At 61.5% G+C, this 113,140-nt stretch carries 108 protein-coding genes, 1 tRNA gene and 1 pseudogene; 48 read left to right on the plus strand and 62 right to left on the minus strand.

What is annotated here, in order from left to right; translation table 11 throughout:
• Positions 1–36: 36 nt before the first annotated feature.
• From AB5Y95_RS10720 to AB5Y95_RS10730, 3 genes are all read left to right on the plus strand, one after another.
• Positions 37–1,797, plus strand: coding sequence for a DEAD/DEAH box helicase (locus AB5Y95_RS10720; RefSeq protein ID WP_368160967.1), 1,761 nt, complete (start codon positions 37–39; stop codon positions 1,795–1,797).
• A gap of 124 nt (positions 1,798–1,921) precedes the next feature.
• Positions 1,922–3,358: a D-alanyl-D-alanine carboxypeptidase/D-alanyl-D-alanine-endopeptidase gene (gene dacB / locus AB5Y95_RS10725; RefSeq protein WP_368160969.1), complete on the plus strand. Its 1,437-nt coding sequence runs from the start codon at positions 1,922–1,924 to the stop codon at positions 3,356–3,358.
• Positions 3,359–3,500: 142 nt separating this feature from the next.
• Positions 3,501–3,764, plus strand: a complete 264-nt coding sequence (locus AB5Y95_RS10730) for a GrxA family glutaredoxin (RefSeq protein WP_010633640.1) — start codon at positions 3,501–3,503, stop codon at positions 3,762–3,764.
• Positions 3,765–3,821: 57 nt separating this feature from the next.
• On the opposite strand, the gene AB5Y95_RS10735 is transcribed toward AB5Y95_RS10730, so the two are convergent.
• Complete coding sequence (locus AB5Y95_RS10735; RefSeq protein ID WP_010633639.1) at positions 3,822–4,034, minus strand: DUF1653 domain-containing protein; 213 nt, start codon at positions 4,032–4,034, stop codon at positions 3,822–3,824.
• Between the two features lie 380 nt (positions 4,035–4,414).
• Between AB5Y95_RS10735 and AB5Y95_RS10740 the strand changes: the two genes are divergently transcribed.
• Entirely contained in the window at positions 4,415–5,629 is a 1,215-nt protein-coding gene (locus tag AB5Y95_RS10740; protein ID WP_005302243.1) for a pyridoxal phosphate-dependent aminotransferase, read from the plus strand.
• A gap of 130 nt (positions 5,630–5,759) precedes the next feature.
• On the opposite strand, the gene AB5Y95_RS10745 is transcribed toward AB5Y95_RS10740, so the two are convergent.
• From AB5Y95_RS10745 to fabV, 3 genes are all read right to left on the minus strand, one after another.
• On the minus strand, positions 5,760–7,391 hold the full coding sequence (locus AB5Y95_RS10745; RefSeq protein ID WP_017764214.1) for a mechanosensitive ion channel family protein: 1,632 nt from the start codon (positions 7,389–7,391) through the stop codon (positions 5,760–5,762).
• A 432-nt stretch (positions 7,392–7,823) separates the two neighbouring features.
• The gene (locus AB5Y95_RS10750) at positions 7,824–9,299 is read right to left on the minus strand and encodes a YfcC family protein (RefSeq protein ID WP_368160971.1); all 1,476 of its coding nucleotides are present in this window, start codon (positions 9,297–9,299) and stop codon (positions 7,824–7,826) included.
• Positions 9,300–9,462: 163 nt separating this feature from the next.
• Entirely contained in the window at positions 9,463–10,656 is a 1,194-nt protein-coding gene (gene fabV / locus AB5Y95_RS10755; protein ID WP_017764212.1) for an enoyl-ACP reductase FabV, read from the minus strand.
• A gap of 326 nt (positions 10,657–10,982) precedes the next feature.
• Here fabV and AB5Y95_RS10760 point away from each other — a divergent pair, with 326 nt between their 5' ends.
• Entirely contained in the window at positions 10,983–12,281 is a 1,299-nt protein-coding gene (locus AB5Y95_RS10760) for a PAS domain-containing methyl-accepting chemotaxis protein (RefSeq protein ID WP_019840423.1), read from the plus strand.
• Between the two features lie 95 nt (positions 12,282–12,376).
• Here the strand turns inward: AB5Y95_RS10760 and AB5Y95_RS10765 are convergent, their stop codons facing one another.
• Positions 12,377–13,273 (minus strand): DMT family transporter, encoded by an 897-nt coding sequence (locus AB5Y95_RS10765; RefSeq protein ID WP_368160974.1) that lies wholly within the window; start codon positions 13,271–13,273, stop codon positions 12,377–12,379.
• 112 nt (positions 13,274–13,385) lie between these two features.
• Between AB5Y95_RS10765 and rsxA the strand changes: the two genes are divergently transcribed.
• The 8 genes from rsxA (at position 13,386) to gloA (ending at position 21,126) form a co-directional block, all read left to right on the plus strand.
• The gene (gene rsxA, locus AB5Y95_RS10770) at positions 13,386–13,967 is read left to right on the plus strand and encodes an electron transport complex subunit RsxA (protein WP_005302262.1); all 582 of its coding nucleotides are present in this window, start codon (positions 13,386–13,388) and stop codon (positions 13,965–13,967) included.
• Positions 13,968–13,971: 4 nt separating this feature from the next.
• Entirely contained in the window at positions 13,972–14,535 is a 564-nt protein-coding gene (rsxB, locus tag AB5Y95_RS10775; protein ID WP_005302265.1) for an electron transport complex subunit RsxB, read from the plus strand.
• 2 nt (positions 14,536–14,537) lie between these two features.
• Positions 14,538–17,384 carry an electron transport complex subunit RsxC gene (rsxC, locus tag AB5Y95_RS10780; RefSeq protein ID WP_368160975.1) on the plus strand — a complete coding sequence of 949 codons (2,847 nt, stop codon included), beginning with the start codon at positions 14,538–14,540 and terminating at the stop codon, positions 17,382–17,384.
• 3 nt (positions 17,385–17,387) lie between these two features.
• Positions 17,388–18,440: an electron transport complex subunit RsxD gene (gene rsxD / locus AB5Y95_RS10785; RefSeq protein ID WP_005302270.1), complete on the plus strand. Its 1,053-nt coding sequence runs from the start codon at positions 17,388–17,390 to the stop codon at positions 18,438–18,440.
• Between the two features lie 112 nt (positions 18,441–18,552).
• On the plus strand, positions 18,553–19,185 hold the full coding sequence (rsxG, locus tag AB5Y95_RS10790) for an electron transport complex subunit RsxG (protein WP_024941107.1): 633 nt from the start codon (positions 18,553–18,555) through the stop codon (positions 19,183–19,185).
• A gap of 16 nt (positions 19,186–19,201) precedes the next feature.
• The gene (locus tag AB5Y95_RS10795; RefSeq protein WP_017764207.1) at positions 19,202–19,960 is read left to right on the plus strand and encodes an electron transport complex subunit E; all 759 of its coding nucleotides are present in this window, start codon (positions 19,202–19,204) and stop codon (positions 19,958–19,960) included.
• Positions 19,961–19,974: 14 nt separating this feature from the next.
• Complete coding sequence (nth, locus tag AB5Y95_RS10800; protein ID WP_368160977.1) at positions 19,975–20,616, plus strand: endonuclease III; 642 nt, start codon at positions 19,975–19,977, stop codon at positions 20,614–20,616.
• A gap of 96 nt (positions 20,617–20,712) precedes the next feature.
• Positions 20,713–21,126 carry a lactoylglutathione lyase gene (gloA, locus tag AB5Y95_RS10805; RefSeq protein WP_005302282.1) on the plus strand — a complete coding sequence of 138 codons (414 nt, stop codon included), beginning with the start codon at positions 20,713–20,715 and terminating at the stop codon, positions 21,124–21,126.
• Between the two features lie 66 nt (positions 21,127–21,192).
• On the opposite strand, the gene AB5Y95_RS10810 is transcribed toward gloA, so the two are convergent.
• Positions 21,193–22,068 (minus strand): OmpA family protein, encoded by an 876-nt coding sequence (locus tag AB5Y95_RS10810; protein WP_005302285.1) that lies wholly within the window; start codon positions 22,066–22,068, stop codon positions 21,193–21,195.
• Between the two features lie 68 nt (positions 22,069–22,136).
• Positions 22,137–24,110 (minus strand): methyl-accepting chemotaxis protein, encoded by a 1,974-nt coding sequence (locus tag AB5Y95_RS10815; RefSeq protein WP_017778815.1) that lies wholly within the window; start codon positions 24,108–24,110, stop codon positions 22,137–22,139.
• A gap of 148 nt (positions 24,111–24,258) precedes the next feature.
• On the opposite strand from AB5Y95_RS10815, the gene rnt reads away from it, so the two are divergent.
• On the plus strand, positions 24,259–24,918 hold the full coding sequence (gene rnt, locus AB5Y95_RS10820; RefSeq protein ID WP_010633628.1) for a ribonuclease T: 660 nt from the start codon (positions 24,259–24,261) through the stop codon (positions 24,916–24,918).
• 270 nt (positions 24,919–25,188) lie between these two features.
• Positions 25,189–26,511: a Na+/H+ antiporter family protein gene (locus AB5Y95_RS10825; RefSeq protein WP_017784871.1), complete on the plus strand. Its 1,323-nt coding sequence runs from the start codon at positions 25,189–25,191 to the stop codon at positions 26,509–26,511.
• A gap of 375 nt (positions 26,512–26,886) precedes the next feature.
• On the opposite strand, the gene AB5Y95_RS10830 is transcribed toward AB5Y95_RS10825, so the two are convergent.
• From AB5Y95_RS10830 to AB5Y95_RS10845, 4 genes are all read right to left on the minus strand, one after another.
• Positions 26,887–28,782: a DEAD/DEAH box helicase gene (locus tag AB5Y95_RS10830; RefSeq protein WP_005302298.1), complete on the minus strand. Its 1,896-nt coding sequence runs from the start codon at positions 28,780–28,782 to the stop codon at positions 26,887–26,889.
• Between the two features lie 180 nt (positions 28,783–28,962).
• Positions 28,963–29,424 (minus strand): hotdog fold thioesterase, encoded by a 462-nt coding sequence (locus AB5Y95_RS10835; RefSeq protein WP_054544666.1) that lies wholly within the window; start codon positions 29,422–29,424, stop codon positions 28,963–28,965.
• Positions 29,425–29,563: 139 nt separating this feature from the next.
• Positions 29,564–30,052: a hypothetical protein gene (locus AB5Y95_RS10840; protein WP_368160980.1), complete on the minus strand. Its 489-nt coding sequence runs from the start codon at positions 30,050–30,052 to the stop codon at positions 29,564–29,566.
• Positions 30,052–33,108: an FAD-binding and (Fe-S)-binding domain-containing protein gene (locus AB5Y95_RS10845; protein WP_274437077.1), complete on the minus strand. Its 3,057-nt coding sequence runs from the start codon at positions 33,106–33,108 to the stop codon at positions 30,052–30,054. Before AB5Y95_RS10845 ends, AB5Y95_RS10840 begins: the two co-directional genes overlap by 1 nt.
• 169 nt (positions 33,109–33,277) lie before the next feature.
• Between AB5Y95_RS10845 and AB5Y95_RS10850 the strand changes: the two genes are divergently transcribed.
• The 3 genes from AB5Y95_RS10850 (at position 33,278) to AB5Y95_RS10860 (ending at position 37,344) form a co-directional block, all read left to right on the plus strand.
• Entirely contained in the window at positions 33,278–34,204 is a 927-nt protein-coding gene (locus AB5Y95_RS10850) for a cation diffusion facilitator family transporter (RefSeq protein WP_010633622.1), read from the plus strand.
• 297 nt (positions 34,205–34,501) lie between these two features.
• Positions 34,502–36,037 carry a TerC family protein gene (locus tag AB5Y95_RS10855; RefSeq protein ID WP_368160983.1) on the plus strand — a complete coding sequence of 512 codons (1,536 nt, stop codon included), beginning with the start codon at positions 34,502–34,504 and terminating at the stop codon, positions 36,035–36,037.
• 185 nt (positions 36,038–36,222) lie between these two features.
• Positions 36,223–37,344, plus strand: a complete 1,122-nt coding sequence (locus AB5Y95_RS10860; RefSeq protein ID WP_279484176.1) for an alkene reductase — start codon at positions 36,223–36,225, stop codon at positions 37,342–37,344.
• A gap of 80 nt (positions 37,345–37,424) precedes the next feature.
• On the opposite strand, the gene AB5Y95_RS10865 is transcribed toward AB5Y95_RS10860, so the two are convergent.
• The gene (locus AB5Y95_RS10865; protein WP_337077012.1) at positions 37,425–38,444 is read right to left on the minus strand and encodes an adenosine deaminase; all 1,020 of its coding nucleotides are present in this window, start codon (positions 38,442–38,444) and stop codon (positions 37,425–37,427) included.
• A gap of 212 nt (positions 38,445–38,656) precedes the next feature.
• Between AB5Y95_RS10865 and AB5Y95_RS10870 the strand changes: the two genes are divergently transcribed.
• The 5 genes from AB5Y95_RS10870 (at position 38,657) to AB5Y95_RS10890 (ending at position 44,080) form a co-directional block, all read left to right on the plus strand.
• A complete protein-coding gene (locus AB5Y95_RS10870; RefSeq protein WP_005302324.1) occupies positions 38,657–39,406 on the plus strand; it encodes an HAD-IIA family hydrolase in 750 nt (249 codons plus the stop codon).
• Between the two features lie 56 nt (positions 39,407–39,462).
• Complete coding sequence (locus AB5Y95_RS10875; RefSeq protein ID WP_005302326.1) at positions 39,463–41,037, plus strand: cation:proton antiporter family protein; 1,575 nt, start codon at positions 39,463–39,465, stop codon at positions 41,035–41,037.
• 125 nt (positions 41,038–41,162) lie between these two features.
• Entirely contained in the window at positions 41,163–41,528 is a 366-nt protein-coding gene (locus AB5Y95_RS10880; protein ID WP_215269248.1) for a cupin domain-containing protein, read from the plus strand.
• Between the two features lie 206 nt (positions 41,529–41,734).
• On the plus strand, positions 41,735–43,399 hold the full coding sequence (gene asnB / locus AB5Y95_RS10885; RefSeq protein WP_215269249.1) for an asparagine synthase B: 1,665 nt from the start codon (positions 41,735–41,737) through the stop codon (positions 43,397–43,399).
• Positions 43,400–43,579: 180 nt separating this feature from the next.
• On the plus strand, positions 43,580–44,080 hold the full coding sequence (locus AB5Y95_RS10890) for a thioredoxin family protein (RefSeq protein ID WP_211029979.1): 501 nt from the start codon (positions 43,580–43,582) through the stop codon (positions 44,078–44,080).
• Positions 44,081–44,161: 81 nt separating this feature from the next.
• Here AB5Y95_RS10890 and AB5Y95_RS10895 read toward each other — a convergent pair.
• From AB5Y95_RS10895 to AB5Y95_RS10930, 8 genes and pseudogenes are all read right to left on the minus strand, one after another.
• A pseudogene (locus AB5Y95_RS10895) lies at positions 44,162–44,275 on the minus strand (maleylacetoacetate isomerase); the annotation flags it as partial.
• 43 nt (positions 44,276–44,318) lie between these two features.
• Positions 44,319–44,447 (minus strand): hypothetical protein, encoded by a 129-nt coding sequence (locus tag AB5Y95_RS10900; protein WP_256124795.1) that lies wholly within the window; start codon positions 44,445–44,447, stop codon positions 44,319–44,321.
• Between the two features lie 41 nt (positions 44,448–44,488).
• A complete protein-coding gene (maiA, locus tag AB5Y95_RS10905; RefSeq protein WP_215269250.1) occupies positions 44,489–45,127 on the minus strand; it encodes a maleylacetoacetate isomerase in 639 nt (212 codons plus the stop codon).
• A gap of 73 nt (positions 45,128–45,200) precedes the next feature.
• Complete coding sequence (locus tag AB5Y95_RS10910; protein ID WP_215269251.1) at positions 45,201–46,199, minus strand: fumarylacetoacetate hydrolase family protein; 999 nt, start codon at positions 46,197–46,199, stop codon at positions 45,201–45,203.
• Positions 46,200–46,210: 11 nt separating this feature from the next.
• On the minus strand, positions 46,211–47,371 hold the full coding sequence (locus AB5Y95_RS10915; RefSeq protein ID WP_215269252.1) for a homogentisate 1,2-dioxygenase: 1,161 nt from the start codon (positions 47,369–47,371) through the stop codon (positions 46,211–46,213).
• Between the two features lie 47 nt (positions 47,372–47,418).
• A complete protein-coding gene (hppD, locus tag AB5Y95_RS10920; protein WP_368160987.1) occupies positions 47,419–48,516 on the minus strand; it encodes a 4-hydroxyphenylpyruvate dioxygenase in 1,098 nt (365 codons plus the stop codon).
• Between the two features lie 238 nt (positions 48,517–48,754).
• A complete protein-coding gene (locus tag AB5Y95_RS10925) occupies positions 48,755–49,414 on the minus strand; it encodes an HAD family hydrolase (protein WP_215269254.1) in 660 nt (219 codons plus the stop codon).
• Positions 49,411–50,070 carry a TIGR01621 family pseudouridine synthase gene (locus AB5Y95_RS10930; RefSeq protein WP_215269255.1) on the minus strand — a complete coding sequence of 220 codons (660 nt, stop codon included), beginning with the start codon at positions 50,068–50,070 and terminating at the stop codon, positions 49,411–49,413. Before AB5Y95_RS10930 ends, AB5Y95_RS10925 begins: the two co-directional genes overlap by 4 nt.
• A gap of 86 nt (positions 50,071–50,156) precedes the next feature.
• On the opposite strand from AB5Y95_RS10930, the gene AB5Y95_RS10935 reads away from it, so the two are divergent.
• Entirely contained in the window at positions 50,157–51,740 is a 1,584-nt protein-coding gene (locus AB5Y95_RS10935; protein ID WP_368160989.1) for an ABC transporter substrate-binding protein, read from the plus strand.
• A gap of 66 nt (positions 51,741–51,806) precedes the next feature.
• Here the strand turns inward: AB5Y95_RS10935 and AB5Y95_RS10940 are convergent, their stop codons facing one another.
• From AB5Y95_RS10940 to AB5Y95_RS10955, 4 genes are all read right to left on the minus strand, one after another.
• Entirely contained in the window at positions 51,807–53,360 is a 1,554-nt protein-coding gene (locus AB5Y95_RS10940) for a PAS domain-containing methyl-accepting chemotaxis protein (RefSeq protein WP_368160991.1), read from the minus strand.
• Positions 53,361–53,515: 155 nt separating this feature from the next.
• Positions 53,516–54,202: an AcvB/VirJ family lysyl-phosphatidylglycerol hydrolase gene (locus tag AB5Y95_RS10945; protein ID WP_368160993.1), complete on the minus strand. Its 687-nt coding sequence runs from the start codon at positions 54,200–54,202 to the stop codon at positions 53,516–53,518.
• A gap of 9 nt (positions 54,203–54,211) precedes the next feature.
• A complete protein-coding gene (gene mprF / locus AB5Y95_RS10950) occupies positions 54,212–56,761 on the minus strand; it encodes a bifunctional lysylphosphatidylglycerol flippase/synthetase MprF (RefSeq protein WP_043169856.1) in 2,550 nt (849 codons plus the stop codon).
• A 453-nt stretch (positions 56,762–57,214) separates the two neighbouring features.
• Positions 57,215–58,840, minus strand: a complete 1,626-nt coding sequence (locus tag AB5Y95_RS10955; protein WP_368160995.1) for an MCR-3-related phosphoethanolamine--lipid A transferase — start codon at positions 58,838–58,840, stop codon at positions 57,215–57,217.
• A gap of 388 nt (positions 58,841–59,228) precedes the next feature.
• On the opposite strand from AB5Y95_RS10955, the gene AB5Y95_RS10960 reads away from it, so the two are divergent.
• Positions 59,229–60,008: a membrane protein gene (locus AB5Y95_RS10960; protein ID WP_043169861.1), complete on the plus strand. Its 780-nt coding sequence runs from the start codon at positions 59,229–59,231 to the stop codon at positions 60,006–60,008.
• Between the two features lie 121 nt (positions 60,009–60,129).
• Positions 60,130–61,344 (plus strand): MFS transporter, encoded by a 1,215-nt coding sequence (locus tag AB5Y95_RS10965; protein WP_368160997.1) that lies wholly within the window; start codon positions 60,130–60,132, stop codon positions 61,342–61,344.
• Positions 61,345–61,471: 127 nt separating this feature from the next.
• Here the strand turns inward: AB5Y95_RS10965 and AB5Y95_RS10970 are convergent, their stop codons facing one another.
• The 28 genes from AB5Y95_RS10970 to sctW all read right to left on the minus strand — a co-directional run bounded on the left by AB5Y95_RS10970 (position 61,472) and on the right by sctW (position 80,793).
• Positions 61,472–62,104 (minus strand): HrpE/YscL family type III secretion apparatus protein, encoded by a 633-nt coding sequence (locus tag AB5Y95_RS10970; RefSeq protein WP_042049505.1) that lies wholly within the window; start codon positions 62,102–62,104, stop codon positions 61,472–61,474.
• Positions 62,083–62,709: a Yop proteins translocation protein K gene (locus AB5Y95_RS10975; protein WP_368161000.1), complete on the minus strand. Its 627-nt coding sequence runs from the start codon at positions 62,707–62,709 to the stop codon at positions 62,083–62,085. The genes AB5Y95_RS10970 and AB5Y95_RS10975 overlap by 22 nt, the downstream gene beginning before the upstream one ends.
• Positions 62,709–63,446: a type III secretion system inner membrane ring lipoprotein SctJ gene (sctJ, locus tag AB5Y95_RS10980; RefSeq protein ID WP_269320737.1), complete on the minus strand. Its 738-nt coding sequence runs from the start codon at positions 63,444–63,446 to the stop codon at positions 62,709–62,711. The genes AB5Y95_RS10975 and sctJ overlap by 1 nt, the downstream gene beginning before the upstream one ends.
• A gap of 6 nt (positions 63,447–63,452) precedes the next feature.
• On the minus strand, positions 63,453–63,791 hold the full coding sequence (gene sctI, locus AB5Y95_RS10985; protein WP_005347994.1) for a type III secretion system inner rod subunit SctI: 339 nt from the start codon (positions 63,789–63,791) through the stop codon (positions 63,453–63,455).
• Positions 63,791–64,345, minus strand: coding sequence for a YopR family T3SS polymerization control protein (locus AB5Y95_RS10990; RefSeq protein WP_368161002.1), 555 nt, complete (start codon positions 64,343–64,345; stop codon positions 63,791–63,793). The genes sctI and AB5Y95_RS10990 overlap by 1 nt, the downstream gene beginning before the upstream one ends.
• Positions 64,342–64,695 carry a YscG family type III secretion system chaperone gene (locus AB5Y95_RS10995; RefSeq protein WP_017786731.1) on the minus strand — a complete coding sequence of 118 codons (354 nt, stop codon included), beginning with the start codon at positions 64,693–64,695 and terminating at the stop codon, positions 64,342–64,344. Before AB5Y95_RS10995 ends, AB5Y95_RS10990 begins: the two co-directional genes overlap by 4 nt.
• Positions 64,695–64,952 (minus strand): type III secretion system needle filament protein AscF, encoded by a 258-nt coding sequence (gene ascF, locus AB5Y95_RS11000; RefSeq protein WP_005302405.1) that lies wholly within the window; start codon positions 64,950–64,952, stop codon positions 64,695–64,697. The genes AB5Y95_RS10995 and ascF overlap by 1 nt, the downstream gene beginning before the upstream one ends.
• Positions 64,945–65,157: an EscE/YscE/SsaE family type III secretion system needle protein co-chaperone gene (locus AB5Y95_RS11005; protein ID WP_017786730.1), complete on the minus strand. Its 213-nt coding sequence runs from the start codon at positions 65,155–65,157 to the stop codon at positions 64,945–64,947. The genes ascF and AB5Y95_RS11005 overlap by 8 nt, the downstream gene beginning before the upstream one ends.
• Positions 65,120–66,421, minus strand: a complete 1,302-nt coding sequence (gene sctD, locus AB5Y95_RS11010; RefSeq protein ID WP_139430485.1) for a type III secretion system inner membrane ring subunit SctD — start codon at positions 66,419–66,421, stop codon at positions 65,120–65,122. The genes AB5Y95_RS11005 and sctD overlap by 38 nt, the downstream gene beginning before the upstream one ends.
• Positions 66,418–68,262, minus strand: a complete 1,845-nt coding sequence (gene sctC / locus AB5Y95_RS11015; RefSeq protein WP_201989415.1) for a type III secretion system outer membrane ring subunit SctC — start codon at positions 68,260–68,262, stop codon at positions 66,418–66,420. The genes sctD and sctC overlap by 4 nt, the downstream gene beginning before the upstream one ends.
• Positions 68,235–68,660, minus strand: coding sequence for a YscB family type III secretion system chaperone (locus AB5Y95_RS11020; RefSeq protein ID WP_336289690.1), 426 nt, complete (start codon positions 68,658–68,660; stop codon positions 68,235–68,237). Before AB5Y95_RS11020 ends, sctC begins: the two co-directional genes overlap by 28 nt.
• Positions 68,661–68,675: 15 nt before the next feature.
• The gene (locus AB5Y95_RS11025; protein ID WP_201989418.1) at positions 68,676–69,494 is read right to left on the minus strand and encodes a T3SS regulon anti-activator ExsD domain-containing protein; all 819 of its coding nucleotides are present in this window, start codon (positions 69,492–69,494) and stop codon (positions 68,676–68,678) included.
• A 119-nt stretch (positions 69,495–69,613) separates the two neighbouring features.
• On the minus strand, positions 69,614–70,429 hold the full coding sequence (locus AB5Y95_RS11030) for an AraC family transcriptional regulator (RefSeq protein WP_201989420.1): 816 nt from the start codon (positions 70,427–70,429) through the stop codon (positions 69,614–69,616).
• Between the two features lie 348 nt (positions 70,430–70,777).
• Positions 70,778–71,185: a YscW family type III secretion system pilotin gene (locus tag AB5Y95_RS11035; RefSeq protein WP_139430480.1), complete on the minus strand. Its 408-nt coding sequence runs from the start codon at positions 71,183–71,185 to the stop codon at positions 70,778–70,780.
• Entirely contained in the window at positions 71,182–71,415 is a 234-nt protein-coding gene (locus AB5Y95_RS11040; RefSeq protein WP_017786723.1) for a T3SS regulon translocated regulator ExsE family protein, read from the minus strand. The genes AB5Y95_RS11035 and AB5Y95_RS11040 overlap by 4 nt, the downstream gene beginning before the upstream one ends.
• Positions 71,416–71,417: 2 nt before the next feature.
• Positions 71,418–71,861: a type III secretion system chaperone gene (locus AB5Y95_RS11045; RefSeq protein WP_005302426.1), complete on the minus strand. Its 444-nt coding sequence runs from the start codon at positions 71,859–71,861 to the stop codon at positions 71,418–71,420.
• A gap of 134 nt (positions 71,862–71,995) precedes the next feature.
• Complete coding sequence (aopD, locus tag AB5Y95_RS11050) at positions 71,996–72,886, minus strand: type III secretion system translocon subunit AopD (protein ID WP_368161006.1); 891 nt, start codon at positions 72,884–72,886, stop codon at positions 71,996–71,998.
• Between the two features lie 12 nt (positions 72,887–72,898).
• Positions 72,899–74,086, minus strand: a complete 1,188-nt coding sequence (gene aopB / locus AB5Y95_RS11055; RefSeq protein ID WP_026141086.1) for a type III secretion system translocon subunit AopB — start codon at positions 74,084–74,086, stop codon at positions 72,899–72,901.
• A complete protein-coding gene (locus AB5Y95_RS11060; RefSeq protein ID WP_017783020.1) occupies positions 74,067–74,570 on the minus strand; it encodes a SycD/LcrH family type III secretion system chaperone in 504 nt (167 codons plus the stop codon). The genes aopB and AB5Y95_RS11060 overlap by 20 nt, the downstream gene beginning before the upstream one ends.
• Positions 74,571–74,579: 9 nt before the next feature.
• Entirely contained in the window at positions 74,580–75,692 is a 1,113-nt protein-coding gene (locus AB5Y95_RS11065) for a virulence-associated V antigen (protein ID WP_368161009.1), read from the minus strand.
• 9 nt (positions 75,693–75,701) lie between these two features.
• Positions 75,702–75,986 carry a hypothetical protein gene (locus AB5Y95_RS11070; protein WP_005302440.1) on the minus strand — a complete coding sequence of 95 codons (285 nt, stop codon included), beginning with the start codon at positions 75,984–75,986 and terminating at the stop codon, positions 75,702–75,704.
• Between the two features lie 39 nt (positions 75,987–76,025).
• A complete protein-coding gene (locus tag AB5Y95_RS11075) occupies positions 76,026–76,481 on the minus strand; it encodes an LcrR family type III secretion system chaperone (RefSeq protein WP_368161011.1) in 456 nt (151 codons plus the stop codon).
• Entirely contained in the window at positions 76,478–78,643 is a 2,166-nt protein-coding gene (gene ascV, locus AB5Y95_RS11080) for a SctV family type III secretion system export apparatus subunit AscV (protein WP_368161013.1), read from the minus strand. The genes AB5Y95_RS11075 and ascV overlap by 4 nt, the downstream gene beginning before the upstream one ends.
• Positions 78,576–78,920: a type III secretion system chaperone AscY gene (gene ascY, locus AB5Y95_RS11085; RefSeq protein WP_005302450.1), complete on the minus strand. Its 345-nt coding sequence runs from the start codon at positions 78,918–78,920 to the stop codon at positions 78,576–78,578. Before ascY ends, ascV begins: the two co-directional genes overlap by 68 nt.
• A gap of 2 nt (positions 78,921–78,922) precedes the next feature.
• Positions 78,923–79,288: a type III secretion system protein AscX gene (gene ascX, locus AB5Y95_RS11090; protein ID WP_017783025.1), complete on the minus strand. Its 366-nt coding sequence runs from the start codon at positions 79,286–79,288 to the stop codon at positions 78,923–78,925.
• Positions 79,285–79,656: a SycN family type III secretion system chaperone Acr2 gene (gene acr2 / locus AB5Y95_RS11095; protein ID WP_005302455.1), complete on the minus strand. Its 372-nt coding sequence runs from the start codon at positions 79,654–79,656 to the stop codon at positions 79,285–79,287. Before acr2 ends, ascX begins: the two co-directional genes overlap by 4 nt.
• The gene (locus tag AB5Y95_RS11100; protein ID WP_017786716.1) at positions 79,653–79,934 is read right to left on the minus strand and encodes a TyeA family type III secretion system gatekeeper subunit; all 282 of its coding nucleotides are present in this window, start codon (positions 79,932–79,934) and stop codon (positions 79,653–79,655) included. The genes acr2 and AB5Y95_RS11100 overlap by 4 nt, the downstream gene beginning before the upstream one ends.
• Complete coding sequence (sctW, locus tag AB5Y95_RS11105; protein ID WP_368161016.1) at positions 79,915–80,793, minus strand: type III secretion system gatekeeper subunit SctW; 879 nt, start codon at positions 80,791–80,793, stop codon at positions 79,915–79,917. The genes AB5Y95_RS11100 and sctW overlap by 20 nt, the downstream gene beginning before the upstream one ends.
• Before the next feature lie 187 nt (positions 80,794–80,980).
• Here sctW and ascN point away from each other — a divergent pair, with 187 nt between their 5' ends.
• From ascN to AB5Y95_RS11155, 10 genes are all read left to right on the plus strand, one after another.
• Positions 80,981–82,303 (plus strand): SctN family type III secretion system ATPase AscN, encoded by a 1,323-nt coding sequence (gene ascN, locus AB5Y95_RS11110; RefSeq protein WP_368161018.1) that lies wholly within the window; start codon positions 80,981–80,983, stop codon positions 82,301–82,303.
• Positions 82,300–82,761 carry a YscO family type III secretion system apparatus protein gene (locus AB5Y95_RS11115; protein WP_368161019.1) on the plus strand — a complete coding sequence of 154 codons (462 nt, stop codon included), beginning with the start codon at positions 82,300–82,302 and terminating at the stop codon, positions 82,759–82,761. The genes ascN and AB5Y95_RS11115 overlap by 4 nt, the downstream gene beginning before the upstream one ends.
• Before the next feature lie 6 nt (positions 82,762–82,767).
• Positions 82,768–83,847, plus strand: a complete 1,080-nt coding sequence (locus AB5Y95_RS11120; RefSeq protein ID WP_368161021.1) for a type III secretion system needle length determinant — start codon at positions 82,768–82,770, stop codon at positions 83,845–83,847.
• Positions 83,844–84,770, plus strand: coding sequence for a type III secretion system cytoplasmic ring protein SctQ (sctQ, locus tag AB5Y95_RS11125; RefSeq protein ID WP_368161022.1), 927 nt, complete (start codon positions 83,844–83,846; stop codon positions 84,768–84,770). The genes AB5Y95_RS11120 and sctQ overlap by 4 nt, the downstream gene beginning before the upstream one ends.
• Positions 84,767–85,420 carry a SctR family type III secretion system export apparatus subunit AscR gene (gene ascR, locus AB5Y95_RS11130; RefSeq protein ID WP_005302476.1) on the plus strand — a complete coding sequence of 218 codons (654 nt, stop codon included), beginning with the start codon at positions 84,767–84,769 and terminating at the stop codon, positions 85,418–85,420. The genes sctQ and ascR overlap by 4 nt, the downstream gene beginning before the upstream one ends.
• 2 nt (positions 85,421–85,422) lie before the next feature.
• Positions 85,423–85,689 (plus strand): SctS family type III secretion system export apparatus subunit AscS, encoded by a 267-nt coding sequence (ascS, locus tag AB5Y95_RS11135; protein ID WP_005302482.1) that lies wholly within the window; start codon positions 85,423–85,425, stop codon positions 85,687–85,689.
• Positions 85,686–86,474: a type III secretion system export apparatus subunit SctT gene (sctT, locus tag AB5Y95_RS11140; protein ID WP_368161024.1), complete on the plus strand. Its 789-nt coding sequence runs from the start codon at positions 85,686–85,688 to the stop codon at positions 86,472–86,474. Before ascS ends, sctT begins: the two co-directional genes overlap by 4 nt.
• Positions 86,471–87,529, plus strand: a complete 1,059-nt coding sequence (gene sctU, locus AB5Y95_RS11145; protein WP_368161026.1) for a type III secretion system export apparatus subunit SctU — start codon at positions 86,471–86,473, stop codon at positions 87,527–87,529. The genes sctT and sctU overlap by 4 nt, the downstream gene beginning before the upstream one ends.
• A 111-nt stretch (positions 87,530–87,640) precedes the next feature.
• Entirely contained in the window at positions 87,641–88,588 is a 948-nt protein-coding gene (locus tag AB5Y95_RS11150; RefSeq protein ID WP_368161027.1) for a hypothetical protein, read from the plus strand.
• Positions 88,585–88,971 (plus strand): hypothetical protein, encoded by a 387-nt coding sequence (locus AB5Y95_RS11155; protein ID WP_368161029.1) that lies wholly within the window; start codon positions 88,585–88,587, stop codon positions 88,969–88,971. Before AB5Y95_RS11150 ends, AB5Y95_RS11155 begins: the two co-directional genes overlap by 4 nt.
• Positions 88,972–89,064: 93 nt before the next feature.
• Here AB5Y95_RS11155 and AB5Y95_RS11160 read toward each other — a convergent pair.
• A tRNA-Ser gene (locus AB5Y95_RS11160) sits at positions 89,065–89,152 on the minus strand.
• A 184-nt stretch (positions 89,153–89,336) separates the two neighbouring features.
• Between AB5Y95_RS11160 and AB5Y95_RS11165 the strand changes: the two genes are divergently transcribed.
• From AB5Y95_RS11165 to AB5Y95_RS11175, 3 genes are all read left to right on the plus strand, one after another.
• Positions 89,337–89,993 carry a Bax inhibitor-1/YccA family protein gene (locus AB5Y95_RS11165; protein ID WP_010633601.1) on the plus strand — a complete coding sequence of 219 codons (657 nt, stop codon included), beginning with the start codon at positions 89,337–89,339 and terminating at the stop codon, positions 89,991–89,993.
• Between the two features lie 163 nt (positions 89,994–90,156).
• Positions 90,157–92,310: a YccS family putative transporter gene (yccS, locus tag AB5Y95_RS11170; protein ID WP_368161031.1), complete on the plus strand. Its 2,154-nt coding sequence runs from the start codon at positions 90,157–90,159 to the stop codon at positions 92,308–92,310.
• 20 nt (positions 92,311–92,330) lie between these two features.
• The gene (locus AB5Y95_RS11175; protein WP_011706490.1) at positions 92,331–92,675 is read left to right on the plus strand and encodes a TusE/DsrC/DsvC family sulfur relay protein; all 345 of its coding nucleotides are present in this window, start codon (positions 92,331–92,333) and stop codon (positions 92,673–92,675) included.
• A 57-nt stretch (positions 92,676–92,732) separates the two neighbouring features.
• Here the strand turns inward: AB5Y95_RS11175 and dedD are convergent, their stop codons facing one another.
• The 7 genes from dedD to AB5Y95_RS11210 all read right to left on the minus strand — a co-directional run bounded on the left by dedD (position 92,733) and on the right by AB5Y95_RS11210 (position 101,557).
• Positions 92,733–93,527 (minus strand): cell division protein DedD, encoded by a 795-nt coding sequence (gene dedD / locus AB5Y95_RS11180; protein ID WP_017783038.1) that lies wholly within the window; start codon positions 93,525–93,527, stop codon positions 92,733–92,735.
• A 74-nt stretch (positions 93,528–93,601) separates the two neighbouring features.
• Positions 93,602–94,861 carry a bifunctional tetrahydrofolate synthase/dihydrofolate synthase gene (gene folC, locus AB5Y95_RS11185; RefSeq protein ID WP_368161032.1) on the minus strand — a complete coding sequence of 420 codons (1,260 nt, stop codon included), beginning with the start codon at positions 94,859–94,861 and terminating at the stop codon, positions 93,602–93,604.
• 2 nt (positions 94,862–94,863) lie between these two features.
• The gene (gene accD, locus AB5Y95_RS11190) at positions 94,864–95,727 is read right to left on the minus strand and encodes an acetyl-CoA carboxylase, carboxyltransferase subunit beta (RefSeq protein ID WP_005302503.1); all 864 of its coding nucleotides are present in this window, start codon (positions 95,725–95,727) and stop codon (positions 94,864–94,866) included.
• A 119-nt stretch (positions 95,728–95,846) separates the two neighbouring features.
• On the minus strand, positions 95,847–96,656 hold the full coding sequence (truA, locus tag AB5Y95_RS11195) for a tRNA pseudouridine(38-40) synthase TruA (RefSeq protein WP_029305766.1): 810 nt from the start codon (positions 96,654–96,656) through the stop codon (positions 95,847–95,849).
• A 164-nt stretch (positions 96,657–96,820) separates the two neighbouring features.
• Positions 96,821–98,995, minus strand: a complete 2,175-nt coding sequence (locus tag AB5Y95_RS11200) for a FimV/HubP family polar landmark protein (RefSeq protein ID WP_368161034.1) — start codon at positions 98,993–98,995, stop codon at positions 96,821–96,823.
• A 273-nt stretch (positions 98,996–99,268) separates the two neighbouring features.
• On the minus strand, positions 99,269–100,285 hold the full coding sequence (locus AB5Y95_RS11205) for an aspartate-semialdehyde dehydrogenase (RefSeq protein ID WP_017764176.1): 1,017 nt from the start codon (positions 100,283–100,285) through the stop codon (positions 99,269–99,271).
• Positions 100,286–100,426: 141 nt separating this feature from the next.
• Positions 100,427–101,557, minus strand: a complete 1,131-nt coding sequence (locus tag AB5Y95_RS11210) for a 4-phosphoerythronate dehydrogenase (RefSeq protein WP_368161036.1) — start codon at positions 101,555–101,557, stop codon at positions 100,427–100,429.
• 315 nt (positions 101,558–101,872) lie between these two features.
• Here AB5Y95_RS11210 and AB5Y95_RS11215 point away from each other — a divergent pair, with 315 nt between their 5' ends.
• Positions 101,873–102,619: a phosphatase PAP2 family protein gene (locus AB5Y95_RS11215; RefSeq protein WP_017783042.1), complete on the plus strand. Its 747-nt coding sequence runs from the start codon at positions 101,873–101,875 to the stop codon at positions 102,617–102,619.
• A 91-nt stretch (positions 102,620–102,710) separates the two neighbouring features.
• Here the strand turns inward: AB5Y95_RS11215 and AB5Y95_RS11220 are convergent, their stop codons facing one another.
• Positions 102,711–103,541 (minus strand): MetQ/NlpA family ABC transporter substrate-binding protein, encoded by an 831-nt coding sequence (locus tag AB5Y95_RS11220; RefSeq protein WP_017786700.1) that lies wholly within the window; start codon positions 103,539–103,541, stop codon positions 102,711–102,713.
• Positions 103,542–103,983: 442 nt separating this feature from the next.
• Here AB5Y95_RS11220 and AB5Y95_RS11225 point away from each other — a divergent pair, with 442 nt between their 5' ends.
• The 8 genes from AB5Y95_RS11225 (at position 103,984) to AB5Y95_RS11260 (ending at position 112,026) form a co-directional block, all read left to right on the plus strand.
• Positions 103,984–104,346, plus strand: coding sequence for a VOC family protein (locus AB5Y95_RS11225; RefSeq protein ID WP_019840460.1), 363 nt, complete (start codon positions 103,984–103,986; stop codon positions 104,344–104,346).
• Between the two features lie 75 nt (positions 104,347–104,421).
• Positions 104,422–105,015, plus strand: a complete 594-nt coding sequence (locus tag AB5Y95_RS11230) for a HEPN domain-containing protein (RefSeq protein WP_019840461.1) — start codon at positions 104,422–104,424, stop codon at positions 105,013–105,015.
• Between the two features lie 11 nt (positions 105,016–105,026).
• On the plus strand, positions 105,027–105,233 hold the full coding sequence (locus AB5Y95_RS11235; RefSeq protein ID WP_081013134.1) for a hypothetical protein: 207 nt from the start codon (positions 105,027–105,029) through the stop codon (positions 105,231–105,233).
• Between the two features lie 248 nt (positions 105,234–105,481).
• A complete protein-coding gene (locus AB5Y95_RS11240; protein ID WP_054544569.1) occupies positions 105,482–105,856 on the plus strand; it encodes a hypothetical protein in 375 nt (124 codons plus the stop codon).
• Positions 105,857–105,871: 15 nt separating this feature from the next.
• Positions 105,872–106,411: an isochorismatase family protein gene (locus tag AB5Y95_RS11245; RefSeq protein ID WP_368161039.1), complete on the plus strand. Its 540-nt coding sequence runs from the start codon at positions 105,872–105,874 to the stop codon at positions 106,409–106,411.
• Between the two features lie 469 nt (positions 106,412–106,880).
• Entirely contained in the window at positions 106,881–108,755 is a 1,875-nt protein-coding gene (locus tag AB5Y95_RS11250; RefSeq protein WP_368161041.1) for a S8 family serine peptidase, read from the plus strand.
• Positions 108,756–108,772: 17 nt separating this feature from the next.
• Positions 108,773–109,231 carry a hypothetical protein gene (locus tag AB5Y95_RS11255; protein ID WP_017764168.1) on the plus strand — a complete coding sequence of 153 codons (459 nt, stop codon included), beginning with the start codon at positions 108,773–108,775 and terminating at the stop codon, positions 109,229–109,231.
• Between the two features lie 413 nt (positions 109,232–109,644).
• Positions 109,645–112,026, plus strand: a complete 2,382-nt coding sequence (locus tag AB5Y95_RS11260) for a beta-glucosidase (protein WP_368161043.1) — start codon at positions 109,645–109,647, stop codon at positions 112,024–112,026.
• A gap of 95 nt (positions 112,027–112,121) precedes the next feature.
• On the opposite strand, the gene AB5Y95_RS11265 is transcribed toward AB5Y95_RS11260, so the two are convergent.
• On the minus strand, positions 112,122–113,099 hold the full coding sequence (locus AB5Y95_RS11265) for an AraC family transcriptional regulator (RefSeq protein WP_211051876.1): 978 nt from the start codon (positions 113,097–113,099) through the stop codon (positions 112,122–112,124).
• Positions 113,100–113,140 lie beyond the last annotated feature (41 nt).

Genomic DNA, 113,140 nt, shown 5'->3' on the forward strand with positions numbered 1-113,140 from the left:
ACCCTGCTCCGCCCCTCGTCGATGTACCCAGCCTGCATGTTCGTTCTCAGACCCTACCAGACCGACGCCGTCAACGCCGTCATCAACCACTTTCGCAAGCACCTGGATCCCGCCGTGGTGGTGCTGCCCACCGGGGCCGGCAAGAGTCTGGTGATCGCCGAGCTGGCCCGCAAGGCGCGCGGCCGGGTACTGGTGCTGGCTCACGTCAAGGAGCTGGTGGAGCAGAACCACGCCAAGTACGAAGCCTGGGGCCTCCAGGCCGACATCTTCGCCGCCGGGCTCAATCGCAAGGAGGCCAGCGCCCAGGTGGTGTTTGGCTCGGTGCAGTCGGTAGCGCGCAATCTGGCGGCCTTCGACGGGGCGTTTTCGCTGCTCATCATCGACGAGTGCCACCGGGTCTCGCTGGATGACGACAGCCAGTACCATCAGGTGTTAGGCCACCTCAAGGCCGCCAATCCGGCCCTCAAGATCCTCGGTCTCACCGCAACCCCCTATCGGCTCGGGCTGGGCTGGATCTACCGGCGCCACTACCACGGCATGGTCAAGAGCCACGGTGAGCGGCTGTTCGGCGACTGCGTGTTCGAGCTGCCGCTGCGTTTTATGGTCAAAAACGGCTACCTGACGCCGCCGCGCATGGTGGATGCCCCCATCGTTCACTACGACTTCAGCAAGCTGGTGCCGCGGGAGAATGGCCTCTTCAGCGAGGCGGAGCTCAACGGCGAGCTCAAGCGGCAGGAGCGAGTTACACCCCATATCCTGAGTCAGGTGCTGGAGTATGCCGCCAACCGGCAGGGGGTGATGATCTTCGCCGCCACCGTCGAGCATGCCCGTGAAATTCACGGCCTGCTTGGCGCCAGAGGCCAGCAGGCAGCCCTTATCACCGGCGAAACGCCGGGGCCGGAGCGCGATGCTCTCATCAACGCCTTCAAAGCGCGCGAGCTCAAGTTTCTGGTCAACGTGGCGGTGCTCACCACCGGCTTCGATGCTCCCCATGTCGATCTTATCGTGATGCTCAGGCCCACCGAGTCGGTCTCGCTCTATCAGCAGATCGTCGGGCGGGGCCTGCGCCTCTCGCCGGGCAAGGAGGATTGTCTGGTGCTCGACTACGCCGGCAACAACTTCAACCTGTTTGCTCCCGAAGTGGGGGAGCCTCGCCCCCACGCAGGTACCGAGCCGGTGCAGGTGCCCTGCCCTGCCTGCGGCTTTGCCAACACCTTCTGGGGCAAGACCGACGAGGATGGCAAGGTGATCGAGCACTACGGCCGCCGCTGTCAGGGACTGTTTGAAGATGACGAGGGCAATCGCGAGGAGTGCGACTACCGCTTTCGCGCCAAGATCTGCCCCGCTTGCGGCGCCGAAAACGACATCGCAGCCCGCCGCTGCCAGAGCTGCGATCAGCTGCTGGTGGACCCTGACGACAAGCTTAAAGAGGCGCTCAATCTCAAGGATTGCATGGTGATCCGCTGCGCCGGTCTCACCTTCACCGCAGGGCGCGGCAAACAGGGGGAGCGGCTGGAGGTGACCTATCACGACGAGGATGGTCTCACCCTCAATGAGTACTTCGGATTTCACTCGGCAGGCGCACGGCGCTTGTTTCAACAGCACTTTGTGCGTCATCATTGGCCCGCCCCGGGGCTGGAGCCCGAATTTGCCACCCTGGCGAGCGTGCTGGCGGTGGAACATCAGTTTCGCCACCCCGATTTTGTCATCGCCCGCAAGTCAGGGCGCTTCTGGCAGATCAAAGAGAAGATTTTTGATTATGACGGCCGCTATCGCACCGCCAATTCACTGGCGTGATGGCGACCGGCATAAGGCGTATGAATTGCTTTGCCACGGCCGTTCCGGCATCGGCGGGTACAACAAGGTTTGAGTTATCAGGGCCGGCCCACTGCCGGGCCCCTTCGTCACGTTAGAGGATGTTATGCAGCGGCTGTTGATTGGTTTTTGTGCTCTCTTTTCCCTGGCGGCCCAGGCCGCCCCGCTGACGCCCCCCCAGGGGGGCCAGTACGCCATCGTGGTGCAGGGCAACAACGGCATCGAGTTTGCCCGCCATGCGGATCAGATGATCGCCCCCGCCTCCACCATGAAGGTGCTCACCGCGCTGGCGGCCCGCCTCGAGCTCGGCGCCGACTTCCGCTTCGCCACCGACATCCAGGCTCAGCCTGGCGCCAAGCAGGGCAACGTCATCAACGGCGATATCTGGATCAACTTCGTCGGTGACCCCACCCTGTCACGGATGGACCTGCTGGCCCTGTTCAAGCAGCTTGGCGTCAACCAGATCAAGGGCAACGTCTACGTCAACACCGGCGCCTACAACGGCTACGAGCGCGGCAACGGCTGGTCCTGGGGGGATCAGACCCTCTGCTTCGCCGCCCCCGTCTCCTCGGTCATCATCGACAAGAACTGCGCCTACGCCACCATCACCGCCACCCAGATCGGCAAGCCGGCGGTGGGCAACGTGGCCATCGGGGTCCCCATCGGGGTCGGTGCCGACAACGTGGAGGTGATGAGCTATGGCGACATGGCGCGCCAGTTCTGTGCACTGGAAGTGGACATGGCCAAGGGCAACTTCTACGAGCTCAAGGGCTGCATCACCCCGAACAAGGAGCCCCAGGGGCTGCGTTTCGCCATCCACGACGTGGAAGCCTGGGGCTGGGACAACATCCGCTGGGCCATGGACCGGGCCGGCATCAAGCATGACGGCCTGCTGCGCGTCACCCACAGATCGCCGGACAATGCCGAGACCCTGGGTACCCACTACTCGGTCTCCCTGCCGGTGATGCTGGCTAAGATGTTGAAGAAGTCGGACAACCTCTACGCCGATACCTTCCTCAAGACCGTCGGCCGCCACTACTACAACAAGCCGGGCAGCTATCGCAGCGGCACCATGGCGGTGCGCGCCATCCTGACCAAGAACGGCATCGATCTGGGCAACGCCACCCTGGCCGACGGCTCGGGTCTCTCCGCCCACAACCTCATCAGTGCCCGCCAGATGCTGTCGGTGCTGAACTTCATCCAGAAAAATGATGCGGAGCTCGGCCTCATCAAGCTGCTGCCAAGCTCCCAGGTGGACGGCACCCTGGCCTGGCGGCGCAGCGTTACCGCCCCCATGATGAAGAACAAGGTGCATGCCAAGACCGGCACCATCACCGGCACTTCCAACCTGGTGGGCTTCATCGACACCGCCGGCGGCCAGCGCAAGGCGTTCGTGATGTTCCAGCGCGGCCTGTCGCAGGATCCGGCCACCCACGAGCGTTACCGCGCCAGCAAGGCCCCCTGGCCCTGGACCGTGTTCGAGAAAGGGGTGCTGGAGAGCATCTACCAGCAGCAGCCGATCCAGATCGCCGATGAGGGTTGATCCGCTGCGAGGTGAGTGACGATGACGGCCGGCGCAGTGCGCCTTATCGAAGATGGCGAACGGCCGTATCGACAATTTCCACTTTGACTAGTCACGAGGCGGGGCTATCCTGTGCCCAGCCTCAAATGAATGGAGAGAGAACATGTTTGCAGTGATTTTTGGTCGTCCCGGTTGCCCCTATTGTGTCCGTGCCAAGCAGATTGCCGAGCAACTGGTCGAACAGCGTGACGATTTCAAATTCCGCTACGTGGACATCCACGCCGAGGGCATCACCAAGGAAGATCTGGCCAAGAGCGCCGGCAAGCCGGTCAATACCGTGCCGCAAATCTTCCTGGACGAGCAGCACATCGGTGGCTGCACCGATTTCGAAGCCTATGCCAAAGAGAACCTGGGTCTCTACCAGTAAGTTCACGTTGTAAAAAAGGCGCCATCAGGCGCCTTTTTTCATGGTCGTTCCCCGGCGTCACTCCGCCACCGGGCTGAAGCGGCTCACCACCTGACCCTGATGCTCGATCCACTCCATGAACATGACCACGGGACGGGCATAGACGGCGCCATCCTGCTCCGATTGATAGACCACCAGCTGCTCCCCGGTCTCGGTGTGCAGGGCCAGGGTCAGCACCTGATAATAACCACCCTTGAAGTGACGATAACGACCGGCGGCGGGGGCTTGCATGATGACTTCTCCATGGTGTGGGGACGGGGTCCGGACAGGCCTGACAGCACGCGTCGGGTCCTGTTTTTGGCTGCCGTGGGCAAAAAGAACGGCATTTTTCACGCAAGCCAATCGTGCCAGCGAGCGTGAATATTTCAACACAGTCGGGTAGCTTTGTTAATGAGCCCCTCATCTTTCACTGGATAACCTTGGTTCACACAAACGATCGTGCTGAATTTAACGTTTTAGCAACCCTGTTTCAGGGCTAAAAATCAGGGAATTCTACTAAAAAGAGGATTGTTCTAGCATTCAATTCTGTGAAGAATAGGGGAAAAGAAATTTGATACTAAAAACCGCCTTTTTCGCCAACGCGTCCCCATGGGGAAGGAATCACAGTCACCATGTTCACAATCGACAAGTCGCACAAGCTCGACGATGTCTGCTATGACATCCGCGGCCCGGTGCATAAAGAAGCTCGCCGTCTCGAAGACGAAGGCCACCGCATCATCAAGCTCAACATCGGCAACCCGGCTCCGTTCGGCTTCGAGGCGCCGGAAGAGATCATCAAGGATGTGATCCTCAACATGCCCCAGAGCCAGGGCTACTGCGACTCCAAGGGGCTCTTCTCCGCCCGCAAGGCGGTGATGCAGTACTACCAGCAGAAGGGAATGCGCAAGGTCGACATCGACGACATCTACATCGGCAACGGCGCCAGCGAGCTCATCGTGATGGCGATGCAGGCGCTGCTCAACAACGGCGACGAGATGCTGGTGCCCTCCCCTGACTACCCGCTCTGGACCGCGGCAGTGACCCTCTCCGGCGGCCATGCGGTGCACTACCGCTGCGACGAAGGGGCCGACTGGTATCCGGATCTCGACGACATCCGTGCCCGTATCACCCCGCGCACCCGCGGCCTGGTGCTGATCAACCCCAACAACCCGACCGGCGCCGTCTACGGCAGCGAGTTTTTGCTGGAGGTGATCGAGATCGCCCGCCAGCACAACCTCATCATCTTCGCCGACGAGATTTACGACAAGATCCTCTACGACGACATCTCCCACACCAGCGTCTGCACCCTGTGCGACGATGTGATGGTGGTGACCTTCAACGGCCTCTCCAAGGCCTACCGCGCCTGCGGCTTCCGCCAGGGCTGGATGGTCATCACCGGGCCCAAGGGCCGTGCCAAAGGCTATATCGAGGGGCTGGAGATGCTGGCCTCCATGCGGCTGTGTGCCAACGTGCCGATGCAGCACGCCATCCAGACCGCCCTTGGCGGCTATCAGAGCATCAACGAGCTGATCCTGCCGGGCGGGCGCCTGCGCCGCCAGCGTGACAAGGCCTGGGAGCTTTTGAACGAGATCCCCGGGGTCTCCTGCGTCAAGCCCAAGGGGGCGCTCTACATGTTCCCGCGCCTCGATCCCAAGGTGTACGACATTCGCGACGACCAGAAGATGGTGTTCGACCTGCTGCAGCAGGAGAAGCTCTTGCTGGTGCAGGGCACCGGCTTCAACTGGCCGGCGCCGGATCACTTCCGACTGGTGTTCCTGCCCCGCGAAGAGGAGCTGGAAGAGGCCATCGGCCGCCTCGCCCGCTTCCTCAAGGGCTACAAGCAGTAACCGCAACACGGCGTCTGCCCTGGCCTGCGGCTCGCCTGCAGCAGGCCGACCATAAAAAATCCGAAGCGGTCTGCACCGCTTCGGATTTTTTTATGGCGAGAGAGTCCCGTCGCAAGGCCCGCGTTGTGGACTATTTCTCCCCGGTGGCCACTTCGGCAGGCGGCACGGCAGGAGCCTGATACCACTGCTCGCGGGGCACCAGCACGGCCTGCTCCGGCTGAGCCACGAAATTGGGGGACATGATCTGCACCCCGAACTCGTTGAACACATCCTGGATGTGGCCGTGCAGCTCGGTTCTGACCGGACCGGGCAACAGCCCCTCTTTCATCCGCACCTGCAGCTCGTACTCCACGTACCAGTCCTGCAGATTGAGCTGGCGCACCAGCGGGGCCTGCTCCTGATTGATCAGCTGGCAGCGCCTGGCCGCCAGCTCCAGCATGGCGTGCACCTGACGCCAGGGAGTGTCATAGCCGATGGTGACCTTGGTGAGCAGGGCAATGCCCTTGTCGCTTGCCAGTCGGCTCAGGTTGGTCACCTTGCCCCCCACCACCACGGCGTTGGGCAGGGTCACCTCGTGATCGTGGCGCGTCACCAGCTTGGTCGAGAGGGCGCTCAGCTCGGTGACGACCCCCTCCACCTCCCCTATCTGCACCAGATCCCCCGGCCGCAGGGCCCGCGAGTAGATCAGCACCAGGCCGCTCATGGCATGGTTCATGATCCCGGCCGAGCCCAGGGTCACCATCAGACCGAAGAAGACACTCACCCCCTTGAAGGCGTCCGAATCCGCCCCCGGCAGATAGGGATAGGCGACGGTCAGGGCAAACAGCCAGATCACCACCGAGAGCAGACGGCGGGTCGCCCCTATCGTCTCGGAGTGCAGCCCCTGCACCCGGAAATGGCCGCGCTCGATGCGCGCGAAGATGACCGCCAGCATGCGGATGAACAGCTTGGTCAGCACGAAGATGACCAGCACGGTCGCCAGCCCCGGCATGGCGGCGACGATCCCGCCCAGGATGTTGCTGCACAGCTCCAGCAGGGAGGAGCCCAGCTGATCGCTCCAGATCCGGGTATGCGGGAACAGCCCCAGCACATAGGTGAGCCAGCCATAGGTGAGCAGCAGGATCACCAGCCAGGTGAACACGCCGATGACGCGGATCTCCAGGTTGCCGAGCACCTGGCGCCATTGATGGGGGATCAGCCCCTTCTGTTGCAGCAGGTTGTTGGCGAACCAGCGACGTGCCCGCTGGTGCCCCCGTCGCAGCAGCTGCACCACCATCAGAAACAGCAGGGTCACCAGCAGCGTCTTGCCTGCCGCCTTGAGCAGGTAGGTGTTGGAATGCAGCTCCAGCACCTTGACCCGCACATTTTCCAGCCGCAGCCGCACCCGCTCTGCGGCCTGATCCAGGGTCAGCTCATCGAGCCACTCCAGATCTTTTTCCAGCAACACCAGCAGGTGCTTGTCATTGAGCCTGAACTCCCTGGCCTCCTGACCGAGGCGGGTCGAGCTGACCACGGTCACCGGATGGGTCAGATCCTCGGGCTGCAGTTGCCTTACCCGCTCCTTGACGATCCGCACCCGGGCCGCCCCGTCCAGGCGACCGAATTTCGCCTGCAGCATCACTATGGGTTCGTGAAACAGGGTCAGGGTCTGGGCCTGCTCCTGCTCGGTCGGCTCCAGTCTCGGCTCCGCCGCCCACCCGCTATCGACCATGAGCAGGGCCAGCAGCATCCCTGCCAGCCTGATGATCCCTCTGTGCCCCATAACCTCTCCCTCGTGACCGTCCTGTTTCATCATGATGACCACGTTCGGCAACGGACGGGGCAACGGCCCCCTATCCCTCTCCTGGCGTCATCCATGACACATAGGGCTCATCGCCCTCGCTTGCAAAAAATCGAGTCATAACAAAGATCACCAGCAGTAATAGCACTGCAGTCGCGGCGGCGAAAGGGGCAGCACTGCATTGTGCCACTGTGCTCACTTCGCCGGTCTGGCGCCTCAGTCAGGACTCATATTGACATGCTGCCAGAGGCACGCATAAAAATGAACGCCATGACGTCCCCTTCCTGATCCATCGCGCGTCAAGGTGGCGAGCCAGCGACGGCCTTTCACCCTGCTCTGCGCGACATGAGTAAACAACAGGGCCGCTCAACCCCGGTTGAGCGGCCCTGTTTCATCGAGACAGCGGTCTGCTTATCACCCCTGCAGCAGGGCCCCGGCCACCAGCACCGCCATGGTGATGAGGGCCACCCCTATGATGAAGGGCAACACCCAGCGCACGAAGCGATCGTAGGGGATCCTGGCGAGCGCCAGCCCCGCCACCAGGTGGGCGGCGGTGGGGGCGAACAGGTTGATCCAGCCGGAGGCGGACTGGTAGGCGGTGATCACCAGATCCCGCGAAATGCCGGAGAAGTCAGCCAGCGGCCCCATCAGCGGCATGGAGACGGTCGCCAGCCCAGAGGTGGAGGGGATGAAGAAGCTCAGGATGATGTGTACCAGATAGGCCATCAGGATGAAGACCGACGAGGAGAGCCCGCTCACCAACCCCTCGGCCCAGTGCAAGATGGTGTCGATGATGACCCCATGCTCCATCACCACGTAGATGCCGCGTGCCACCGCCACCACCAGCGCCACCCCGATGAGATCCCGCGCCCCGTTCAGGAAGGTTGCCACATAGTTGGACTCCGGCATCCGGTTGATCAACGCGATCAGGATGGAGGCGCTGAAGAAGAGGGTGGAGAGCTCGTCGAACCACCAGCCCAGGGTGGGCAGCAGGTCGATGCCCAGATCGGACCAGGGCACCACTGCATAGATCATCAGCAGGAAGGTGCCGAAGAAGACCAGCATGGTGAGCTTCTGCTTGCCGCTGAAGGCGAGGTTGCCGCTCTTCATCTGGGAGAACTCGTCGTCATAGGCGATGTCGGCCAGCACGGAGCGGGACTTGTCCTGCTGTACCTGCTTGGCGTAGCGCATCACGAACCAGGAGGCGAAGATCACCAGCAGCAGCCATTGCACGACCCGCAGGCCAATCCCCTCCCCGATGGGAATGCCGGCAAAACCGGAGGCGATGCCGGTGGCAAACGGGTTGACGGTGGAGGCGAGCACCCCGACCCCGGAGCCGAGCAATATGATCCCCGCCGCCACCATGCGATCGAAGCCCGCCGCCATCATCACCGGCACGATCAGTGCCCAGAAGGCCACCGTCTCCTCCGCCATGCCGAAGGTGGAACCGCCAAGGGCAAACAGGGCGATCAGCACCGGGATCAGCAGCCGCTCGCGCCCGGCAAAGCCGCGCACGATGGCCCCTACCCCGGCATCCAGCGCCCCGCTCTGCATGGTCACCGCCAGAAAACCGCCAATGATGAGCACGAACAGCGCCACGTCGGCCGCCTTGTGAAAGCCCTGGATCGGTGCCTTGAGCACATCGAATACCCCCTGCGGTTGGGAGGGGAGCTCGGTGTAGCTGCCGGGCACCGGCAACAGCCGCTCGTCGCCGCTGTAATCTGCCACGGCCGCCGCCGCCACCGGCTGCTGGCTCTTGGCCGTCACGTAGTTGTATTTGCCCGCCGGCAGCACCCAGGTGAGGGCCGCCATCAGGGCGATAATGATGAAAAGCAGGGTATAGACAGTGGGGAGTTGGCGCTTCTTGGGCGCCTCATGTGGAGTGGTCATAGCTTCCGTACCTCGGCAATGCCGTCATGTGATCCGATCACCGCCAGACTAGCGGGTTTGATATGGGAAAAAGGTGATCGCGGATAATAAAATTTCGCAACCTGGCGGGATTTTTGCCAAAAAAACAGGGCCCCGCGGGGCCCTGTTTTCACTTGGGTCAGACTCAGAGTTCGACCACGTCGAACTGCACGTCCGGATTCACGTCCGCGTCGTAATCCACCTCGTCCAGCCCGAAACCGAACAGGCGCAGGAACTCCTGCTTGTAGCCGGTGTAGTCGGTCAGATCCGAGAGGTTCTCGCTGGTGATGGACGGCCACAGGTCGCGGCAGGTCTGCTGCACGTCTTCGCGCAGCTCCCAGTCATCCATGCGGATGCGGGCCTGCTCGTCCAGCGCCAGATCGGCGCCGTACAGACGGGTGCGCATCATGCGATCCACCTGCTCCATGCAGCCCTCGTGAATGCCCTTCTCCTTCATGATCTTGAAGGCCATGGAGATGTAGAGCGGCATCACCGGAATGGCGCTTGATGCCTGGGTCACCACGGATTTGAGCACGGCCACGTGGGCGGTGCCGCCCTTGGCAGCCAGATCGCCACGGATGGCGGCGGCGGCGCGGTCCAAATCTTCCTTGGCGCGGCCCAGGGTGCCATGCCAGTAGATGGGCCAGGTCAGATCGGTACCGATGTAGGAGTAGGCCACGGACTTGGCGCCGTCGGCCAGCACGCCCGCATCGCGCAGGGCAGCCATCCACAGCTCCCAATCCTGACCGCCCATGACGGTGATGGTGTTCTGGATCTCTTCCTCGTTCGCCGGCTCGACGGTGGCGGTGATGATCTGATCCTTGTTGGTGTCGATGGCAGTGGTGGTGTAGACCTCGCCGATGGGTTTGAGGGCGGAGCGCACCACTTCACCGGTTTCCGGCATCTTGCGCACCGGCGAGGCCAGGGAGTAGACCACCAGATCAATCTGACCCAGATCCTGCTTGATGAGCTCGATCACCTTGGCGCGGCATTCGTTGGAAAAGGCATCGCCGTTGACGCTTTTCGCGTACAGACCTGCCTCTTTGGCGGCCTTGTCGAAGGCGGCGGAGTTGTACCAGCCGGCGGTACCGGTCTTGGTTTCGCTGCCCGCTTTTTCAAAGAAGACGCCGAGGGTGGCGGCGCCGGAGCCGAAGGCGGCGGCAATGCGAGACGCCAGGCCATAACCTGTGGAGGCACCGATCACCAGCACCTTCTTGGGACCATTCTCGATGGTGCCCTTGGCCTGGGTATAGGCAATCTGACGACGAACATTGGCTTCGCAACCGACCGGGTGAGTGGTGGTGCAGATAAAGCCGCGAACCTTGGGTTTGATGATCATGTGTTGTCTCTTATCCGTTTGATGGATGAAATCGGGGCATAAGATACCTCATCTTGCCGCGATAAGGTGCTCTGATGTGTTGAATCGCAGGGAAAATGAGCAAATGGAGGGACAAAAACCGCCGCCGCCCCTCCTACCGTCACGCCCTCAGGCGGACTTGCCCCATTCCCCCCTGTTGCCGCTCCCCCGCATGGAACAATAAATAACGACAAAACAAGCAGTTCCCCCCAATGGCCAAGGCGATGGCCAAAGAACCTGTACTAGTATTCAGACGGTCGGTTATTGTCATGAAGAGCCTCACAAGGGTCTTAACAAGGAGCTCCGCCATGTTTTGGAATCGCACGGGAAATCACGACAAGAGTGAACAAGCGGCAAAGATCGCAGCACTCGGCGCCTTTGAGCAGGCCATCCAGTCACGGCTGCCCTATATCGAATTCACCCCGGAGGGGGTCATCACCTTCGTCAACGATCGCTTTCTCGCCATCGTGGGCTACGGCCGGGAGGAGGTGATCGGCAAGCACCACAGCTCTCTCTGCTTCCCCGACGATGTCAACACCCGGGAATACGAGCAGCTATGGCAGGAGCTGCGGCGGGGAGAGTCGCGCAGCGGCCGCTTCATTCGGCAGGCCAAATCGGGCAAGGCGGTCTGGCTCGAAGCCAGTTACTTCCCGATCCTCCTCGATGGCAAGGTGAGCAAGGTGGCCAAGGTCGCCTCCAACGTCAGCGAGCAACAATCCACCCTGGAGCGTACCCAGGCGCTGCTGACAGCACTGGACAAGTCCCTGGCCGTCATCGACTTCCAGCCCGATGGCACCGTCATCACCGCCAACCAGAACTTCCTGCACTGTTTTGGCTACCGGCTGGACGAGGTGGTGGGTCAGCCCCACCGCATGTTCTGTGACGAGGAGTTTTATCAGCAGAATCCCAACTTCTGGCGGGATCTCGGATCCGGCGCCATCCAGTCCGGGCTCTTCATGCGCCGCGGCCGCCACGGCGAGAAGATCTGGCTGGAGGCCACCTACAACCCCATCTTCAACCACGAGCGCAAGGTGGTGAAGATCATCAAGCTGGCGAGCGACATCAGCGAGCGAGTGGAGAAATCCATCTCAGTGCGCGAGGCGGCCCAGAAAGCCTGCGCCATCGCCGGTGAGACCGTTTCGAGCGCCGCCAAAGGACGGGAGGTGATCGACAAGGTGCTGGAAACCTCGGCCCACATCAACAGTTCGGTCAGCGAGGTCACCCGGCAGATAGAGAACCTCAACCAGCAGTCGAGAAGCATAGAGTCCATCATCTCGACCATCAGCAGCATCGCGGATCAGACCAACCTGCTGGCGCTCAACGCCGCCATCGAGGCGGCCCGCGCCGGCGAGCAGGGGCGCGGATTTGCGGTGGTGGCCGATGAAGTGCGCCAACTGGCGGCCAGAACCTCCACCTCCACCGGCGAGATCGTCTCCGTCATCCGGCTTAACTCCGACATCACCTCCAGGATCACCCAGACCGTCTCGGTGGTATCGGAAAAGGCGATGGCAGGTCAGGCCCAGGCCGACATCATCGCCGGCGTCATTCAGGAGATCATCGAGGACGCCAACTCCGTCTCGGAGACGGTCAAAGGGCTCTCCATCTAGCCATTTCGCCCACAACAGACAGGCGACGCCGGTGCGTCGCCTGTTTGCTTTGTCTCCTGTGTTACCCGCCTGCATTCGATGGGGTGCTCCGCCCGTTACCCCTCGGCGGTGACGGCCTGCGCCCCCTTGCGCCTGGCCGGCAGTTGCCCCAGCGCGATGCCCAGCAGCACGGCGCCGCAGGCCACCCATTGCAGGGCATTGAGGGTCTCCCCCAACAGCAGGTAGGCCAGCAGCAGGGTAAACACCGGGATGAGATTGACGTAGGCTGCCGCCAGCGTCACCTTCACCTGGGTCACCGACCAGTTGTAGAGCAGGTAGGCCCCGAGCGTCACGCAGGCACCGAGAAAGACGATGACCGCCATATCCTGCCAGGCCCAGTCTGCAGGCCAGGGCTCGCTGAGGGCAAAGGGGGCGAAAAAGAGGGTGCCGACGAAAGCCTGCAGGGCGGTCAGGGTCAGCACGCTGTAGCGGCTACAGAGCTTCTTGAACACCACCGAGTAGGTGGCGGCGCAGAACATGGCTGCCATCTCCAGGCTGTTGCCAAGCAGGGCGTTGGGGGCAGACTCATCGGCTCCGCTGCCAAAACCGAGCAGGGCGATGCCGAAGATGGCCACGGCAAAGCCGAGCAGCTGGCGGCGACTCACCCGCTCCCCGATCAGCAAAAAGGCGACCAGGGCCACCACCAGCGGCAGCAGGGCGCAGACCATGCCCGCCTGGCCGGCGCTGGTGTAGCGCAGGGCGTTGACCTCCAGCAGAAAATAGAGACAAGGCTCCAGTGCCCCCATCAAGGCCAGCCAGCGCCAATCCCCTGGCTGGTAGCGAAAATTGCCGAGATAGCGGTAGCAGCACAGCCAGCAAAGGGCCGCCACGCTCATGCGCATGAAGAGCACCTGACCGAAGCCCCAGACCGCCAGCACGTGCTTGAGCGCGATGAAGGAGCTGGACCAGAGCAGCATCGCCAGAGTCAGGGTAAAAATGGGTAAAGGGCGCACGTTTCCTCCATGAAATTGGCTATTTGAATAATAACCATGCGGCCTTGCGGTTGTTAAAAGGCACCTAAAATCAGATAATACCGCCGCCTTCAAACCGGATAACCAACCTGCAATGACTGAGTACCTGCTTTTACTGGTCGGCACCGTGCTGATCAACAACTTCGTGCTGGTGAAGTTTCTTGGCCTGTGCCCCTTCATGGGCGTCTCCGGCAAGCTGGAAACCGCCATCGGCATGGGGTTGGCGACCACCTTCGTGATGACCCTGGCCAGCGCCTGTTCCTATCTGATGGAACACTATATCCTGATCCCGCTGAACATCGCCTACCTGCGCACGCTCGCCTTCATTCTTGTGATCGCCGTCGTGGTTCAGTTTACCGAGATGGTTATCCGCAAGAGCAGCCCCACTCTCTACCGTCTGCTTGGCATCTTCCTGCCGCTCATCACCACCAACTGTGCCGTGCTGGGGGTGGCGCTGCTCAGCATCAACGAGCACCACAACTTCATCCAGAGCATCATCTACGGCTTTGGTGCCGCCACCGGCTTCTCGCTGGTACTGATCCTGTTTGCCGCCATGCGTGAGCGCCTGGTGGCCGCCGATGTTCCCACCCCGTTTCGCGGCGTCTCCATCGCCATGATCACCGCCGGCCTGATGTCGCTGGCCTTTATGGGCTTTACCGGCCTCATCAAGATATAGCGCTATGATTCACATTCTTTTTGCCGTTCTGGTGTTGGCTCTGCTGGCCCTGGCTTTCGGCATCATTCTGGGCTTTGCCGCTGTCAAGTTTCATGTGGAAGCCGATCCCATCGTCGATCAGCTCGACGCCCTGCTGCCGCAAACCCAGTGCGGCCAGTGCGGCTACCCTGGCTGCAAACCCTACGCCGAGGCACTGGCCAACGGCGATCAGATCAACAAGTGTGTACCCGGTGGCGATGCCACCATGCGCAAGATTGCCGATCTGATGGGGGTCGAACCCCAGCCGCTGGGCGGCGCAGAAGCCGCCGTACCGGTCAAGAAAGTCGCCTTCATCCATGAAGATCAGTGCATCGGCTGCACCAAGTGCATCCAGGCCTGCCCGGTCGATGCCATCGTCGGTGCCACCAAGGCGATGCACACCGTGATCAAGGACGAGTGCACCGGCTGCGATCTCTGCGTCGATCCCTGCCCGACCGACTGCATCGAGATGATCCCGGTACCCACCACGGTCGACAACTGGAAGTGGGATCTCAACAACGTCACCATTCCGGTCAAGATAGTGGAGTAACCATGCAGTCCTTACTCGAACGCATCAAAGCCGGCACCCTGTGGGATTTTCACGGCGGCATTCATCCTCCCGAGAACAAGGAGCAGTCCAGCCTCACCCCCGTGGTGGACGCGGGCCTGCCGCCCCAGCTCATCATTCCGGTACGCCAGCACGCGGGCCCGGCTGGCGATCTGCTGGTGCGGGTCGGCGACCGGGTCAAGAAGGGTCAGCCACTCACCCGTCATGAGAAGGGACGGATCGTGCCGGTGCACGCCTCTACCTCCGGCACCATCACCGCCATCGGGCACCATACGGTGGCCCACCCCTCCGGTCTCGACGATCTCTGCATCACCCTCACCCCGGATGGCGAAGATGCCTGGGGCGAGCGCAAGGGCCAAGCCGACTACTGGAATCTGGAGCGGGGTGAACTGCTCGAGCGCATTCAGCAGGCCGGTATCGCGGGCCTTGGCGGCGCCGTGTTCCCGACTCACAGCAAGCTCGATGGCCGCGGCCAGCTCACCGAGATCCTCATCGTCAACGGCCTCGAATGCGAGCCCTACATCACCACCGATGACCGGCTGATGCAGGAGTATGCCGACGAGATCATGGACGGCATCCGGGTGCTCAAGCACCTGCTCAAACCCAAGCTGACCCTGATCGGGGTGGAAGACAACAAGCCGGCCGCCATCGGCGAGCTGACCCGTCACGCCACCGACGAAGACGTACTGGTCAAGACGGTCCCCACCAAGTACCCCTCGGGCGGCGCCAAGCAGACCATAGAGCTGCTCACCGGTCGTCAGGTACCCAAAGGCGGCCGTGCGGTAGACATGGGCATCATGGTGCTCAACGTGGCCACCGTGTTTGCCATCAAGCGCGCCATCATCGACGGCGAACCGCTCATCTCCCGCATCGTCACCCTCACCGGCGACGCCTTCAAGAAGCCGGGCAACGCCTGGGTGCTGCTGGGCACGCCGGTACGCTGGCTGCTGCAGCGCTTCGAGCTGCAGCCCGAGGCGGATCAGCGGGTCATCATGGGGGGCCCCATGATGGGCTTCACCCTGCCCCACGCCATGGTACCCGTGGTCAAGGCCACCAACTGTCTGCTCTCCCCCACCCGGGCCGAGCTGCCGCCCCCCGGTCCGGAGCAGGCCTGCATTCGCTGCAGCGCCTGTGCCGACGCTTGTCCGGCCAACCTGCTACCGCAGGAGCTCTACTGGTACAGCCGGGCCAAGGAGTACGACAAGGCCGAAGGGCTCAACCTGTTCGACTGCATCGAATGCGGCGCCTGCGCCTGGGTCTGCCCGAGCGAGATCCCGCTGGTGCAGTACTACAAGATTGCCAAGGATGACATCCGCGAAGCTCGCGCCGAGGCCGAGAAGGCCGAGCGCGCCAAGCAGCGCTTCGAGGCCAAGCAGGCCCGCTTCGAGCGGGAGAAAGCCGCCCGCGAAGCCCGCCATGCCGAGGCGGCTGCCCAGCGCCGCCAGGCCATGACAGCGGCCGGCGGAGAGGATCCGGTGGCTGCGGCCCTCGCCCGTCTCAAGGCCAAGCAGGAGGCTCCCGTCACGGCCGTTGCCGCCACTGCCGAAGGTGTGCCCGACAACAGCGCGGTGATCGCCGCCCGTGAGGCCCGCAAGCGGGAGGCGGAAGCCCGCCGCGCCGCCAAGGCGCTCGACACTGCGGCAGCCGAGCCGGGCGATGCCACTGCCACCACAGAGGCGGATCCGAAAAAAGCGGCCATCGCCGCCGCACTGGCGCGGGCCAAGGCCAAGAAGGCAGCCCAGAGCGGTGACGCCGAGGCGGCACAGGCCACCCCGGCGGATGCCACAGCGTCAACCAGTGCTGCTGCCCAGAGCGATCCCAAGAAGGCCGCCATCGCGGCAGCCATTGCCCGCGCCAAGGCGAAGAAAGCGCAAGCTGGCAGCGAGGCAGATGCCACCGAACCAGGCGCTGGCAGCAGTGCGGCAACAACCGAGCCGACCGGTGCGGGGGACGATCCCAAGAAGGCGGCCATTGCCGCCGCCATCGCCCGCGCCAAGGCCAAGAAGGCCGCGGCTCAGGCGCAAGGCGACACCGCCGTGAGCGAGGGTGAAGAGGCTCTTGCGGCGGCCCCTGCTACCGACCCGCAGCCTGACGCTGCCGACGTGGATCCCAAGAAGGCGGCCATTGCCGCCGCCATCGCCCGTGCCAAGGCCAAGAAGGGCGCGGCTCAGGCGCAAGGCGACACCGCCGTGAGCGAGGGTGAAGAGGCCGTTGCGGCTGCGCCAGCAGTAGTTTCGCTGCCTGATGCCGCCGAGGCGGATCCCAAGAAGGCAGCCATCGCCGCCGCCATCGCTCGGGCCAAGGCCAAGAAGGCCGCGGCTCAGGCGCAAGGCGACACCGCCGTGAGCGAGGGTGAAGAGGCCGTTGCGGCGGCCCCTGCCGCCGTCTCGCAACCTGACGCTGCCGACGCGGATCACAAGAAGGCAGCCATCGCCGCAGCTATCGCCCGTGCCAAGGCCAAGAAGGCCGCGGCTCAGGCGCAAGGCGACGCAGCCGTGAGCGAGGGTGAAGCGGCTGTTGCAGCCGCCCCTGCCGCCGTCCCGCAGCCTGATGCTGCCGACGCAGACCCCAAGAAGGCGGCCATCGCTGCCGCCGTGGCCCGCGCCAAGGCCAAGAAGGCCGCGGCTCAGGCGCAAGGTGACACCGCCATAAGCGAGGGTGAAGAGGCTGTTGCAGCAGCCCCTGCCGCCGTCCCGCAGCCTGATGCTGCCGAGGCGGATCCCAAGAAGGCGGCCATCGCTGCCGCCGTGGCCCGTGCCAAGGCCCGGAAACTGGCGGCCGAGGCGGCAGCCCAGGCCTCCCCTTCTCCATCGACCGACAAGAGCCACTGATCCATGTTCAATATCGCGAGTGCGCCGTTTGCCCATAACCGCAGACAGACCCAAACCCTGATGTTGCTGGTGATGCTGGCCTGTCTGCCCGGTTTTCTGGCGCAGAGCTGGTTCTTTGGCTGGGGCACCCTGATCCAGATCCTGCTGGCCCTGGTCACGGCGCTGGCCTCCGAAGCCCTGGTGCTGCGCCTGCGCCAACGCCCCGTCAAGCCAGCCCTGCTGGATGGCAGCGCGGCGCTCACCGCCGTGCTGATCGGTCTCTCCCTGCCGCCGCTGCTGCCCTGGTGGATGCTGGTGCTGGGCACCGCGTTTGCCATCATCATCGCCAAGCACCTCTACGGCGGACTGGGCCAGAACCTGTTCAACCCTGCCATGGTGGCCTACGTGCTGCTGCTGGTCTCCTTCCCGGTGCAGATGACCAGCTGGCTGCCGCCGTCTAGCATCGCCGCCTACGACATCGGCTTTGGTGATGCGGCCTCGGTGATCTTCACCGGCTTCAGCCTGGATGGCTACAGCATGGCCCAGCTCAAGCAGGGAGTGGACGGACTGACCATGGCCACACCGCTGGATACCCTGAAAACCGGGCTGACCCAGGGCCTCACCGCCGGCGAGGTGATGACCCACAAGGTGTTCGAGGGCTGGGGCGGCATCGGCTGGAGTTGGGTCAACCTCGGCTACCTGCTGGGCGGTCTGTTCCTGCTGCAACAGAAGGTGATCAACTGGCGCATCCCGGGGGCCATCCTCGGCGCCCTGCTGCTGGCCGCCACCCTGGGTTATCTGGTGACGCCGGATGCCACCGCCACCCCCATGTTCCACCTGTTCAGCGGCGCCACCATGCTGGGGGCCTTCTTCATCGCCACGGATCCGGTGAGTGCCAGCACCACACCGCGCGGCCGCCTGGTCTATGGCGTGCTCATCGGGGTGCTGGTCTACCTCATCCGCCGCTTTGGCGGCTACCCGGACGCCTTCGCCTTCGCCGTGCTGCTGGCCAACCTGTGCGTGCCGCTGATCGACAGCCTGACACGCCCCAAAGTCTATGGAGCCCGCCGCAAATGATCTCGACAGCCAACGCCTGCATGGCTTGCTGGACAGACAGCCTGAGCTGTCCCGGCGCCCATGACGCCCGTCGTATGAACGTCGCGCACACCTCACTCTCAGGAACGATGCAATGTTAAAGAGCATGCGCAAGAACGGCGTCACCCTGGCCCTGTTCGCCCTGGCCTGTACCGCCCTGGTGGTACTGACCAACGAATTGACCCAGGGCCGGATCGCCCATCAACAGCAGCTGGAGAAGCTGCGCACCCTCTCCGCCCTGCTGCCGGAGGGGAGCTATGACAACGATCTGGTGGCCAGCTGCAAGCTGGTGCAGAGCAAACGCTATCTGGGCAGCGACCAGCCGATGCCCCTCTACACCGCGACCCTGCAGGGCACCACCACCGGCTATGCGCTGGAAACCGTGGCCCCCGACGGCTACAGTGGGGCCATTCGCCTGATCGTCGGCACCGACGCCAAGGGCACCGTCAGCGCGGTGCGGGTGTTGACCCACAACGAGACGCCCGGTCTTGGCGACAAGATAGAGTTGAAAAAATCTGGCTGGATCAACAGCTTCGTCGGCAAGTTTCTCAACCGCGACAACGAATCCAGCTGGGCCGTGAAGAAGGATGGCGGCGAGTTCGACGCCTTCACCGGCGCCACCATCACCCCCAGGGCCGTGGTCAAGGCGGTGAAGAACCTGCTGTTGCTGCAACAGGAGCACCCCGAGCTGCTGCGGGACGCCCCCGCCTGTGACGCCACCCCCTAACGCCGGAGCACAAGCTATGGAACAAGTTGATGTGATTGACGGGCAGAGCCCGATCAGCGAGAGCAATGGCCGCCGTGAAGAGCTCAAGGAGCTGATGCTGCAGGGGCTGTGGAAGAACAACCCCTCCCTGGTACAGGTGCTGGGGCTCTGCCCCACCCTGGCGGTCTCCTCCACCTTCACCAATGCGCTGGGGCTCGGCCTTGCCACCATGGCGGTACTGGTCAGCTCCAACCTCGCCATCTCCCTGGTGCGCAACTGGGTGCCCAAGGATATCCGCATCCCGGTCTACGTGATGATCATCGCGGCCCTGGTGACCAGCGTGCAGCTGTTGATGAACGCCTATACCTACGGCCTCTATCAGGCGCTCGGCATCTTCATCGCCCTCATCGTCACCAACTGCGTCATCATAGGCCGGGCCGAGGCCTATGCCTCCAAGAACCCGCCGCTGCTGGCGGCCATCGACGGCTTCATGATGGGGCTGGGCTTTACCCTGGTGCTGCTGGTGCTGGGGGGCCTTCGCGAGATCATCGGCATGGGCACCCTGTTTGACGGTGCCGACCTGCTGCTGGGTGAGTGGGCCAAGTCCCTGCGCATCGAGCTGTTCCACGCCGACGCCAGCCTGCTGCTGGCGATCCTGCCCCCTGGCGGCTTCATCGGCCTCGGCCTGATGATCGCCGGCAAGAACGCCATCAACGACTGGATGGGCCGCAAGCAGAGCGCCGAAAAGGCCCATTGCAGCGTGCCGGCCGCGGGCGCCCGCGCGACCCAGCTCTGAGCCAAGAGGGAGCCATGAACAACCAGAAACGCAGACTGATCCTGGAGCGACTGCGGGACGACAATCCCCACCCCACCACAGAGCTCAACTTCACCACGCCGTTCGAGCTGCTGATCGCCGTGTTGCTGTCGGCCCAGGCCACCGACGTGAGCGTCAACAAGGCCACCGACAAGCTCTACCCGGTGGCCAACACCCCGCAGGCCATGCTGGATCTGGGGGTGGACGGGCTCAAGGAGTACATCAAGACCATTGGCCTGTTCAACACCAAGGCCGAGAACGTCATCAAGACCTGCGCCATCCTGCTGGAGCGCCACGGCGGCGAGGTGCCGGAGAATCGCGAGGCCCTCGAGGCCCTGCCCGGTGTTGGCCGCAAGACCGCCAACGTGGTGCTCAACACCGCCTTCGGCTGGCCCACCATCGCCGTCGATACCCATATCTTCCGGGTCTCCAACCGCACCGGCTTTGCGGTGGGCAAGAACGTCGATCAGGTGGAGGAGAAGCTGCTCAAGGTGGTCCCGGCCGAGTTCAAGCTGGATGTGCACCACTGGCTGATCCTGCACGGGCGCTACACCTGTCTGGCCCGCAAGCCGCGCTGTGGCTCCTGCATCATCGAAGATTTGTGTAAGTACAAAGAAAAAGTCTACCCCGAGAGCTGATCCGCAGGGCGAGGCCTGGCTCACAGGCGTCTGCGGACCCAGGCCGAGGGTCATGGATTCAAGGCAGTACCAATCACCAACCCGGAGAATTGAGCAATGAGAATTCTGCATACCATGTTGCGCGTCGGCGATCTGCAACGTTCCATCGACTTCTACACCCGTGTGCTGGGCATGAAACTGCTGCGCAAGAGCGAGAACAGCGAGTACAAGTACACCCTGGCCTTCGTCGGCTACGGCGACGAGAAGGATGAGGCCGTCATCGAGCTCACCTACAACTGGGGCGTGAGCGAGTACGAGCTGGGCTCGGCCTACGGCCACATCGCGCTGGAAGCGGACGACATCTACGGCACCTGCGAGGCGCTGCGCGCCGCCGGTGCCAAGATCACCCGCGAACCGGGTCCGGTCAAGGGCGGTACCACCGTCATCGCCTTCGTCGAGGATCCGGACGGTTACAAGATTGAACTGATCGCCAAGAAAGATGCCGGCAGCGGCCTTGGCGAGAGCTTCTGATCCAGGCTTGTCCCCGAAAAACCAAAAAGAGCGCCGAGGCGCTCTTTTTTATGGCGAAGATATCGCTCAGATGGCGCCGTTGCGGCCCATGTTGATCACAACCCGCCGGTTCTTGGCACGGCCCCCCTCGGTCTCGTTGGAGGCGACGTGCTGCTTCTCGCCGTGCCCTTCCACCGAGATCTTGCCGGGATCGATGCCCAGATCGACAAACACCTTCTTGATGGCATCGGCCCGTTTCTCGGAGAGCTTCTGGTTCGGCCAGCGGCCGCCATAGCTATCGCTGTAGGCGTCGATCACCACCACGTCGATGCTCTTGTCCACCTTCACGTACTCGCCGATCATCGCCAGCCGCCGCTTGGAGGCCAGCGACAGCTGATCGCTGTTCTTGTCGTAGGTGAGCACGCTGAAGGCGATGTCGTTGAAACTGTAGGGCAGCAGGCCGTTCACGCAGTCCATGAAGGCCTGGTACTTGACCCGGAAGTTGACCGAGGAGAGGGAGACCCGCACCGGCCGGTTCTGGCGATACCAGTCGCGATACTGGAAGGTCGGCATGCGCCCCCCCTCCAGCTCGTCCAGCATGGTCCAGGCGGTCTGCCCCTCCACCAGGCCATCAAACTGCTGGTAAAAACGCAGCTGGCTTATCTCCCGACCGGCCAGGCCAGGGCGCCAGATGGGCGGCATGATGCCCAGACTCACCGTCTGGGTCTGGGCCTGCTGGCGCAGCCCCTTGAGTTCGAAGTCCAGATTGATCTTGCGACCGGCGCGGCTGACGAAGGCCCCCGTGCCCCAGCTGGGGATCGGATGCTCGAGCCGGCATTCCACCTGGGTATCAGAGGTCAACCGCCAGACGGATTGATCCAGGCCGGCACCAAATTCGGTGACCCCCGCCTGCAACTGCATACTCACTGATATGCTGACCAACCCCAACACCCAAGCGTTCAACTGCCTGCCCTCCACACGATCTCTGGTTAGGTATCGGCAGGGGCAGGACAAGCTTTAGGTCAAAGCGCTCAATGGGGTGAAGATCCGCCCATCAGCTTGAAGCTGGCGATGCGGCCTGCCAGCTCTCGTGCCAGCTGATCCAGCTCAACGCTGTTCTGCTGCAGGGTCTCCGAGTGCTGGCGATGCGCCTCGTACACCTCGCGGATGGTCATCACATTGTGCTGGATATCGTCGGTAACGTAGCGCTGCTCCTCGGTGGCGGTGGCCACCTGGGCCGTCATGTCGCTCACCTTGCGCACCTCGTTGACGATGTCGGTCAGCTCGCTACCCGCCCGCTTGGCTTCGGTCACGCTCAGCCCCGCCTGCTCGGTTCCCAGGTGCATGGCCGTCACCGCCTGATTGGCCCCCTGGCGCAGACGCGCCAGCATCCGCTCGATGTCGTCGGCGGCCTGCTGGGTGCGCGACGCCAGCGCCCGCACCTCTTCCGCCACCACCGCAAAGCCGCGGCCGGATTCGCCGGCACGGGCCGCCTCGATGGCCGCGTTGAGGGCCAGCAGGTTGGTGCGATCCGAGATCTGCTTGATGAGGTTGAGGGCCTCCCCCACCGACTCGGTATCCTGATGCAGGCTGTCCACCAGTTGCTGGGTATCGCTCAGGGTACCCGCCACCAGCTGGATGGCGTCTATGGTCTGATCCACCTCCTTGTCCCCCTGCCGGGCCCGGCCGATGGCCTGCTGGGTCGCCAGCGAGGTCTGGGTCGCGTTGCGCGCAATCTCTGCCACCGTCGAGGCCATCTCGGTTGCGGCGGTCGCCACCAGATCCACCTGACCAAAGCCCCTGGCCACCCCGGCGTTCACCTCGGAGATGACGTTGGCCGAGGCGGCGGCGCTGCGGGTCAATACCTCGCAGGAGCGGCGCACCGCCAGCAACAAGCCTTCCAGGTGTTCGAGGAAGTGGTTCAGGTCCCGCGCCAGCGCCCCCAGCTCGTCGCCGGATTGCCAGTTGACCCGCACCGTCAGGTCGTTCTCCTTCACAAGCCGCTTGAAGGTCTGATGCAGCGCCGTGAAGCCCAGGTGCAGATCCCGCACCACCCGCCAGCAGACGAAGGTGGTCAGTGCCACGCACAGCAAGACCCCGATGGCAGCCCACCAGAAGTCGCTGGCACTCTGGGCCCGCATCTGGTCGACCCGCTCGGACAGCTGCTGATAGAGGCGATCCTCACTCTGTTTGAGCAGGCCTATCTTGTCGGTACTCAAGGCAAACCAGGCTTCAGCATCCACCCCGAAGCCACCGCTGGCCGCCTTGTCGAGCGCCAGTTTCTCCATGGCGGCCACCTTGGCTACCACGGGCGAGGCCAGGCTGTCGGCCAGCAGCTGGCGCTGGGAGGGGCTCGCTACCGCCTGGAAGCGCTCAAGATAGGTATTCTGGGCCGCCAGCAGCGAGATGAACTGCTGCAGCAGCGCTGGCGTGAAGCTGTCTCGGCCGAACACGTTGCTCAAGGTCGCCCGCTCCAGCCCCATCCGCTCCTTGCTCTGCAAGAAGGCGGCATAGGCGTTGGTCTGCAGCGCTATGGTGGCATCCCGGCTGTGGATGCTGATCTGATCCACCACCGCCAGCAAGCGGGAGATGATCCGGCTGTAGACGCCGACCTGCTCCGCCACCTCCACCCCCAACGCACTGACCCGCTCGCGCATGGCCGTCAGCCCGGCCAGCTCCTGCTGTACCTCGCTGAGCGCCAGCAGGGCCGGATCTTGTGCAAAACGCTGCAGCAGGCCATCCACCACCTTGCGCTGGGCCGGCAGGGCATCGCGGAACTTGTTGCCGCCAGAGCCGAGGAAACCGGCCGACATGCCGCGCTCTTTTTGCAGCTCGTGGGCCAGTTGCGCCGCTTCCCGAACCACATCCAGCGCGGCCTGGGCCTGGCTCATCTCCTGTTCGACCCGATAGCGTTCATACACGTACCGGCCGGAGAAAAACAGCAGGGCCAGCAGTGGCAGGCAGACAACCAGCAACATCTTGTGTGCCAATCCCAGCTTCTTCATCCTCGCTCTCCATTCCATTGATTGAGTGGTCAATTATAAGCTCGCGTGTCGATAATAGAATCGGCTAGCGCCTGCGGGGCGGCGGAGATGGGACAAGGGCCCGCTTTTTTGCCATAATGCCGCCTCATTTCACGCCGACCGAGATACCATGACCGACGCAGTTCACACCCTCAAGGGCCGTTTTCGTGGCTTTTACCCCGTCGTCATCGATGTTGAAACCGCCGGGTTCAATGCCAGAACCGACGCTTTGCTGGAGATCGCTGCCCATACCCTCAAGATGGACGAGCAGGGCTGGCTCGTGCCCGATCAGATCTTCCATTTTCATGTCGAACCGTTCGAGGGCGCCAACCTGGAAAAGGCGGCGCTCGACTTCACCGGCATCGACCCCTTCAATCCCCTGCGTGGCGCCGTCAGCGAGAAAGAGGCGCTGACCGAGATCTTCAAGGGCATTCGCAAGGGGATGAAGGAGCAGGATTGCGGCCGCGCCATCATAGTGGCCCACAACGCCACCTTCGATCACGGCTTCGTGATGGCCGCCGCCGAGCGGGCCGGCCTGAAGCGCAATCCGTTCCATCCGTTTGCCACGTTCGATACCGCGGCACTCTCCGGCCTGGCCCTGGGTCAGACGGTGCTGGCCAAGGCGTGCCAAAGCGCCCGCATCCCGTTCGACAACAAAGAGGCACACTCCGCCCTCTATGACACCGAACGCACCACAGAGCTGTTCTGCCATATCGTCAACCGCTGGAAGAGCCTGGGTGGCTGGCCACCCGCTCACCCGGACAACGAGAGTGACGATGGGGGCGAATAAATCCCGATCTCAAGCAGGCTGCCACGGCAGCCGCTTTTCTTTGCACGGTTTGCCTCTGCTGGTTTATTCCTGATCTGGTTTGACCAGAATAGATAATAAAGTGCCATCCAGCGCCTTTTTTCACGCCTCCGACCCCGTTGTCGGCAGCAGAGCGCCGTGAATGCTGCAGATAGGCCATCAGCCTGATTTTTTACTCGACATTTGTCACATTTTTCGCAAACTAACTGCCTTTCACACGACAGACAGCAACACAAACTATAAGGAAATCAAATGAATCCTGTTGTTATCGCAGTGGCGCTGATGCTGGTGCTCAGCCTGCTGCGGATCAATGTGGTGGTCTCCCTCGCCATCGGCGCCATCGCGGGCGGCCTGATCGGGGGGCTCACCCTTGAGCAGACGCTCTCCACCTTTACCGGTGGCCTGGGTGGCGGCGCCGAGATCGCCCTCTCCTACGCCATGCTGGGTGCCTTCGCCGTCGCCATCTCCCGCTCTGGCATCACCGATCTGCTGGCCCGCAAGGTGATCAGCCAGCTCGGCAAGGATGCCAGCAGCACCCGCATTCTCTGGGTCAAGAGCCTGCTGCTCGCCTCCGTGCTCGCGGTCTCCGTCTCTTCCCAGAACCTGATCCCGGTCCATATCGCCTTCATTCCCATCCTGATCCCGCCGCTGCTGCACGTCATGGCCCAGATGCAGATCGACCGTCGTCAGGTGGCCTGCGTCATCACCTTCGGCCTGACCGCGACCTACATGCTGCTGCCGGTGGGCTTTGGCGGCATCTTCCTCAACAACATCCTGGCCAAGAACCTGATCGACAACGGCGTGCCGGTCGAGCTCGGCCAGCTGCCGATGGCGATGGCCATCCCGGTGCTTGGCATGTTCTGCGGCCTGCTCATCGCCGTCTTCTTCAGCTACCGCAAGCCGCGCCAGTACGATCTGGAGAAGATCCTGGCCGCCGAGCCGGAGACGGTCGAGCTCAACCTCAATCACATCTGGGTGGCCCTGCTGGCCATCGCCGTGGCACTGGGGCTACAGCTGATGACCAACAGCATAGTGCTGGGGGCCCTGGCGGGTTTCGTCATCTTCACCTGTGGCGGCGTCATCAAGTTTCGCGAGAGTCAGGATGCCTTCACTCAGGGCGTGCGCATGATGTCCCTCATCGGCTTCATCATGATCTCCGCCGCCGGCTTTGCCGCCGTGATGAAGGAGACCCACGGGGTCGACAGCCTGGTGCAGTCCGTAGCCGGCATGATGACCGGCCACAAGGGGCTGGCCGCCCTCCTGATGCTGCTGGTGGGCCTGCTCATCACCATGGGGATCGGCTCCTCCTTCTCCACCGTGCCCATCATCGCCACCATCTATGTGCCGCTGTGCATCCAGCTCGGCTTCTCGCCCATGGCCACCATAGCTCTGGTAGGGGCAGCCGGCGCGCTGGGGGACGCGGGTTCGCCCGCCTCGGATTCGACCCTGGGTCCCACCTCGGGCCTCAACGCCGACGGCCAGCACGACCATATCTGGGACAGCGTGGTGCCGACCTTCATTCACTACAACATCCCGCTCATCCTCTTCGGCTGGATTGCCGCCATGGTGCTCTAAGCCGGGCAGCAAGAGACAAGACAACAAAAAGGCGGCCTACGGGTCGCCTTTTTGCTGCCTCGTGCCTGTGTACGCCGGAATATACGAGCGGACAGGCGAGGCACTGCTCCTTCCTGGCTGCTCTATCGGCCCTCTCTTGTTCTGCTTCGCTCTCCCCTTCGCGCAGGTTCTGCTCGCAACGGCACAAGGCGGCTCCTGGGCTGGCTACCTTAGTTACCATCCTGCACCTTGCAGCCGATGCCGATGCCGATGCCGGGCAGCCTGTCGGCGATGTCAATGACGCTCAATGGGTGAGCCCCACCAGCACAGCGTGGGTAAACCTCAGGCAATAAAAAGGCCGCTCGATGAGCGGCCTTTTTAGATAACAATCAGAGCTTAGCTGTCGCGGCGCTTGCCACCGAACTTGCGACCCTTGTCGAAACCGCCTTCACGGCGATCCTTGTTGAAGGGACGGTCACCCTGCGGACGGCGATCCTTGTTGAAAGGACGGTCGCCACGGAACGGACGATCACCGCGCGGCGGACGGCTGCTGGTGTTGCCACCGGCCGGCACCTCGGTGTAGCGGCTGATCTGCAGCGGACGCTGGCAGACACGGGCCTTCTTGATCACTTCCAGCACGTCAGGGCTGATGCCCTTGGGCAGATCGACGGTGGAGAAGTCGTCAGCGATGTCGATGTTGCCGATGAAACGGCTCTCGATGTTCGCTTCGTTGGCGATGGCGCCCACGATCTGACCCGGCTTGACGCCGTGATGGGCACCCACGTCTACGCGGTAGCGCTCCATCTCCACGTCCGGGTTGTCTTTGAGCGGACGCGGCTCCAGGGACGGCATGCGACGGGCCGGGCGATCGCCACGGTCACCGAAGTCACGACCACCGCGGTCGTTGAACTCACGACGCTCGAAACCACCGCGATCGTTGTTGTTGCTGAACAGCGGATCCGGGATGGAGTCATCCAGCAGCAGCGGTTGATCACCCTGTACCAGCTTGGCCAGGGCGGCAGCCAGCTCCAGCGGATCGGCAGAATCTTCTTCGATCAGCTCGTTCACCAGGTTCACGTAGATCTCGAGCTCTTCACCCATCATGGTTTCGCGGATGCGCTCCTTGAACTTGGCCAGACGGTGCTGGTTGATGTCCTCGGTGCTCGGCATCTTCATCGGCTCGATGGCCTGACGGGTAGCGTGCTCGATGGCGCGCAGCATGCGGCGCTCGCGCGGTGCCACGAACAGGATGGCCTCGCCCTTGCGACCGGCACGGCCGGTACGGCCGATACGGTGAACGTAGGATTCGGTGTCGTACGGAATGTCGTAGTTCACTACGTGGGTGATACGCTCAACGTCCAGACCACGAGCAACCACGTCGGTGGCGATCAGGATGTCCAACTGGCCCTGACGCAGCTTGTCGACGGTACGCTCACGCAGCTTCTGCGGGATGTCGCCGTGCAGCGCTTCACAGGCGTGACCACGAGCAGCCAGCTTGCCGGCCAGCTCTTCGGCGGCGTTCTTGGTACGCACGAACACCAGCAGCGCTTCGTAGGGTTCCACTTCCAGCAGACGGGTCATGGCGTCCAGCTTGTGCAGACCGGTCACCTGCCAGTAACGCTGGCGAATGGTGGTGGCGGTCGCAGTCTTGGAGGCGATCTTGATCTCTTTGGGCTGCTTCAGGTGCTTCTGGGCCACGCGACGGATCTGCTCCGGCATGGTGGCAGAGAACAGGGCAACCTGACGACCGGCCGGGCACTGATCCATGATCCAGTCCACGTCATCGATGAAGCCCATGCGCAGCATTTCGTCCGCTTCGTCCAGCACCAGGGCTTTCAGACCGGAGAGGTCCAGGTTCTTGCGACGGATCAGGTCCATCACACGGCCCGGGGTACCCACGACAACCTGAGCACCGCGACGCAGGGCGCGGGTCTGGGTTTCGTAGGAGGCGCCGCCGTAGATGGGCAGCACGTGGAAATCAGGCATGTGGTGGGCATAGCGTTGGCACGCTTCAGCCACCTGCAGGGCCAGTTCACGGGTAGGCGCCAGCACCAGGATCTGGGTGTTGCGGTTACCAGCTTCCAGACGAGACAACAGAGGCAAGGCAAAAGCAGCGGTCTTCCCTGTACCGGTTTGCGCCTGCCCCAGCAGATCGTGGCCCGCCATCAGGTGGGGAATTGCTGCGGCCTGGATGGGGGACGGGCGCTCATAGCCCACGTCCTGCAGCGCTTTCAGTACAGGCGCGGCCAGTCCAAGCTCACTAAAAAGGGGCAGTTGTTCGGTATCAGACATAGATTCTTCCAGATTAAGGCAGGCGGCTAACACCGCGGAATAGCAAAAAGGCGGCGATTATAGCGCCACTTTGTTCTGCTGTCTTGAAAAATGTGATAGGCCTCTCAAGACGTTGGCAATTATAGAGGGATCTGACGACTATGGCTTGCTTATTTTTCACTCATGGTGCGTGATTGCGGATCACGCTTCGCCAGAGTCCTTGTCTCGCTTGTGCTTGAGCACCGCCATGGTCAACCGGCTGGTGCACAATAAACGACCACGTTCATCGCGAATTTCTATCTGCCACACCTGAGTGGTCGCCCCCAGATGCAGCGGCGCGCAGCGCCCCGTCACCACCCCTTCCCGCTTGGCCCTCAAGTGGTTGGCATTGACCTCCAGCCCCACGCAGTAACTGTCAGGTCCGACCGCCATGTTGGCCGCAAGTGATCCCAGCGTCTCCGCCAGCACCACGGAGGCGCCGCCGTGCAGCATGCCGAGCGGCTGATGGGTGCGGTGATCCACCGGCATGGTGGCCTCCAGCCAGTCAGGGCCAAAGGCGGTGTAGACGATGTCGAGGTGGGCCATCAGGGTATTGCGGGAGCTGGCGTTGAGCCTCTCAAGGCTCATGGGCTTGCGCCAGATGGGGGCGTTCTCTTGACTCATGACGAGCTGACTCCTTCTGTGATCAATGGGTTATCGCTGCGCCGTAGCGGCAAACCAGCAGTGTCGGCGAAAATGGCGCAGAAAAAAAGATGCCCCGCTTGAGGGGCATCTTCAGGGCTGGCCGGCTGGCCAGACCCTGTCACCAGGGGTAGGTCACTCCGGGCCACTCGGCCCAAGGGACGTCCCGCCCCGGCAGGCTCGGCTCGGGCCACTGCCACACCTTGCCAAGCCAGGTGCGCAGTTCGGCCTCCAGTTCGGCATCGGTGAGCGGCGCCTCGGCCGCCTTCCAGAAGAAGAGCTCCACCGCCACCTCCGGCAGCACCGAGGGGTAGAGGTAAACCCCGCCCCAAAACTCGGGTTCCCACGCCGGGCTCCAGAGGCCATAGGCAAAGGAGCGTTTGGCCAGAAATTCGGAGCGCTGCCACTCCAGATCGGCCTCGTGCTGGCTCAGGCTGAAATTGGCGGAGGGCCACACATCGTCCGGGCGAAACAGCTGATGAAGCAGCTCGCGCTCGCGCAGCATGGCGACGAACTCCACCACCGCCTGGGCCGGGCTGACCGGCAGCAGCAGGAAGTGCGGGTGCCGATAGGCTTGCGGCACCCGAAACCGCTTGGGCAGGGTCAGCATCAGAGCAGTTCCAGCAGGGCCTGCAACGGATGCTTGAGTTTCTCCCCCTCCATCCGCTTGACCTGGCTGCGGCACGAATAACCGGTGGCCAGGCAGCGATCCTTGGGCAGGCGCGCCAGCGGCTCGGCCCAGCTCAGGCCATAGATGCCTTTGGAGTTCTCCACCTGTTTGGCGTCGTGGCCATAGGTACCGGCCATGCCGCAGCAGCCCACCGAGACCGGCTGCAGCGTGGCACCGAAACGGCGGAACAGAGTGCTCCAGTCACCGTGGGTGGTGGGCTTGGCGGTCTTCTCGGTGCAGTGAGCGAACAGATACCAGGGTTCGCGGCCCGCCTCTTCCCGCACCGGTAGCGCCTCGGCCGGCAGGGAGAGCAACCACTCTTGGGGCAACATCACCTGGAAGTCGCCGCGAGCGGGGCCGAGTGCCTTCACGTATTCATCCCGATAGCAGAGCACCAGGGAGGGATCGACCCCCACCATGGGGATGCCAAGCGCCGCCACCTTGTTGAGGAACTGGGCGCTGCTGGCCGCGGTACGGGCAAAGGCGCGCAGGAAACCCTTCACGTGCTGGGGCTTGCCGTTGGGTTTGAACGGCAGCAGATAGGGCTGCAGGCCGAGCTTGCTGGCCAGCTTCACTAGGTCCCGCACCACGGGGGCGTCGTAGTAGCTGGTGAAGGGATCCTGCACGATGAGCACCACTTTTTGGCGCTGCTCTGGGCTCATGGCCTCCAGACCCGGCAGATCGAAATAGCGGGCGCGGTGATCCCGCAGCTCCTCGGCCAGGGTCGGCACGCTCAAGAGCGGCACGTCCACCATGCCGATGCTCTTCTCGGTTGCCTTCTGGGCCCACTCTTTTTCGAGGAAGAAGTTGACCAGTTTCGGCGCCTTGGCCAGCAGAGGGGCATAGCTCTCCACCGTGCCGACGAAGTAATCCTTGGGTCCACGCAGATAGCGGCTGTGGTAGAGCTGCATGAAGCGGGCGCGGAAGGTGGGCACATCCACCTTGATGGGGCACTGGCTGGTGCACGCCTTGCACGCGAGGCACCCCTCCATTGCCTCCATCACCTCGTGGGAGAAGTCATACTGGCCGCGAGCGCGGGCCACCGTATTGCGGAACTTGTCGACAATCTGCTTGAAGCGCAGACCGCCGCTTTGCAGCGCCACCTCTTCGGCAAGAGGGTCGAAGCCCTGCTCCGCCAACTGGCGCAGCCACTCGCGCATCAGGCCGGCCCGCCCCTTGGGGGAGTGGCGGCGATCGCGGCTGATTTTGACCGAGGGGCACATGGGGGAGTCGGTCTCGAAGGTAAAGCACAGGCCGTTGCCGTTGCAATCGAGCGCCCGGGTATAGCTGGTGCGTACCGCCAGCGGGATCTGGCGGTCAAACTTGCCGCGCTTGGGCCCGTCCACCGACACCAGTTCGGCGCCGCTGCCGTAAGGCATGCAGATCTTGCCCGGGTTGATGCGATTGGCCGGGTCGAACGCCCCCTTGACCCGTTGCAGCTCCTCCCACAGCTCGCCGAAGAAGGCGGGGCTGTATTCGGAGCGAAAACCCTTGCCGTGCTCCCCCCACATCAGGCCGCCATATTTGGCGGTGAGCGCCACCACCTGATCGGAGATGCGCCTCAGCAGCACCTCCTGCTCCGGATCGCACAAGTCCAGCGCCGGGCGCACGTGCAGCACCCCGGCATCGACGTGGCCGAACATGCCGTAGTCAAGGCCATGGGCGTCCAGCAGGGCACGAAACTCCATGATGAAGTCCGCCAGGGATTCCGGCGGTACGGCGGTGTCTTCGGTGAAGGCCACCGGCTTCTTGCGCCCCTCGGCGTTGCCGAGCAGCCCCACCGACTTCTTGCGCATGCCGTAGATGGTCTCGATGCTCGGCAGGTGGTCACACACCTGATAGCCGATGACCCCCGCCTCACCGCGCGCCAGCAGGTCGTCGATGCGCCGGCACAGCTCGGCTACCTTGGCCTTGTGCGCATCCTCGTCGGTGTCGGCAAACTCGACGATGTTGAGCCCCTGCAGATCCTTGCCGGGTACGTCCTGGATGAGATCCTTCACCGAGTGCCAGATGATGTCGGCGCGGGCCAGCCCCAGCACCCGGGAGTCCACCGTCTCCACCGACAGGGCGTGTGCCTCCACCATAAAGGGGGCGTTGCGCAGGGCCGAGGGGAAGCTGTCGTACTTGACGTTGACCAGCGTCCGGTAGCGCGGGATGGGGGTGATGTTGAGCCTGGCTTCGGTGATGAAACCCAAAGAACCTTCCGAGCCGCACAGCACCCGGCTCACGTCCAGGGTGTCGCTCTCTGGAATATAAAGGTGCTTGAGATCGTATCCGGTCAGAAAGCGGTTGAGTTTGGGGAAGGTGGCCTCGATGTCGGCGCGCCGCTCCTTACCGATGCGATAGAGGGTGCGATAGATCTCCCCTTCACGACTATCCAGCGCCAGCTTGTCGGCCAGTCGCTCACCGGTCACCGGTTCGGTAGCCATGAGCTCGCCGTTTTCCAGCACGGCTTTGAGACCAAGCACGTGATCCGAGGTCTTGCCGTACACCAGCGACCCCTGCCCGGAGGCGTCGGTGTTGACCATGCCCCCCAGGGTGGCGCGGTTGGAGGTGGAGAGATCCGGCGAGAAGAAGTAGCCATGAGGCTTCAAATAGGCGTTGAGCTGATCCTTCACCACCCCGGCCTGGGCTCGCACCCAACCCTCTTCCAGATTAATTTCCATGATCTGGTTCATATGGCGCGAGAGATCGACGATAATGCCGCCGCCCAAGGATTGACCATTGGTGCCGGTACCGCCGCCGCGAGGGAAGAAACTCAAGGCTGCGTACTCGGGCCCCTGGGCCAGCTTGAGCATCACCGCTATATCGTCCGCGCTGCGCGGATAGAGAACCGCCTGAGGTACGACCTGATAGACGCTGTTATCCGTCGCCATCGCCAACCGGCTTGCATAAGACTTTTCGATATCACCACGAAATGCTGATCGCGCCAGCAACTCAAGAAACTGCAGGGTTGTAGGTGACAAACTGTCCTGGTAATCGAGTCTCGGGATCATGAATCCTTGTTCCCATCCTTTGCTTGATGCCGGCATTCCGGCGACAACGACCGTTCGGGCCAGCCTCTTCGCGGGCCCCCGAACCAGTCCGCTCACATGTGAGCGGGCAGTATATCAGCTAGAAAACCGCTTGCGCGCGCAATCTTCACCATTTGAAAGGAGGACTTTTATGGCTCACTACAGCCATGTTATCAGTACGCTTATCCGCACCGAAAAACAGGCGCTGACCCTGTCGCTGTTTGGTTGCATCACCTTTGCCATTTTCGGCATCGGCTATGGCCTCTTCGTCGGATCCAACGCCATCATGCTCGACGGCATCTTCACCCTGTTCAGCATGGGCATGACGGGGCTGGGGCTCATCACCGCCTACCTGGTCACCCGCCCCTCCGACGCCCGTTTTCAATACGGCTACGCCCACTTCGAACCCATCGCCAACGTCATCAACGGCACCATCATTCTGCTTCTCTGTCTGGCGGCGCTCTACAACGGCCTCACCACCCTGCTGGCGGGGGGACGGGAGATCGATCTCGGCCACGCCCTCATCTATGCCGTCGTCTCCACCTTCTTCTGCGGCATCATCTATCTGGTCGAGGCCAACGTGGCCGAGCGGGTCAACTCCGAGCTGGTGCGGGTGGATTCCAAGGAGTGGCTGGTGGACACCCTGCTCAGCACCACCCTGCTCATCGGCTTCGTGGTCGCCATCGGCCTCGATGCCATCGGCTACGGCCACTACAACCGCTACATAGACCCGCTGCTGGTCTCTCTCTTGGCCCTGTGCGCCACCCTCATCCCCATCAAGGTGCTCGGTCGCAACCTGCGGGAAGTGTTGAAGATCGCTCCCAAGGGGGACGTCTCCCGGCTGGTGGCAAACGAAGTCGAGGCCCTGCGCCTGCGCCATGGCGTCGAGTGCTACAGCCATCTGGCGAAAAGCGGCCGCCGCTTCGATCTCGAGCTCAATATCCTGGTAGCCCCGGGTCAGGAGTGGCCCATCGAGCGCCAGGATGCCCTGCGCCAGGAGCTCTGGTCCCGCCTCGGCGACACCCTGGGGGACGCCTGGTTGTCGGTCTGCTTCACCCGCGAAAAGCGCTGGCTGTAACCACCGCTTGAACTGCCGTTTGGGGGAGGCCAGCCGCCGCCTCCCCCTGTCATCACATCTTCATGGCTTCCCTCTTGCCAAAACGGCGCCAACCGCTATCATCAGGGCTCACTTTTAACCCGAGGTTTTATTGCCCATCATGGACAATCCCCGAAGTTGCCCTTCGTTTCTTCCCGTCAAAACCTATCTCTATCTGCTTAATCAGCGCCTCTGAATAACGTCATAGCCTTGCTGTCACTACGGCCGTCGTGCGCCGAGATCACTCTTTGCTCTGTCTGTTTTTATTGAGGTCACTACATGGAATTGCTGCTGGATCCCCACATCTGGATCGGTCTGTTTACCCTGATCGTTCTGGAAATCGTGCTCGGGATCGACAACCTGGTCTTCATCGCCATCCTGGTGAAAAAACTGCCCCCCGCCCAGCGGGACAAAGCCCGCATCATCGGCCTGTCGCTGGCCCTGCTGATGCGCCTGGGGCTCCTGAGCGTCATGTCCTGGCTGGTCACCCTGACCACCCCCATACTGCACATCTGGGATCACCCCTTCTCCGGGCGGGACCTGATCCTGATGGGGGGCGGCCTGTTCCTGCTGTTCAAGGCCACCTCCGAGCTGCACGAGCGGCTGGAGGCCAAGCCGCCCGAAGAGGGGCCGGTCGGCGTCTACGCCAGCTTTGGCGTGGTGATCACCCAGATCCTGGTGCTGGATGCCATCTTCTCGCTGGACTCCATCATCACCGCCGTCGGCATGGTGGAACAGCTCGGCGTCATGATGGCGGCCGTGACCATCGCCATGCTGGTGATGGTGCTCGCCTCCAAGCCGCTGACCCGCTTCGTCAACGCCCACCCCACAGTGGTGGTGCTCTGTCTGAGCTTCCTCTTGATGATCGGCTTTAGCCTAGTGGCGGAAGGCTTCGGCTTCCATATTCCGAAGGGTTACCTCTATGCGGCCATCGGCTTCTCGGTGCTGATCGAATTCTTCAACCAGCTCTCCCAGCGCAGTGCCGAGCGCCACGAGGCCAAGCTGCCCCTGCGCGAGCGCACCACCGCCGCCATCTTCAAGCTGATGGGCAGCAAGGCGTATCAGGACCGGCCGGACGACGATCTGGATGCCCCCGCCCCCGAGCCGGTGAGCTTTGGCGAGGAGGAGCGCTACATGGTGACCGGGGTGCTGTCGCTGGCCGATCGCTCCATCCGTACCATCATGACCCCGCGCTCCGAGATGGCCTGGATCGACGTCAACGACACCGATGACGAGATCCGCACCCTGCTGAAGCAGGAGCCCCACAGCCTGTTCCCGGTCTGTGACGGCGATCTGGACGAGGTGATCGGGGTGGTCAAGGCGCGCGACCTGCTGTTTGCCCTCAACGAGGGGCAGTCCCTGAGCGCACTGGCCAAACAGAACGACCCCATTATCGTGCCGCAGACCATCAACGTGATCAGGTTGCTGGCGGAGCTGCGCCAAGCCAAGGGCAGCCTCATCCTGGTGGCCGACGAGTTCGGCATCATCCAGGGGCTGGTGACCACCCACGACCTGCTGGAGGCCATCGTCGGCGAGCTGCCCGATGAAGATGAAACGCCGGACATGGTCCGCGACGGGGAAGGCTGGCTCATCAACGGCAGCACCAACATCCACCACGTGGAGCAGGTGCTGGAGCACGAAGGGCTGGTGAGCGAGAGCGACGAATACGTGACCCTCGCCGGCATGCTGCTCTCCCACTTCGGCACCCTGCCCGCCCCGGGCCAGCAGCTGCAACTGCAGCAGCTCTGCTTCGAGGTAGTCGAGGTGAGCGAGCGGCGCATCGAGCGGGTGCGCGTCATGCCGCTGGCGGCCTGACGCCATCTCGTCAACCCTGCTGCAAAAGGGGACCTTGCCGGTCCCCTTTTCTATTTATCCCCCCCTTTCTCCTCTCTCATGTCGCCATTGCTGTCATCAGCACAATTCTTTTCTGCAATTACCCCTCTTTTTCGCAAGGGATGCCGGCACTAGAGTGAGCCCATCATCACCATGAGGAATTCACCATGCACCACGATCACCTGTTCTGCCCCCTGCGCCTCGGCCAGCTGCACCTCAACAATCGCATCGTCATGCCCCCCATGACCCGCTCCCGCGCCAGCCAGCCCGGTGACGTGGCCAACGCCATGATGGCCACCTACTACGCCCAGCGCGCAGGGGCCGGTCTCATCATCAGCGAGGGCACCCAGATTGACCCCATGGGCAAGGGCTACGCCTGGACGCCGGGGATCCACAGCGCCGAACAGGTGGCCGGCTGGAAGCTGGTGACCGACGCCGTGCACGCCAAGGGCGGCACCATGTTCGCCCAGCTCTGGCACGTGGGCCGGGTCACTCACCCTGACAACCTCGGCGGTGCCCAGCCCATCTCCTCCTCCGCCATTCAGGCCAAAGGGGTCAAGGTGTTCGTCGACAACGGCAGCGACGCCCCCGGGTTTGTCGAGACCGTCACCCCGCGCGCCATGACCCAGGCCGACATCGACCAGGTGGTGGGGCAGTTTCGTCAGGCGGCCCGCAACGCCATGCTGGCCGGCTTTGACGGTATCGAGCTGCACGCCGCCAACGGCTACCTCATCAACCAGTTCCTCGACTCCGAGTCCAATACCCGCACCGATGGCTACGGCGGCTCGCTGGAGAACCGGCTGCGTTTCCTCAAGGAGGTGACCGAGGCGGTCTGCAGCGAGATCGGGGCCGACCGGGTCGGGGTGCGCCTCGCGCCGCTCACCACCTTGAACGGCACCGTGGATGCCAATCCGCAGGAGACCTACCTGGCCGCCGCCCGCCTGCTGGGCCGGCTCGACGTGGTCTACCTGCACGTTGCCGAAGCGGACTGGGACGACGCCCCGCTGATGGCAGAGAGCTTCAAGCAGGGGCTGCGCGATGCCTTCCCCAACACCCTCATCTACGCAGGCAAGTATGACGGCGAGCGCGCCCGGGCGGCGCTCGAGGCGGGCTGGGCCGACATGATAGGCTTCGGTCGCCCCTTCGTGGCCAACCCAGACCTGCCCGAGCGGCTGCGCCACGGCTATCCGCTGGCCCCTCACGATCCGGCCACCCTGTTCGGCGGTGGCGAGAAGGGCCTGACCGACTACCCGACCTATCAGGCGGCCGCCCAGCCCCACTCGGCCTAAATCAAACCCGCTCAGGCATAAAAAACGCGCCCACCATCACTGGTGGGCGCACCGTTTTTACTTTTCATGCGAGCCAACGCTCAGTAGAGGCTGACCCCGTAGCAGGCGGCGTAGCTTCTGATCTCCCGGGTCAGCCGCGCCTTGTCGGCCAGGCTCAGCCAGCTCGCCTCGACGGCATTGAGTGACAAACGGCAGAGCTGGTTCATGCTGGCCCCCAGCTCATGGGCCAGAGCGTGGAAGTTGGCGTTCATGTAGCCGCCGAAATAGGCGGGGTCGTCCGAGTTGATGGTGACGCACAGCCCTTGCTCCAGCAAATTCAGTACGTTGTGGTGGGCCATCTGGTCAAACACCTTGAGGCGGGTGTTGGAGAGGGGACAGACGGTGAGCGGCAGCCGGGTATCGGCCAGATAGCGCAGCAGCTCGGGATCGTCGACGCAGCGTACCCCGTGATCGATGCGCCGCACCTCCAGCTCCCGGATGGCCTGCCAGATGTAGTCCGCCGGCCCCTCCTCGCCGGCGTGGGCCACCACCGGCAACCCCAGCTCGCGGCAGCGGGCAAAGACCCGGGCAAACTTGCCGGGCGGATTGCCCAGCTCCCCCGAATCAAGGCCGATGCCGTGAATCCGCGACAGGAAGGGCTCTGCCTCTGCCAATGTGGCGAAGGCCTCCTCCTCGCTCAGGTGGCGCAAGAAGCTCATGATGAGCCGCCAGCTGATGCCAAACTCTTTCTCCCCTGCCTGCAGCGCCCGCTCGATGCCGCCCAGCACGGTGGCGAAGGGGATGCCGCGAGCGGTGTGGGTCTGGGGGTCAAAGAAGATCTCCACGTGCACCACCTTGTCGGCGGCGCAGCGCGCCAGATAGGCCCAGGTCAGATCGAAGAAGTCCTGCTCGTTGACCAGTACGCTGGCCCCCAGGTAGTAGAGATCGAGGAAGGATTGCAGGCAGTCGAACTCGTAGGCGGCGCGCACGCTGGCCACGTCTGGCCAGGGCAGGGCCACGCCGTTGCGCTGGCTCAGGGCAAACATCAGTTCCGGCTCGAGCGAGCCTTCGATATGGAGGTGCAGCTCCAGCTTGGGCAGACCGGCAATAAAGTTATCCATGATGACGGCTCCATCAGTGCACAGACAGCGGGACCCGCCAGTGGCAGAGCGGCTCCCTCCCCTGCAATTGATTGTGCACCTATCTCTGTTTATGGGGGAGACTTGTCATCAAACAGACTTATAATGGCGTCACAAAAACAACATAACTATTTGAAGATCTTGAGAGTTGGCGCAACTTTCCGCCGCCTCTTGCGCCTACACAAGGAGTCCCCATGAAGAAAAGCGTCATCTGCGACATCGACGGCGTCATCCTGCACAACAACGATCTGGTGCCGGGCGCCGACCGTTTCGTCCACCGCCTGCTGGAGCAGGGCAGCAAGCTGCTGTTTCTGACCAACTACCCGGCCCAGACCCAGAAAGATCTGCAAAACCGCTTCCGCTCCGCCGGCATCGAGGTGCCGGAGGAGTGCTTCTACACCTCCGCCATGGGTACCGCCGACTTTCTCAAGCGCCAGGATGGCAAGAAGGCCTATGTGATCGGCGAAGGGGCGCTGACCCACGAACTCTACAAGGCCGGCTTCACCATCACCGACATCGACCCCGACTTCGTGGTGGTGGGCGAGACCCGCAACTACAACTGGACCATGATGCAGCTGGGGGCCAAATTCGTCGATCAAGGGGCCCGCTTCATCGCCACCAACCCGGATACCCACGGCCCCATGATGCACCCGGCCTGTGGCGCCCTGTGCGCCCCCATCGAACGGATGACCGGCAAGAAGCCCTTCTACGTCGGCAAGCCGAGCGCCTGGATCATCCGCGCGGCGCTCAACCGGATGGAGGCCCACTCCGACGACACCATCATCATCGGCGACAACCTGCGCACCGACATTCTGGCGGGCTTCCAGGCCGGCCTCGAGACGGTGCTGGTGCTATCCGGGGTGAGCAAGGTGGCCGACATCGACCGCATGCCATTTCGGCCGAACCACATCTTTGACTCAGTAGTGGACATCGACATCGTCTGACCCGCTACCCAGGATAGAGAAGAGGGCAGGCCGGCCCTGCCCTCGCAGGAAACAACATGGAACCCATTCTTATCGCCGTGGCCTTCGGCTGCGGCATGCTGGTCAACCTCATCGGCCTGCCGCCTCTGCTGGGCTTTCTGGCCGCCGGCTTCATCCTCAACGCCATGGGCTATCACAACACCCCGGCCCTCAGCGAAGTGGCCGATCTCGGTGTCACCCTGCTGCTGTTCACCATCGGCCTCAAGCTCAACGTCAAGATCCTGATGCGGCGTGACGTCTGGGGCACCACCAGCCTGCACCTGCTGCTCTCCACCCTGCTGTTTACCGTGGTGCTGCTGGTGTGCAAGGGACTCGGCTTGGCACTGGCCATGTCGCTGGACTGGAAGCTGGCGCTGCTGCTGGGCTTCGCCCTCTCCTTCTCCAGTACCGTGTTTGCGGTCAAGGTGCTGGAGGAGCGCAGCGACATGAACGCCCTCTATGCCCGCCTCGCCATCGGCGTGCTGGTGATGCAGGATCTGTTCGCGGTGGCCTTCCTGGCGGTCTCCAGCGGCGAGTGGCCCAGCATCTGGGCACTCTGGATCCTGGGGCTGCCGCTGCTGCGCCCCTTGCTGCTGAAACTGCTGGAGCGGGCCGGCCACGGCGAGCTGCAGGTGCTGTTCGGGATCTTCCTGGCACTGGTGGTGGGGGCCGCCGGTTTCGAGGTGGTGGGGCTCAAACCGGATCTGGGGGCACTCATCATCGGCATGCTGATCGCCTCCCACCCCGCCTCCGCGGGGCTGGCCAAGTCGCTGTTCAACCTCAAAGACCTGTTTCTCATCTGCTTCTTTCTCACCATCGGCCTCAACGGCCTGCCGACCCACGACACCATGTTGCTGGCGCTGGCACTGGTGCTGGCCCTGCCGCTCAAGAGCGCACTCTACTACCTGGTCTACAGCGGCGCCCACCTGCGGGTGCGCACCGCCCTGCTCTCCACCCTGGCGCTCACCAACTTCTCGGAGTTCGGCCTCATCGTCGCGGCCATCGCCGCCAAGGCGGGCTGGATCTCCCACGAGTGGCTGGTCGCACTCTCTCTGGCGCTGGCGGCCAGCTTCATGATCTCGGCCCCCCTCAACGGCCAGAGCGAGCGAATTTACCATCGGCTCGGCAACTGGCTGCGCGGCATGCAGGCCACCACCCTGCACCCGGAGGACAGGCCCATCGAGCTCGGCGATGCCGAGGTGATCATCCTCGGCATGGGACGGATCGGCCAGGGCGCCTACTTCGAGCTGGAGAACAAGTACGGCACCGTGATCCTCGGTGTGGAGAACGACAGCGACAAGCTGCCCACCCTGCGCGCCCAGGGGATGAACGTCATCGAGGGTGACGCCACCGATACCGACTTCTGGGACAAGGTGCTGCTCTCCAACCAGGTCAACCTGGTGCTGCTGGCAATGCCTCACCACTCGGGCAACCTCTACGCCATCGAGAAGCTGCGCAGCCACGGCTTTGCCGGCAAGATTGCCGCCATCGTCCGCTTCGAGGACGACATCGCCTCCCTCAAGGAGCAAGGAGTGGATGCGGTGTTCAACGTCTACGACGAAGCGGGCAGCGGCTTCGCCCGCCACGTCATCAAGCGGCTGCAGCCACTCTGAAGGGCGGGAGCAGCCCCTTGGCAAGGAGGACGCTATCGTTTACGTTATGCGCAACCTCGTTTAATAAAACGAACAATCACGGGGCCAGGATGGCCCCGTTTTTTATCCCTTGCCAAGGAGGCAGCATGAAGACCCTCAACGACTGGATCCTGCTCGACCGCCACGAGGTGGCTCCCACCCCGCTGATGCCCGCCCCCGAGCGCCTGCGCGCCGGCAACCCGCGCCAGACGGTATGGAACCACTACTCAGATCCGAGCCAGCAGTTTCACGTCGGCTTCTGGAGCTGCGAGCCGGGCCGCTGGGCCATCCACTACACCGAGCATGAATACTGCCAGCTGCTGGAGGGCGAGGCGGTGATCCACGACGAGCAAGGCGGCAGGCTGCCCCTCAAGCCCGGCGATCAGTTCGTCATTCCCGCCGGCTTTGTCGGGGAGTGGGAGACCCTCACCCCCTGCCGCAAGCTCTATGTGATCTTCGAACCCACCAGCTGACGTTCACGTCAACCTCTTCTCTTTTTTCCGGCGACCGGACGGGTCGCCGCACTCCCCTACCTGCTTGACGCTTACGGCATGATTTTCTGCGGTTTTCCCGCTTGCAAAAGGTTTTTGCACTAGGCATTGTGATTGGCGAGGAATGTAAATGGAATTTCGAGCCCGAACGTGGGGGGCTCATATAAAAATCAAGAGGATTACCGCCAATGTGTTCTATTTTCGGCATTCTGGACATCAAATCCGATGCGGCCGCCCTGCGCAAATCGGCGCTGGAGATGTCCAAGCGATTGCGTCACCGCGGTCCTGACTGGTCCGGCGTCTACAGCTCCGACAAGGCCATTCTGGTGCACGAGCGCCTGGCCATCGTCGATCCGGGCAACGGCGCCCAGCCGCTCTACAACCCCGAGCGCACCCATGTGCTGGCCGTCAACGGCGAGATTTACAACCACAAGGAGCTGGAGAAGCACCTCAAGGTCGACTTCCAGTTCCAGACCCACTCCGACTGCGAGGTGCTGCTGGCCCTCTACAAGGAGAAGGGCCCCGCCTTTTTGGACGATCTCAACGGCATCTTCGCCTTCATCCTCTATGACGCCGAGCAGGACGCCTACCTCATCGGTCGTGACCACATGGGGATCATCCCCCTCTATACCGGGCGCGACGAGCACGGCAACTTCTACGTCGCCTCCGAGATGAAGGCGCTGGTACCGGTCTGCAAGAGCGTCGAAACCTTCCCGCCGGGACACTACCTGTGGAGCAAGGATGGCGAGCTTAAAACTTGGTACAAACGCGACTGGATGGAGTATGGCGCGGTCGAGCACAACGTCAGCGACAAGGCTGAGCTCAAAGCGGCCCTGGAAGCGGCGGTCAAGCGCCAGCTGATGTGCGACGTGCCCTACGGCGTGCTGCTCTCCGGCGGGCTGGATTCGTCCGTCATCTCCGCCATCACCAAGCTCTATGCCGCCCGTCGGGTGGAAGATGATGGCAAGAGCGAGGCCTGGTGGCCCCAGCTGCACTCCTTCGCCGTTGGCCTGGAAGGCTCGCCGGATCTCGCCGCCGCCCGCAAGGTCGCCGATCATTTGGGCACCATCCACCACCAGATCCACTTCACCGTGCAGGAGGGGCTGGATGCCCTGCGGGACGTCATCTATCACCTCGAGACCTATGACGTCACCACCATCCGCGCCTCTACGCCGATGTACCTGATGGCCCGCTACATCAAGGCGATGGGGATCAAGATGGTGCTCTCGGGCGAAGGCTCGGACGAGCTGTTCGGCGGCTACCTCTACTTCCACAAGGCGCCCAACGCCCGCGAGTTCCACGAAGAGAACGTGCGCAAGCTCGCCTCACTGCACCTCTATGACTGCCTGCGCGCCAACAAGTCCATGGCCGCCTGGGGGGTGGAAGGCCGCGTGCCCTTCCTCGACAAGGAGTTCATGGACGTGGCGATGCGCCTGCAGCCTGCCGACAAGATGTGCGGCAAGGGCAAGATCGAGAAGCACATCCTGCGCGAAGCGTTCGAGGATCTGCTGCCCCACGAAGTGGCGTGGCGCCAGAAAGAGCAGTTCTCCGACGGCGTAGGCTATTCGTGGATCGACAGCCTGAAAGCCATGGTGGAAAAAGAGGTGACGGATCAGATGTTCGAGGCGGCGGCCTTCCGCTTCCCCGTCAACACCCCGCTCACCAAGGAGGCGTACTACTACCGCGCCATCTTTGACGAGCACTTCCCGCTGGAGTCCGCCGCCCGCACCGTGCCCTATGGCAAGTCGGTCGCCTGCTCCACCCCGACCGCGCTGGAGTGGGATGCCAAGTTCAAGGAGATGGCCGACCCGTCCGGTCGCGCCGTGATGGATGTCCACCAGCAGGGTTACTGATCTGCCGACGACCTCCTTTAACCTCAATGCCAAGCCCCTCCTGCGAGGGGCTTTGTTTTTTCCCGCCGACCCATTCCCGCTTTTTGCATAACAAGAGCCCATCTCGCCCTTGGCGGCCGGGCTCGCTCGTGTCACATTGTTGCGGCTTGGAAGCAACCACAACAACACAAGGAGCACGTGATGAACCGACTGCTATTGCCGCTGGTGCTTGGCACCGCCCTGTTTCATGGCGAGGTGTACAGCGCCGACCACCTCTGGAGCCAGACTCTGCCCGATTACAGCCAGGGCTATGACGAGCAGCGTGATCCGGCCCGCGATCTCGCCGCCGCCACCGCCAAGGCCAGCGCCGAGGGCAAGAAAGTCCTACTGCTGGTGGGCGGCGAGTGGTGCAGCTGGTGCCAGGAGATGAACCACTTTCTGGACCAACAACCCGATCTTGCCAGTCAGCTCAACCGCACCTTCGTGGTGGTCAAGGTGAACGTCAGCAAGCAGAACAAGAACGAATCCTTCCTCAAAGATTATCCCGAGTACCTGGGGGTGCCCCACTTCTACGTGCTGGATGGCAAGGGCAAGCTGCTGGAATCCTTCAACACCGGGCTGCTGGAGAAGGGGGACAGCTACGACGGGGAGAAATTCGGCAAGTTCATCGCCTTCTTCCAGCCCAAGCCCACCCGTGGCTAGCGAGCCCCTGATATGAAAGCCCCGCACGGTCGGCTGACGGTGCGGGGCTCGATAATTGGAACCTGGCCGGAGGGCGCAGCCTCAGGGCTGGGCATCCGGCTGATTGGCGGGGGCGGCCTTGATAAAAGCCTGCAGCTGCTCGCAGTTGGCGACGATGCGGTTGATGGTGGGGAAATCGTCCCGCGTCATGTCATATATGTTGGGCTTTCAAAACAAAGCCCAACATATGTCTTTAATATCATTCACCCGGCTTATGCTTATGCGGCTTTAGTGCTGGATGTTCCTTTTGCTTTTCAGGTGTAACCCGTTGCCGCTTATCTGGTGTTCCGTCTTCATTTTTTCGTTTTGGTCCAGGCTTGATTCCCATCATTAACTCCTTCTAACAGTGGCTTACATGGAAAATAATGCTCAGGGCTGAGCATCCGGCTGATTGGCAGGGGCGGCCTTGATAAAGGCCTGCAACTGCTCGCAGTTGGCGACGATGCGGTTGATGGTGGGATAGTCTTCCAGCGACATGTCGTAGCGGCGGGCGTTGTAGACCTGGGGCACCAGCATGCAGTCAGCCAGGGTCACCTCGTTGCCGACGCAATAGATGCCGGCGGTGGTCATCAGCAGCTGCTCCAGCGCGCTGAAGGTTTCGTCAATCCAGTGGCGATACCAGACCGCTTCCTGCTCCTTGCCCGCCCTGAGATGCTCTCCCAGGTAATTGAGCACCCGCAGGTTGTTGAGGGGATGGATGTCGCAGGCGATCATGTTGACGATCTGGCGTACCCGGGCCCGCTCCTCGGGGGCGGACGGCATCAGCGGGTGAGCGGGATAGGTTTCGTCGAGGTACTCCATGATGGCCACCGACTGACCCACCTGCACCTCGCCATCCACCAGAAACGGCACCAGCCCCTGGGGATTGAGCCGGCGATAGGCCTTCTCGCGCTGCTCCCCCTGCCGCAGATTGACCGGATGCTGCTCGTAGTCGAGCCCCTTGAGCTGCATCACGATCCGCACCCGATAACTTGCCGATGAACGCCAATATCCAAACAACTGCAACATACTTTGTCCCTGTGTTGACAGGTGCATGGACACCTGCCGCTCACCCGTCGGCCTCGTGTCCATGCCGGCCCCTTCACTTCGTCTGACTGGCCTCTGCCGGCGTGACCCGCTGCAAAATGGTGCCAAACAGACTCATCCCGTTGCGATCCTGCATCGCGATGGACACTGTATCACCAAAGCGCAGAAAGGGTGTAGTGGCTTGACCTGACTCGATAATTTCCAGCATTCGCAGCTCGGCGAGGCAGGATGAGCCGCGGCTTCGGTCGTAGTTGGAGACGGTCCCCGAGCCGATGATGCAGCCCGCCCCGAGCGGCCGGGTCTTGGCGGCGTGGGCGATCAGCTCATAAAAGTTGAAGGTCATGTCCACCCCGGCATCGGGGGCGCCGAACAGGGCGCCATTGAGGTGGGTCTCGAGGGGCAGATGCACCTTGCCGTCGCGCCAGTCATCCCCCAGCTCGTCCGGGGTGATGGCCAGCGGCGAGAAGCTGCTGGAGGGCTTGGACTGGAAGAAGCCGAAGCCCTTGGCAAGCTCACCCGGGATGAGGTTGCGCAGGCTCACGTCGTTGACCAGCATCAGCAGCTTGACGTGGCCGGCGGCCGCCTGCGGGCTGGTGCCCATCGGCACGTCGTCGGTGATGACGGCGATCTCCGACTCGAAATCGATGCCCCACTCCTCCGACCCCATCGGGATGGTGCCACGCGGCGGCAGGAAGCTGTCCGAGCCTCCCTGGTACATCAGGGGATCGTGCCAGAAGCTCTCTGGCATCTCGGCGCCGCGCGCCTTGCGCACCAGCTCCACATGGTTGACGTAGGCGCTGCCGTCGGCCCACTGGTAGGCGCGCGGCAGCGGGGAGAGACAGGCCGTCTCGTCAAACGGGAAGGCGTCAGGGCAGGCGCCATCGTTGAGCTGCTGATAGACGGCGGTCAGCTTGGGCGCAAGCTCGGCCCACTCGTCGAGGGCCGCCTGCAGGGTGGCCGCAAGGTGTGGCACGCGCACCGCGCGGCTCAGATCGCGACTCACCACCACCAGGGCGCCGTCCCGTTTGCCATTGTTCAGGGTTGCCAGTTTCATAGGGATTCCTTTTATTTGCCGTTGGTGGCTGGTGTGAGTTCCGGGCGCAACCAGCTGGTGACGTAACGCGGGTTCTCCACCCCGTCACACAGGCTGCCGACGTTGAGCGCATCGCGGGTATCGAGCATCACCGCCACCTCGTCGGTGAACTTCTTGGCGTAGGCCTGACCCGCCGCAAACGCCTTGGGATGGGGACCGTGGGTAAATCCGGCGGGATGGAAGGTGACCATGCCCCGCTCTATGTTGTCCCGACTGAAGAAATCCCCGGCGTGGTAGAAGAGCACCTCGTCGTAGTCGTCGTTGCTGTGGTAGAAGGGCACCTTGAGGGCGCCGGGATCGCTCTCGATGGGGCGCGGCACGAAGGTGCAGACCACGAAGCGGCTCGCCACGAAGGTGGAGTGAGCCGAGGGCGGCAGGTGGTAGCGGTGGCTCATCAGCGGGCGGATGTCCCGCCAGTTGAGGCGCACCACGCACAAGTCCCCGTGCCACCCTTGCGCATCCAGCGGGTTGAACGGCCAGGTGATGACCGAGACCTGGTTGTGACGCTTGACCTGCAGCGACCAGGGATTTTCATCCTGCTGGGCCAGGAAGCGCTCGTTGATGGCCGGCACGTCCAGCGCCGCCGGGTCGAAGATGGCGTGATTGCCCACCAGCCCCTTGTCCGGCAGCTGGTAGCTGTCGTTGGTCGCCTCGATCATCAGGATGAACAGGGGCGCCGTCGGCTCGATGCGCCACATGGTGCCGCGGGGGATCACCAGGTAGTCGCCATCGCGCAGGGTCAAGTGACCGTAGTCGCAATAGAACTCGCCACTCCCCTCGTGGATGAACAGGAGCTCGTCGCCATCGGCGTTGCGCACCAGGAACGGCATGGGCTCATGCAGGCGCCAGATGCGGTAGCGGCAGTGGGGGTTGCTCAGAATATCCGGCATCACCCAGGGGGAGAGGGAACTCACCTCCTCGCCGAGGGAGTTGAGATCGAACAGGCGCGGGCGCAGCGGCCCTTCCCAGTTGATCCAGTCGGTGGGGGCATGCTTGTGGTGCATGTGAGTGGCCGGCCCGAAAAAGCCGGAGCGGCCCAGTTCACGCTCATAGATGGCCTGCTCGGGCAGGTCGGCATGAGCCTGGCGGGAGTGGGTCCCCTCCCGGTGGGGAAAGTTAATCCAGTTACGCATTGCCAACCTCCCTTGCCTGACCGACAACCTGCGCGTGGCGGCTTTCGTTACGCATCATTGAGCACCCCGCGGCGGATCTGATCCAGCTCGATGGATTCGAACAGTGCCTGGAAGTTGCCCTCGCCAAAGCCTTCGTTGCCCTTGCGCTGGATGATTTCGAAGAACACCGGGCCTATCACGGTGTCGGTGAAGATCTGCAGCAGGATGCCGTCCTTGGTGGGAGAGCCGTCGATGAGAATGCGCAGCTCTTTGAGCGCCGCCAGATCCTCCTGGTGCCCCTCGACCCGGCTGTCCACCTTCTCGTAGTAGGTGTCCGGGGTCGGCATAAAGCCGGTGCCACGGCCGCGCAGGGTACGGATGGTGTTGTAGATGTCGCTCGACGCCATGGCGATGTGCTGGATCCCCTCCCCCTTGTACTGACGCAGGTACTCTTCAATCTGGGACTTGTCGTCGGAGGATTCGTTGATGGGAATGCGAATTTTGCCGCAAGGGGCGGTCATGGCGCGGGAATGGAGCCCGGTCAGCTTGCCCTCGATGTCGAAGTAGCGGATTTCGCGAAAGTTGCCGATCCGCTCGTAGAAATTGGACCAGACATCCATGTTGCCGCGCTGCACGTTGTGGGTCAGGTGGTCAATCTCATACAGCCCTGCATCCACCTCGGCCATGCGCGCCTGCCAGTCGGGATAGAAGACGAAATCCACATCATAGATGGAGCCCTTGTCGCCGTAGCGGTCGACAAAAGAGAGGGTGCTCTCGCCGATGCCGTAGATGGCGGGGATGTTGAGCTCCATGGGGCCAATCTTGCCGACGAACGGCTTGGCGCCCTTGGCGATGGCATACTGCTGGGCCTTGCCGGCATCGCTCACCCGAAACGCCATGCCGCAGACACTCGGCCCGTGCAGGCTGGCAAACTGCTCGGCCTGGGAGTGAGGCTCGGCATTGACCACGAAGTTGATGTCCCCCTGGCGATAGAGCCAGCACTGCTTGTGCTTGTGCTTGGCCACCTCGGCAAAGCCCAGCGAGACGAACAGCGCCTTGAGGGCGGCAATGCCCTTGGCATCGGGCGCCGTGTACTCGACGAATTCGAAACCATCGGTACCGAGCGGGTTGATGGTGTGAGTACGGGCAGAAGAAGTGGTCGTCATGATGCGCTCCTTGCGATTGACTGATAACGAAACGGGTCACACCGGGGCGCTGCGGGCAGCTGCTACCGGCGTTGTTAACAACTTGTTTCATTAGAGGCAGGGGCGTAGCGGAAGAAAAGAGGCGGCGTTCAGATAGTTTGGCGGGGGGCGGCGCCAAAAGATGTAAATAGATTGTGACATTGAAGCCGCAGCCTTGTGGTCGCGCTCGGTGGCGACCCACAAGGCTGTCAGTTTTGCCTTACAGGGACCAGTATCTGGGCTCGATGCGGGGCAGTGACTGCCGCGCTCGTTGCAGCCGCGCCGGGGTGGGGTTGATGAGCCAGGCCGCCTGCCCCTCTGCCAGCAGTGGCAAGTCGTGCAGGCTGTCGCTCAGGGCCAGGGGGGCGCCGAGGGCCTGGATCCCGGGCAGGATCTTGTGGCGGCCGTGACAGTAAAAACGCGGCATCAGGCCGCCGAGACGATAGTGCATCCGCGAGCCCAGAATACGATGGGGCAGTTGGCCGGGCAGCTGCTGATGGAGCTGACCCCGCACCAGGGCGCGGGGGCTGGCGGAGAGCACCCAGCAGCGCTGCCCTTCGGCCAGCAGCAGGGCGCGCGCCTCACGAAACAGCCCAGGTCGGGTGCGGCAATAGGCCCGCACCAGGCGGCGCCACCCTAGCGGCGACAGCCCAAGGGTGATGGCCCACCAGATCAGCGAAATACCGCGCCTGCGCTGGCTTGGCAGCAGATAGACCAGCCCCCCCAACGCCATCACAGGCCACAGCAGTAGCGGCCAGATGCGGCGGCGCAGAATGAAGCGCAGCAAGCCGGCATGGCTGTCATCCGGTGCCAGGGTGTCGTCAAAATCCGCCAGGATCCAGCCGCTGGCGGGTAGATCCGGCACTGTCGCCCCCATCATTCGGCCAGCCCCGCAATGGCGGCGTGCAGCTCGGGCAGCACAAACAGCGCGCCTTCGTCGGGCGGACAGACAAAGTCGAACGCCTCCCCCGCCAGGGTGAAGGCGAGGCGCCAAGCGTGCAGATAGCCGCGATCGGCCGCCGTGCCGCCGTAGCGCTCATCCCCGAGGATGGGCGCCCCCACGCTCTTCAAGGCCACCCGGATCTGGTGGGTCTTGCCGGTTCTGGGCTTGATCCGGTAGAGCCGCAAGCCTTCGCGCACCGAGACCGAGTCGAACCAGCTGATGGCCGGGTTGTCCTGGCTGCGCACCAGCATCCAGCTGCCCCCCCGCCCCTTTTGCATGTCTCCCTTCACCCAGCCCTGCTTCTTCTTGGGCTTGCGATCGGAGAGGGCCAGATACTGCTTGCTCACCTCTCGCGCGGCAAAGGCCATGCTGAGGGCCCGGTTGGCCTCGGTGGTGCGGGCCAGCAGCACCAGCCCGGAGGTCATCTTGTCGAGCCGATGCACCGGATAGAGCAGCAGACCCGTGTCGGCCTTGACCCGGCTGACCAGGCCAGGATGGAGCAGACCGGACTCGTCGGTCTCGTCGTGCATGCCGAGCCCGGGTCCCTTGTTGATAACCATGAAATCTTTGTGCTGCGCTAGTATCCGGTACATCAATAACCCTTTAGAATGTTTTTAATTACAAGAAGATGACCCTGCGGGGTCGCACCCCATGAACACTCAGAACAAGACTCGCACGGATGAAGAGATGCTTGCTTTGGCTGCTGCTGATCGGTATCAGCCATGCTGTTCCCCTGCGGGCCAGCGAATCCCCCCTTGAGGCCCCGGAGCGGGTGGTGCTCCAGTTGCGCTGGCTGCACCAGCCCCAGTTCGTTGGCTATCACATGGCCAAGGCCAAGGGCTTCTATGCCAGTGCCGGGCTGGACGTCGAGATACGGCCCGGCGGCAAGGGCATCAGCCCGGTAGAAGAGGTGCTGAGCGGGCGAGCCGACTTCGGGGTCGGCAACACAGAGGTGCTGACCAGCTATGCCAACGGCAAGCCGCTGCTGGCGCTCGCCAGCGTCTATCAGCACTCGCCGTCCATCTTTCTGGCCCGCCGTGACAGCGGCATTCTCACCGTTGATGACATGCGTGGCAAACGGATCATGATGTTTTCGGCCCATCAGGACGCCGAACTGCTGGCCACCCTCTTCTATCAGGGGCTGAGCGAGCGTCAGCTCATCCCGCTGCCCACCTCGGTCAACATCGAGGATCTCATCGAGGGGCGGGTCGACATCTTCAACGCCTACCTCAGCAACGAGCCCTTCTATCTGGAGGAACGCGGCATCCCCGTCTCCGTCATCAATCCGCGCAACTACGGCATCGATTTCTACAGCGACATCCTGTTCACCACCCAGGCCCAGGAGCACGCCCATCCGGATCGGGTGGCCCGCTTTCGGGCCGCGAGCCTGGCCGGCTGGCGCTACGCCCTGGCCCACCCGCAGGAGGCCATCGCCCTGCTGCGCAAGGAGTATGGCGTCAACCGCAGTCAGGCCCACATGGAGTACGAGCTGCAGGTGAGCAAGGAGATGATCCAGCCGCTCTATGTGGAGATCGGGTATATGAATCCGGACCGCATGGCCCATATCATGCAGCAGCTGGTGGAGATCGGGTTGGTGCCAAAGCCGGTCTCCTTGAGCGACTTTCTCTATCAGGCCCCCTCCGAGCAGTGGATCTTCTGGCGCCCCTGGTTCCTGCTGAGCCTGGCAGCCAGCGTGCTGATCCTGCTGCTGGCCCTCTATCTATTGATGTGCAACCAGCGGCTCAACAGCGAAATTGCCCTGCGCCGTCAGCGGGAGGAGGAGATCTGGCAGCTGGCCCGCCGCGATCCGCTCACCAACCTGCCCAACAGGCTGAGCCTGATGGAGCGGCTCGATGCCCAGGTCAAGGGCCCGGCGCCAGGCTGCCTGCTGTTTTGCGATCTCAACGACTTCAAACAGGTCAACGACAACTTCGGCCACAGCCACGGCGACGCCCTCCTCTGCCAGCTGGCGGAGCGGATCAGCCGCAGCCTCGGGCCGCAGCACTTCTTCGCCAGGCTGGCCGGCGACGAGTTCGTGTTGCTGTTGCCGGGCCACGATCAGGCGCAGGCCGACGCCATCGCCGAGCAGATCAGGGCCACCATGCAACCGCCATTCGAGGTGGAGGGAGTCCCGCTGTCGGTCGGCATCAGCGTTGGCATCAGCCAGTACCAGCCGGGCTGGCGCCCAGAGCAGTGGTTGATCCAGGCCGACCGCGCCATGTACCACGACAAGGGAAACCCGCTGGGCCAGGCCGCGATCTGATCGACACGCCTGACAGCACAAGGCCACCCGTGGGTGGCCTTGTTGTTGTATGGATGTCAGCAGCGGCTAGCCGAAGGTCTGCCCCAGGGATTTGAGCTGTCTGGCCTTGGTCAGCAGGATCTCGCTCGACTCGTCCACGTCCTGCATCTTGTTGCTGTTGGCGTGGGAGTGCTGGGAGATGAGGTTGACGTTCTGGCTGATGTCCTCCACCACCGCCTGCTGCTGCTCCGCCGCCGCCGAGATCTGGGCCGAGAAGTCCATCACCAGCTCGATCTCCGCCAGCACCTGATGCAGGCTGTCCGACCCCATCCGGGTCATCTCCACGCAGGCCTGGGTCTGTTGCAGGTTGTTCTGCATCATCCCTTTCCAGCCGTTCAGGGTGCGCTGGATCTGGCCGATGCTGCCCTGGATCTGTTCGGTGGCCTTGTGGGTGCGGGTAGACAAGGTGCGCACCTCGTCCGCCACCACCGCAAAGCCGCGCCCCTGCTCGCCAGCCCGCGCCGCCTCGATGGCGGCATTGAGCGCCAGCAGGTTGGTCTGATCGGCGATGCCCTGGATTTCCCCCATCAGCACCCCGATGCGATCCGACTCGCTGGCCAGCGCCACCGCCGAGGCAAAGGCGTGCTCCGCCTCCTTCGCCAGATCGGTGATCTTGTGCTCGGTCTCGATCAACTGCTGATCCGTGTGCTGGCAGTGGGCCTTGGCCTCTGCAATCTGGCTGTTGGTGTCCTGGATGTTGCGGGCGATCTCCTGCGCCGTGCTCGCCATCTCGGTGATGGCGGTCGCCATCTGCTGGGTCTGGGCATCCTGCTCGGCAATGTCCGAGCTCGCCTCGCTGGAGGCGCTCTTCAGATGTACCGCCAGATCCTGCAGCGAGTGCGTGGCGTCGTCCACCCGGCCGAGCACGGTGCGGATGCGGGCCTGCAGCAGCTTGATGTGAAAGTCGGCGATGGCGCTCGGCTCCTGCCCCGAGTAGATGAGCCGGGTCAGGCTGTCATACTCGCCGGCCAGCTGTTGCAGATAGCGGGGAGTGGTGATGAGCTCGTGGCGATAGAGGATCCCCAGCAAGATCAGCGGCAGCGCCATGTAAAGAGCGGCCCAGCCGCCCAGTTCTACTGTGCCGAGCCAACCCAGTGCCAGCAGCCCGGCCACCGCCACCCCGTGACGCAGCCGCGCCAACGAGAGCCTGGGCCTGCCACCGCCCTGCTCCGCCGCCCGCAGCCGCGCATAGGTGCGAGCGGCGATCTGCTTCATCTGCGGATCGGCGCGGCAGCGCACCGACTGGTAGCCGCTGATCTTGCCCTGCTCGAAGATGGGGGTGACATAGGCATCTACCCAGTAGTAGCGACCATCCTGGCAGCGATTCTTCACCATGCCGCGCCATGGCTGGCCCTGCTTGAGCTTGCCCCACAGGTCGGCAAATGCCGCCTTGGGCATGTCGGGGTGGCGCACCATGTTGTGGTGCTGCCCCACCAGCTCGGCCCGGCTGTAACCGGCAACCCGGCAGAAATTGTCATTGGCGTAGGTGATCACGCCCCGCAGATCCGTGGTGGACACCAGCTGTTCATCGGCGGTGAAATCCACTTCCTGATCAACTAGATGAGCTCTTTGTTCGCGCATGCAGCCCCCTCTACTGTTTTATTGCTCAGTAGAGTGTTGGGAAGCAATCCACGCCTGTAAAGGCGAAATCAAAAAGAAACAGGCCGGCTGCGCACAATCCGGCCTGATAGGGAATGAACTTTGATTTACATCAAGTTTTTTGCCCGCGCGCACACTTACTGCAGGTTGAGATGGCTGGCGATGGCCTTGAACAGTACAGGGTAGTCATCCTCGAAATGGTGGGCACCTGGCAGGGTCACAGTAGTCACGTTGGGCTGCTGCAGGTGGGGGCAGAGCCGCACTGGCGAGTCGTCATCCGCCCCCTGCAGGCAGAGCATCGGCAGGGAGTGAATGGCGTTGACCTCGGGCTGGGTGGGATAACTGCCCGCCTTGTCACGGGTCACCATGTCGCTGACGTGGATCTCGAAGTCGGAGGCGGTCGAGGGGGAGAGCATCACGGCCCCGATCAGGCTCTTGCGGTAGGGTTCGGGCAGCCGGTTGATGACGAAGGGCACGATCTCCGCCCCGAAGGAGAAGCCCACCAGCAGCCAGCGCTGGCGCCCCCAGCGGGACTGGTAATCGTCCAGGATCCGCACCAGATCGGCGGTGACCTGCTCTGGATCCTTCTTCTTCCAGTAGTAGGTGAGCGAGCTCCAGCCCACCACCGGCATGCCGTGCTGCTGCAGCTGGGCGCTGAGCCCCTTGTCCAGCGCCGCCCAGCCGCCGTCACCGCTCAGAAACACCACCATGGGGGCATTCGAGGCTTGCGCCACCGGCAGCTCCACCAGCCCGAGATCTTCTTTCACCGGCGCGGCCGAGAGCGAGAAGGCGCAGCACGCCAGCAGCAATAACAGGATCCTCATGAACGACTCCTACTTTTTGATGAGCCCGAACGGGCCTCGGCTGATCAGGGAGATCAGGTTGGTCAGCACCCGCGGCAGCACCAGCTTGCTGGCGCAGAGCAGGTAGCGCGGCTCCCAGTCCGGCGAGAACTTCTCCTTGTAGCGCCTGAGCCCCTGAAAATTGTAGAAACGGCTGCCCCGGGTGAAGATGGTGTTGCCAAGCTTGGTCCAGTAGCCGCTCAGGGGGTGATCGTTGAAGCCGGACATGGGGGCCATGCCGAGATTGAAGCTGGCGTAACCCTCGCCCTTGCCCCACAGCAGCAGCTCGACGAACAGGAAATCCATGATGGGGGCCGTGCCCGTGTCCAGGCTGTAGCGCATCAGATCGATGGAGAGGCTCGCCTTGTTGTCGCTGACCCAGAGGTTGGCAAAGCCGACGATCTGCCCCTCGTGCCACACCAGGGCGGCCGGACTCAAGCTGAGGTAGGCCGGCTCGAAACTGCCCACCGAGAAGCCCTTCTCCTTGCCCTGCTTGCTCTGCAGCCAGGTGTCCGACACCTCCTTGAGGCGGGGTAGCAGCGCAGGCACGCACTCCGGCGCCACCACCTCGAACGACAACCCCTCCCGCTTGCCCTTGGCATGGCTCTGGCGCAGGTTGCGCAGCCGGCTGCCGGCCAGCTCGAAGGCTGCCAGATCGACGATGGCCTCCTCCCCCAGCTTGAACGGGATCAGCCCCAGCTCCAGATAGAGCGGCAGGTAGCGGGCCGACACCTGGTAGAACACCGGGCTGGCATCGTGCTGATCGCACAGCTCGCGAAACTGCCAGAGCAGCTCCTCGATAAGCTCAGGCTGACCGATGGGATCCCCCATCACGATCCAGCCATTGCCCTCGACGCCGTACATCAGAAACGCCTCGCCGCCGGGATGAAACAGCAGCGACTTGTCGCCAAGCTGGGCCAGGTAACCGTGACCGCCCCCCTCGCGCAGCACCAGGGCATGGGCGCGGGCCAGCTCGTCCGGCTCCGGCTTGCGCCCGGAGACCCGCAGCGGCGCCAGCAGCTGGGCTACTCCCACCACCGCCAGTACCGCCACCACGCTGCCCATGGCCCGCAGCCCGCGGGAGGCGGCGCCATGGGGCGAGAAGTGGAACCAGAGGGCGTGGTCATACTCCACCTGGCGATAGGAGAAGAGCAGCAGCCAGAGCGCCCCCAGCAGCACGGCCCCCACCGAGATGAGCCAGCCCGGGGTGAACTGGGCGTGCAGCAGGGAGCCCTTGCGATAGAACAGCGAGCGGCAGGGGGTGATGATGAGCAGGAACAGCCCGAGCAGCAGGGCCGACTCCCAGTCAAACCCCTTGAGCAGGGAGAAGAGCATCCCCAACCCCAGCAGCAGCTGGGTGATGCGAAACGCGGCATCGTGGCGCCGGTAGAGGCTGCGGGCCAGCAGGATCAGCAGCACGCCGCTGACGCTGCCCAGCACATGGGAGAGCTCCAGCAGGTGCAACGGCAATACCTGCAGGAACATCTCGATGCGCCCGCGCATGGTGGGGATCATCCCGGAGCAGAGCAGCAGGCTGCCCGCCGCGAACGCTCCCAGGCTGATCAGCGCCGGCAAGAACTCGCGCACCGCGCTCATGATGCCCTGCAACCGGCTCCAGCGCGCCTTCTGCTGCAACAGCTCCTGGCTGGTGAACAGCAGCAGGGCGCACAGGAAAGGCAGCACATAGTAGATGCAGCGATAGAGCAGCAAGGAGGCCAGGAGCTTGTCCACCGGCAGGTACTTGGCCAGCAGCAGGCTCATGCTCGCCTCGAACACCCCGATCCCGCCGGGCACATGGGCCAGTACCCCGAGGAAGCTGGCCAGCACGAAGGCACTGAGCAGCACCGGATAGGAGACGCTGTCCGCCGGCAGCAGCACATAGAGCACGGCGGCGGCGGCCATCCAGTCCAGCAGTGCCACCAGCAGTTGCAGCAACCGGGTTCTGAATACCGGCAGCACCAGCTCGTGGCCGCGCCAGACCAGCACGGGCTTTGGCCAGAACAGGTAGCCAAGCACCGCCAAGAGTGCCAGCCCCCCCGCCAGGTTGAGCAGCTGATCGGCCCACAGCGGCCAGTCCGGCAACAGGGTGGTGGCCTGCCCCACCAGCAGGGCGGAGCCCCCCCAGGCCAGCAGGCCGAGAAAGAAGGTCACCGAGCAGAAGAGGATGATCCTGGCCACCTCCCCGGTGTTGAGCCCGAGGGCCGAGTAGATGCGATAGCGCACCGATGAGCCGGTCAGCAGGGCGAAACCCAGGGTATTGGAGAAGGTATAGGCGATAAACGAGGTGACCCCCACCTGCTGCCAGGGCAGCCGCTTGCCAAGGGCGTGCACCGCCAGCATGTCGTAGCAGCAGAGGCAGCCATAGCTGAGCAGGGTCAGCAGCAGGGCACCGCCCAGCAGCGGCAGCGGCAAAGACCAGATGGCCAGCCGGATGTCGTGCCAGTGCCAGAGGTGGGTCAAACGATAGAGGACGACCAGCGCCGCCCCCAACAACAACAAGCTACATAACGGGCCTAACCAGATAAACAGATGACGCCGCATTGCCAATCCCTACCGACGCGGCTGATGGCTGCCTGCGTCATGTTGCTGAACATTGCACCGAGGCGGGCAGTGCCCCTGGCACGTACTCGCCCCTTGCTCTTTGATTGCTGTGTGATGCGCCATGACGGGCGAGCGGGAAGATGAACGTGACGGCCTGTTCCTCCGGCAAACCAGCGCGCCCCAGCATGGCATCCCACTTTATATCGACTCTTTTGCAAAAGACGAGTCTCGCCGTGAAAATAAATTACTCAGCCCTGGCCGGATTAATTCCCCGGCGACACAGACCCACATCCCGCCATCGCTCTGAACAATTAACAAGCAGAAATATCATACACCAGATAAAGGGATCCGCCCGCCCCATCTGGTCGGTGCGGCAAGTCGCTCAAAGAATCATCATACTGGCGCGCCAAAATAAAAATGGGGAGCCTGGCTCCCCTTTATCTCGCTATGGCGTTATTGCACGCTGCGACACTGGCTGAAGATATCCAGCGGCTGTTCATACACGGCCGTATTCACATCCCAGATCCCCAACATGGAGGAAAACAGGTTGTCGTGAGAATAACGGGTATTGGCCGCCTTCTGCTGCAAACAGTCGAGGTTCATCCCCTTCTCTTTGGCAAAACCCGATGACATCCACACCTGCATGGGGACCCGGGTCTGATCATCCGGCGCAAATTTATAAGGGGTGCCGTGCAGATAAAGTCCCAATGCCCCCAGTGACTCACCGTGGTCGGAAATATAGACCAGCGCCGTATTGTATTTGTCCTCGTACTTTTTCAGGCGCTCGATCATGCTGGCAATCACATAGTCGGTGTAGCGAATGGTGTTGTCGTAGGTATTTTCCAGCTCCTGATCGGTGCAGTTCTCGATGTCGCTGAGCTGGCAATCCGGCAGGAAGTGGCGGTGCGAGCCCGGATAACGCTTGTAATAGGTCGGGCCATGGCTGCCGATGAGGTGGAAGCCCACCAGCTTGTCCCCCTTCATGCTCGCCAGTTCGTCATCCAGCCCCTCCAGCACCACCTCGTCATAGCAGGTGTTCTTGTCGCAGAACTTGGGGTGATCCTTGGGGTTGACCACCATGTTGGGCACCCGATCGCAGACCCCCTTGCAGCCACCGTCGTTCTCCTTCCAGAAGATGGAGACGCCGCTCTTTTGCAGCACGTCCAGCAGCCCTTCGCTGTTGCGGGCCTGGTTGCCGTCGAACTGGTTGCGCCCCATGTTGGAGAACATGCAGGACACCGAGACCGCGGTCGCCGTGCCGCAGGAACGCACGTCGTTGAAGGAGATGATCCCCGCCTGCTTGCTGGTGAAGGGGTTGGTCTCCTTGTGATAGCCGTTCATGGAGAAGTTCTTGCCGCGCGCCGTCTCCCCCACTACCAGGAACATCATGGTCGGCTTGTCCGCACCGGCCACCCGTCTGGCGTCGTCGCCCAGGCGCTGGAACGGCACCGGCTCTGTCAGATAGCGTTTTTGCAGATACCTGGCGGTACTGTACATGTAGTTGGCCGGCACTATCTCCCGGTTCAGGGTCTGGTTGTTGCGCCCGACCGAGGCGTAGTCCTGGTAGTAGGCCGCGGCGATGAGCCCCAGTACCACGAGGGAGGCCAGCATGGAAAGCCCGCGCTGCAGCAGCCCCTGATACCACTTGGCCGGATACTCTATCTTGACGAAGAACAGCAGCACCGCCGGCAGTACCCCGGCCAGCAATACCCAGATCACGATGGGCACGCTCAGATAGGAGTGCGCCTCGCTCTGGTTGGTCTCAAAGATGTTCTGGATCATGTCGCCATCAAACAACACCTTGTATTTCATCATGGTGTAGCTGGCAATGGCCCCCGTGATAAACAGAAAGGCAAAGAAAGGCTTGATGAAATAACGTACAGAAAATGGCATAAAAACAAAGTTCAATGCCGCAACCAGCACGATGGGAATAGAGATGGCAAACCCGATTTTAAAATGTTCAAGCTGCGTCAATATTTCATAAAAATGCAGCAATACTGGCCAGTTGAGCAAGAAGGCAAAGATGAATGCCAGCAAAAACACAAATGGAACAATTCTTATTCTAAGAAAAGAAGGCATGTATATCTCCCTGTTACACTTCTTTATTACACCTTGAAATACCCGCTCCGGAGTCGACACGCCGATATTTGGCGCCGGATAGTAACAGTGTGTTGAAAACGCCAAATACAATATTTTCAGACATTTTCAATAATGTGATGCCTATCAACAATCACAACAAACCGACAGCCTAACCGGCAAAACTTAAGGAAGAATTAAGCAATCCGTGTTATGTGGTCGCTCAAAAAAACGGCTCGCTGTCATATTGAATGACAACGCCCTCCCATCGGTACGTTGTTACCACCATTTTTCAGGTCCCTCTCCCGCGCTTAAGTTTCGCTTAAGAGTGCTCGGCGACGCTGTCTCCTGACGAGTCCTCGTCATACGACAGATACGAGAGAGGGTTAACATGCACGACAACAGCAAGGCAGCGATCAGCAAGGTGCCAGAGATCACCCTGGCGTTCTGGGTCATCAAGATCCTGGCGACCACCCTGGGAGAGACAGGGGGGGACGCCGTTTCCATGTCGATGGAGCTCGGTTATCTGGTGAGCACAGGCATCTTTGCCGTGATCTTCTTCGTCTCGGTCAGCGCGCAGATCGCAACGACCTCCTACAACCCCCTCCTTTACTGGACCACCATCATCGCCACCACCACGGTCGGCACCACACTGGCGGATTTTGCCGATCGCTCGCTCGGGCTGGGCTATGCCGGCGGCTCCACCCTGCTGCTGGCCTTGCTGATGGGATCCTTCCTGCTCTGGTATCGGCTGCAGGGCAGCATCTCCACCGGCAGCATCACCACGCCGCGCACCGAGCTGTTCTATTGGGTGACCATCATGTTCTCCCAGACCCTGGGCACCGCATTGGGGGACTGGACCGCAGACGAGGCCGGCTTTGGCTATGCGGGCAGCACCCTGCTGTTTGGCGGCATGCTGGCCGCCATCGTTGCCGCCTACTACCTGACCCGGGTATCGCGCACCCTGCTGTTCTGGGCCGCCTTCATCCTGACCAGGCCCCTTGGCGCCGTGGTGGGGGATTTTCTGGATAAGCCACTCAGCAAGGGCGGGCTTGAACTGAGCCGTTACTCCGCCTCCTTTGCCCTGCTGGCCGCCATCGCCACCCTGGTGCTGATCTCGACCCTGCGCAACCGGCAACCGGTTCGGGCCGAGCTCGACATCGAGCAATGATGCCGTGACTGCAGGCAACCGTCTGCGGTCACGCTGGCAGACATGATCAGCCAGCCCGGCAGCCTTGTGGCGGCCGGGCTGGCTATGCTCTGGGTGAATCGATGCAAGGCAGGAGAACCCCATGACCACGACAAGCCGCCCCCCCGCTCCCCAACCCGCCGGCCGGATCCCGGGTGGCGTCTGGGTGCTGGGGTTTGTCAGCCTGCTGATGGACATCTCTTCTGAAATGATCCACAGCCTGCTGCCCCTGTTCATGGTGACCGTGCTTGGCAGCAGCGCCCTCACCATCGGGCTCATCGAAGGGATGGCAGAGGCGACGGCCCTGATGGTCAAGGTCTTCTCCGGCACCCTGAGCGACTATCTGGGACGCCGCAAGGGGTTGGCTTTGCTGGGCTACGGGCTGGGAGCGCTGACCAAGCCGCTGTTTGCCATCGCTACCGGCAGCGGGCTGATCCTGACCGCCCGCCTGCTGGACAGAATCGGCAAGGGCATCCGTGGCGCCCCCCGCGATGCACTGGTGGCCGACCTCACTCCGCCGGAGCTGCGCGGCGCCGCCTTCGGCCTGCGCCAGTCCCTCGACACGGTCGGCGCCTTGCTGGGACCGCTGCTGGCGGTGGGGCTGATGCTGCTCTGGCACGATGACTTTCGCGCCATCTTCTGGCTGGCGGTGGTGCCAGGGCTGGCCTCGGTCACCCTGCTCGCCATCGGCCTGCGTGAACCCAAAGCGGCTGGCCACCACGCCCGCAGCAACCCCTTGCGGCGCGACAACCTGCGCCGGCTGGGTAAACCCTATCGCTGGGTGCTGCTCATCGGCGCCCTGTTTACCCTGGCCCGTTTCAGCGAAACCTTTCTGGTGCTGCGCGCCCAGCAAAGCGGCATGGCGCTCGCGCTGGTACCGCTGGTCATGGTAGCGATGAATCTGGTCTATGCCCTCGGCGCCTATCCGTTCGGGCGCCTCTCGGATCAGATGAGTCACCGAACCCTGCTGGTCTGGGGGTTGCTGGTGCTGGTGGCCGCCGATCTGGTGCTGGCGGCCAGCCCCCACTGGGGGTCATTGCTGTTGGGGGTGATGTTGTGGGGCATTCATCTGGGGATGACCCAGGGACTGCTGGCCGCCATGGTGGCCGCCACGGCCCCGGCGGATCTGCGCGGCAGTGCGTTTGGCTTCTTCAACCTCGTCTGCGGCCTCGCCATGTTGCTGGCCAGCCTGCTGGCCGGGCTGCTGTGGGACACTCTGGGCGCCGCCTGCACCTTCTACGCCGGCGCCGCCTGCTGCCTGCTCACCCTGCTGGTGCTCGGCAGATACAAGCAGCCCGACGTCGGCAGCCAGCCATGAGCAGCGCATCCCGCTTGCTGCAGACAGCAAAAAGCCCCGGCAACAAGTTGCCGGGGCTTTTCTCAATACCCAAGAGCCAGCCATCCACTGACGGAACTCACTGCGATGTCGTGATGCTATATATGTGCTATGAGCGTGCTTCGCCCCGTTCCAAGGTCAGAGAAATGGCCCGAGACAAAGCCTCCAACTGACCATCCAGACTGGCATCGATAATTCCCACTTCGGTTTCCAAAATACAGCCGCCCTGATCCAGACGGGCATCGGCAGAGATCTCCAGATAACCGATTTCGGGGAAATCCTTGTGTACCTTGGCGATCTGCTCGCGCACCGCCGCAACCTGTTCAGGGTTTACCCGAACCGTTACCTGTTTCTGGTTGCTCACCAACGAGAGTGCTTCGCGCACTACCTTGAGAGTCAACGCAACTTGGTCATAGTCATGCAGGATCTTGCGCACGGCCTGCAACACGACCTCGCTCATTTGCTGCTCCACAGTGCGATAGTACCCCTGACACTGCAACTGGGTCTGATGGATCAACACGGCTTGCTCACGACGAGCCTGCTCCATGCCGGCTTGCCAGCCAAGTTCGCGCTGCTGCTCATATACGCTGTGCGCCTCCTGCACTATCTCGGCAGCCTGTGCTCTGGCCGCATCAACCAGGGCCTGTGCACTCAAATAGGACTGATAATCCTGACTACGCAAGATACGCTGGCCTGGGGCCAGCTGCAGGTGTTCACTCTTTATTTCAACAAATGGCAGCATTGCGGCGTTACCTGTTTGGCTATTTTGAGACAAAGCGCCCGGGCAAGTGGCACCTGCTCAGTTGCCATATGCCATGTTGGTGCGGGAATCATTGGAGGCAACCGCAACACCAGCCGCTGATACCAGCCGGGCGCTGTCTCTCCCGCTGCTGCCAGCCAGAATTGCAAACCGGTGGCCTCCAGACAGACATCATTCAGCTGTTGTGGCAAGGGTCGCTGCCAACCGGTAGGCCAGGGACCGATCAACAAGTCAAGCTGGGACAACAGGGTTCGGTACCCATCTTCCCCCAACAAATTGATGATATGGCGCAAGGAGGAAGCCAGCAGGCAATGACGAATGGATTCACCGTGCAAGACGGCACCGAGGTATGTCAGCAGGCGGATGAGTTCACTCCGAGGAAAGAGAGCCAATCCACCCAGAGGGGAAGGCAGCTCATAGACAGTATCCAATGCCAGTTCATCCAGCAACGCCTCGTTTACGGCAGGCAGAGTGCGCCACTCCGGCATTGTTTCCTGCACCCAGCGCCAAGACTCGGGAAAATGCCCCTCATCAAGATAGGCTGCCGGGCAAAATCGCAATTGGTAGGGCGTCAGACCAACCGTCATCAACGACTCCGGCTTCGATGCCACATATATTGGGCCAAGTTGGTGGTCACCACCAGCATCAACAAGAGGGCAATCAACCCCGTCAACCGCCACTTCGATGACTCGCTCACCTCGATGGAGAAAATGCTGGTATTGCGCGATACCAGAGGCATTTGGCGAATATCTGCAGAAGGCACCAGCACAACGCTGATCCTGTCATAAGCCAGCCCTTCGATACTGTTATTGACCAGTTGTTTTATCTGCGGAATATAGGTATCCAGCTGGATGTCTGCCGCATGCTTGATAAAAACGGAAGCCGATGCGGGGGAAGGTTTCTTGCTGATCCCTTCATTCCCCTCGGGCAGAACCACATGCACCCTGGCTACCAGTACACCGTCTATTTCGGACAAGGTATGAGAAATCTCCTGGGCCTTTGCGTAGTTCAGGCGTGCCCGCTCCTCAGTCGGGGATGAAATGAGTCCATCTTTGGGAAAGACATCCTGCAAGGTGGAAAAGCTCTCTCGCGGGTAGCCTTTACGCTTGAGTGCCTCTATGGCCTGCGCTACATCAGACTCCTCCACCAGCAATTTGACATGGCCATCCTTGTCCGGCTGCTTGTCCGAGGAGATCCCCTCGGTACGTAGCAACGCCAGCATCTCGTTGCCTTCCTTCTGACTGACCCCGGTATAGAGTTCCACTTTGCAGCCACCGAGCAGCAGTGAGGTGAACACCACCCCCATCAGCATTGATCTCTTCACACTACCTCACTGGGTCTTTAACAGAGTTTCAACGTTCTGGCTCATCTTGCCGACCGTCTTGGCAATCAGTTCTTCCTGCATGGTGATCCGCATCAATGACCACTGCATCTGCATCAGACTGTTGGGATCATCGCCCGGTGTCGATAGCTCGGCACGCAGGCTCTCCTTGGCTTCTACAAATTGCTGCCTGATCTCCCCCAACTCTCCAAGCAAAGAACCACCAATCCCCTGGGATGGGGAACTCATCGCCTGTTCAAAACTGGCAACTTGGGAAGAGGTCGCATCCGTCGTCTTCAACTCATCCAGGCTGGTTACGACCGCCTGGGCTGACTGGGAAATTTCCATCATGCCTCCAGATCAAGTTTGTGCGAGTGTCGCATCAGGTTGTTCACCATGCCGTTAAGCGGGATCAGCGTCATCAATTCACGGCGGGCCAATTCATCGAGATATATCAGGTCAGTTTGATCTCCAGTGGTAACTTTCTTGAGGTCTGCCATTACGTTTAGCAGTACCTTCTCCCGTCGCGACGGCAACGGGTCAAACTCGCGCATCAGAGCCCGCAACTCCGGCAGATCAATCGCGGCCACGACAGGTAGCTGACGACCTGAAAAATGGGCGATCAGCTTGTCTGTCACCGGCTGAAACAGCTGACTGCCAACCAATTTTGCCTGCTCCCCTCCTTGCTGATGAATTTGCCATAGCAGATCCCGCTGAACCGCAGATGACGCACCCTGCAATAGGGATTCCAGTGCAGAGCCCTGTTTCCAGCGTTCAAACAGTGTTGGTTCATCCGTGCGAGCCAGCAGACGTTCAAACCCGAGCTGCACCAGTGGCTTGGAAAACGTCTCGGACTGCCCCTCCCCATAGCCGGGGGGATTGACGCCGCCTTCAATCTTCATGATGCCATCTGCTCACGCAAGCCAGCCGCAAACTGCTGCAAAGCGGGTTGCCCGCTCTCTTCCAGCCTTGTCAGGCGCACGGCCAGCTCATCATGCATATCAAGGCGCCATTCACACAGGGCTAACCAGGGCTCAATATCCGGCGAAGACTGCGTGCGCCCCAGTAACAGAGCCCCCTGATAGTCCCCTTGATTCATCAGGGAGGACAGGCGGATCAAGGTCACGCATTCAGCCATGGATGTTTCATGATCCAGCCAGTCGGCGATGGAAGCCGCCTCCCGATGGCAATGATGCCCTGTGCCCGCCAGAGCCAGTTCTGCCAGAAGCTTCTTGAGTTCAATATTCATCATCAAATCTTCTGCAAAATGCCCTGCATCAGATCCTTCATGGCCCGAGTCACGGTGGAGTTGATGTTGTAGATAACCGACCATTTGTTGATCTTGTGCTGCAGCTCGGCAAGCAACGCAGGGTTGTCCGGGTTGGTTTTCATCGCCTCAATGGCCTTGTTGACCTCAGTATTAGCCGTATTGGCCTGTCCCGAGAGGTTGGTTGCCACCTGGTCGAGGGTGTTACTGTTCTTGTCTGTATAGGTAAAGTAATCAGCCATGGTTGTACTCCTTTATCTTGCCAATGATCTTGAGCCCCGCCTCAATGGCGTCAGCCTCCTGTTGCCACTCTCGATATTGTTGCGGGGTTCCACCGCGCAGCAGTTGCCGTTTCACAGCCCCCAGTGCCTGCACCAGCTGCTCCTGCAGCTCGCGAGCAAAGGTGGGATCAACGCCGGACAGTCGCGCTTCCAAATTGGTCATCATGACGCTCGACTCCTTTTAACTTGACGATATATTGTTGTTTTCCCTTGCTGACCACCACGGCATCCGGACGGATGGCCAGCACGCGAACCCCACCAGCCGTCGCACCACCGACGGGATAACGCTGGTTATCAGCCAGGATCACGTAAGGAACGCGGCCAAACGAGACACTGCGTACCTCAAATTCCAGCTCATCCTGACGTGGCGTCCTGGTCTGATTAATCAGCTCCAGCACAGGATGAGCACCAAACTCCCGCCGAAATTGCTGTTGTACCAATTGAAACTTGACAAGCTGGGTGCCATCCAACTGCCCGGAAGCTTCAAGCCGCCCTTTCGTTTCACTCACGCGCAGCGCACGGGACAGTCCTTGTTCCTGCAACAATCCATCCAGCCGCTCGCGATAAGTACCTGCGATCTGCACCTGATTTTCAATCCCCATCAGCCCGGGGACCTCCTGTCTGAGCAGGGAATCAAGCTTGTTCCAATTTGGATCCTGCGTATCAATCTCGCCGCTCAACCGCAGCCAGCCAGGCTCCTTGCCATTGCGGATCTGCAACTGCTCATAGCCCAACTTCTGCAAGATGAAGCCGGCACCCTGGCGAAGATCCTCCATGGTGCGAACATCCAGCCGATAATTGAAACCACTGCCGTCCAAATACTGTTGCAGTGCCAGTCGAGTGCTGTTCTCATCCACATAACCAGACAGCAGCCACAAACCCAGGACATCACTGCTGAGCGTTACCTGCTGATAAGCCGGTGACACAAGAAAACGCTTCAGGGTTTGCTCCTGACGAACAACGTCATTGTCACTGTTTCCCTGCCACCAGCCATGTCCAAGCAGAACCAGCACTGCGATGACCAGCATCAGACACAATCCCCCCATCCAGAGGTCGGCGCGCCTGGCACGCTTTGGTGGGCGAAGAACAGTCTGAGCCACCAATAGCGGTTCCAACTGCTCTGGCAGTGATAGACTGCCATCACAAAAACTCCAGAGCAGCGGGCCGGCTTCAAGCCGGGTAGCCGCCTTGAGCAAGGCTCCTACCTCCAGCACGTCTCCGTCCTGGGTAGGGACAACCCCTTCAGCCCACTCCTGCAAAGTGATCCCTTCCGAGGTCACCATCAAGGTCAGGTGAACGGGAGCCATTCCCTCATCCACCAAAACCAGATCGGCTTGCAGCGGATCTGCACCGATGACCAGACGCCCCTCTGGCAACGTGACTTCGACCCCCTGATTCAACCCGCGGTATATGCGACATTTCCAGCTCATCGCGCTTCCCCGGCTTGCACACACCACTCCAGAGCCGGTGTGCATTTCTGTTCTTTGCTCATTTCGACCAGGCGCCACCCCTGCTCACGACCCATCTGACAACGAGTCAGAGAAGAGCTCCTGCCCCCCTGGCGCAGCAGTTGCTGTACCTCACGGGCTGCGGCCAAGGGTTGACACTGGGCTCCGCCGAGCACCTTGCCAAGGGAGAGACTCTGATTGGAGATCTCATCGACACCCAGCACCCCGGCGCGCAGATCCTGCCCATGCCCCAACGACAGGTAATGAGCGATGCCATCATCGATCAGCCGGGGCTCGATGATGAATAACCTCACCTGACGGCGTGTCTGGCTCTCCTTGCTGCGAAACAGAGCCCCCAGATAGGGGATATCCCCCAGAAAAGGTACCTTGCTCAGGCTCTCGCTCAATTCGTCACGGTAAATCCCACCGATGAGCAGGCTCTGCCCATGTCCAACCCGAGCAATGGTATCCACAACGGTACGACTGATGGTGGGAATACCATCCAAACCCGAACTGTTGGGTTTTTGACTGCCATCCTCGATGTGCAGGCTCAGGCTCACTTCCGGCCTGTCTCCCAATTGGATCACCCTGGGTGTCATCCTCAACATGGTGCCGTAGGTAATTCCTTTCAGCTCTGCTACCCGTTCTCCGCTGATCTTGACGTAATAGGTTTCACTGTGATCGATCACGGCCTGAGTATTTTCCTGGGTCAGCAAGGTAGGCCGAGACACCACCTGGGCATTTCCTTCATTTTCCAGCAGATTGACCCTGGCCAGCAGATAATCGAGTCCTCTGGAGTCCACCAGACTGCCGAGAGCGGCCCCCCCTTCTATGCCTTTACGGTCCCCCGTGGTCTTGATAATCACCTGTTGGTTGGAACCGGTACGGATCCCCACTCGCCAATCAACCCCCAGCTGGGAGAGATCCTCGGCGTTGATGTCAATAATGGAGAGCGCAACCTCGATACGAGCGGCAGGTTTGTCCAGAGCCGCAATCAGCTTGCCATACATGGCCATCCGCTCCGGCGCATCACGTACCAGCACGGCATTAAGGGAAGGGTCTGCCTGGACAATGGCCTGGCCCGAATGGGTGCCAACCCCTTTTGCGCCTTCGCCATTGACCATCTGTACACCTGCATCGCTGAGCAACCGGGAAAGAATGGTGGCGACACCAGGGGCATCGACATCTTTGTCACGATATTGAATGGCCCGGTCTGTGGCTGACGCGTATTTGAGCGGAAAAATCTCGATGGCAAGTGGTCCAGTCTTTTCGCTGCGCAGTTGGGACTGCTGCTCCAGCGCCATGGCGGTCTGCTCAATCAGTTCGAGGTAACGCGGAGGACCTGAGACATAAACCAGACGATTATCGGCGTCCGGACGCCAACCAAAACGAGGCTCCCAGATACCTGCACGCAACAGAGCCTGCTTCAGCTCCGCGGCACCAGTCTGTGCCAACTTGATGAGCCGGGACTGGACTTCACTGTTCTTGAACACGTACAACACGTTGCCGTCGTAGTACCAGACCAGGTTGTAGAGGGATGCCAGCTGCTGCAAGAATGCCAAGGGTTCCTCATGTTCAAACTGGCCATTCACTTGATCGTTGATCTTGTCGCTCACCACTACGGAAACCTCGTAGTTAGCACCAAAATTGACCAGTACATCCCGCAGACTTTCCCCTTCAGCTACATAGCTGTAAGGCATGGGAAGCCAATCCAGTTCTTGCGCCAGTGCAGGGCGAGACCATGCCATCGCTCCCATACAAAACAACAACAGAGGACGAAGCAGGCGTTGCACGCTCAAGGATGCCATATCATCTGCCTCCATTGGGGGGCCATGGCCGCCTCATTCAGTTGGGGCTCCAGTTTTTCCAGCAGGGTAATGTGCTGGCTCAAATGCACTTCCAGCACATGCTCATCCAACCACTCAAGGGCGAGTCGAGCTTCCAGATGCAGATTGCCCAATTCATCCAGTACCAAAGCCTGGGGTGCATGGCGCGCCCAGGCGACAGCTTGTTGCAGAAGACGCTTCAACAGCGCCGGTTCCAACACTTGGCCTCGCTGCCCGGCGGCACTTGCCAGGGGCGTACTCACCAAGAGTTCATTTGGTCTTGGCAACAGAAAAAGAGGATAACCATCAAGCCGCAGATGGTACTTTCCCTGAACATCGGCAACAAAAGGCCCTTGGCCCAGCTTTTTGGCCAATCGATTGAGTAGAGTTTGCATAGGTCCTCGGGTTATCTAGCGGGCCTGTGGCAGCCAGTAGAAACGATCCTGGGAAAGGGCCAATCCTCTTTCTGCCAGCCACGCATGCAATGGCTCGGCAGCTGTGGACTGAACTGGCAGGGCTTCCAGCAAATGCCAGAATTTGTCCAGCTCCAGCGGGACCGGCATCAATGTCTGTAGCTCGCCCTCTGTTGTGTGCCGTGCATACCACGCAGGCCAAGCCAGATGAAGACGTGTTTCACATTCGGCTTGCAACTGCAGCAGCTCCTGTTCACGCCGAGTCAACTGGGCAAGCTGGGCGTCAATCTTGCTCTCGATACCGGATTGGACATCCACCACCGTCTGCCAGAAAACTGCTTGAGCATTCAATTGACGCCGCATGATTTGCAGTTGCGCCAATTCGGTTGTCCAGCCTGAGTGGAGAGGCTCCTGATGGCAAACCCACCAGCGATGCAGGGGGTAGAGCACCCAGTGCCACAGTAACGGGCGTTCAGCCAGGTTGATAGCATCTCCCAGTTGCTCGACCCAGGAGCCCTCTTCTGCGTTCGCAGCCGAGCGCAGGATCCGTTGCATGTCCTGACGTGACACAGCCATGGCAACCTCCATGCGGCGCTGCAGCCAGACAGATGCAAGCAGACCCTCCAATCGGGCTCTGGGCAACACACGCTGCAGCAGGTTCAGTTGCTGTGCCGTGAGCACACCGGCATCCTGGTAGCAGAGCACGGATTGCTGGCCAACCAGCTGCTCTCGAGAAAGACGCTCTGGCTGGACAACCGTAACCCGACGGCCTGCAAACAAGCCTCGTTTTGGGGAGTGGTGATCTTGCTGACTCATGCTATGCCTTGCTCATCTTGCTGCGGGCAATAATCGAATAGTGTGTTGATATGCGGGCTATTCTATCCATTACTCCCTCTTCCGACTTATAAAAAACGTCAGATTATTTTAGTCCGGCGTTAATCTTTGCCATGTCTGGCGCGGCTTGGCGTACAACCAAACCGGCGCCGATAACTTTGAGTGAAATAGGACTGGCTGGAGAAACCGGCCTCCATCGCAATATCCACTATGCTCATCTCGCTATTGAGCAATAACTGATGAGCATAGAGAATACGGCGCTCGCTGATCCAGGCACGAGGAGAGACACCATAGATAGAGCCGAAAAGCTCCTTGAAGGTGGTCAGTCCCATACCAAACTCTTTGGCAAACTCGCTGAGTTTCCACTCCATCAGGTAGTGCTTTTCCATGAAATGCTGCAAGCGCTCAACCTGTCGATTACTCAGTTGACGCAAGATGGACATCAATTTCGGACCGTGCTCCCCAAATGCCAGCAGAAACAGCAGTTCCTCGGTACGCAATTGGGCAAGGGCTGGTGGATATTCGTGCTCAGTCAGGCCATGCAACCCTTGGATGCATTGAGCCAGTAACGGTGAGGTGCCGAATGGCAATAAACTAGGTGCAATCGTATCTATTCTGGGCACGTCACTCAACAGTGCACCAAAACGTTGCAAAAAACCTTGCAGAAAAGTATTTGAGAGGGGTAACCAAAGCAGGTGACAAGGCGCTTCACCGGTACAGACCGCATAATTGCCACGGCGCACGAACATCAACTCGTTAGCGGATAACTCGTAAGTATCGGTGCAGTCCTGCCAGGTCATAGTTCCATCCAAGAGGATATATATTCCCTCCTGCGAATGCTCAATGACACTAAAAGCAGACATGCACCACTGGAGCCGGGCTATATCGCCCTTCTCTGTGGTTGTAATGCCTTTCATATTGTCGTTTTCCTGAATCTGCGCGTGGTGCCTGTGACTCCTCAGCAAAGACAGGATTTCTGCCGGGCGTCTTAATTATTGGCGTTTTATTTATTCTGTATTGAATTAACTGATTCCAATATAGGCAATTAATTAATCACCTTTGAAATGAGGGGGAGCATCCTACAACAGCTATGCGCAAGAAAACCAGTCATAAATTAGAGCCAATACACTATTGATGTATCATTTTGATGACAAAACTAAAGCTGTCGTTATATATCGATGATAGTTTGTTACAAAAATAAACTTTTCCAATAAGACAGATTGTTGATAAACAATTGATTTGAGCGTCGTTTGTTAGTTCAGCATTTATTGACATTGCGGATAACAAGATCTTGGCCGCAATTCGAAATGATATGTATCCGGATTAAATTCCTTAAAAACTTTTTGTTGATACGCTGCTTGCACAACTGAACTGTCAAGGAAACGCAATCTGGCTCGCAGATATATATTGCCTTCTGCCATTTGCAGCGGTGTCAGACGTAGCTCGAATATCAGTGGCAACATGGTTACTTCGTATTCCGTTGCAGCCACCACCAGAGGACGACCGTCGATAACGCTCAGCGCAGTGACCTCCACTCGGGCAGGCCGAGGGAGTGTTCCAGCCAGATGAACCTCTCCCTTCAATTGCCTCAACGCTGGCTTGACCATCGGCGTCGTGACGCAGCCTGTCAGCAAGCCCAACATCATCAACACCAACACCAGCCATTTTTTCATACGACCCTGATCCTCCGCTCCGACAGTGGCAAATGTTCTCCCTGCTGCAAGCGTTGCAACGCTACTTCCTGAGTTTGATCAAGGTGGATGGAAGCACGCAATTGTACCGCCAACGGTTGAGGATCACTGCCAATCGAAACTATATGCATCTCCCGCCCGGCAAAGTTGCCATCTTGAGATCGTGCGGCACCTTGCGACAGGGCCATCACTTGCTGCTCTTGTATCTTCATGGTTATACCCGAACACCCTGCATCTCATCATGATTCGTCTCAACGTGATGTGATGACCTCAGCAGCTCCTGCCAGAACTCGGCATGTTCAAGCATGCTGGCAAGGCTTGTTTCAAGAGAGGCCAACGTCAGCTGGCTGGCTGACATCTGACGATAGAGCTGTACCATCAGCGACGATTCGTCAAAACCGAAGTGCAAATTGAATTGATACCAATGACGGTTGAAACTGGCCAACTGGCGGAATATACCCTCACCAACCTGATGCAGCTCGGCTACGTTGGCCTGCAAGACCAGCTGATCTCGCTCTGAAACCAGGATCAAGGCTAGTTGCAAGTGATCATCAAAACACAATGCCGCAACACCTTCCTGGTTCAAAACCAGAGATGGCAGGCCGTACTTGGTAGCAAACTCAGCAAGCAGCTGATTGATGATGAGGGGTAGATCCATGATGTCCTCCAGCAGAGAGGAGAGGATGGTAGCCTGCCATTCCACCTCAGGCTGTCACTCAAGGGCGGCTCTTTTATGAAAAATGGCCGGAAAACAAAAAGGCGCCCGAATGGGCGCCCTGACGAACATGGTGTTTATGCAACACCAAAGGCCGCTTTCCAAGCCTGGTTTTGGCTCTGAGCATACTGCTGCATCAGTTGCAGCACGTCTTTCATGAAGTTGACATTGAAGGACATGTTGTCCTCAATCTTCTGCTTCTCGGCCTGACTGATGGTCGCTTTGACCTCGTCTTCCTTGGCCTCTGCCTGGCTCGTACCCTGCGATACCTGCACTGCAGAATTACTCATTTGTCCCACCGACTGGGTCACGGTACCGGCAAGTTGTTGACGGCTATTGTTGGCATCAAACTTCTTGTTCAACGTCAGCAGGGCTGCCTTGTCGTTCTTGATCCTTGTTGTCAGATCCTGGCCAGCATCCCCCATCTCAAGACCCGCCGTCTTCTTGATATCCCCGATCTGCTTCAGCTCCTGCTGTCGCCCGGCAATATTGGCATTCAGCGCCTTGTCCTGTTTGATCGTCTTGGCCGATTTGGCCATGGAGAAGCCTCCCATGACCGCCGATGCAACAGCCATCACACCGGAGACCACGGCAGTGGCAATCATCAACATGGCGCCATGGCGCATCTCATCGACTTGCGCCTGCTGATGACCGATAACCAGTTTGTTCTCGGTATCCCGCTGTACCAGTCCCACTTCACGGGCCTGACGTGCCAGCTTGAAGAGCAGCGACATCATGTCCATCACGCTTTCCAGCTGTTCCGTCATCTGGGTAACGCCCTTGGTATCAAAGGGGACGGAGGGACGCGGCAGCACTGGCAGGCTCTTGTTCTCTGCCGCTCGCTGACCGCCCGAGCCAGCAGCCTCATGGATCGTTTCCGGGTGACGAACCTGTTGGCTCTCGCCGGTGCGCATTTCGGGTAACAGGCTGGTATGGTTTACGCCATTGGCATAATCACTGTTAATCATGAGCAATACTCCTTAGATAGCGGCCGGCCTGCGGGCCAGGTTGTTCATCATGTCACCCTTGGCGTTGAGCATCTGAAAGATCATCTCCATGGTCTGCTGAAACGCCTCGATCATCTGGGCAATCGCCTCTTTGAGTTTGTCGATCACCCCTTGCAGCGCCGTCATCTCTTGGCGGTTCTCCAGTAGATCCGCTTGCTTGAGCAGCAGCTTGGCCTGGTTTGCACTATCAACGGTCTTGGTCACACCATTGCCCACATCGACGATGATATCCGCTGTTTGGGTACCTATCTTGGCCATTTTCGCTGTGGTACTCGCGGCATTCCCTGCTACTTTGGCCGAGATGTCGGCGGCCTTCATATAAACCTTGGCGGAGTTCTGGATAAGCTTGAGGCCCATTTCACTCGCCCCCTTGCCCGCCATCTTGAAGCCCATTTTTACCCCCAGCTTGGCAAGTCCCTTGACCGCTCCCGCGCCAAACGTCACCACCGCCGAGGCAACTGCGAGGATAATTTCCACCGCCATAAGCACAGGTCCCAGCTTCTCCATCACCTCCTTGGAGATAAGACCATCCTCAGCTGCCTGCTGTACCGCCATATTGACGACACCGACCGCACCAGCGGCAATCATCAGTGCACCAGCTGCGGCCCCGACACCGGTCGCCACCATGATGGCCCCGATGATCATGGACGCGATGGCACTGATCCAGCCAAAGATCTTGCTGGCCAGACCCGATTTTTTGGCCTTCTGGGCACTCTCTTCAGCCTCTTTTATCTTCTCCTGGTTCTCGGCGATCTTCTTCTCGTTCTGGGTGCGGGCCCGATCGAGATCGGCGAGTTTGAGCCTGTTCTGGGTCTTCTCCAGATCACTGGTCAACTTGCCCAGCTCAATTTCAAAGGCTTCCGGCGAGGTAAAGGCGGCCGAAACCAATGCGTTGGTGTGCGGCAGGAGCAGGCTGGCATTCTGCTTGACCTGTGCCAGCAATCTGCTGACGTCAGTCAATTGCTGAGACGCGGGTTGACCATTGCTCACTGCCAGGGGGGCGTTCAAAGAAACACCCGGCTTGCGGACCTGCCCACTGGCTGGCGCCGTCGCGGCATCGAGCCGCGTTTCACTGCGAGGCTGAGCAACGGGGGACTGACCCGTCACCTCACCTGTGTTTCCCAGCGAGGAAACGCTTCTTTCATTGCTGATCGGGTTCATCTTGCTGATCCCTTCTGATTGCGATGGCTTCCAACATGACCTTGGCGCTTGCCGCCAGATCGGCCTGCGACGGATCCGCGTCCGCCAGCAGGTGGGCCGAGTAGAAGCCACTCTCGGCCCCGTTCAAATCACCTTGTTGCAGCCGGCACTCGGCGGCATGAAACGGGAAACGGGGATCGTTCAGATCGAGCATGGCGCCAAAGCTGTAGCTCTCGACCGCCGTCTCGAACTCTCCCATCGCCTGCCGGCAAGCACCGAGCCCGAGGAAATAGCGCGGCTCGTAGTGATCCAGCATGCAGAGTGCCTGAAAAATCTTGTGGGCATCCTCCCACTTGCCTGCCTGATACTGACCAAAGGCCAACGCATAAAGCTGCTCCAGGGTGTCGTCGGAAATATCCTGCAGCATGGCCAGGGTGCCACCATCGGCCATAAAGGCTTCCAGCTTTGCTTCATATTCCGGAGTCTGGGTGGTATCGGTCTGCATGTTATCTCCTCAAATGGCGCCAAGAATGTCGCGCATGATGCTGTCGTATTTCTGGATAAAGCGGTTGAGTGCCTCAATGGCGGCGTTATAGCGCGAGCTGACGTCGTTGAGGCGGGTGGTTTTTTCACTGACCTGATCGTTGAGCGGTCGCGAGCGGTCACTCACGCTGGTGGAGAAGTTGCCCAGCTTGTTGTTGTCTTTGTCATAGCTATAGCTGGCTTCAACGTTGCTCATCGCACCACTTTGTTTCTGACCACTCTCAAGAAAATCCTTGGCGGTGACACGCTGCCCGGCCACAACCTGCTCCAAAATTACTTTTTTATTGTCATAGTCAGTCTGAGCTTCAGGTAACTGTGCTCTAGCTCCAAGTGCCTTTAAAGTAGATCCCGAATTAGCCACCGCCTTTAAACGTGCCAATTCGTTTTCAGCATTGGTTAAATCTTGTTGAGCTTTTTTGACCAGATCATTGGTGAGCATTTTTGACAGCAGCTTGAACTCTGGCCCTTTCAGGAAATCAGCCTCAGACCCGTAGCCATAGAGCTTGTAATCCATCAGGTTGAAGTCGGTCTTGAAGGTCTGGTCAGATTTTGCAGAGAGCGCCTTGTTGATCTCCGACTGGATCACCCCATAAATCTTCAGCTCGGCGGTCATCCCCTTGAGCTCGTCACTGAGCACCTTGCGCTTGTTGTCCTGAAACGCCATCACTCCGGTAAAGGTAGTGATGATGTCGTCATCCAGACGATCCATGGTCAACGCGCTGAGAGATAGCAGCATGAATTCAGATACGCTCCACTGTGTCTTCGGCGGCGTCTGATTCTTCCCCCGTTCGATCATGCCTTTGATGGCATCAATTGCCGCCTCTTGGCCTGCCTGGAACTGGCCTGTGGCCCAGCCCCCATGAATGGCGTCAGGGTTGGTCAGATAGGCGGCCAACAACTTCTCAAGCTGTGCCTTGGTCAGCAGTGTCGGTTGGTCGGCGCTGAGGGTGATCTTGCCATCGAGCAAGGTGAGCAATTCGGCCAGTTTGGGATTTTTATTGCCCGGCAACTGGTCGAGCGATTGCCCGTCGAGCCAGCCGACGAACCCGCCGGGGTTGGTGTTGTAATCAGGGATAGTGCTCATCACGACTCCTTAAATCATCAGTCCGCGCATCATGGTAGGGCGACGGCTCTTGCGGGACTCTCCCGGCTGGGATGGAGATAACGCCTGCCGGCGCTGGATCTCCGCCAGCATCTCCTGTTCGGCCACTGCCACCTGTTCGGTCGGTGCATCGAACAGCAGTTGACAGGTCTGCTCTGACAGATCCAGTCCGGCCAGCATCTCCTGCAACAGGGCATGGCGGTGATCATTGTCTGCAATGGCCTGCTCCGCCTGGGCGACGGTTTCGCTATGGTGGGCATAACGCGGTTGTTTCATCTTGGCTCCTATTCTATGAGGCCCTTTTGGGCATGCCTGTCACGCAAGGCCGCCCTTTTGTCGTTTTCGCATATCTCGCAGTGAACAGACGCGCTCGGCCGCCAACATGAACCAGCCCGGCTCGGGTTCGCTGGCGCCGGTCCAGCGCGAGTAGAAGCGGCTGAGTCGTTCGCCGCTCAGGGAGCTGCCGCGAAAGACATCGACGTTGCCGTAGAGAAAATGGCCCGGTCCGAGCACTGCCAGAGTGGCTTCAGCCAGCAGATAGAGGGCGGCGAAGGGGTTGGCCAGCCCGGGCCGCTCACCGTGGCGGCGTACCAACAGTATCCACACCCGCCGGGTTGCGGGATCGACCCGCCAGGCGAGATAGATAGTGCGGTACCAAAAACCGTGACCAAGCTGGACTGGGGTATTGCCGAGATAGTAGGGCGCCACCTCTAGTCCCCTGGCCTGCAACCAGGGGATCAGGGACTCGCAAGTCGGCCGCTCGACACTCACAGGCAGACCCTTCCTAGCGGCTGAATATTGATCTGCTGGGTCAACTCCTGATAGGAGAGCACCGGCAGGGCATGGTAATCCCCCTCAATGAGCTTGCGCACATAGCGGCGTATATCCATGGAGACGATGAGCACCGGCTTGTTCTGCATCTGCGTCAAATCTCCCACCGTATGGCGAACCTGATCGAGAAAGCCTTGAGTAATGGTGGGATCGAGCGCCAAATAACTACCGGCACTGGTCTGGCGAATGCCACCGCGTATCTGCTCTTCCACCTGCTGATCGAGCAGATACGCAGGCAGTATGTTGTTGCCGTTGGCGTACTTGTAGCAGATGTAGCGCTTGAGACTGCTGCGGATGTACTCGGTGAGCTGCACCACATCCTTCTCCTTCTGACCCCACTCCACCATGGCTTCCAGGATGGCGCGCATGTTGCGGATGGAAATGTCCTCCCCCACCAGCCGCTGCAGGATTTCGGTCATGCGCTGCAACGGAATGATCCGCTGAGCCTCCTTCACCAGCTCCCCATAGCTGCCCTCCATCTGCTCCAGCAGATAGCGGGTCTCCTGAATGCCGATGAAGTCCTCGGCATACTCGCGCAATACATGGGAAAGATGCCAGGTCACCACCTGATCGGGGGTCAACGAAGCCAGCCGTGTTTTCTCAAGCCGCGCCTGATGCTCCCTTGCCACCCACAGGGTCGGTTGTCCGGGCAGCAGAGGTGCCCCCTCTTCATAGGGAACCCCCAACAGATCGAGCTGGGAAGCACTCTCCTGCACCAGCAGATGACCCGGCCGCAACAGACCGCGAGCCACCGGGACCTCTTGCAACTGGATCAGGTACTCACCCTGCCCCATGCCTTCATTGAAACGCAGATGAATACCAGGAAAGGGCACCCCGAGATCGAGATACAGCGCCCGCCGCACCCGTACCAGCTCATCGTTGAGCGCGATGGCTTCCAGCTCGGCCTGCAGGGCGGCATCCACATCGATCAGAAGGGGCACCGTCATGGCGAACTCCTCCTTTTCAGCAAGCTTGCCGCGAGGTTTGCTGCCGGCCTTGGGCTTGCTACGGGCAGCGGGCGCCCCGGCCCCCTGCGCCAACACGGCAGGGAGATCCTGGCTGTTGTTGCTCAGCGCCTTGTGCTGGCGCACGCCGATAAAGTAGCCGCCTGCCGTGACCACTGCGGCCAAAGTAAAGAAGGTGATCATGGGGAAACCCGGGATCAACCCGAACAACACCAGCAGTACGCCGCCAATCAGCATAGCCTTGGGCTGGGCCACCACCTGGGCGCCGATATCGGAACCAAGATCGGCGGACTCTTCGGAAGAGACCCTGGTGACGATAATGCCCGCAGTAATGGCGATCAGCAGGGCCGGCACCTGCGACACCATGCCATCCCCCACCGTCAGAATGGAGTAGAGTTGCAGAGCCTCGGCTGCCGCCAGCCCCTTCTGGGTGACCCCTATGGTGACCCCGCCGAGGATGTTGACGAAGATGATGATGAGGCCCGCGATGGCGTCCCCTTTCACGAACTTCATGGCACCATCCATGGAGCCGAACATCTGGCTCTCCTTCTCGATGATGCTGCGCCGTTCCCGCGCCTCATGAACATCGATTACGCCAGCACGCATGTCGCCATCGATACTCATCTGCTTGCCGGGCATGGCATCGAGAGAGAAGCGGGCGCTGACTTCCGCCACCCGCTCCGAGCCCTTGGTGATCACCAGGAACTGCACGATGGTTATGATGAGGAAGATGACGATCCCCACCACCAGATTGCCCCCCACCACGAAGTTGCCGAAGGTGTAGACGATCTGCCCGGCATCGGCCTGCAGCAGGATCATCCGGGTGGTGCTCACCGACAGGGCCAACCGGAACAGGGTGGTGATCAGCAGCACCGCGGGAAAGGCGGAGAATTGCAGCGGCGAATTGATGTAGACCGCCATCATCAGCAGTACTACCGAGATGGTCATGTTGATGGCGATCAGGATATCCAGCGCCACCGGCGGCAGTGGCAATACCATCATGAAGACGATGGCCAGCAGCAGTACCGCCAGCATGATGTCCTTGCGCTCGCCTATCCGGCGCAGCAGCTCAAGAGAGCGTGGGTTCATTCTGCTCTTCCAGTTCGAGATAGTGTTGATAGGCGAAGCGGGCTTCATCCAGTCTTCCTGCCAACTGGCAGGCACGGCTGCGACAGAGCCACAAAGCCCCATCCGCCTCACCTTCAGCCACCAGCTGTTCCACGTGCGCCAGCGCCTCCTCTCCACGGCCCAGCTTGAGCAGTGACACCAGCAGCATGCGTCGTCCGGCCTGATGCGCCGGGTAGAGCTGCAACAGGGCGCCCAGCAGTGTGGTCGCACGATCGGCGTGGCCGTACTGCAGATGCAGCCAACCGGTGAGCAGCAACAGATCCTGCTGCTGTGACGAAAGAATCATGGTCATACCTTGTGCAACAGATGGAGGGTCATCTGCATCAATTGTTCATCCTCGTGCATCCGCTCGAGCAGTAATCCGGCCGCCTTTAGCTCGGCCGTCTGCCCCTCCATCAGCACGGCTCGTAGCCCCTGCATCGCCAGGCTGAAATCCCGCGGTCGCCGCAAGTCGTGAAAGCCACGGTCTGGCGCAGCGAAGTCCAGCAGTGCCCGCTCGGCCAGACGCTCGGGATAAAGTCTGGTGATATGGGGTTCGATGGATTGGCCATCCGGCAACAGGGCATAACGGCCCGGCAGGTTCTGATCCTGCTCGTCGAGCCGGATGGCACTCAGTTGCTCGATACCGATATGGGCCGCAGTAATACGACTCATGACACCAGGGCCTCACGCTGCAACTGGGTCAGGGTGCGCAGCGCCTGGTGCAGAAGAGGAAGGGTGACGTTTCGCTCATCCAGTGTGACGAACAGGATCAACTGATCCTCTTCCAGCCAGCCGCAACGTACCGGCAGGGCGGGAGCCTGAGCCGCGGCGGTGAGGCTCATGGCACGGCGGATGGCCTCGCCACTCTGGTGCCATGGCACCCGGCGAGCCAGCCAGAGGGTCAGCTGCCCCTGATGACGTTCCAGTTGCAGGGTGCCGCTCTGCTCCAGTTCAAGCTGGATCAGGGAATGGGGGTTATCCCCGATGGTAATACCCAGATCCTGGCAAAATTGCACCAGCTGGGGTTCAATCCAGTTCATGACGGGTCTCCGGACAGCTCATCCTCTTCGCGCTCGATGGCGTTATCGAGCGCCCCCTGACAACATTGCAACAGGTTCTGACGCTGCTCTTCCTCACTGAAGAGCTCCACCGGCAGCAACCGGACCAATCGCTTGAGCTCCTGGTAGAGCAACACCTGCGTCTGGACCTCATCCAGTTCAAGCGCCGCCCCGACCTGCTCCACATCACGGACGGTTGCCCAGCGTTTTTCCACCAATGCAATCAGATCGCCCATCAGATCAGAAGGCCCGTATGCCATGGGCCGTTCCCTCCTTCACTCGTTGCCACAGCTCATCTACCTGGGCCGACAAGGTATTGAGCAGCCGCAGTTTGTGCATGTCGCTCATCACCCGCTCCAGCTTGACCGGATCGAGCCAACGTTGCTGGCTATCCAGATCGGCGCTGAGGGCCTTCATCATGAAGCCGGTTACCTTTTCCAATGCACCGTTGCCAAAGCGGCTGTGAATATCACGCCAGGCCACCGAGAGTGCGCGATAGTCTTGTACCGCATCACGGTAGAGATCACGCAAGTCCTGCTCACTGCCGACTCCTTGTCTGGCTGCATCGGCCGCCGGCCCTGTGATACGGGCACCCAGCACGATAGCGGCACCTTGATCCTCAGCCAGCTTGGCCAGCGCCTGCTCGATAAGATTGAGGGTTCCCTGCATCTCGGGCCGCCCGGCCAGCGCCTTGCGGGCCTGACAGAGCGCCTCAAACTGTTCACTGACTTCGCCGGAATAGCTTTCCAGATAAGCCAGCAGCTGAGATAGATTGGCCAGCCTGCCGCTGCCGAGATGGCTCACCATCTCCTTGATCTTCTGCTGGCGCTCGAGCTCGGGCACCTTGTCCAGATAGTCGCCCACCAGTGCCTCGATCTCGCTGATACGGGAATGGCTGTCACTCAGCTTGCGCTTGGCGAGCGAGAGCTCTGAACGTTCGGAGAAGACAAAGGTGAGCTCTTCCGCGGCATCTGCCAGGGATTGAGACGCAGAAGCCAGCACGACCCGCTCGCCCTGAAACAACCCTCCCGGCAGAGGAAGTTGTTGCCGAGAGGCCTCCTCCCCGCGTCCTTCAGGTTGGGTAGCGGTAACGTAGGGGTTGCTCTGGATAGTGGCCATGGAAACTCCCGTGATGAATGGTTTGATGAGGGTGGCATTATAAAAACCGCCTCATTGCACCTATGCCAAAATCAGCCGTGAATTTTTAGGCCTGCCCCAACCGTTTTCTAAAAAGTCCCGACTCGTGCTGAAATCCAGCACGACAGGGTTTCCTTATAGTGGCCACCGTTTCCACTGGTGCAGTTTCATGACCCTTTCCCTCGACCACATCTCCGGCCAATTACGTCATGCCATTGACGAGTGCCGTCTTATCCAGATCCGTGGCCGGGTCACCCAGGTGACCGGCACCCTGCTCAAAGCCGTGGTGCCCGGAGTGCGCATCGGCGAGCTCTGCCATCTGCGCAACCCCGACAACACCCTCTCCCTGCAGGCCGAGGTGATCGGTTTTGCCCAGCATCAGGCGCTGCTCACCCCGCTGGGCGAGATGTTTGGCATCTCTTCCAATACCGAAGTGAGCCCGACCGGTGCCATGCATCAGGTCGGGGTCGGCGAACATCTGCTGGGCCAGGTACTGGATGGCCTTGGCAACCCCTTCTCGGGCGGCCAGCTACCGGAGCCTGCCGCCTGGTATCCGGTCTATCGGGATGCACCGGCCCCCATGAGTCGCAAGCGAATAGAACAACCGATTTCGCTGGGCATCCGCGCCATCGATGGACTGCTCACCTGCGGCGAGGGGCAGCGGATGGGGATCTTCGCCGCCGCCGGTGGTGGCAAGAGCACCCTGCTGGCATCGCTTATTCGCAGCGCCGAGGTGGATGTCACCGTGCTGGCGCTGATCGGTGAGCGGGGCCGGGAGGTGCGTGAATTTATCGAGGCGGATCTGGGGGAAGAGGGTCTCAAGAAAGCGGTTCTGGTGGTGGCCACCTCGGATCGCCCCGCCATGGAGCGGGCCAAGGCCGGCTTTGTCGCCACCTCCATCGCCGAGTACTTTCGGGATCAGGGCAAGCGGGTGCTGCTGCTGATGGACTCCGTCACCCGCTTCGCCCGCGCCCAGCGTGAGATTGGTCTGGCCGCCGGCGAGCCGCCGACCCGGCGCGGCTACCCGCCGTCCGTCTTCGCCGCCCTGCCGCGCCTGATGGAGCGGGCCGGTCAGTCGGACAAGGGCTCCATCACCGCCCTCTACACCGTGCTGGTGGAGGGGGACGACATGACAGAGCCGGTGGCCGATGAGACCCGCTCCATCCTCGATGGTCACATCATCCTCTCGCGCAAGCTGGCGGCGACCAACCACTACCCGGCCATCGACGTGCTGCGCTCCGCCAGCCGGGTGATGAACCAGATCATAACGCCAGACCATCAGGCACAGGCCGGTCGCCTGCGCAGCTGGCTGGCCAAGTACGAAGAAGTGGAGCTGCTGTTGCAGATCGGCGAATACCAGAAGGGGCAGGACAAGGTGGCCGACGAGGCGATCGCCCGTATCGAGGCGATCCGGCAGTGGCTGAGACAAGGAACCCATGAGCCGAGCGCTCTGCCAGACGCGCTCGCCACCCTGGATGCACTGACCCGATGATCGGGCGTCTGCAAAAAATCAAGCACTTGCGGCTGGAACGAGCCGAGCAGCAGCTCGCGGCCCAGCAGGCCCGGCTGCAACAGGCCCACGCCCGTCAGCGGGAAGCCGAACAGGAGAGCCAGGACTACCGCCGGTGGCGTCTTGCCGAGGAGGACCGCCTGTTTGCCCTCTGTCAGCAAGAGCAGCTCGATCGCAAGGGGCTCAAGGCGTGGCAACAGAAGGTCGCCCTGCTGCGAGAAAAAGAGGCGCACCTCGAGCAGATGGAGGCCGAGCAAGGCGAACGGGTGGCCGAGGAGCGCACCCGCTTGCAGGCGTGCCAACTGGCGGTGCACCGCGCTCGCCAGCAGCAAGAAAAGTTTGCCGAATTACACCGACAGGAGCAGGCCGCCCGGCAAGCCCTGCGCGACTACAACGAAGAGCAGGAACAGGAAGAGTTCCGCCAGCAGATCAGGATGTGACCAGAGATGAACCGACTCATCACCCCCAGTGCAGACACCATGGCCACCTCCGAGCCGCTGAGCCTGCGACAGGAGCTCATCAAGGCCGATCAGGTGCAGCAGCAGCGCTTCGAGCAGGCCCTGCGCCTCGGGTCCACACAGCAGAAGGCAAGTGGCCCACAGGAGCGGCTCGGCAAACCGAACGAGAGCCGCAGGTCGACACCGGATGACGACCTTGCCGGCCGCCAGGGCGCCGCCGAAGAGAGAAGACTCGAGCAGAAGCGGCAAGCTCGCCAGGCACCACGGCCCAAGGAACCCTCCGACCAGCCAGAGGGAAGTGATCGGCAGGAAGCACAACCACTGCCCGCCACGTCACCATCAACAGGGGAAGGCAACACGGCGCAGGTTGCACAACAAGGGAGCGAGGACGCTCAGGAGACGAGGTTGCCGCGCGATATCGCAAGCGATGCCACGTCCCCTGTTGCAGCCGAATCCGGTGCGCAGGAACAACCCTATGTGCACGCACCTGCTCTGCAAGTAGAAAGCCAGCCCCCGACAGAGAGCGACACACTGCCGGAGCGCGGCGAGTTCGCATCCCTGCGATGCGTTGAGCCGACACCACCAAAAGAGGAGCCGCTCGAGAGTGCGCCCATCAGCGACGAGGAAGTACCGCCTGAGGGGGGAAGCTTTGTCGGCTCGATCATCCGGGTGCCCCCCCTCACAGTGACACCGGGGGATCTGCTGCTGGCTCGGGTTGCCCCCAGTTCCGATTACCACGAGCTGGGTCAGCTGCTGAGTCGGCTTGCGGTAGACATTCAGCTGGAAGTGGGTCGCCCGGATCGCCCTCCCCTGCTGCAGCTCACCCTGCCTGCGCTCGGCGATCTCGCCATCCGCATCGAGCACCATCAGGGGGCGTTGCAGGTGGAGATCCTCGCCAGCGAGCAGGGGCAGCTGCTGCTCAATCAGGGGCGCAGTGAACTCATCGATCGCCTGCAGCGGCTCTACCCCGGTGAGCGGGTCGCCTTCGATCTCTTCACCCGAGGCGACAGCGAACAGGGATCGCGCCAGAAACGATCCATCTATGACGAGTGGGATGCCGACGCATGACATCGATTGCCTTTACCTTTGCCTCGCAGACTGAGCTGACCCTGCAGCAGCGGCTCAGCCAGTGCCGCCACCACTACAACTGGAGCGGCGGCGAGCTCCGACTCGCCATCGCGCCGCTGCCGGCCAGCCTCGACTGCCGCTTGCAACTGCAGTGGCAGGGGCTCTCTGTGCCACTTCTGTGCCATGGCGCCGAGCTGGCCCGCTGGCTGGCACCGGATCTGCAGCAGGCGGCCCTGCTGAGCCTGCCCGAATCCCTGCAACTGGCACTGATCGAGCGGCTGGGGCAGCCCCTTGGCGGCCTCACCTGCTCGGCGCTGGCCGCCCATGCTATCGGTGAAGAAACTGCCGAGCCTGCGCTGCAACTCCTGCTCAAGCGCGAGGGGGCGACCCTCTCCCTCTGGCTCGCCGAGCCCGGCCCACTGCTTGGCAAACTGCCTCCCCGGCCTATCCAACAACGGTTGCCGCTGCCGCTCACCCTCTCCTTGCAATGGGGGGCGATGCGCGTCGCCATCGCCGATGTCGAGACGCTGGCCTGTGGCGATGTGCTGCTGCCGCCGCCGAGCCCCTTGCTCGGCCAGCAGCTACTGGTCTGCGTCGAGGGACGCCCCTTTGCCTACTGCCAACCCCATCCACAACATCTGGAACTGACTGCCATGCACAACGCCGCCCCCGATGACGCCCTCGACCCCAGCCAGCTGGAGAGCCTGCCTGTTCAGGTCACCTTCGAAGTGGGCCGCCAGACGCTGGATTGGCACACCCTCACCACACTGCAACCGGGCTCACTTGTCGATCTCGGCGCCCCCATCGATGGCGAGGTGCGCATCATCAGCAATGGTCACCTGCTCGGCAGCGGTCGACTGGTCGAAATCCAGGGACGGCTCGGGGTACGGGTCGAGCACCTCAAGAGCGAGTCGCCGTCATGATCCAGTTGCCGGACGAGCTCAATCTCATCGTCGGCTTGGCCCTGCTGGCCCTGCTCCCCTTTATCGCCGTGATGGCCACCTCCTTCGTCAAGCTGGCGGTAGTCTTCTCGCTGCTGCGCAACGCCCTCGGGGTGCAGCAGATCCCCCCCAACATGGCGATGTACGGGTTGGCCATCATCCTCAGCATCTATGTGATGGCACCGGTCGGGTTTGCCACCCAGGATTACCTGCGCCAGAACGAGGTATCGCTCACCAAGTCAGAATCGGTGGAGAAGTTTCTCGACGAGGGGATGGCCCCCTACCGCGCCTTTCTGAAAAAGCAGATCAAGCCGCGGGAGCACGCCTTCTTCATCGACAGCACCAAGCAGCTCTGGCCAAGCGAATACGCCGACCGGCTGGAGCCTGACAGCCTGCTGATCCTGCTGCCCGCCTTTACCGTGAGCGAGCTGAGCCGTGCCTTCGAGATTGGGTTTCTGATTTATCTGCCCTTTATCGCCATCGATCTCATCATCTCCAACATTCTGCTGGCGATGGGGATGATGATGGTCTCCCCCATGACCATCTCGCTCCCCTTCAAACTGCTGCTGTTTGTGCTGCTCGATGGCTGGGCCCGTCTCACCCACGGACTGGTTACCAGTTACGGAGGCTAATCATGAGCCACGCCGATATTCTTCACTTCACCAGCCAGACCCTCTGGCTGGTGCTGATCCTCTCGATGCCCCCCGTGCTGGTGGCAGCACTGGTGGGCACCCTCGTCTCGCTGTTGCAGGCGCTGACCCAGATCCAGGAGCAGACGCTGGGCTTTGTCGCCAAGCTCGTCGCCGTAGTGATCACCCTGTTTGCCACCACCGCCTGGCTTGGCAACGAGCTCTACAGCTTTGCCGACATGGTGCTGCTCAAGGTACCGCAGATCCAATGACCTTCGAGAGTCTGCAGGGCCAGATGCTGGCCTACACCCTGCTGCTGCCACGCTTTATCAGCTGCTTCGTCATGCTGCCGGTACTCAGCAAGCAGATGCTGGGGGGGGCGATGATCCGCAACGGCGTGGTCTGCTCGCTGGCGCTATTCGCCTATCCCATGGTGGCCGACACTCTACCCCCCACCATCGATGCCCTCGATCTGGCCCTGCTGGTGGCCAAGGAGGTACTGCTCGGCCTGCTGATCGGTTTTGTCGCCGCCATCCCCTTCTGGGCCGTTGAGGCAAGCGGCTTTCTGGTAGACAACCAGCGCGGTGCGGCCATGGCCTCGCTCTTCAACCCGAGTCTCGCCAGCCAGACCAGCCCCACCGGCCTGCTGCTGACCCAGACCCTGATCACCCTCTTCTTCTCCGGGGGCGCCTTTCTCGCCCTGCTCTTGGCCCTGTTCCAGAGCTATGCCAGCTGGCCGGTCACCCGCTTCTTTCCCGCCATCGGCGATCTCTGGGTGAGCTTCTTCTACAGCCAGTTCAGCCAGATGTTGCTGCTCTGCACCCTGCTGGCGGCGCCGCTCCTGATCGCCATGTTTCTGGCCGAATTCGGGCTGGCTCTCATCAGCCGCTTCGCCCCCTCCCTCAACGTCTTCGTACTGGCGATGCCGATCAAGAGCGCCGTCGCCAGCCTGCTGCTGCTGATCTACATCAAGCTGATGATGGATCACGCCTATAGGCAAGTGCTGGCGGTGATGGATCCCCTGCGGCTGCTTGCCCCCATACTGGAGCCACGATGAGCGGCGAGAAGACCGAACAGCCCACCGCCAAGAAATTGCGCGATGCCCGCAACAAGGGGCAGGTGGTCAAGAGCAAGGAGGTGGTCTCCACCGCCATCATCCTGAGCCTGGTCGGCATGCTGATGGCGATGTCCGATTACTACCTCGAGCATCTGGGCAAGCTGATGCTGATCCCGGAGTCCCACCTCAATCTCCCCTTTGCCCAAGCCCTCAACCACGTGGTCGAGAATCTGTTGCAGGAGCTCGCCTACCTCTGCATCCCCATTCTGGCGGTTTCGGCGCTGGTGGTGCTCGTCTCTCACATCGCCCAGTACGGCTTTCTGCTGAGCGGCGAGTCGATCAAGCCCGATATCAAGAAGATCAATCCGGTAGAGGGGGCCAAGAAGATCTTCTCCATCAAGAGCCTGATGGAATTCGTCAAATCGCTGATCAAGGTGAGCCTCTTGAGCCTGCTGGTGTGGGTCACCATAGAGGGTAACCTGCAGGCCATGCTGCAATTGCCCGGCTGTGGCATGAGCTGCATCGCGCCTGTGCTGGGAGGCATGCTGGGCCAGCTGATGGCGATCTGCGCCATGGGTTTCGTGGTGATCGCCATCGCCGACTATGCCTTCGAGCATCATCAACACATCAAGCAGCTCAAGATGAGCAAGGACGAGGTGAAACGGGAGTACAAGGAGATGGAGGGGAGCCCCGAGATCAAGAGCAAGCGTCGTCAATTCCACCAGGAGCTGCAATCGAGCAACATGCGCGCCGACGTGAAGCGCTCCTCGGTCATCGTGGCCAACCCGACCCATATCGCCATCGGCATTCGCTATGAGCGGGGGGAGACCCCGCTGCCGGTGGTCACCCTCAAGTTCACCGATGCCCAGGCACTGTTGGTGCGCAAGATTGCCGAAGAGGAGGGTATTCCGGTGCTGCAGCGCATTCCGCTGGCCCGTGCCCTCTATCGTGATGCCCTGATCAATAACTACATCCCCGCCGATCAGATAGAGGCGACCGCCGAGGTACTGCGCTGGCTGGAGCAGTGGCGCCAGAGTGAAGGCCCGCAGTGGTAAACGCAGCCCCCCTGACACGAAAAACTGACAAATCCCCGACCGCGGATTGATATAGCACACATCCATGACTCGTTATGATTCGTACTCGTCAGCCATTTCAGGAACAACAGCATGGCCTTATCTGCCATCGGGGGACCCGTTCAGCAAGCCCCCGTCTCTTCCCAATCATCCCAGGGCAGTCCTCTGCTGGCTCGGGGGAACACACTGTTTGAGCAATCGGTACAGCGGGGCATCGGTCATTTTCAGAGCGGCGACCTGAAGAGTGTCATTCATGCGCTGCACCAACTGCAGACCACCCCGGATGCAGGCAGGGCACAGCGGGTACAAGACGCCATCCAGCACTGGGAGCAGCATCACCCCAAGGAGGTGGCGGCCCGTGGCGCTCGTCTGACCGAGTTGAAACAGGCGCTGGCGGAGCAGGGTGCCATCGCCAGACCCCAGCAACAGACCACTCGCGTGGTCGGCGGCGGAGCACAGGCGTTATTGCAACGGAGCATGGCGGGCCTGGAAAAGTTGGGCAGCTATGCCTGTACCGATGCCCAGACCTTCGTGCAGCCGAGTAACCCGTCGTACCAGAAGGTAATTGGCAAGCTCAATGCCTTCGGACAGGATCCACAACGTCTGGCCGCCAATCAGCGCGCCAATAACAGCGCCAACATGGCCGCCATTCAAATAACCCGTCACAAGCAGCCCATCTCACTGCGTACCATGGAGAACATCGCCAAGGCGGTGGATGAAGCCAAAGCGGGTTGCTGTTCAACCCTGGCCTACTCGGCCGCGGCCGAGCTGCTGCGCCACAACAGCGATCAGCGGATCGAAGTACTGGCTCATCGTGGCGCTCAGGGGCACTCCCAGACCCACTGCTTCGTGGTGATCGGTCGGGCCGAAGGGAGTGAACTCTCCAAGCCCCAGAGCTGGGGCCCTAATGCCAAGGTTATTGATCCTTGGGCTGCCACCATCGGCGCTCGCCTGGTCGGCACACCGGACAAGCCCCCGATCGCCAATCTCTGGCCGCCCACCGAGTCCGTTTTTGATACCACCAGTCAGGAGTCCCGATGATGTTCAATGCCCTGCTATCTGCCCTCTGCCGCCATCTCTCACTGCCACAGGAGTATCTGCATGGGGATGGACTGGACATCCCGGTCGGCGCGTTCAGCCTCCATGTCCGGCAGCGGGATCAACTGGTTACCCTGTTCATTCCACTGGGGAACGTTCAGGCAACATCGCTGGCCAATCTGGCCGATTGGCCGGTGCTGCAGCTTAGCCGCACGGATGAACACACAACCCTGCTCTGGGCTCGTGAGTGGCTGGACAAGCTCGATCTGGAGATCATGGTGGACCTGATAAGCCGCATGCTGCATCAGGCGGAGGCTTTGACTCTGGAGAGCCCCCCGCTCACGGCCTTTACAAGCTGCCAGCCCTCGGCGGCCATCCGCGGTTAAAGGCGCAGGGGGGCATCACGACCCCCTCGAACTATGGTCAAATCCGCATAGCAAAAAGCCCCGGCAACCAGGTTGCCGGGGCTTTTCTGAAGATGGCGGAGGAGGTGGGATTTGAACCCACGGATGGTCGCCCATCGCCGGTTTTCAAGACCGGTGCATTCAGCCGCTCTGCCACCCCTCCGAACGGCGTGCATACTACGTCAGCCCCTTGTTCATATGCAATACATATTTGATTTGGGATAGTAGGGGGCAACAGGCTGGGGTGGGGCTTGAAATCAGCGCTCGTCATCCCGACATTCAGTGCATACAATGCGTTAACGAGGCGGCGTTGCCGTCTCACCCAGGAAATCAAGAGGACACCCAAGATGGATACCCGTTCTATCTATACCGGCACCCAGAGTGCCGCGCGCGATACCAACAAGGTACTGCGCAACACCTATATGCTGCTCTCCCTCACTCTTGGCTTCTCTGCCGTGGTGGCCGGAGTCGCCACCGTGATGAACATGCCGCCCCTGCACTGGGCCATCTTCCTCATCGGCGTCTACGGTCTGATGTTCCTGACCGAGAAGAATCGTGACAACGGCATGGGGCTGGTGTTCACCTTCGCCCTGACCGGCCTGCTGGGCTATAGCCTGGGCCCCATCATCAACATGTACATGAACAACGGCGGCGGCGAGATAGTGATGACTGCGCTCGGCGGCACCGCGCTCACCTTCTTCGGTCTGTCGGCCTATGCCCTGACCACCAAGCGTGATCTCTCTTTCATCGGCGGCATGCTGTTCGTCGGTTTCTGGGTGCTGCTGGTGGCCATGATCGCCAACATCTTCCTGCAGATGAGCGCCCTGAGCCTGGCCCTCTCCGCCATGTTCATGCTGTTCTCCTCCGGTGCCATCCTGCTGACTACCCAGCAGATCGTGCGCGGCGGCGAGACCAACTACATCTCCGCCACCGTCACCCTGTATGTCTCCATCTACAACATCTTCCTGAGTCTGCTGAGCCTGCTTGGCGGCAACCGCAACTAATCAAACACCCCGCTTCGGCGGGGTTTTTATTGGCGCCTGTTTCTGTCAGGATAAGTTGCAAATCAAGGATATGAAGCGAAGTGGCCCTGATCCAAATCAGGGCCGTTTCGTTGTTGACCGGTTATGCTCTCGCTTTCGTTTCGCTCAAGGGTTGCGCTCTCCCATGCCCACGGATTTCTCTGGCCTGCTGCGCCGGCTGCTGACTGACAGTCATATCTATTTCGCCCTCAAGGTGTTGCTGGCCATCATGGGGCTGCTCGCCTTCACTCTGGCAACCGGCGACATCCAGCTCACCGTACTGCTCTCCCTCGGGGTGGTGGCTGGCGCCATCGCCGAGACCGACGACAGCCTGTGGGGCCGGGTCAAGAACCTCGCCATGACCCTGCTCTGCTTCCTGTTCGCCTCCCTCTGCGTGCAGTATCTCTTCCCAACCCCCTGGCTGTTCGCCATCGGGCTGGCGGGCTCCACCTTTATCTTCGTGATGGTGGGGGCGCTCGGTCAGCGTTACGCCACCATCAGCTTTGGCTCCCTGCTCATCGCCATCTACACCATGCTGGGGGCCGCCAAGGCGCCGGATCTCTTCTATCAGCCGCTGGCGCTGGGGGCCGGGGCGCTCTGGTATGGCCTGGTGTCGCTGGTCTGGCTCTGGCTGCTGCCCTACAAGACCCTGCACGAACAGCTGGCCCAGAGCTACTTTGCCCTCTCCCGCTATCTGCTGGAAAAATCCCGCTTCTTTCCGGCCGACGAGCACGGCGCCCAGGCCATTCGTCACAACCTGGCCCAGCTCAACATCAACCTGGTCAATGCCCTGACGCTCACCAAGTCGGCCCTCAATGCCCGCCTCAGCACCCGTCACCGGGCCTCCCCCGAGCTGGCCAGCCTGCTGCGCCTCTACCTGCTGGCGCTGGAGATCCACGAGCGGGCCACCTCCAGCCACTACCCCTACAGCAAGCTGGAAGCCGAGCTCAAGCAAGGCATCGTGCTTGACGGTTTCCAGGAGGTGTTCCTGCAGCTCTCCGAGGCGTGCCAGCGGCTCGGCTACGCCATCCTGGTGCACAAGCCCTATGCCCACAACAAGCGCATCCACTGGACGCTGGAGGCCCTCGGTGATCAGCTGGAGTTCACCCACCTCAAGCAGCACTACCCGAAAACCCTGCTGACACCGATGAAGTTTCTGCGCCGCAACCTGGCCAGCATCAACCAGCTGCTGCAAAGCGCCGAGGAGCTGCAAAACCCCGAGCAGGCCCCGCAGAACTTGCCGCCCCTGGCCAAGCCCGCCCGCCTGCCACTGCTGACCCAGCTCAGACAGCACCTGACCCCCAACTCCATGGTGTTTCGCCATGCCCTGCGGCTGTCGCTCGGGTTGGTAGTGGGCTACGGCATTCTGCAGGCCTTCCAGCTGGACAAGGGTTACTGGATCCTGCTGACCGTATTGTTCGTCTGCCAGCCCAGCTACAGCGCCACCCGCCGCCGGCTGGTGCAGCGCATGCTCGGCACCTTCGCCGGCCTGCTGGTGGGGATCCCGGTGCTCTGGCTCTTCCCCGAGCTGCACGTACAGCTGGTGGTGATGGGGCTGGCCGCCTTCCTGTTTTTCACCCAGGTGCGCAGCAACTACAGCGCCGCAGTCTGCTTCATCACCCTTTACGTGCTGATGGCGTTCAACCTGCTGGACGGCATCGGCTTTGCCATTCTGGGGCCGCGCATGCTCGATACCCTGCTCGGCTGCCTGCTCTCCTACGCCCTGGTGGCATGGCTCTGGCCGGACTGGCAGTACAAACGGCTGCCGACCCTGATCGCCAATTCGCTGTCGGCCAACGCCCGTTACCTCTCGGCAGTGCTGGCCAGCCTGCAGCAGCAGCGGGATGAGTCACTCGACTACCGGGGGGCGCGCAAGAGCGCCCATCTAGCGGACAGCGAGCTAGCCATGGCCTGGCAGAGCATGCTGGTGGAGCCGCAAAAGCGCCGCCGTTTCCTCGACCTCTGCTTTACCCTCACCTGGCGCAACCACGCCCTGCTCTCCTACATCTCGGCGCTGGGCGCCCATCGCGACAAGCTGGAGGCCATCGGCGAGCTGGACGAGATCAGCCGCCACCTGAGCCACACCCTGGAGCGGGCCGCCGGCCATCTGGCGGGAGAGATGCCGGAGCAGATCGAGGGGCAGTGCCCGGTCATCACCCCGGACAGCAGCGAGGAGCAGCTGATGCTGACCCAGCAGCTCAACCTCATCAGCCAGCTGGCGGACGAATTGCTCGCCCTGGCCAACGAGAGCCGGTTGCTCACCCGGGAACAAGGCGCTACCATGCCCGCCCAATCCTGACAGGCCACAAGGAGCCCACCATGTCCGAGCATCACCAGCTGGAATTCAACGGCCAACTCATCGAAACCGATGCCAAGGGTTATCTGCTCAACAGCAACGACTGGAGCGAGGCGCTGGCACTGGTACTGGCCGAGCAGGAAGGTATAGTGCTGGAGGAGCCGCACTGGGAAGTGGTGCGCTTCGTGCGCGCCTTCTATCTGGAGTTCAACACCTCCCCCGCCATTCGCGCCCTGGTCAAGGCGATGGAGAAGCAGTACGGCCCCGAGAAGGGCAACAGCCGCTACCTCTACAAGCTGTTCCCGGAAGGCCCCGCCAAGCAGGCCACCAAGATTGGCGGCCTGCCCAAACCGGTGAAATGCATCTAAAAAAATACCGCGCCCATCCAGAATGAAGCGCGGTATTTTTTTATCTTGTGGCCCCTCTTAGGGGTTGTAAGCCACCACGGAACCACTCAGGCCGGTCATCTGGCCGATGCGACTCTGCATGCCCTGCAGCTTGGTCTTGGAGACATCCGGTCCGATGAAGACCCGGTTGAGCTGACCCTGCACCGGCGTGCGTGGCGAGGTGTGAGCCGAGTAGCCCGCCGCCCGCAGCTTGCCCACCAGCGCGTTGACGCTGTCGACGTTCTTGAAGGCGCCGAGTTGCAGGATCCAGCTGCCCTGGGCCGGGGCCGTCGCTGCCGGGGCTGCGGTCGTGGTCGCTTGCCCCATCTTGCTGGCGATGAGATCGTCCATCGACCTGATCTGGCCCGCCTGCGGCTTGCTCTCCACCGGTTTTTGCACCTCTACCGGCTTGGGCGGCACCACTTTGGGCTTGGGCTGCTCCACCGGTTTCTTGGCGATCACTTCAGGCTTGGGTTGGGGCTTGACCGCCGGCGGTGTAACGGGCTGGGTCACCGGCTTGGCGGCCGGCTGCTGCACCTGCGGCTGGCCCTGCTTGGCCCCCAGGGTGACCGGCTCGGGCACCTCTTCCACCTGCCACTGTTCGGCAGCCGACGCCTGCTGCTGGCTGGCCAGATGCTCCGCCGGCAGGGTGCTGGCGGCCGATACCTGCAAGGCGGGCTTGGCGGGTTCCAGCTCGGGGCGCAGCGGGATCTTGGCAAACGCCTCTTCCTTCTGCTCCAGCTTGTGGCCGTCCATCAGATCCGGCAGAAAAATGACTACCAGGGCCACCAGGATGACGGTCCCCACCAGACGGTTTTGAAACTTAGAGGCCAAGTTGAATCCTACCTTTACGTAACTCAATATGCGATCTGGCTCCCCGCCAAAGGGCCGGGGAGCCGGGGTGTGGCCTAGACGGCGACACCCGCCAGAATGTCGGCGACAGTGTAAAACGAACCAAACACAATGACCATATCATCAGGACTCGATGCGGCCAACGCGGCAGCATAGGCCTGCCCCACGTCGTCAAAGGTGGTCGCCGGCCCCCGCTCGCAGCCAAGGGCCGCCGCCAGCTGGGCCGCGCTCGCCGCCCGCGGGCCGCTCAGGCTCGCCAGATACCACTCGCCGATGAGGCCATCGAGCTCGGCCAGCGACCCCGCCATGTCCTTGTCCTTGAGCATGCCGACCACGGCGCGGCGCACGCCGCTGCAAGGCAGCTTGCGCAGCTGGGCGGCCAGATAGGCGGCCGAATGGGGGTTGTGGGCCACATCGACGATGACCAGCGGCGCGCTTTGCAGTTGCTGCATCCGCCCGGCCAGCCGGGCATTGGCCAGTCCGTCACGGATGGCGGACTCCGGCAACGGCAGACCGAGGGACTCCAGCGCCGCCAGCACGGTGACCGCGTTCATCAGCGGCAGGGCCGGTTTGGGCAGCCCCAGCCAGTGGTGCAGGCCGTGGTAGTCCCAACTGTCGTCGTGCTCATCCCCGTGGAAGTCACGGCCGACCTGGCGCAAGGAGGCGCCGAGGCGGGCCGCCTCGCTGGCGATGGTGACGGGCGGGTTGGGCTCACCGCTGATGGCGGGTTTGCCGGCGCGATAAACGCCCGCCTTCTCCACCGCCACCGCCTCGCGGGTATCACCCAGCCAGTCGCAGTGATCGAGCGCAATGGAGGTGATCATGGCGACATCGGACTCCACCACATTGGTGGCATCGAGCCGGCCGCCCAACCCTACTTCCAGCAAGAGCACATCCGGCGCGGCGAGGCGGAACAGCCACAAACCGGCCAGGGTGGCGAACTCGAAGAAGGTAAGGGCTATCTCGCCGCGGGCCGCTTCCACCTCGGCAAAGGCGGTGCAGTGATCGCGGTCGGTCAGTTCGGCCCCGTTGATCCGCACCCGCTCGGTGAAGCGCAGCAAATGGGGAGAGGAGTAGACGCCGACCTGGTAACCGGCGGCCATCAGGATACTGGCCGCCATGGCGCAGCTGGAGCCCTTGCCGTTGGTGCCCGCCACCGTGATCACCTTGAACGGCAGTTGGGTAAGACCCATGCGGCGAGCGACGGCACCGACCCGATCCAGTCCCATGTCGATGTTGACCGGGTGGATCTGCTCCAAATAAGAAAGCCAGTCGACCAGCGACCGGCTTTGGGATTGTTGCATGTTGGAACTCATCTTCACTCTTCGATGACGTGAGTATTCAGCATTTTGGCGAGCAGGCTGGCCAGACGGTTGCGCATGTCGCGGCGGTCGATGATGAGATCGATGGCACCCTTCTCCAGCAGGAACTCGGAGCGCTGGAAGCCTTCCGGCAGCTTCTCGCGCACGGTCTGCTCGATGACGCGGGGACCGGCAAAGCCGATCAGCGCCTTGGGCTCGCCCACGTTGATGTCGCCCAGCATGGCCAGACTGGCGGAGACGCCACCCATGGTGGGGTCGGTCAGCACCGAGATATAAGGCAGGCCGGCTTTGGAGAGTCGGTCCAGCGCCGCACTGGTCTTGGCCATCTGCATCAGGGAGAACAGCGCCTCCTGCATGCGGGCACCACCCGAGGTGGAGAAACAGACCAGACCGCGCCCTTCCTTGATGCTCTCCTCGACGGCGCGCACGAAGCGGGCGCCCACCACGGAGGACATGGAGCCACCGATGAAGGAGAACTCGAACGAACAGGCGACGACCGGCACCCCCTTGAGGGTCCCCTTCATCACCACCAGCGCATCTTTCTCGCCCGTATCCTTCTGGGCGGCTGACAAACGATCCTTGTAGCGCTTGGAATCCTTGAATTTCAGTACATCCTGCGGCTCCAGCTCGGCACCGACTTCGGTGCGGCCCTGCTCGTCGAGAAAGCTCTCGAGGCGGGCACGGGCGCTGATGCGCATATGATGATCACACTTGGGGCACACTTCGAGATTGCGCTCCAACTCTGCCCGGTAGAGCACCTGTTCACAAGCACTGCACTTGGTCCACACCCCTTCCGGAATGTTGTGGCGACGCGGGGCAGTGATCTTGCTCTTGGGAAGGATCTTCTCAAGCCAGCTCATGGAATTCCTTAATGCTTTTGTGCCTGACAAAACGCATCGAGCCTAGATTGTTCAATGACTTAATAGCTCGATGGCAATAAATGACGGATCATTAAACCACAAATTTTCGGGCCCAGTTACTAAAAACTGGTCGTACCCGGTGCCGAGTCCGGCAGCCACAACGGGCCGAGCGGCACCCGCGGCAAGCCCAGTTCCAGCGGGTAATCCACGTCCACCAGATAGAGTCCCCCCGCCTTGGCGGTGGGGCCCGCCAGGTTGCGATCCCGGGCCGCCAGCACCTCGGCCACCCACTCCACCGGTTTGAGCCCCTGCCCCACCAGCAGCAGGGAGCCGGTGATGTTGCGCACCATGTGGTGCAGGAAAGCGTTGGCCCGGATATCCAGCACGATATAGGGGCCCTGACGGCTGACGCACAGGTGGGTCACATTGCGCCACGGGGTCTTGGACTGGCAGCCGACGGCCCGAAACGAGCTGAAGTCCTGCTCACCCAGGAGGCACTGGCCTGCCTGGTGCATCAGCGTCGCGTCGATCGCTTCGTGGTAGTGGCTGACGCCGCTGCCGAGGATGGCCGGCCGGTAGTTGTGGTTGTAGATGACGTAGCGGTAGCGACGGGCGGTGGCGCTGAAGCGGGCATGGAACCCCTCGTCCACCTCCTTGACCCAGCGCACCGCGATGTCGGGCGGCAGGTTGGAGTTGAGCCCCAGGGTCCAGGCCCCTTCGGCACGGTTCGCATCGGTATCGAAGTGGATGACCTGGCCGGTGGCGTGGACGCCGGCATCGGTGCGTCCTGCACACTGGATGGAGACGGGGTGATTGGCGATCCGGCTGAGGGCCTTCTCCAGCTCCTCCTGTACGCTGATCACTTCGCGCTGACGCTGCCAGCCGAAATACCGGCTGCCGTCGTATTCAATACCTAGGGCAATTCGCATGGATAAACTTGTCTTCTGATGAAAGGATGCGGTGAAAGAAACGGGGCGGATTATACCCATCTCGCCTCAAAAATCCCAAATCGCAGCGCCCAGGCCAGACCAGGCGCCAAAAAGAAGGGGCAGCCCATCGGCTGCCCCTGCTGTCATCATGGTGCTGTGGCTACCTAGCCAAGGCGCTTGAGCAGCTTCTCGGCCTCGGCCCGCTGATGCTCGGTGCCCTGCTCCGCCGCCTCCTGCAGCAGCTCGCGGGCGCTATCCTTGTCATCGATCTCGAGGTAGGCGCGCGCCAGATCCAGCTTGGCCCCCACTCCGCCATCGTCGGCATCCACGTCAAATCCGGTGGACTCCGGCAGCACCTCGGGGAAACCATCCAGCCCCACATCCAGCGAGAAGCCCTGATAGGGTTCCTGCTCCGTGGTGGTGGCATCGGCCTCGGCCAGCAACTTGTCGATCTCGACATAACCGCTCTCCTGGGCCTGCTCACGCGGCTTGACCTCACCCTGATGGGGTTCCACTTCGGCGAAGGCATCCTCAAAATCGGAGAGGGCCATCTCGTTGGGATCCCAATCCGGTTCTACCTCTTTTTTACCTTTGACCGGCTCGGGCTCCAGCCCCAGCTCAGCCAGCATCTCGTCGGCACCGGCAGCGGCAGCCTGGTCGGCCCCCGGCTCGGCAAAGGCGGTCTCAAAGTCGCTCAGATCGAAGGAGGCGAGATCCTCATCGCTCACCACCGCCTCGGCGTCCGGCTGGCCGTCATCGGCGCCATCCAGCGTCAGGTCGGCCTCCAGATCCGCATCCAGCTCGGCGAACAGGGCAGCCTGCAGCTCCTCTTCGCTCATGACCTCGTTGTCGGCCTTGGGCTTGGGATTGAACTCGCTGGCAAGATCGAGATCCGGCTCGGTGTCGAGGGTGATGGGGTCGTCATGGGCCAGATCCAGATCGGGCACCAGATCCGGATCCCGGATGGCGGCCTTGGCGGCCGGTGCCGGCTCGGCATCGAAGCTGGCCAGATCCATCTCGCCATCGTCGCTGAACACCAGATCGGCCGGTGCGGCGGGCTCTTCCACCGCCATGTAGCCATCCGGCGTGTTGAGATCCGGTGTCGGCCGCATCGGTTCATCATCTGTGATGCCGACCGTCATCAGCTCGTCAAACTCGCTGCTCTCCTGATCCATCACCATGGCGGTGGATTCGGACAGGCTCTTCTCCTGCTCTTCCAGCTCGCGGCGAGCCCGGGCCCGCAGCCACAGGGTCACCAGCGCCAGCACCAGCAGCACCGGCAACAGGATGATCATGGCGAGGTTGAGCGGCGAGGAGAGCAGGTCCATCAGCCAATTCTGCTTGGGTTCGGGAGCCGGCGCCGCCGGCGGAACCGGCTTGGCCTTGAGCTCGGCAATCTCTTTTTGCAGGGCGGTCTGATCCTGCAGCTGGGCCTTGAGGGTCTCCACCTCTTCGGTCAGCGACTGCAGTCGCAGCTTGAGCCTGTGGTTCATCTCGGTGACCTGACCGAGCTGGGCATTGGCATCTTCCAGCGCCAGCGCCATCTCGGTGGAGGGCTTGCCGACCGGCTTGTCGAGATCGGCCGGCAGCGGGGCCGGCGCACTGGCGGTAGCGGCACTGGTTGTCGCGGCCTGGCTCGCGACCGGCTCGGGGGCCTTGGCGACCTCCTTGACCTCGGTGGCCGGCTGGGGCGCCTCCACCTTGGGTGCCGGAGCCGGGATGGGCGCCGCCTTGGCGGGCGCTACCTTGGCAACCTCGGACTTGGCCGGCTCGGCTGCCTTGGTGGGGGTCGCCTTGGGCTGGGCCGGCTTGGTGGCCACCGGTTTGGCCGGCTGGGTATGCTTGCTCGCCAGATATTTCGGGCTCAGCCCTTTCCAGCTGGCGTTGTCACTGCGGAATTTGGCGCGGGCCTCGGCATCCGTGATGACGCTGGCCTCGGCGGCGGTGGGCAGCAGGATGCGCGAGCCCACCAGAATGTGGTTGATGTTGCCGTCAGCGAAACTGCGGGGATTCTTCTCGTAGATCGCCACCATGGTCTGGTAGACGCTGACACTGTTGGAGGGGCGGTACTTGCTCGCCAGGCTCCAGAGGGTGTCGGTGGGACGAATGGGACCATAACTGCCGGCATTGCTCGCAACCTGCCGCACGATGGGCTGGGGCGTGGCGCTGGGAGTGGCGACGGGTTGTGCCAGCGGCTGGGAATTGACGGCGGGCGGAGCCGGCTCGTCCGGGCCTTTGAGCTCAACAAAAAAGGGCTCCCGCGCCGAGTCTTCGGCCTGGGCCATGCCCAGCAGACCCAATGCGAGTAGCGTTGCCAATGTTATGCGGGAATGTCCCATATTCGTTCCTTCGTATGACGGCCCTATCACATTGAAAAATCTGGATAGTTACCCCAAAACAGTCGGTTCAATATAAATCAGGCTCAGGTTGCAAGCCAGCAGTCCGACACATTTAGCACCCAACTTGCCCCTGAGTGTAGGAAAAAACTTAATCAGTTGATATCGCGAAACATTCCAGAAGTCGCACTGTGCGCCCCCGGTCACATCTGCCTCGCGCTCGGCGGTGCCATCTCTGGCGGGCATCCCTCCCCGCCAGACCCATGGACTCGCCGATCAGAGGTAATCGCGCACCAGCAGTTCGGCAATCTGCACGCTGTTGGTCGCGGCGCCCTTACGAACGTTATCGGCCACGATCCACATATTTATACCGCAGGGGTGAGAAATATCCTGGCGAACCCGGCCCACCTGTACCTCGTCCTTGCCGGTTGCGTCGCGCACCGGGGTCGGATAGTCATGCTCGTCGTCAAACAGGGTGACGCCCGGCGCCTGGCGCAGCAGCTCTTTCACCTGCTCGGCGTCGAGCGGCTGATGCAGCTCGACGTGGACCGCCTCGGCATGGCCATAGAAGACCGGCACCCGCACGCAGGTGGGGTTCACGGCGATGCTGGCATCCCCCAGGATTTTCTGGGTCTCCCACACCATCTTCATCTCTTCCCGGGTGTAGCCGTTGTCGGTGAAGCTGTCGATCTGCGGAATGAGGTTGAAGGCGATCTGCTGCGGGTAGAGGCTGGGCTCCACCGGACGACCGTTGAGCAGGTGGGCGGTCTGGCCGGCCAGCTCGCTCACCCCCTCCTTGCCGGAGCCGGAGACGGACTGATAGGTCGCCACGTTGATGCGAGCGATCCCCACCTCATCGTGCAAAGGCTTCAGTGCCACCAGCATCTGGATGGTGGAGCAGTTGGGGTTGGCGATGATGTTGCGGTTGCGAAAATCGGCCAGAGCGTCCGGGTTCACTTCTGGAATGACCAGAGGGATCTCTTCGTCGTAACGGAAGCAGGAGGTGTTGTCGATGACGATGCAGCCGTGCTCGGCGGCAATCGGCGCCCACTTGGCAGAGACCTCGGCCCCGGCGGAGAAGAGGGCGATCTGCACCTGGCTCCAGTCAAACTCCTCCACGTCCAGGATCTCGACGTTCTTGCCGGCAAAACGCACCGTGTCGCCGGCGCTGCGGCTGGAGGCCAGCGGATAGAGGGTGGCGACCGGGAAGGCACGCTCTTCCAGGATCTCGATCATCGCCTCGCCCACGGCGCCACTGGCGCCCAATACCGCTACGTTGAATTGCTGACTCACTGCTGTTCTCTCCTATGATGGTGCCGGTGACGCGCGCTGGCATCACCGCTGGCAGGCGGACCTGCCTGATAGCGGGTCTGGCGTCGGGCCAGACCGGGTATGGGCGGGACAAGGCTCCCCCCCTTAAAGTATGTAGAGCGCTCAGCTAGGCTGGCAGACAAACCCGAGCCGGGCCAGGGCATCGCTCGCAAACGGCCCCTTCAGCTGCAGGGCCGAGAGCTCGCGCCGCTCCGGATAATCTTTGCGCTGCTCATCGAAACTGCCCGCCACACCGAGCCGGTTGCGAAAACGGGCGTCATCGCGGCGCACGTCATAAATAAGGTGGACCAGTTGCTTGATCAATGCCTGATCCGCCGGCTGGCCCGGCGTCACCTCGCGCACCTCGGGAATGGGCAGCAGACTCTGCAGATCCTGGCGCGGCGTGCGCCCCAGTTGGCGGCAGAGCGCCTCATAGAGCATCCAGGTGCCACGGGCCTTGCCCTCCAGGCTGTAACCTGCAATGTGCGGTGTCGCCAGCTCGGTGTGGGGCACCAGGGCCTGCAGCGGCTCCGGCTCCCCTTCCCACACGTCCATCACCAGTCGCAGCGGCGCCTGGCTCTGCTGGCGCGCCAGCAAGGCCTGGTTGTCCCACACCTCGCCGCGGGAGGCGTTGATAAGGATCTGCCCGGCAGGGCGGGCGGCAATCTGCGCTGCATCCAGCAGATGGAAGGTGGCATCCGGCCCTTGACGGGTAATGGGAACGTGGAAGCTGACGATGTCGGCCTCAAGGGCCTGCAGGTAATCGACAAACTGCGCCGCCTCATCTGCCTCGGTGGCGCGGGCACGGGGCGGATCGCAACGCAGCACCCGCATGCCGAGGGCTTCGGCCTTGCCTGCCACGCACTCGCCGGTGTTGCCGGCGCCAATGACCGCGAGGCTCATCTCGCTCAAGTTGAGCTCATGGCGCTCGGCCAGCACCAGCAGGGCGGAGAGCACATAGTCGCCGACCGAATATTTGTTGCAGCCGGGGGCACTGAAGAAGGGAATGCCCCGCTCGGCCAGCAGCGCCTTGTCCACGTGATCGGTACCGATGGTGGCGGTGCCGACGAAGCTCAGTCGAGGGCAGCTGGCCAAGAGGGCTGCGTCCACCCGGGTGACGGAGCGCACCAGCAGCACGTCGGCCTCTTGCAGATCCGCCGCCTGCATCTGCCTGCCGGGCAGCGGGATGACCTCGCCAAACTCGGCAAACAACTCACGGGCGTGGGGCATATTTTCATCAACGACGATCTTCATCGGGCTCTCTCACTTCGCTAGCGGCCACAAGCGCGCCATTCTAGCCCAAACAGACCGAAGTTTCAGATGCTTATTCACCCATACGCGGCCGTCGCCGCGACTTTCTGCCGGGGTGGGTGCGCTGTTGCCTCATCTGCGCCCGATGAAGCGCCCTGCCCGGGCAATATCTGCTGACCACCCCGCCATCAGCAGGCCTTGGTCAACATTCAGACCATCACCACACTCATTTGTAACCCCGTGTTACAGGGAGCGGGGCGCGACTTGACCGACCGGGTTGGGCTGGCACAATGACGCCTCTTTTTTTTCTGCCCAGGAATGGGCACCTTGCCGAGCCCCGTTATGCCGACTCACGCCTCTTCCCTGCCGCGCCGCCAGGTGCTTTGTTTCAGTGCCGCCTTGATCCTGCCGCTGCTCCTGCTGGTCTGCCTGCCCTGGCAACCGTTCATGAGCCAGGCCCTGCACTCGGACTGGCTCTGGTGGCCCTACGCCCTCACCCGCATGGTGGATGTGCCTGGCATCGGCGTCAGCATCCTGGCGCTGCTGCTGCTGACCCGACACAAGCTGACGCTGAGCCTGCCGGCACTGCTGGCCCTCGGCGGCGCCCTGTTTGCCGTGCTGGCCGGCGACTGGCTCATCAAGAGCCTGATCAAGCATCTGACCGAGGAGCCCCGCCCCTACCTGCTCTGGCTGGAGAGCCAGAACCTGATCCCCGCCATCCAGCAGTTCTACGCCGGCAAGGTGGAGGTGCGCAGCGAACAGGTCCATGCGGCCAGCCAGCTGCTGGCGCTGCCCGAGTGGCTCGCCAACCACTGGCAGGCGGAGGTGAACTACGCCTTCCCCTCCGGCCACAGCATCGCCGCCATGAGCCTGGCCCAGTTCTTCGGCCTGATCTGGCTGGCGCGTGCCCCCGCCGGCGCCTGGTTGCTGCCGCTGTGGGCCATCGGTGTCGGCCTGTCGCGCATGCTGATCGGCATGCACTGGCCGCTGGATGTGCTGGCAAGTGCCCTGCTCGGCAGCCTCACCTCGCTGTTCGCGGTGCGCTGGTGGCTGCGCCGTTACTAACAATGCGCACGACAAAAAAACGGGCACCTGCGGGTGCCCGTTGTTGTTCTCTGCTCTCTGCTCTCTGCTCTCTGCTCTCTGCCATGGTGGCTCAGTTGCTGGCGCTCGCGCCCTGCCACCCCTGCGGGTACTTGTAGCCGACGAAGCGCTTGGCGGCATAGGCCTTGAAGGCGGCCGAGTTGTAGGCCTCTGCCACATCTTTGGCGAAGGGCTTGTCCGCATCGGCACTTTTTACCACCACCCAGTTGATGAAGTCGTAGCTGCGCTCAAGGAACAACCCGGAACTGAAAGGAATGCCGCTTGAGGCGGCAAAATTGCCGTTGATGACCGAGAAGTCCACGTCTTCGCGCGAGCGGGGCAGCTGGGCCGCCTCCAGCAGCACCAGCTTGAGGTTGTGCGGGTTTTGCACCACGTCGAACTCGCTCGCCTTGAGCGGGTTGATCCCCTCCTTGAGGGTCAACCAGCCCAGATCCTGCAGCATCAGCAGCGCCCGCGCCTGATTGGTGGGGTCATTCGGTATGGCCACCGTGCTCCCCTTCTGCACCGCCTTCAGATCTCCCAGCTTGCCGGCATAGAGCCCCATGGGGCCGGTCGGCACCTGGGTGATGGGGGCAAGCGACAGCCCCCGATCCTTGGCAAAGCTCTCCAGATAGGGCTTGTGCTGGAAGCAGTTCACATCGAGCGAGCCGTCGGCCAGCGCGATATTGGGGGTCACATAGTCGGTGAACTCCACCAGTTTGACCTGATAACCCTTGGCTTCGAGCTGCGGCTTGATGGAGTCGGTCACCATGTCGGCAAAATCCCCCACAGTGGTGCCGATGACGATCGCCTGTTTGGCCGGATCGGCGGCCAGCGCGGCCAATGGCAGGGTTCCGGCCAGCAGGGCCAGGGCGGAAAGAGCAAAGAAGGAACGACGCTGCATAAAAACTCCCTGTAAAGATCTCAACGGCTGACTCGATGGCAGAGTCGTGCTTGAATCACCACAACCATCTAGCCATCCAAACGGCTAATTAAGTACACCATAACAGAGCCGTTTCTCTTCGCCAAGCAACAAAACCGGGCAAGGTTTGCCGGATGCTTGCTAACCCCGGCTTTCAACCTTGCTGGGTACCCAAACAAGAAATATTTGATAAACCACACAGTTATTGCTTGACCCCCTCCCCAAGCCGGCCTCAAGTGACTTATTGTGGTCATTCGGTACCATTTTGCGTCAGGGTGCCAGGTTCGCTTTGTCAGGCTCAACCCACGGAATAAATACATACTGGAGGCCCCATCCAGGGGAGGTGGCGACGATGCGATCACCAGACCCTCATGCTCGCAGTTAACAGAGGAGATAGTTTTATTCAGCCAGCCAAGGAGTTGCCGTGATCGATCACGTTGAAATCAAGACAATGCATTTTGACGACTGCAAGCGCTTCTACCAAACCGTGCTCCGCCCACTGCACATGGAACTCAAGTGGGCAGATGACGCCGCTGCCGGTTTTGGTCTGATCGGTCGTGACAAGGTGAGCTTTTTGATCGAGAAATTCGACCGACATACCCCCTGCCATCTTGCCTTCAGCGCCACGACATCAGCACAAGTCGATGCTTTTCACTTGGCAGGCATTCAAGCGGGCTTTCGCTGTAACGGACAACCAGGACCTCGCGTTCACTATTCCCCTGATTATTACGCTGCATTTTTGCTTGACCCGGATGGGAATAATATAGAGGCGGTGGTACACACTTAATTATTATAAATATCTATATTGAGCAGACCTAAATAGCTTAACCAGAAGATAACGTTATAAATAGGGACAAGGAATATGTCAAAAGCGATTCAAGGATTTGAGTATTCAATTAAAGATGCCGAAGAGCTGTTAGCTCATTTCGACGGCATCAATGCCAATCCGCCACCACCCAGCAGTGAAGTTTTAAAACGCGCGGGGCTGGTAATGGCGCTTACTGCTTGGGAAACTTATGTGGAAGATCGGTTGATTGAGGAAATGCATAAAAAGCTAGCCATAGTACAGGGCAGTTACTTGGGTGATTTTATCCTGAAGAAACTACATACAGATTTAAAGTCATTTCATAATCCAACCTCAGATAAAACGAAAAAAATATTTATGGATTATCTTGGGTTTGATGTCACAGAGGGGTGGCGCTGGTCGAACTATGAGCCAGATAAAGCGCGCTCAACACTCAATCAATGGATTAAAAAACGTGGTGAAGCTGCACATCGTTCAAAGCCTATCAGCACGGGTGTACCGGTTCCCCATCTTATAAAACGGGACGAGCTGGAAAAAGTAATCAGATTTATCAGAGACCTGGTCAAGTCTACCGACTGTTATATAAATGAGAAGATTGATCTGCACCACGCTGCAGTTTTGAACGCCAAAACCAGCTTTCAACCTGATTGAGGAGCAAATAAATGGAGTGGTTAGTTGCATTAATTATTTTTGTCGTGATAGGTGCCATTTTTGGAAAGCCATCATCTTGCAGTATCTGTGGCCAGTCTATAAAAAAGACATATTATAAATGGACCATCAGTGGAAAGAAGCAGACTCTTTGCCCTAAATGCAATTCACAGATGGAAAGAAAAATTAGCAAAGAAGCGTTTAATCGCCGCTTTGGTTAATGAACAACCTCTTGTTAGCGGGCCGATATTGAGTGCTTCAATTGACGGCCCATCGTTTAACTGTCACAACATTTACAATTTGAATTACTTTATTTTTGACCTGCTCCGTCCCTGCCGGTAGGTTTATGCCTTATCGACACAGTGCCGTGACTCATATTTTATACGTCACCTTGTCAGTCGCGAACGACATGGAGGGTTCGCTAACTCACCAGCAGGGAGCACGACCACCCCCTATTCAAGGAGTATTCATGACCCCCAAACAACATCTGCTCGCCAAGGCCATCTTTATCCTTGCCACTCTGTTCTCCCTGGCCATGATCGCCTTCGTCGCCTGGGCCGTAGTCACGGTCAGTCCGCTCCACCCGGCTGACATGGCGCCGTCGCAGAGTCTCAGTCTTGGCCTGGCAACCGCCATCGCCCTGTTTGTGCTCGCCTTCAACTATGTGGCTTATCGCGGGCTCACCGAACAGGTGACCGCCTTCAAGGTGGTCTTCTGGTGCTTCGTCGCCCTGCAGTTGTTCGCCTTTCCGATCGGTACCGTCATCGCGCTGACCCTCATCTATCTGTGGAACCAGTCGCGCGCCTCCCTCGCCCGCCCACTCGGTGCCACTGTCTCACTCTGATCCGGGAGAGTATCCATGCTGACCACCACGAACACCGGCCTGCTGGTCGTCGATATTCAGGGCAAACTGGCCCGTCTGGTCCTGGGGAGCGATGCCCTCATCGCCAATACCGCCAGACTGGTGGCGGGGGCCCGTCTATTGGGCCTGCCGGTTGTCTGGCTGGAGCAGAACCCGGACAAGCTTGGGGCCACCGTGCCCGAGCTGCAGTTGATGCAGGCAGGCGATCTGGTGCTGGCCAAGCACAGCTTCGGCGCCCTGGGGGAACCGGCGCTGGCCGACGCCCTCGCCCGCCAGGGCGTCAGCCACTGGCTGGTGTGCGGCATCGAGGCCCATATCTGCGTCTACCAGACGGTGCTGGGGCTGCTGGACGCGGGCAGCCAGGTGTCGCTGGTGGTGGATGCGGTGTCATCGCGCAGCGCCGCCAACCGGGAGCTCGCCATCCACAAGCTGGCGGCGCACGGGGCCGAACTCACCTCGATGGAGATGTGCCTCTACGAGCTGCTGGGCGATTGCCGCCATCCGGCATTTCGATCCATTCTGGCGTTGATCAAATAGCCCTCCTGCCAGCCATCCGGCGTTTCGTATCATATTGCTGCCGCTGATCAAATAGCCTCCCCTGCCGGCCAGCTACGTCATCCCACCCGGCGCCATTGGCGCCGTGTGGCTTGCCTGCAGTGCCCCCTGTTTTCATCGCAGCGGCGCTCCCGCCAGCGCGAAGATTTCCCCCATCCTGCGCAGATCTGCCCCGCCTCTCTCACACCGGTAACGGCCCGTCAGACGTTAACAAACGGTTACTAATCAATTGATATAAAAAGATAAATATCAATAGCATCAAACTGAGAAAAGTTCTCAATACAGCACAGAAAAGGATTCACAGGAACCCCCACATGGTCTGTCGATTATTTGTTGTGAGATTTCTTTGAGCCTTATCTCAGAATGAAAATGAGTGCTTTTTGACTCTGTTTTTCCCATGTATAGATGCCAGTCGCACCCAGGACGGTGCGATATAAGATGGAGTTTATTAATGAGAAAAACATCGTTAGCGTTGGCAATCTCGGCCCTGCTCTCGGCCCTGCCCATCGCTTCAGTTCAGGCGAGTGAGAGTTGCACCCCATTGACCGGCAAGGAAATCGGCCTCGATACCGGCCGCAGCAGTGCCGAGCGCTGCCTGCCCGGCATCAACCCGCTGCAGGATCAGCAGTGGCACCTGCTCAACAGCGGCCAGAATGCCTTCAGCCCCCGCGGCGGCGTGGCAGGCAACGACCTCAACCTCTGGTGGGCACACCGTACCGGCGTGCAGGGTCAGGGCATCAACGTGGCCGTGGTGGATGACGGCCTGGCCATCGCCCACCCGGACCTGGCCGACAACGTACGCCCCGGCTCGAAGAACGTGGTGACCGGCAGCAGCGACCCCACCCCGACCGATCCAGACAGTGCCCATGGCACCTCGGTCTCCGGCCTGATCGGGGCGGTCGACAACCGCATCGGCACCCTGGGGGTGGCCCCTCGCGTCCAGCTGCAGGGGTTCAACCTGCTGGACGAGCGCAGCAAGCAGCTGCAGAAAGACTGGCTCTATGCGCTGGGCGGCAGCCCCGCCACCGCCGACAACCGGGTCTTCAACCAGAGCTACGGCATGAGTCTGGTGGATCCGCAAAGCGCCAGCGGGCTGGATCAGGTACAGCTCGATCGCCTGTTCGAGCAGCAGACCCAGCAGGCGCAGGGCGCGGCCTATATCAAGGCGGCAGGCAACGGCTTCAACCGCATCGCCGCGGGCGACTACATGTTCAGCCGTACTGGCGTCCTGCCCAAGCTGCCGTTCGAGAACAGCAACATAGACCCCTCCAACAGCAACTTCTGGAACCTGGTGGTGAGCGCCATCAACGCCGATGGAGTGCGTTCCTCCTACTCCAGCGTCGGCAGCAACGTCTTCCTGAGCGCCCCCGGCGGGGAGTACGGTACCGATGCGCCGGCCATGGTGACCACGGATCTGCCCGGCTGCGACATGGGCTACAACCGCACCGACGATCCCAGCACCAACCGGCTGCACAACAACCCGCAGCTGGATGCCACCTGTGACTACAACGGCGTGATGAACGGCACCTCGTCGGCCACCCCCAACACCTCGGGCGCCATGGCGCTGCTGATGTCCGCCTACCCGGATCTGTCGGTGCGGGATCTGCGCGATCTGCTGGCCCGCAACGCCACCCGCATCGATGCCGGCCAGCAGCCGGTTCAGGTCAGCTATACCGCCGCCAACGGTCAACCCCGCCAGGTCACCGGCCTGGAAGGGTGGGAGCGCAACGCCGCCGGCCTCTGGTACAGCCCCACCTATGGCTTTGGTCTCATCGACGTGAACAAGACCCTGGCCGCCGCCGCCAACCACACCCCGCTGCCGCAGCTGGTACAGTTGCCGGCTCAGAAGGTGACTGTGCCGCGCAGTGAAGGGAGCATCGCGGATGTGGGCAGCAGTGCCACCCGCTCCAGCACCCAGGTGGCGCAGGCCTTGACCGTGGAAGCGGTCCAGGTCACGGTGAGCCTGGATCATCAGCGCCTGCCCGACCTGCTGATCGAGCTGGTCTCCCCCTCCGGTACCCGCAGCGTGCTGCTCAACCCCAACAACAGCCTGGTGGGGCAATCCCTCGACCGGCAGCAGCTGGGTTATGTGCGCACCAAGGGGCTGCGCGACATGCGCATGCTCTCCCACAAATTTTATGGCGAAGCGGCCCAGGGCGAGTGGCGACTGGAGGTGACCGACGTCTCCAACAGCAGCCGCCAGCTGACTCTGGTTGACCTCAACACCAACCGCCGCAGCACCCTGACCGAGCGCAACAACAGCCAGCCGGGTCAACTGCTCAACTGGTCCCTGCGGGTGATCGGCCACGATGCCGCCCGCTCATGATCACAAGGAGTCTCAAGATGAAACACAGCTTACTCGGCCTGGCTCTGGCCGGCCTCCTGGCCTCGGCCGGCGTGCACGCCGCCGATGAATCGGTGGTGATCGACGGCAAGCAGTACCGCACCATAGAGGTGAACGGTCAGACCTACCTCACCCCGGACAACGGCAGCAAGCAGCGGGTCGCCCGCAGCGCAGACGGCAAGGCGCCCCGGCAAACCCTGCGCAGCGGCGACGTGCTGCTGCAAGGGGTAGCCAGCCCTGAGCTCACCGCCAGCGGCACCCTGCTGGTGGAAGCCGATGACAACCAGGCCAGCGCGTTGGCCAGCCGGCACGGCCTGCGCTTCAAGCAGAGCAGCGGCGGCATCGCCCTGCTGGAGGCCAAGCCTGGCACCGACCTGAACGCCGTCGCCACGGCGCTCAAGCAGGAGGGGGTCAAGGTGCAGATTGAGCTCGCCGGGGCCCTCAAACGGCCCAAGTAAACCGCTCCGGGCCACTGCTCGGACGTTTTGGCTTATCTTCGAGGGGGCCGCCGGCCCCCTCGCGTATTGCCCGCGGCCAGCGTCATTGGCCATCAGGCCACTCGTTTTTCCCATCTCCCCTGCCCTTTTCCCCTCTTGCCACCCTTGGCTTGACGCCGTCTTTCGATGCGACCTTGCTCACAACTCGGCACCCTTGCTCCCGCCGGCACATTTCTCGCTCCCCCGGGGCAAGGCGGCCATCGCCCAGCTTGTTAACCTGCCTGCAGCCAAACGCCGGCCCACGGGCCCGTTCGGCCTTCCTTGCGATATCCAATGGCAGCCGCCAGCAGAGCGGTCCAGCCCGGGCGGATGCCTTACGCCCGGTGTCGATATCTCCTTTTTATTTTTATTCAGACAGTTACGAGGACGTCTTCATGTCTATCACCACAAAATTGAAAGCGGTTTCACTGGGTGTCAGCCTGGCGCTGGCCGGCCTGCTGGTCGGTTGCAACCAGAATGACTCGGATCCCCTGATCAAGGACGATGCCTATTACCGCGGCCAGGCCGAGGCCATGGTGGCCAGGCTGACCCTGAGCGAGAAGCTGGACCTGCTCTCCGGCCCCGGTTACGGCAGTGCCAACGGCGCCATCAACGTCAAACAGGACGTGCCCGGCGTGGCGGGTTACATCAACGGCGTGCTGCGCAGCGCGGACGGCATCGACATTCCGGCCCTCAAACTGGCGGACGGGCCGGCCGGGGTGCGGATCAACGCCAACCGCGACGGTGACAGCGCCAGCTACTACGCTACCGCCTGGCCCATCGGCTCGCTGCTCGCCTCCAGCTGGGACGTCAAGCTGGTCAAGGCCGTCGGCGAAGCCATGGGGGACGAGGTGCGCCAGTACGGGGTCGACATCCTGCTGGCCCCGGGCATGAACATCCAGCGCAACCCGCTCAATGGCCGCAACTTCGAGTACTACTCGGAAGATCCCCTGCTCACCGGCAAAATCGGCGCTGCCATGGTCAACGGGGTGGAGAGCAACGGGGTGGGCACCACCATCAAGCACTACTTCGGCAACAACTCCGAGACCAACCGCAACCAGATCAACGACATCGGCGAACCGAGAACCTTCCGCGAGATCTATCTGCGCGGCTTCCAGATAGCGGTAGACGAGGCCCAGCCCTGGGCGGTGATGACCTCCTACAACAAGGTCAACGGCACCTATGTCAACGAGCGCAGGGATGCGGTAACCGACCTGCTGCGCGGCGAGTGGAAGTTCGACGGCCTGGTGATGTCCGACTGGTTTGCCGGAGATGTGGCCAACAACGCCTACAAGCAGGTGCTGGCGGGACAAGATTTGATCGAGCCGGGCAACGTCAAGGAGCAGTTGCAGCAATCCATCGAGCAGGGCGATCTCGACGAGGCCAAGGTGAACGAGGCCGCCATCCACATCCTGACCCAGGTGATGAAGAGCCCCTCCTACAACCAGCTGGCCATCAGCAACAGCCCGGATCTGACCGCCCACTCCAAACTGGCCCGTCAGGCCGGCGCCGAGAGCATGGTGCTGCTGCGCAACGAGGCCGCGGCCTTGCCGTTGGCTACAAGCAGCAGCCTGGCCAGTTTTGGCATCAACCAGATCAACACCTACAAGGGCGGCACCGGCAGCGGGGATGTGAACGCCGCCAGCACCGCCACCATCGCGCAGGGACTGGCAGCACGCTTCCCGGTCAACGAGGCGTTGCAGAGCTACTACCGCGATTTTTACGAGAACAACAAGGTCTATCACGAGGGGCAATTTGGCGCCAAAGGCTACTACACCTGCGCCGAGGCGCCGATTAGCGGCGAGCTGGCAGCCCTGATCGCCAATGCGGCCGCCACCCAGCAAGCCGCCGTCATCAGCATCGGCCGCCAGGCCGGGGAAGGGGCGGATCGCAGCAGCGGCAAGGGAGACTATCTGCTCGGTGATGACGAACGTGCCCTCATCGACGCGGTGAGCAGCGCCTTCCACACCCAGGGCAAGAAGGTGGTGGTGGTGCTCAACGTCAACGGCGTCATCGACACCGCCCAATGGGGCGACAAGGTGGATGGCATCCTGCTGGCCTACATGGCCGGCCAGGAGACCGGCCATGCGGTGGCGGACGTGCTCTCCGGCGCGGTCAACCCGAGCGGCAAGCTGGCCCAGAGCTTCCCGCACAGCTACGCCAGCGTGCCCTCCGCCGGCACCTTCCCGGGTGAGGACACCGACGGAGATGGCGAACCGGACGATCTCTACTACAACGAGGGGATCTACGTGGGCTATCGCTACTACAGCACCTTCGAGCAGGCGGTCTCCTACCCGTTCGGCTTCGGTCTCTCCTACACCAGCTTCAGCTACACCAGCCCCGCTATCGCCAGCAATACCCTGGCGGACGGCAGCGCCGGTAACCTGGTGCTGACCGCCACCATCACCAACACCGGCGCCGTGGCAGGCAAGGAGGCGGCCCAGGTCTATGTGAGCGCCCCCGAGGTCAAGCTGAAGAAACCGCTCATCGAGCTCAAGGCCTTTGCCAAGACGGCGCAGCTGGCACCGGGGGCCAGCGAACAGCTGAGCTTCACCATTCCGGCCAGCATCCTTGCCAGCTTCGATGAAGCCAGCAACCAGTGGATCGTGGAGCCGGGTCGCTACAGCGCCTACATCAGCCCCTCGTCGGATGTCTTTGCCAGCACGCCGGTCAGCTTCACGGTGAGCAAGGAGATAGTGGTGAGCAACACCACGCCAGGGGCTCTGGCACTGCCGGCCGGGGTGGATCCCGCCAGCGTCACCACCGTCACTCGCTAACAGGGGCAGGCACGGCCGGGCACCCAGCCCGGCCGTGCCTGACTGTTGCCCAGCAGAAACCTGACCACGGGACCGGCCTTGCACCGGTCCCGTTCTTATTGGCGGGCGTTGCGATAGGCCAGCGGCGTCATTCGGGTGTTGGCCTTGAAAAAGCGATTGAAGGCGCTCTGGGACGAGAAGCCGACCCGATCGCTGATGTCCTGCAGCGGTTGATCCCCCTCACCCAGCAAGCGGCAGGCTTCGCTCACCCTCGCGTCCCTCAGCAGGGTGGAGAAGCTGCTCCCCTCCCCCTGCAATTTGCGATTGAGGGTCCAGCGGCTGACATTCATGGCCGCGCACACCTCCTTGAGCAGGCTCTCGTCGCTCTCCAGCTCCCCTTCCCGGATCTTGTGGCGGATCCGCTCCCCCACCAGACAGGCAAAGGGGGCCCGCTCGGCGATGTCGGCGCAGATCTGCGCCAGCTGGGCCAGTTGCAGATGCCCCAGCGGCTCGTTGTAGCAGTGGCTGGGGCAGTCGAGTTGGGCGTTGTCTATGGTCAGGGTGTTTTCCCCCTGCTCCCAGCGGCAGCGGGCTCCAAAGAACTGGTCCAGCAGTTGATGGCGTGGTGGCGGCAGTCCCGTGAAACCCACCGAGACCCGGGGATCCGCCAGATAGACCCGCAAAATCCGGTAGAGGATGATGAAGTTGGGGATGGCCTGACTCGCCCCCAGGCTGGCAGGCCCCTGATTGACATACAGGTATTGGCTGGCCTGCGCACCCCGCCGCACCCGCAGCTCGTCACAACTGCCGATGATGGGACGATAGGCCAGCAGCACCTCGAGCGCCGCCCGCGGCGAGGGCTGATTCAGGCACAGGCTGATGAGCGGCGGATAGTGCTGGTAGAGCTGGCCGATGTCGTAGGAGAGGATGGTTTCGTGAAAACTGGCCAGATAGGGCTGCATCAGTTGCAGCATCCGGTAGTGGCTGTGGGCCGGTAGCCGGCCCTGTTCCCGCTCGATGTCGAACGACGTGAGGCCGCCCGCCATCAGAATGGCATCGGGATCGCCCCCCTGCTGCTGGCAGGCTCCCAGCATTCGTCTGATCACCTGGTTTGATACGCTCTGTGACATCTGCC

It is taken from the genome of Aeromonas sp. R5-3, assembly GCF_040908225.1.
Lineage (GTDB): Bacteria > Pseudomonadota > Gammaproteobacteria > Enterobacterales > Aeromonadaceae > Aeromonas > Aeromonas dhakensis.

Bases quoted from the DNA above. Each gene is read 5' to 3' on its own strand.
- AB5Y95_RS11040 (WP_017786723.1), bottom strand. From the start codon at position 71,415: ATGAAGATACAAGAGCAGCAAGTGATGGCCCTGTCGCAAGGTGCCGCA.
- AB5Y95_RS11045 (WP_005302426.1), bottom strand. From the start codon at position 71,861: ATGGATCTACCCCTCATCATCAATCAGCTGCTTGCTGAGTTTGCTACC.
- mprF (WP_043169856.1), bottom strand. From the start codon at position 56,761: ATGCGGCGTCATCTGTTTATCTGGTTAGGCCCGTTATGTAGCTTGTTG.
- AB5Y95_RS11210 (WP_368161036.1), bottom strand. From the start codon at position 101,557: ATGAAGATCGTCGTTGATGAAAATATGCCCCACGCCCGTGAGTTGTTT.
- ascV (WP_368161013.1), bottom strand. From the start codon at position 78,643: ATGAAGCCCGCTTCGCCTATCAACACTATCTCGAACTGGAAGAGCAGA.
- AB5Y95_RS11250 (WP_368161041.1), top strand. From the start codon at position 106,881: ATGAGAAAAACATCGTTAGCGTTGGCAATCTCGGCCCTGCTCTCGGCC.
- AB5Y95_RS10945 (WP_368160993.1), bottom strand. From the start codon at position 54,202: ATGAGGATCCTGTTATTGCTGCTGGCGTGCTGCGCCTTCTCGCTCTCG.
- AB5Y95_RS10730 (WP_010633640.1), top strand. From the start codon at position 3,501: ATGTTTGCAGTGATTTTTGGTCGTCCCGGTTGCCCCTATTGTGTCCGT.
- yccS (WP_368161031.1), top strand. From the start codon at position 90,157: ATGCCCACGGATTTCTCTGGCCTGCTGCGCCGGCTGCTGACTGACAGT.
- AB5Y95_RS10815 (WP_017778815.1), bottom strand. From the start codon at position 24,110: ATGAAGAAGCTGGGATTGGCACACAAGATGTTGCTGGTTGTCTGCCTG.
- AB5Y95_RS11260 (WP_368161043.1), top strand. From the start codon at position 109,645: ATGTCTATCACCACAAAATTGAAAGCGGTTTCACTGGGTGTCAGCCTG.
- AB5Y95_RS11065 (WP_368161009.1), bottom strand. From the start codon at position 75,692: ATGAGCACTATCCCTGATTACAACACCAACCCCGGCGGGTTCGTCGGC.
- AB5Y95_RS10940 (WP_368160991.1), bottom strand. From the start codon at position 53,360: ATGCGCGAACAAAGAGCTCATCTAGTTGATCAGGAAGTGGATTTCACC.
- truA (WP_029305766.1), bottom strand. From the start codon at position 96,656: ATGCGAATTGCCCTAGGTATTGAATACGACGGCAGCCGGTATTTCGGC.
- AB5Y95_RS10910 (WP_215269251.1), bottom strand. From the start codon at position 46,199: ATGAAACTGGCAACCCTGAACAATGGCAAACGGGACGGCGCCCTGGTG.
- sctW (WP_368161016.1), bottom strand. From the start codon at position 80,793: ATGGCCACTATCCAGAGCAACCCCTACGTTACCGCTACCCAACCTGAA.
- fabV (WP_017764212.1), bottom strand. From the start codon at position 10,656: ATGATCATCAAACCCAAGGTTCGCGGCTTTATCTGCACCACCACTCAC.
- AB5Y95_RS11175 (WP_011706490.1), top strand. From the start codon at position 92,331: ATGTCCGAGCATCACCAGCTGGAATTCAACGGCCAACTCATCGAAACC.
- AB5Y95_RS10735 (WP_010633639.1), bottom strand. From the start codon at position 4,034: ATGCAAGCCCCCGCCGCCGGTCGTTATCGTCACTTCAAGGGTGGTTAT.
- AB5Y95_RS11165 (WP_010633601.1), top strand. From the start codon at position 89,337: ATGGATACCCGTTCTATCTATACCGGCACCCAGAGTGCCGCGCGCGAT.
- AB5Y95_RS11020 (WP_336289690.1), bottom strand. From the start codon at position 68,660: ATGCAAACTCTACTCAATCGATTGGCCAAAAAGCTGGGCCAAGGGCCT.
- rsxD (WP_005302270.1), top strand. From the start codon at position 17,388: ATGTTCAATATCGCGAGTGCGCCGTTTGCCCATAACCGCAGACAGACC.
- rsxB (WP_005302265.1), top strand. From the start codon at position 13,972: ATGATTCACATTCTTTTTGCCGTTCTGGTGTTGGCTCTGCTGGCCCTG.
- AB5Y95_RS10925 (WP_215269254.1), bottom strand. From the start codon at position 49,414: ATGATGGGGGCGACAGTGCCGGATCTACCCGCCAGCGGCTGGATCCTG.
- AB5Y95_RS11155 (WP_368161029.1), top strand. From the start codon at position 88,585: ATGATGTTCAATGCCCTGCTATCTGCCCTCTGCCGCCATCTCTCACTG.
- AB5Y95_RS10965 (WP_368160997.1), top strand. From the start codon at position 60,130: ATGACCACGACAAGCCGCCCCCCCGCTCCCCAACCCGCCGGCCGGATC.
- acr2 (WP_005302455.1), bottom strand. From the start codon at position 79,656: ATGAACTGGATTGAACCCCAGCTGGTGCAATTTTGCCAGGATCTGGGT.
- AB5Y95_RS10865 (WP_337077012.1), bottom strand. From the start codon at position 38,444: ATGGATAACTTTATTGCCGGTCTGCCCAAGCTGGAGCTGCACCTCCAT.
- AB5Y95_RS10870 (WP_005302324.1), top strand. From the start codon at position 38,657: ATGAAGAAAAGCGTCATCTGCGACATCGACGGCGTCATCCTGCACAAC.
- sctC (WP_201989415.1), bottom strand. From the start codon at position 68,262: ATGGAGGCAGATGATATGGCATCCTTGAGCGTGCAACGCCTGCTTCGT.
- AB5Y95_RS10825 (WP_017784871.1), top strand. From the start codon at position 25,189: ATGAATCCTGTTGTTATCGCAGTGGCGCTGATGCTGGTGCTCAGCCTG.
- rsxC (WP_368160975.1), top strand. From the start codon at position 14,538: ATGCAGTCCTTACTCGAACGCATCAAAGCCGGCACCCTGTGGGATTTT.
- AB5Y95_RS11060 (WP_017783020.1), bottom strand. From the start codon at position 74,570: ATGCAGACCGATACCACCCAGACTCCGGAATATGAAGCAAAGCTGGAA.
- AB5Y95_RS11230 (WP_019840461.1), top strand. From the start codon at position 104,422: ATGTCAAAAGCGATTCAAGGATTTGAGTATTCAATTAAAGATGCCGAA.
- AB5Y95_RS10840 (WP_368160980.1), bottom strand. From the start codon at position 30,052: ATGCTGACCCTGCCCAAGCGGTTTCGGGTGCCGCAAGCCTATCGGCAC.
- AB5Y95_RS11240 (WP_054544569.1), top strand. From the start codon at position 105,482: ATGACCCCCAAACAACATCTGCTCGCCAAGGCCATCTTTATCCTTGCC.
- AB5Y95_RS10740 (WP_005302243.1), top strand. From the start codon at position 4,415: ATGTTCACAATCGACAAGTCGCACAAGCTCGACGATGTCTGCTATGAC.
- AB5Y95_RS11030 (WP_201989420.1), bottom strand. From the start codon at position 70,429: ATGAAAGGCATTACAACCACAGAGAAGGGCGATATAGCCCGGCTCCAG.
- AB5Y95_RS11070 (WP_005302440.1), bottom strand. From the start codon at position 75,986: ATGAAACAACCGCGTTATGCCCACCATAGCGAAACCGTCGCCCAGGCG.
- AB5Y95_RS11235 (WP_081013134.1), top strand. From the start codon at position 105,027: ATGGAGTGGTTAGTTGCATTAATTATTTTTGTCGTGATAGGTGCCATT.
- AB5Y95_RS10850 (WP_010633622.1), top strand. From the start codon at position 33,278: ATGGCTCACTACAGCCATGTTATCAGTACGCTTATCCGCACCGAAAAA.
- AB5Y95_RS10845 (WP_274437077.1), bottom strand. From the start codon at position 33,108: ATGATCCCGAGACTCGATTACCAGGACAGTTTGTCACCTACAACCCTG.
- AB5Y95_RS10955 (WP_368160995.1), bottom strand. From the start codon at position 58,840: ATGCCTTCTTTTCTTAGAATAAGAATTGTTCCATTTGTGTTTTTGCTG.
- AB5Y95_RS10970 (WP_042049505.1), bottom strand. From the start codon at position 62,104: ATGCTGCCATTTGTTGAAATAAAGAGTGAACACCTGCAGCTGGCCCCA.
- dacB (WP_368160969.1), top strand. From the start codon at position 1,922: ATGCAGCGGCTGTTGATTGGTTTTTGTGCTCTCTTTTCCCTGGCGGCC.
- AB5Y95_RS10795 (WP_017764207.1), top strand. From the start codon at position 19,202: ATGGAACAAGTTGATGTGATTGACGGGCAGAGCCCGATCAGCGAGAGC.
- AB5Y95_RS11100 (WP_017786716.1), bottom strand. From the start codon at position 79,934: ATGGCATACGGGCCTTCTGATCTGATGGGCGATCTGATTGCATTGGTG.
- AB5Y95_RS11200 (WP_368161034.1), bottom strand. From the start codon at position 98,995: ATGGGACATTCCCGCATAACATTGGCAACGCTACTCGCATTGGGTCTG.
- AB5Y95_RS10900 (WP_256124795.1), bottom strand. From the start codon at position 44,447: ATGGGAATCAAGCCTGGACCAAAACGAAAAAATGAAGACGGAACACCA.
- AB5Y95_RS11265 (WP_211051876.1), bottom strand. From the start codon at position 113,099: ATGCTGGGAGCCTGCCAGCAGCAGGGGGGCGATCCCGATGCCATTCTG.
- AB5Y95_RS10935 (WP_368160989.1), top strand. From the start codon at position 50,157: ATGAAGAGATGCTTGCTTTGGCTGCTGCTGATCGGTATCAGCCATGCT.
- AB5Y95_RS11150 (WP_368161027.1), top strand. From the start codon at position 87,641: ATGGCCTTATCTGCCATCGGGGGACCCGTTCAGCAAGCCCCCGTCTCT.
- asnB (WP_215269249.1), top strand. From the start codon at position 41,735: ATGTGTTCTATTTTCGGCATTCTGGACATCAAATCCGATGCGGCCGCC.
- AB5Y95_RS10760 (WP_019840423.1), top strand. From the start codon at position 10,983: ATGTTTTGGAATCGCACGGGAAATCACGACAAGAGTGAACAAGCGGCA.
- AB5Y95_RS10975 (WP_368161000.1), bottom strand. From the start codon at position 62,709: ATGACGGTTGGTCTGACGCCCTACCAATTGCGATTTTGCCCGGCAGCC.
- AB5Y95_RS10830 (WP_005302298.1), bottom strand. From the start codon at position 28,782: ATGTCTGATACCGAACAACTGCCCCTTTTTAGTGAGCTTGGACTGGCC.
- ascN (WP_368161018.1), top strand. From the start codon at position 80,981: ATGACCCTTTCCCTCGACCACATCTCCGGCCAATTACGTCATGCCATT.
- AB5Y95_RS10860 (WP_279484176.1), top strand. From the start codon at position 36,223: ATGCACCACGATCACCTGTTCTGCCCCCTGCGCCTCGGCCAGCTGCAC.
- AB5Y95_RS10835 (WP_054544666.1), bottom strand. From the start codon at position 29,424: ATGAGTCAAGAGAACGCCCCCATCTGGCGCAAGCCCATGAGCCTTGAG.
- aopB (WP_026141086.1), bottom strand. From the start codon at position 74,086: ATGAACCCGATCAGCAATGAAAGAAGCGTTTCCTCGCTGGGAAACACA.
- AB5Y95_RS10915 (WP_215269252.1), bottom strand. From the start codon at position 47,371: ATGCGTAACTGGATTAACTTTCCCCACCGGGAGGGGACCCACTCCCGC.
- nth (WP_368160977.1), top strand. From the start codon at position 19,975: ATGAACAACCAGAAACGCAGACTGATCCTGGAGCGACTGCGGGACGAC.
- AB5Y95_RS10750 (WP_368160971.1), bottom strand. From the start codon at position 9,299: ATGACCACTCCACATGAGGCGCCCAAGAAGCGCCAACTCCCCACTGTC.
- AB5Y95_RS10995 (WP_017786731.1), bottom strand. From the start codon at position 64,695: ATGATGAATATTGAACTCAAGAAGCTTCTGGCAGAACTGGCTCTGGCG.
- AB5Y95_RS10875 (WP_005302326.1), top strand. From the start codon at position 39,463: ATGGAACCCATTCTTATCGCCGTGGCCTTCGGCTGCGGCATGCTGGTC.
- AB5Y95_RS10720 (WP_368160967.1), top strand. From the start codon at position 37: ATGTTCGTTCTCAGACCCTACCAGACCGACGCCGTCAACGCCGTCATC.
- AB5Y95_RS10990 (WP_368161002.1), bottom strand. From the start codon at position 64,345: ATGAAGATTGAAGGCGGCGTCAATCCCCCCGGCTATGGGGAGGGGCAG.
- maiA (WP_215269250.1), bottom strand. From the start codon at position 45,127: ATGTTGCAGTTGTTTGGATATTGGCGTTCATCGGCAAGTTATCGGGTG.
- folC (WP_368161032.1), bottom strand. From the start codon at position 94,861: ATGAGTTCCAACATGCAACAATCCCAAAGCCGGTCGCTGGTCGACTGG.
- rnt (WP_010633628.1), top strand. From the start codon at position 24,259: ATGACCGACGCAGTTCACACCCTCAAGGGCCGTTTTCGTGGCTTTTAC.
- AB5Y95_RS11220 (WP_017786700.1), bottom strand. From the start codon at position 103,541: ATGCAGCGTCGTTCCTTCTTTGCTCTTTCCGCCCTGGCCCTGCTGGCC.
- rsxA (WP_005302262.1), top strand. From the start codon at position 13,386: ATGACTGAGTACCTGCTTTTACTGGTCGGCACCGTGCTGATCAACAAC.
- AB5Y95_RS11245 (WP_368161039.1), top strand. From the start codon at position 105,872: ATGCTGACCACCACGAACACCGGCCTGCTGGTCGTCGATATTCAGGGC.
- sctI (WP_005347994.1), bottom strand. From the start codon at position 63,791: ATGGAAATTTCCCAGTCAGCCCAGGCGGTCGTAACCAGCCTGGATGAG.
- AB5Y95_RS11255 (WP_017764168.1), top strand. From the start codon at position 108,773: ATGAAACACAGCTTACTCGGCCTGGCTCTGGCCGGCCTCCTGGCCTCG.
- ascY (WP_005302450.1), bottom strand. From the start codon at position 78,920: ATGATTCTTTCGTCACAGCAGCAGGATCTGTTGCTGCTCACCGGTTGG.
- AB5Y95_RS10855 (WP_368160983.1), top strand. From the start codon at position 34,502: ATGGAATTGCTGCTGGATCCCCACATCTGGATCGGTCTGTTTACCCTG.
- ascR (WP_005302476.1), top strand. From the start codon at position 84,767: ATGATCCAGTTGCCGGACGAGCTCAATCTCATCGTCGGCTTGGCCCTG.
- AB5Y95_RS11120 (WP_368161021.1), top strand. From the start codon at position 82,768: ATGAACCGACTCATCACCCCCAGTGCAGACACCATGGCCACCTCCGAG.
- AB5Y95_RS11025 (WP_201989418.1), bottom strand. From the start codon at position 69,494: ATGAGTCAGCAAGATCACCACTCCCCAAAACGAGGCTTGTTTGCAGGC.
- AB5Y95_RS11005 (WP_017786730.1), bottom strand. From the start codon at position 65,157: ATGATGACCAATTTGGAAGCGCGACTGTCCGGCGTTGATCCCACCTTT.
- AB5Y95_RS10930 (WP_215269255.1), bottom strand. From the start codon at position 50,070: ATGTACCGGATACTAGCGCAGCACAAAGATTTCATGGTTATCAACAAG.
- hppD (WP_368160987.1), bottom strand. From the start codon at position 48,516: ATGACGACCACTTCTTCTGCCCGTACTCACACCATCAACCCGCTCGGT.
- ascF (WP_005302405.1), bottom strand. From the start codon at position 64,952: ATGGCTGATTACTTTACCTATACAGACAAGAACAGTAACACCCTCGAC.
- aopD (WP_368161006.1), bottom strand. From the start codon at position 72,886: ATGATTAACAGTGATTATGCCAATGGCGTAAACCATACCAGCCTGTTA.
- sctT (WP_368161024.1), top strand. From the start codon at position 85,686: ATGACCTTCGAGAGTCTGCAGGGCCAGATGCTGGCCTACACCCTGCTG.
- AB5Y95_RS11115 (WP_368161019.1), top strand. From the start codon at position 82,300: ATGATCGGGCGTCTGCAAAAAATCAAGCACTTGCGGCTGGAACGAGCC.
- sctU (WP_368161026.1), top strand. From the start codon at position 86,471: ATGAGCGGCGAGAAGACCGAACAGCCCACCGCCAAGAAATTGCGCGAT.
- rsxG (WP_024941107.1), top strand. From the start codon at position 18,553: ATGTTAAAGAGCATGCGCAAGAACGGCGTCACCCTGGCCCTGTTCGCC.
- AB5Y95_RS10960 (WP_043169861.1), top strand. From the start codon at position 59,229: ATGCACGACAACAGCAAGGCAGCGATCAGCAAGGTGCCAGAGATCACC.
- ascS (WP_005302482.1), top strand. From the start codon at position 85,423: ATGAGCCACGCCGATATTCTTCACTTCACCAGCCAGACCCTCTGGCTG.
- AB5Y95_RS10890 (WP_211029979.1), top strand. From the start codon at position 43,580: ATGAACCGACTGCTATTGCCGCTGGTGCTTGGCACCGCCCTGTTTCAT.
- AB5Y95_RS10880 (WP_215269248.1), top strand. From the start codon at position 41,163: ATGAAGACCCTCAACGACTGGATCCTGCTCGACCGCCACGAGGTGGCT.
- AB5Y95_RS11215 (WP_017783042.1), top strand. From the start codon at position 101,873: ATGGGCACCTTGCCGAGCCCCGTTATGCCGACTCACGCCTCTTCCCTG.
- AB5Y95_RS11035 (WP_139430480.1), bottom strand. From the start codon at position 71,185: ATGAAAAAATGGCTGGTGTTGGTGTTGATGATGTTGGGCTTGCTGACA.
- accD (WP_005302503.1), bottom strand. From the start codon at position 95,727: ATGAGCTGGCTTGAGAAGATCCTTCCCAAGAGCAAGATCACTGCCCCG.
- gloA (WP_005302282.1), top strand. From the start codon at position 20,713: ATGAGAATTCTGCATACCATGTTGCGCGTCGGCGATCTGCAACGTTCC.
- sctD (WP_139430485.1), bottom strand. From the start codon at position 66,421: ATGAGCTGGAAATGTCGCATATACCGCGGGTTGAATCAGGGGGTCGAA.
- AB5Y95_RS10745 (WP_017764214.1), bottom strand. From the start codon at position 7,391: ATGGGGCACAGAGGGATCATCAGGCTGGCAGGGATGCTGCTGGCCCTG.
- ascX (WP_017783025.1), bottom strand. From the start codon at position 79,288: ATGAGTCGTATTACTGCGGCCCATATCGGTATCGAGCAACTGAGTGCC.
- sctQ (WP_368161022.1), top strand. From the start codon at position 83,844: ATGACATCGATTGCCTTTACCTTTGCCTCGCAGACTGAGCTGACCCTG.